At 59.7% G+C, this 115,343-nt stretch carries 83 protein-coding genes (1 of these 83 running past the window's edge); 51 read left to right on the top strand and 32 right to left on the bottom strand.

Going from position 1 to position 115,343, the window contains the following annotated elements; all coding sequences use genetic code 11:
• The 3 genes from J2D73_RS03400 to J2D73_RS03390 form a co-directional block, all read right to left on the bottom strand.
• Nucleotides 1–2,256, bottom strand: partial view of a TonB-dependent receptor gene (locus tag J2D73_RS03400; protein WP_243429628.1) — the 5' portion only. 63 nt of this gene lie to the left of the window's left edge; only the first 2,256 of its 2,319 coding nucleotides appear in the window; it begins with the start codon at nt 2,254–2,256; its stop codon lies off the left edge, out of view.
• A 162-nt stretch (nt 2,257–2,418) separates the two neighbouring features.
• Complete coding sequence (locus J2D73_RS03395; protein WP_207879383.1) at nt 2,419–3,939, bottom strand: M81 family metallopeptidase; 1,521 nt, start codon at nt 3,937–3,939, stop codon at nt 2,419–2,421.
• 99 nt (nt 3,940–4,038) lie between these two features.
• Complete coding sequence (locus tag J2D73_RS03390) at nt 4,039–5,580, bottom strand: serine hydrolase (protein WP_207879381.1); 1,542 nt, start codon at nt 5,578–5,580, stop codon at nt 4,039–4,041.
• Nucleotides 5,581–5,852: 272 nt separating this feature from the next.
• Here J2D73_RS03390 and J2D73_RS03385 point away from each other — a divergent pair, with 272 nt between their 5' ends.
• Both J2D73_RS03385 and J2D73_RS03380 read left to right on the top strand, forming a co-directional pair.
• The gene (locus J2D73_RS03385) at nt 5,853–6,434 is read left to right on the top strand and encodes a TetR/AcrR family transcriptional regulator (protein WP_026398093.1); all 582 of its coding nucleotides are present in this window, start codon (nt 5,853–5,855) and stop codon (nt 6,432–6,434) included.
• Between the two features lie 171 nt (nt 6,435–6,605).
• Complete coding sequence (locus J2D73_RS03380) at nt 6,606–7,175, top strand: NADPH-dependent FMN reductase (protein WP_207879379.1); 570 nt, start codon at nt 6,606–6,608, stop codon at nt 7,173–7,175.
• A 157-nt stretch (nt 7,176–7,332) separates the two neighbouring features.
• Here J2D73_RS03380 and J2D73_RS03375 read toward each other — a convergent pair whose 3' ends face one another.
• Nucleotides 7,333–8,790 carry an APC family permease gene (locus J2D73_RS03375; RefSeq protein WP_207879378.1) on the bottom strand — a complete coding sequence of 486 codons (1,458 nt, stop codon included), beginning with the start codon at nt 8,788–8,790 and terminating at the stop codon, nt 7,333–7,335.
• Nucleotides 8,791–8,996: 206 nt separating this feature from the next.
• Between J2D73_RS03375 and glyA the strand changes: the two genes are divergently transcribed.
• From glyA to J2D73_RS03340, 7 genes are all read left to right on the top strand, one after another.
• Nucleotides 8,997–10,283, top strand: coding sequence for a serine hydroxymethyltransferase (gene glyA / locus J2D73_RS03370; protein WP_207879377.1), 1,287 nt, complete (start codon nt 8,997–8,999; stop codon nt 10,281–10,283).
• 97 nt (nt 10,284–10,380) lie between these two features.
• Entirely contained in the window at nt 10,381–10,881 is a 501-nt protein-coding gene (locus J2D73_RS03365; RefSeq protein ID WP_207879376.1) for a peptide deformylase, read from the top strand.
• A 218-nt stretch (nt 10,882–11,099) separates the two neighbouring features.
• Nucleotides 11,100–12,011, top strand: coding sequence for a LysR family transcriptional regulator (locus tag J2D73_RS03360; RefSeq protein ID WP_207879375.1), 912 nt, complete (start codon nt 11,100–11,102; stop codon nt 12,009–12,011).
• Between the two features lie 126 nt (nt 12,012–12,137).
• Nucleotides 12,138–13,094, top strand: a complete 957-nt coding sequence (locus J2D73_RS03355) for a cupin domain-containing protein (protein WP_243429605.1) — start codon at nt 12,138–12,140, stop codon at nt 13,092–13,094.
• 171 nt (nt 13,095–13,265) lie between these two features.
• The gene (locus tag J2D73_RS03350) at nt 13,266–14,090 is read left to right on the top strand and encodes a formate/nitrite transporter family protein (protein ID WP_207879374.1); all 825 of its coding nucleotides are present in this window, start codon (nt 13,266–13,268) and stop codon (nt 14,088–14,090) included.
• Between the two features lie 33 nt (nt 14,091–14,123).
• Entirely contained in the window at nt 14,124–16,424 is a 2,301-nt protein-coding gene (locus J2D73_RS03345) for an FdhF/YdeP family oxidoreductase (protein WP_207879372.1), read from the top strand.
• 82 nt (nt 16,425–16,506) lie between these two features.
• The gene (locus tag J2D73_RS03340) at nt 16,507–16,959 is read left to right on the top strand and encodes a nitrate reductase associated protein (RefSeq protein ID WP_207879365.1); all 453 of its coding nucleotides are present in this window, start codon (nt 16,507–16,509) and stop codon (nt 16,957–16,959) included.
• Nucleotides 16,960–17,281: 322 nt separating this feature from the next.
• Here J2D73_RS03340 and J2D73_RS03335 read toward each other — a convergent pair whose 3' ends face one another.
• Together J2D73_RS03335 and argE are read right to left on the bottom strand one after the other, a co-directional pair.
• Nucleotides 17,282–18,292 (bottom strand): M14 family metallopeptidase, encoded by a 1,011-nt coding sequence (locus tag J2D73_RS03335; protein ID WP_207879364.1) that lies wholly within the window; start codon nt 18,290–18,292, stop codon nt 17,282–17,284.
• Entirely contained in the window at nt 18,289–19,575 is a 1,287-nt protein-coding gene (gene argE / locus J2D73_RS03330; RefSeq protein ID WP_207879363.1) for an acetylornithine deacetylase, read from the bottom strand. The genes J2D73_RS03335 and argE overlap by 4 nt, the downstream gene beginning before the upstream one ends.
• 224 nt (nt 19,576–19,799) lie before the next feature.
• Between argE and J2D73_RS03325 the strand changes: the two genes are divergently transcribed.
• The 3 genes from J2D73_RS03325 (at nt 19,800) to J2D73_RS03315 (ending at nt 23,280) form a co-directional block, all read left to right on the top strand.
• Nucleotides 19,800–21,032: a glycosyltransferase gene (locus tag J2D73_RS03325; protein WP_207879362.1), complete on the top strand. Its 1,233-nt coding sequence runs from the start codon at nt 19,800–19,802 to the stop codon at nt 21,030–21,032.
• Nucleotides 21,029–22,219, top strand: coding sequence for a glycosyltransferase family 4 protein (locus J2D73_RS03320; protein ID WP_207879360.1), 1,191 nt, complete (start codon nt 21,029–21,031; stop codon nt 22,217–22,219). Before J2D73_RS03325 ends, J2D73_RS03320 begins: the two co-directional genes overlap by 4 nt.
• Before the next feature lie 224 nt (nt 22,220–22,443).
• Nucleotides 22,444–23,280, top strand: a complete 837-nt coding sequence (locus J2D73_RS03315; RefSeq protein ID WP_207879358.1) for a dienelactone hydrolase family protein — start codon at nt 22,444–22,446, stop codon at nt 23,278–23,280.
• An 18-nt stretch (nt 23,281–23,298) separates the two neighbouring features.
• Here J2D73_RS03315 and J2D73_RS03310 read toward each other — a convergent pair whose 3' ends face one another.
• On the bottom strand, nt 23,299–26,289 hold the full coding sequence (locus J2D73_RS03310) for a rhamnan synthesis F family protein (RefSeq protein WP_207879356.1): 2,991 nt from the start codon (nt 26,287–26,289) through the stop codon (nt 23,299–23,301).
• 176 nt (nt 26,290–26,465) lie between these two features.
• Here J2D73_RS03310 and J2D73_RS03305 point away from each other — a divergent pair, with 176 nt between their 5' ends.
• From J2D73_RS03305 to J2D73_RS03295, 3 genes are all read left to right on the top strand, one after another.
• A complete protein-coding gene (locus J2D73_RS03305; RefSeq protein WP_207879667.1) occupies nt 26,466–27,563 on the top strand; it encodes a quinone-dependent dihydroorotate dehydrogenase in 1,098 nt (365 codons plus the stop codon).
• On the top strand, nt 27,560–28,447 hold the full coding sequence (locus J2D73_RS03300; protein WP_207879354.1) for a TIGR01459 family HAD-type hydrolase: 888 nt from the start codon (nt 27,560–27,562) through the stop codon (nt 28,445–28,447). Before J2D73_RS03305 ends, J2D73_RS03300 begins: the two co-directional genes overlap by 4 nt.
• Nucleotides 28,448–28,616: 169 nt before the next feature.
• Nucleotides 28,617–29,285, top strand: coding sequence for an SCO family protein (locus J2D73_RS03295; RefSeq protein ID WP_207879353.1), 669 nt, complete (start codon nt 28,617–28,619; stop codon nt 29,283–29,285).
• A 220-nt stretch (nt 29,286–29,505) separates the two neighbouring features.
• Here J2D73_RS03295 and J2D73_RS03290 read toward each other — a convergent pair whose 3' ends face one another.
• Nucleotides 29,506–30,138, bottom strand: coding sequence for a TetR/AcrR family transcriptional regulator (locus J2D73_RS03290; protein ID WP_207879352.1), 633 nt, complete (start codon nt 30,136–30,138; stop codon nt 29,506–29,508).
• A 101-nt stretch (nt 30,139–30,239) separates the two neighbouring features.
• Between J2D73_RS03290 and J2D73_RS03285 the strand changes: the two genes are divergently transcribed.
• Nucleotides 30,240–30,809, top strand: a complete 570-nt coding sequence (locus J2D73_RS03285) for a hydrolase (RefSeq protein WP_207879350.1) — start codon at nt 30,240–30,242, stop codon at nt 30,807–30,809.
• A 292-nt stretch (nt 30,810–31,101) separates the two neighbouring features.
• Here J2D73_RS03285 and J2D73_RS03280 read toward each other — a convergent pair whose 3' ends face one another.
• The 6 genes from J2D73_RS03280 to J2D73_RS03255 all read right to left on the bottom strand — a co-directional run bounded on the left by J2D73_RS03280 (nt 31,102) and on the right by J2D73_RS03255 (nt 41,210).
• Nucleotides 31,102–31,929 (bottom strand): aminoglycoside phosphotransferase family protein, encoded by an 828-nt coding sequence (locus tag J2D73_RS03280; RefSeq protein ID WP_207879348.1) that lies wholly within the window; start codon nt 31,927–31,929, stop codon nt 31,102–31,104.
• Nucleotides 31,930–32,007: 78 nt separating this feature from the next.
• On the bottom strand, nt 32,008–33,375 hold the full coding sequence (locus J2D73_RS03275) for a PepSY-associated TM helix domain-containing protein (RefSeq protein WP_207879347.1): 1,368 nt from the start codon (nt 33,373–33,375) through the stop codon (nt 32,008–32,010).
• A gap of 12 nt (nt 33,376–33,387) precedes the next feature.
• Nucleotides 33,388–35,763 carry a TonB-dependent receptor family protein gene (locus J2D73_RS03270; RefSeq protein WP_243429604.1) on the bottom strand — a complete coding sequence of 792 codons (2,376 nt, stop codon included), beginning with the start codon at nt 35,761–35,763 and terminating at the stop codon, nt 33,388–33,390.
• 80 nt (nt 35,764–35,843) lie between these two features.
• Nucleotides 35,844–36,212: a hypothetical protein gene (locus J2D73_RS03265; protein WP_243429603.1), complete on the bottom strand. Its 369-nt coding sequence runs from the start codon at nt 36,210–36,212 to the stop codon at nt 35,844–35,846.
• Nucleotides 36,213–36,687: 475 nt separating this feature from the next.
• Nucleotides 36,688–39,615 carry an ATP-dependent DNA helicase gene (locus J2D73_RS03260; RefSeq protein ID WP_207879344.1) on the bottom strand — a complete coding sequence of 976 codons (2,928 nt, stop codon included), beginning with the start codon at nt 39,613–39,615 and terminating at the stop codon, nt 36,688–36,690.
• Between the two features lie 188 nt (nt 39,616–39,803).
• Complete coding sequence (locus tag J2D73_RS03255) at nt 39,804–41,210, bottom strand: cryptochrome/photolyase family protein (protein WP_207879342.1); 1,407 nt, start codon at nt 41,208–41,210, stop codon at nt 39,804–39,806.
• A 749-nt stretch (nt 41,211–41,959) separates the two neighbouring features.
• Between J2D73_RS03255 and J2D73_RS03250 the strand changes: the two genes are divergently transcribed.
• On the top strand, nt 41,960–43,522 hold the full coding sequence (locus tag J2D73_RS03250; RefSeq protein ID WP_207879340.1) for a S53 family peptidase: 1,563 nt from the start codon (nt 41,960–41,962) through the stop codon (nt 43,520–43,522).
• Nucleotides 43,523–43,896: 374 nt separating this feature from the next.
• On the opposite strand, the gene bfr is transcribed toward J2D73_RS03250, so the two are convergent.
• The gene (gene bfr, locus J2D73_RS03245) at nt 43,897–44,385 is read right to left on the bottom strand and encodes a bacterioferritin (protein WP_086643240.1); all 489 of its coding nucleotides are present in this window, start codon (nt 44,383–44,385) and stop codon (nt 43,897–43,899) included.
• 352 nt (nt 44,386–44,737) lie between these two features.
• On the opposite strand from bfr, the gene J2D73_RS03240 reads away from it, so the two are divergent.
• A complete protein-coding gene (locus J2D73_RS03240; RefSeq protein ID WP_207879339.1) occupies nt 44,738–46,948 on the top strand; it encodes a PQQ-dependent dehydrogenase, methanol/ethanol family in 2,211 nt (736 codons plus the stop codon).
• A gap of 423 nt (nt 46,949–47,371) precedes the next feature.
• Here J2D73_RS03240 and J2D73_RS03235 read toward each other — a convergent pair whose 3' ends face one another.
• The 3 genes from J2D73_RS03235 to J2D73_RS03225 all read right to left on the bottom strand — a co-directional run bounded on the left by J2D73_RS03235 (nt 47,372) and on the right by J2D73_RS03225 (nt 52,267).
• Entirely contained in the window at nt 47,372–50,476 is a 3,105-nt protein-coding gene (locus J2D73_RS03235) for an efflux RND transporter permease subunit (RefSeq protein WP_207879337.1), read from the bottom strand.
• Entirely contained in the window at nt 50,473–51,573 is a 1,101-nt protein-coding gene (locus J2D73_RS03230) for an efflux RND transporter periplasmic adaptor subunit (RefSeq protein ID WP_207879335.1), read from the bottom strand. Before J2D73_RS03230 ends, J2D73_RS03235 begins: the two co-directional genes overlap by 4 nt.
• A gap of 85 nt (nt 51,574–51,658) precedes the next feature.
• Entirely contained in the window at nt 51,659–52,267 is a 609-nt protein-coding gene (locus tag J2D73_RS03225) for a TetR/AcrR family transcriptional regulator (protein ID WP_207879333.1), read from the bottom strand.
• A gap of 140 nt (nt 52,268–52,407) precedes the next feature.
• Between J2D73_RS03225 and J2D73_RS03220 the strand changes: the two genes are divergently transcribed.
• From J2D73_RS03220 to J2D73_RS03210, 3 genes are all read left to right on the top strand, one after another.
• Nucleotides 52,408–53,892 (top strand): efflux transporter outer membrane subunit, encoded by a 1,485-nt coding sequence (locus tag J2D73_RS03220; protein WP_243429602.1) that lies wholly within the window; start codon nt 52,408–52,410, stop codon nt 53,890–53,892.
• 524 nt (nt 53,893–54,416) lie between these two features.
• A complete protein-coding gene (locus J2D73_RS03215; protein WP_207879331.1) occupies nt 54,417–56,180 on the top strand; it encodes an acyl-CoA dehydrogenase C-terminal domain-containing protein in 1,764 nt (587 codons plus the stop codon).
• 233 nt (nt 56,181–56,413) lie between these two features.
• Nucleotides 56,414–57,601 (top strand): acetyl-CoA C-acyltransferase, encoded by a 1,188-nt coding sequence (locus tag J2D73_RS03210; RefSeq protein ID WP_207879329.1) that lies wholly within the window; start codon nt 56,414–56,416, stop codon nt 57,599–57,601.
• Between the two features lie 698 nt (nt 57,602–58,299).
• Here J2D73_RS03210 and J2D73_RS03205 read toward each other — a convergent pair.
• The 3 genes from J2D73_RS03205 to J2D73_RS03195 all read right to left on the bottom strand — a co-directional run bounded on the left by J2D73_RS03205 (nt 58,300) and on the right by J2D73_RS03195 (nt 61,749).
• Nucleotides 58,300–59,337: a hypothetical protein gene (locus J2D73_RS03205; protein WP_207879327.1), complete on the bottom strand. Its 1,038-nt coding sequence runs from the start codon at nt 59,335–59,337 to the stop codon at nt 58,300–58,302.
• Nucleotides 59,334–60,116, bottom strand: a complete 783-nt coding sequence (locus J2D73_RS03200; RefSeq protein ID WP_207879325.1) for a glyoxalase superfamily protein — start codon at nt 60,114–60,116, stop codon at nt 59,334–59,336. Before J2D73_RS03200 ends, J2D73_RS03205 begins: the two co-directional genes overlap by 4 nt.
• A gap of 298 nt (nt 60,117–60,414) precedes the next feature.
• Entirely contained in the window at nt 60,415–61,749 is a 1,335-nt protein-coding gene (locus tag J2D73_RS03195) for an ISNCY family transposase (protein ID WP_207879324.1), read from the bottom strand.
• Between the two features lie 267 nt (nt 61,750–62,016).
• On the opposite strand from J2D73_RS03195, the gene J2D73_RS03190 reads away from it, so the two are divergent.
• Nucleotides 62,017–62,442 (top strand): DoxX family protein, encoded by a 426-nt coding sequence (locus J2D73_RS03190; protein ID WP_207879323.1) that lies wholly within the window; start codon nt 62,017–62,019, stop codon nt 62,440–62,442.
• A 193-nt stretch (nt 62,443–62,635) separates the two neighbouring features.
• Here J2D73_RS03190 and J2D73_RS03185 read toward each other — a convergent pair whose 3' ends face one another.
• The 6 genes from J2D73_RS03185 to J2D73_RS03160 form a co-directional block, all read right to left on the bottom strand.
• Nucleotides 62,636–63,967 (bottom strand): LLM class flavin-dependent oxidoreductase, encoded by a 1,332-nt coding sequence (locus J2D73_RS03185; protein WP_207879321.1) that lies wholly within the window; start codon nt 63,965–63,967, stop codon nt 62,636–62,638.
• A gap of 18 nt (nt 63,968–63,985) precedes the next feature.
• Nucleotides 63,986–65,341 (bottom strand): LLM class flavin-dependent oxidoreductase, encoded by a 1,356-nt coding sequence (locus tag J2D73_RS03180; protein ID WP_207879319.1) that lies wholly within the window; start codon nt 65,339–65,341, stop codon nt 63,986–63,988.
• A gap of 422 nt (nt 65,342–65,763) precedes the next feature.
• Nucleotides 65,764–66,498 carry a pirin family protein gene (locus tag J2D73_RS03175; RefSeq protein ID WP_207879317.1) on the bottom strand — a complete coding sequence of 245 codons (735 nt, stop codon included), beginning with the start codon at nt 66,496–66,498 and terminating at the stop codon, nt 65,764–65,766.
• Between the two features lie 17 nt (nt 66,499–66,515).
• Nucleotides 66,516–68,090: an efflux transporter outer membrane subunit gene (locus tag J2D73_RS03170; protein WP_207879315.1), complete on the bottom strand. Its 1,575-nt coding sequence runs from the start codon at nt 68,088–68,090 to the stop codon at nt 66,516–66,518.
• 1 nt (nt 68,091) lies between these two features.
• Complete coding sequence (locus tag J2D73_RS03165) at nt 68,092–69,168, bottom strand: HlyD family secretion protein (RefSeq protein ID WP_026398132.1); 1,077 nt, start codon at nt 69,166–69,168, stop codon at nt 68,092–68,094.
• A gap of 20 nt (nt 69,169–69,188) precedes the next feature.
• Nucleotides 69,189–70,892 (bottom strand): MFS transporter, encoded by a 1,704-nt coding sequence (locus J2D73_RS03160; RefSeq protein ID WP_207879313.1) that lies wholly within the window; start codon nt 70,890–70,892, stop codon nt 69,189–69,191.
• 119 nt (nt 70,893–71,011) lie between these two features.
• Between J2D73_RS03160 and J2D73_RS03155 the strand changes: the two genes are divergently transcribed.
• Complete coding sequence (locus J2D73_RS03155; protein WP_207879311.1) at nt 71,012–71,932, top strand: LysR family transcriptional regulator; 921 nt, start codon at nt 71,012–71,014, stop codon at nt 71,930–71,932.
• 431 nt (nt 71,933–72,363) lie between these two features.
• Here the strand turns inward: J2D73_RS03155 and J2D73_RS03150 are convergent, their stop codons facing one another.
• Nucleotides 72,364–73,236, bottom strand: coding sequence for an arginine deiminase family protein (locus J2D73_RS03150; protein WP_207879309.1), 873 nt, complete (start codon nt 73,234–73,236; stop codon nt 72,364–72,366).
• Between the two features lie 241 nt (nt 73,237–73,477).
• On the opposite strand from J2D73_RS03150, the gene J2D73_RS03145 reads away from it, so the two are divergent.
• From J2D73_RS03145 to J2D73_RS03070, 16 genes are all read left to right on the top strand, one after another.
• Nucleotides 73,478–74,443, top strand: a complete 966-nt coding sequence (locus J2D73_RS03145; protein ID WP_207879307.1) for a LysR family transcriptional regulator — start codon at nt 73,478–73,480, stop codon at nt 74,441–74,443.
• Nucleotides 74,440–75,978, top strand: coding sequence for an ABC transporter substrate-binding protein/permease (locus J2D73_RS03140; protein WP_341535010.1), 1,539 nt, complete (start codon nt 74,440–74,442; stop codon nt 75,976–75,978). Before J2D73_RS03145 ends, J2D73_RS03140 begins: the two co-directional genes overlap by 4 nt.
• Complete coding sequence (locus J2D73_RS03135) at nt 75,968–76,726, top strand: amino acid ABC transporter ATP-binding protein (protein ID WP_207879305.1); 759 nt, start codon at nt 75,968–75,970, stop codon at nt 76,724–76,726. Before J2D73_RS03140 ends, J2D73_RS03135 begins: the two co-directional genes overlap by 11 nt.
• A gap of 451 nt (nt 76,727–77,177) precedes the next feature.
• On the top strand, nt 77,178–79,385 hold the full coding sequence (locus J2D73_RS03130; protein WP_207879659.1) for a TonB-dependent receptor: 2,208 nt from the start codon (nt 77,178–77,180) through the stop codon (nt 79,383–79,385).
• Nucleotides 79,386–79,611: 226 nt separating this feature from the next.
• Nucleotides 79,612–80,466, top strand: a complete 855-nt coding sequence (locus J2D73_RS03125; protein ID WP_207879303.1) for a sugar phosphate isomerase/epimerase family protein — start codon at nt 79,612–79,614, stop codon at nt 80,464–80,466.
• Nucleotides 80,463–82,328: an amidohydrolase gene (locus tag J2D73_RS03120; protein ID WP_243429601.1), complete on the top strand. Its 1,866-nt coding sequence runs from the start codon at nt 80,463–80,465 to the stop codon at nt 82,326–82,328. The genes J2D73_RS03125 and J2D73_RS03120 overlap by 4 nt, the downstream gene beginning before the upstream one ends.
• Nucleotides 82,329–82,479: 151 nt before the next feature.
• On the top strand, nt 82,480–83,502 hold the full coding sequence (locus J2D73_RS03115; RefSeq protein WP_207879301.1) for an isopenicillin N synthase family dioxygenase: 1,023 nt from the start codon (nt 82,480–82,482) through the stop codon (nt 83,500–83,502).
• A gap of 541 nt (nt 83,503–84,043) precedes the next feature.
• A complete protein-coding gene (gene arfB, locus J2D73_RS03110; protein WP_207879299.1) occupies nt 84,044–84,466 on the top strand; it encodes an alternative ribosome rescue aminoacyl-tRNA hydrolase ArfB in 423 nt (140 codons plus the stop codon).
• Nucleotides 84,467–84,937: 471 nt separating this feature from the next.
• Nucleotides 84,938–87,439: a TonB-dependent receptor plug domain-containing protein gene (locus tag J2D73_RS03105; RefSeq protein ID WP_243429600.1), complete on the top strand. Its 2,502-nt coding sequence runs from the start codon at nt 84,938–84,940 to the stop codon at nt 87,437–87,439.
• Nucleotides 87,440–87,459: 20 nt separating this feature from the next.
• On the top strand, nt 87,460–88,725 hold the full coding sequence (locus tag J2D73_RS03100) for an MFS transporter (protein WP_408736817.1): 1,266 nt from the start codon (nt 87,460–87,462) through the stop codon (nt 88,723–88,725).
• Nucleotides 88,722–89,363 carry a 5-oxoprolinase subunit PxpB gene (gene pxpB / locus J2D73_RS03095; RefSeq protein WP_207879297.1) on the top strand — a complete coding sequence of 214 codons (642 nt, stop codon included), beginning with the start codon at nt 88,722–88,724 and terminating at the stop codon, nt 89,361–89,363. Before J2D73_RS03100 ends, pxpB begins: the two co-directional genes overlap by 4 nt.
• Nucleotides 89,360–90,331: a 5-oxoprolinase subunit C family protein gene (locus tag J2D73_RS03090; protein ID WP_207879294.1), complete on the top strand. Its 972-nt coding sequence runs from the start codon at nt 89,360–89,362 to the stop codon at nt 90,329–90,331. The genes pxpB and J2D73_RS03090 overlap by 4 nt, the downstream gene beginning before the upstream one ends.
• A gap of 25 nt (nt 90,332–90,356) precedes the next feature.
• On the top strand, nt 90,357–91,121 hold the full coding sequence (locus J2D73_RS03085) for a LamB/YcsF family protein (protein ID WP_207879292.1): 765 nt from the start codon (nt 90,357–90,359) through the stop codon (nt 91,119–91,121).
• 18 nt (nt 91,122–91,139) lie between these two features.
• Entirely contained in the window at nt 91,140–91,586 is a 447-nt protein-coding gene (locus J2D73_RS03080; RefSeq protein ID WP_207879290.1) for an acetyl-CoA carboxylase biotin carboxyl carrier protein, read from the top strand.
• Complete coding sequence (gene accC / locus J2D73_RS03075) at nt 91,579–92,934, top strand: acetyl-CoA carboxylase biotin carboxylase subunit (protein WP_207879289.1); 1,356 nt, start codon at nt 91,579–91,581, stop codon at nt 92,932–92,934. The genes J2D73_RS03080 and accC overlap by 8 nt, the downstream gene beginning before the upstream one ends.
• Nucleotides 92,931–93,365, top strand: coding sequence for a hypothetical protein (locus J2D73_RS03070; protein ID WP_207879287.1), 435 nt, complete (start codon nt 92,931–92,933; stop codon nt 93,363–93,365). The genes accC and J2D73_RS03070 overlap by 4 nt, the downstream gene beginning before the upstream one ends.
• Before the next feature lie 17 nt (nt 93,366–93,382).
• Here the strand turns inward: J2D73_RS03070 and J2D73_RS03065 are convergent, their stop codons facing one another.
• The gene (locus tag J2D73_RS03065) at nt 93,383–93,922 is read right to left on the bottom strand and encodes a winged helix DNA-binding protein (RefSeq protein WP_207879285.1); all 540 of its coding nucleotides are present in this window, start codon (nt 93,920–93,922) and stop codon (nt 93,383–93,385) included.
• A gap of 120 nt (nt 93,923–94,042) precedes the next feature.
• Here J2D73_RS03065 and J2D73_RS03060 point away from each other — a divergent pair, with 120 nt between their 5' ends.
• The 4 genes from J2D73_RS03060 to J2D73_RS03045 all read left to right on the top strand — a co-directional run bounded on the left by J2D73_RS03060 (nt 94,043) and on the right by J2D73_RS03045 (nt 100,212).
• Nucleotides 94,043–96,136, top strand: coding sequence for a hydantoinase/oxoprolinase family protein (locus tag J2D73_RS03060; protein WP_207879283.1), 2,094 nt, complete (start codon nt 94,043–94,045; stop codon nt 96,134–96,136).
• Nucleotides 96,133–97,728 carry a hydantoinase B/oxoprolinase family protein gene (locus tag J2D73_RS03055; RefSeq protein ID WP_207879281.1) on the top strand — a complete coding sequence of 532 codons (1,596 nt, stop codon included), beginning with the start codon at nt 96,133–96,135 and terminating at the stop codon, nt 97,726–97,728. Before J2D73_RS03060 ends, J2D73_RS03055 begins: the two co-directional genes overlap by 4 nt.
• Before the next feature lie 41 nt (nt 97,729–97,769).
• Nucleotides 97,770–98,720, top strand: a complete 951-nt coding sequence (locus J2D73_RS03050; RefSeq protein ID WP_207879279.1) for an NAD(P)-dependent oxidoreductase — start codon at nt 97,770–97,772, stop codon at nt 98,718–98,720.
• Between the two features lie 109 nt (nt 98,721–98,829).
• Entirely contained in the window at nt 98,830–100,212 is a 1,383-nt protein-coding gene (locus J2D73_RS03045; protein WP_207879278.1) for an MFS transporter, read from the top strand.
• 403 nt (nt 100,213–100,615) lie between these two features.
• On the opposite strand, the gene J2D73_RS03040 is transcribed toward J2D73_RS03045, so the two are convergent.
• A complete protein-coding gene (locus J2D73_RS03040; RefSeq protein WP_086643286.1) occupies nt 100,616–101,110 on the bottom strand; it encodes a hypothetical protein in 495 nt (164 codons plus the stop codon).
• Between the two features lie 517 nt (nt 101,111–101,627).
• Here J2D73_RS03040 and J2D73_RS03035 point away from each other — a divergent pair.
• Complete coding sequence (locus J2D73_RS03035) at nt 101,628–102,164, top strand: DUF4142 domain-containing protein (protein WP_207879276.1); 537 nt, start codon at nt 101,628–101,630, stop codon at nt 102,162–102,164.
• Between the two features lie 487 nt (nt 102,165–102,651).
• Here the strand turns inward: J2D73_RS03035 and J2D73_RS03030 are convergent, their stop codons facing one another.
• Entirely contained in the window at nt 102,652–103,566 is a 915-nt protein-coding gene (locus tag J2D73_RS03030; RefSeq protein ID WP_279380881.1) for a LysR family transcriptional regulator, read from the bottom strand.
• 203 nt (nt 103,567–103,769) lie between these two features.
• Between J2D73_RS03030 and J2D73_RS03025 the strand changes: the two genes are divergently transcribed.
• The 7 genes from J2D73_RS03025 (at nt 103,770) to J2D73_RS02995 (ending at nt 114,298) form a co-directional block, all read left to right on the top strand.
• Nucleotides 103,770–105,056 carry an allantoate amidohydrolase gene (locus J2D73_RS03025; RefSeq protein WP_207879273.1) on the top strand — a complete coding sequence of 429 codons (1,287 nt, stop codon included), beginning with the start codon at nt 103,770–103,772 and terminating at the stop codon, nt 105,054–105,056.
• Nucleotides 105,053–105,862 carry a TatD family hydrolase gene (locus J2D73_RS03020; protein WP_207879271.1) on the top strand — a complete coding sequence of 270 codons (810 nt, stop codon included), beginning with the start codon at nt 105,053–105,055 and terminating at the stop codon, nt 105,860–105,862. Before J2D73_RS03025 ends, J2D73_RS03020 begins: the two co-directional genes overlap by 4 nt.
• Before the next feature lie 185 nt (nt 105,863–106,047).
• Entirely contained in the window at nt 106,048–108,324 is a 2,277-nt protein-coding gene (locus tag J2D73_RS03015) for a TonB-dependent receptor (RefSeq protein WP_207879269.1), read from the top strand.
• A complete protein-coding gene (locus J2D73_RS03010) occupies nt 108,314–109,450 on the top strand; it encodes a nucleoside hydrolase (protein WP_207879267.1) in 1,137 nt (378 codons plus the stop codon). The genes J2D73_RS03015 and J2D73_RS03010 overlap by 11 nt, the downstream gene beginning before the upstream one ends.
• 146 nt (nt 109,451–109,596) lie before the next feature.
• Nucleotides 109,597–110,913: an NCS2 family permease gene (locus tag J2D73_RS03005; RefSeq protein ID WP_207879265.1), complete on the top strand. Its 1,317-nt coding sequence runs from the start codon at nt 109,597–109,599 to the stop codon at nt 110,911–110,913.
• Nucleotides 110,914–110,936: 23 nt separating this feature from the next.
• Entirely contained in the window at nt 110,937–112,727 is a 1,791-nt protein-coding gene (locus J2D73_RS03000; RefSeq protein ID WP_207879263.1) for an adenine deaminase, read from the top strand.
• 428 nt (nt 112,728–113,155) lie between these two features.
• On the top strand, nt 113,156–114,298 hold the full coding sequence (locus J2D73_RS02995; protein WP_207879261.1) for a tyrosine-type recombinase/integrase: 1,143 nt from the start codon (nt 113,156–113,158) through the stop codon (nt 114,296–114,298).
• A 91-nt stretch (nt 114,299–114,389) separates the two neighbouring features.
• Here the strand turns inward: J2D73_RS02995 and J2D73_RS02990 are convergent.
• Nucleotides 114,390–115,343 (bottom strand): reverse transcriptase domain-containing protein (locus tag J2D73_RS02990; protein ID WP_243429598.1); only part of this gene is annotated, 954 nt, incomplete at its 5' end.

Here is a 115,343-nt window from a genome sequence, read left to right as displayed (position 1 = left end):
GATGCCCCCTCCACCTGAATACCCCATGGTCACGCCCCGGGAACTGGTCAGATTTTTCACGTATATCGAGAGAACGCTGTGACCGAGTGACGTAGGCAAGTCGCCGGACAGGCGCAAATCCAGTGTGTTGTAATTACCCATCTTCATTGCGCTACCAAACATCACCGGGGCGTATCCCTGATAGTGGTGCATGATCGAAAAAACTGGTCGCATAAAAAGTGTTTTCGCCTGATAGCTCAGAGTCTCACTGAATTGCCATTTCGGGCTGGCCGCCAGTTGTGTTCCCTTGTTCAAGACCACGCCGTTTCCAAGGTTCACAGCCTCGGTCATGTGAGCGTCCGTATATGTGGCGTTTGACTGCAACGTCAGCCCCGGAAGAGGCGTCACCCATGTGCCCGCAAATTCAAAACCGCGACTTGTAGCGCGACCCACGTTGGCCTCATACCCGACCCCGTCAGGGCGGGCGAGTTTCGCCTGAAGATTTCTCCAGTCTATATAATAAAGCGTTGGCTCCAGAATCAGGTGGCCTCGAAAGAAATTCAGCCTTGCGCCTACCTCATAATTCTTGAGGCTGTCGGACTTCGTTTCGCGAGGCGTGGGATATTGGGCGCTCACCGGGTTGGTATTGGGGGCGCCAAACCGGTATCCTTCCGAAAATTGAAAATACGCCATGATATGCCTGTCGGGCTCGTACTTGAACGCGAATTTTGGCAAGGCGCTGGTTTGTGAGGAGCGTCCAGACGAATAATTGAAGAGGCTGCCATAGGCCAGATATGACCCCAGCCCCCCGACTTCCGCAGATGATTTTTCGGACATGCCGAACACACGCGCACCTCCGGTCAACGTAAAGTCATGTAGGAATTTGTATGATATTTCTCCAAAAATTGACTTTTCTACTCCGTTATAATTCACATCGTAGGGCTGCCAGACATCGCCGCCAGGCGCCAACTGACTGGCCAACTCCGATCCATACATAGAAGCGAGGTAATCGCCGCTCCCCGCAGTCGAAAGCGGGCTATTCACACGCTTCCATGTCTCGTAATACGCGGCTCCGATCAACCAGGACAACGGCCCCTGCCCCTTGGAAGTCAGGCGCAATTCATAGTACATGGACTTCCCGTCGACGCTCTGCCTGTCAATCGTCGGAGCTTTGATCGTCGGGAACAGAGCGCCGTAATATCGGGTATAGTCCCACGACGCGGACTGCCCCTTCCTCAGGAAAGCGCCAATCGCCGTTAACGATGCAAAGCCCAAGTCCTGATCCAGTCGTAACTCGTGCATCTGCGTCTGCGTACGAACCGGCTCCAGCGTCGCCACTTTCTTCGTGTATGCGCCATAGACCTCCGACATTGAATATGGGTCATCGGATACGTCAGTGCTCTGCCCGAGATAGGTATAAGCAAGCTTCGTTCCGTCCGTCGGCGTAAATACTACGCTGACCCGGGCGTTACGCGTATATGTCGTGTTGGTGTTTTTCCCGATGCCAAGATTCGTGATGTATCCGGGATCTTGTCGATAATCGAGCACCCCCCTAACCGCCAACCTTCCTTTGATGATCGGGATGTTAACCATTCCCTTTTCACCATAACCCACTTCGTGCCCGGGCATCCCAACGATAGACGTTTCCCCGGCGGCATCCCATTTTGTTACGTTCGCCTGATTCGGAATGTAATCAATTGCGCCGCCCAACGTCGCCGATCCGAATAGCGTACTTTGCGGCCCTTTGAGAGCTTCGATGCGAGCCACATCAAACGTGTCTATATCAGGGACGGAAACTGCGAACCCCGGATCGGTCAAAGGTATGTCGTTCAGAAAATACCCCGTCGTTCCTTGACCCTGATCAATTCCAGCTGTCGTCGCCACACCGCGAAAAGTAATCGCCGAATATCCGGGGATGGAAGCGGATAATGTGGCCCCGGGTATCTGCGAAATATAATCCTGAAAAGCTTGCGCCCCTCTGGCTTCGAGGCTGGCGCCCGTAAGGACGGTGACTGAATTAGCGACGTCATGTGTCGATTGACGCCGTCGCGACGCGGATATGGTAATTGCTTCCGGGCTTCCTTCAGCAGAATACACGGCATCAGTTTTTTTGATGTTTTTTATCTGCTTTGAAGAACTTGCTGTTTGGCCTGTTTTTCGGCCTCCAGCAGCGTTCACTGCACCCTGTGCGCGAGCACCGGCAGGGTGAAGATACGCCAGACTGCAAAACGAGCTGACAAGAAGGAGGCTACGCTTCCTCCATTTTTTTGATTGCATAAGGTGATAAAACATTTTTATTTCCACATCCCGCCGCGAACGTCGCACTTTCTCGAACCTGCTATCGTTACAAAACTCTACCGCCGAGGAATTTGAGATAAAAATTTCTTATTCAAAAAAAATTTTTCTATTACAAGAATTTCAATTTCGTGATTACGTCGATCAATTCTCAATGACATGATCAAGGCCCAATGGATCGAGCACTCTTGGATAAAAATCTTCATCTCTCTCCCTGAATTGAAAATCACGAAAATTCATATCAAGGGCTCCCGGCGTCGCCACGTAAAATATTTTCTCTGAAAATTTTGAAAAATCCGCCTCAAAGTGTCGGCCTGATTTTAGGCCAATAAGCCTTTTCCCAGACACATCCAATCCAATATTAAGAAACAAACTCTCTGTATAAACCTGACTTCTTTCGGAAATAACGAGAACGTCAATGCCGTCAACATAGAGCCACGCTGCCGCTCCTGCGGATATAGACGTTCCATCGAGGCCTACCTGTCTAAGATCGGAAGATATTTCCCGCACTTCAACTTTATCAAGGTCAAGAGGAAGACCAGAAGATAAGCCGATCTTGCCGCCAATCCGCAAGGGAAGGATCGCACCGCGCCCAGCTTCAATACACGTTTTCACGACTACGGGATCATAGACAGCGCCAAATACACAATCCGTCGCGCCGAATTCCATAAACGATCGCAATAAATACATGGAATCACCAGGGGACCCGCCACCCGGGTTATCACCCTGATCCGCGATGATCCATGGCCCATGTGACGGCCGTTCAGAAGAATCTCGAAGAATACACTTCAGATCGTAGGGTTTCTTACAAAAAGCACGTCTGAGTTTGTAAAATCTTTCTCCAGATTTTCTGGCTATCTCTTCCGCGCAACTCAGGTCTCCATCCGAATACGCGAGTACCTGCGCACCGGTAAACGGCGTATCTCCCCACGGAAACCCGTGAACGAGGCTAATGGAAAGACATTTAATTTGCGCTTCGAGCAACCGCAATTCATCCGTAAATACACGCATATCCCTATCAGACGTCGGAAACAAACCGATCATCTGACAATTGTATCGTGCTCCAACCGGATGAATGTCACCACGCGCAATCTTTATGCAGGCGTCATATAACTCGGACAGGCGTGAAAGAGTGTCCGTATGCGGATACTCCCTAAGAAACATCATGATAGATGAATTCTCTATCATGACGTCCGTCAGATGCGCATGAGGATCAAGTAAGACGCCTATGCAAACGTTTCCGCCCACCGCATTTCTCAAGCGCGCAAGAAAATTTCCTTCGCAATCGAAGCAGGTGGTAGAAACCATCGCACCATGTAACCACAAAATGACGACGTCATATGGGCCGGTTTCCACTATAGACCGAATCAATTGTCCACTGAGAGTCTCCCAAACATGATCGAGAGTTGGTCCACCTGGGAGCGCCTGCGCCATCAGGCCGAAAGAAATACGATGACCGTCTTGTTGTGCTTTTTCACCAAGAAGTTCAAAAAATGGCTCTCCACGCGTGTCGCTCAAATCAACCTGAAGGTTATTCCGGGAAAAACCGCTCATTGTCTCAAACGCAGACCAACTCGTTGGAATTGGCGACGACGTGTTGGTTTCAGTGCCTATCCCACCACAGAAAATTCGTAACGCCGATTCGGTCCGAGCATGGTCATTCATAAAAAAAATCCTTAAAAATTCAAAACTTTGACCACACTGACATGATTAGAAACGACGTTCTTCGCTCCGATGACCTAAACGGAGCGGCCTTCTCACTTTCTATTGTCGTTTGAAATGCAGTCTGGCTGTACGCCCACTACTCATAAGAATTCCTGATTCACTTACTTCTAATGTTATAAGCATTGGAAAAAATGATTGTGTTGTGGCCATCCAGATATCAGACCCAATCTGCTCCAACGTATAATCCTGGCTACCGTTGACCCCGGAAACTCGCATTACATTACCGTTTATAAACGCAAAAAGTTCTGAAATTTCTGATTTATATTCCCCAAACAATTCTTTTTTCTCGCTGTGAGAAGCCGGAGGATGAACTCGCTCCAGGCGATCAGTCCGTTCGAATTCGATTGCATTTAACGTCTCGAAATCCGGCCCGTCCGGCATCACCCGGATATCAGTGGGCATGATCGAAACAGAATACGCCCCAGATCGGTCACGCTTAGCGGGGAGCGTCATTCCATTTATCATCATAAATGGATTTCCATTATTCTCAGAAATTTTTAAAACACGACCACTGTTCTTCGAATAATACGTTCCTGTAGCAACTGCTCCAACAGTATCCTGCTGTATGACCGGCAAATCCGCAACACAACTGTCGATAATAGCATCCACCAGGTTATAAAGATCAAGTGCGTTCCGTCCATTACTGATGACTATAACGTCAAGGTCGCAATCGACCACTTTCAGCATCTGGCACGATCCACCTATGACCCCGCCTGCGTGATGTACCGTGGACAGACCGCGATATGTGCCCATCATCAATCCCAGGCCGTAGCCGTGACTCGCGGCAGGCGTCCGCATCTCCGCCCAGCTTTCTGCAGAACCCACGCGCGGCGTGCTCATATGCGCAAGCCAGCGCAGCATATCATCCACTGTCGAGACAATGCCGCCCTCGCCCCCGACAGGCGCACCCATCACGCCACGGCGCCATCCACCCGACAAATCGGGCACGTGAAGCGTCGCGCTATTTGGAACAAGGTCCGTGTCCAAAGGGCGCAGCATTGTGTCGACCATACCGACAGGCAAAAAAATGCGCTCACGCAGAAACTCGCCAAGCGGAGCGCCGCTCAGTCGCTCGATGATCATGCTCAGCAGAACGTAACCACCGTTATTATAACTCCATCCATTCCCTGGAAGAAAATTGACGCTCTTTGTTTGGCAGAGCATTTTGAACTGCTCGTCTGCGGCGATCGGCGCGCTTGGCGGCGCGGATAGCATCAAGATATCAAGACTGTCGCGCATGCCGCTGGTGTGCGCCATCAATTGACGGATGGTCATATCGTCTGCCCAAGCCGGCAACTCTGGCAGCACCCGTCTCGGACTATCGTCCAACGACAGAAGGCCGTCCTCTTTCAGCAACATCAACGCCAGAACGCAAAAGTGTTTTGAGGTCGAGCCTATGCGCATTCTGATCGAGGGCGACAGGGCCGTCGATGTTTCGACTGAAGCAAGACCCACGCCGCGACGATAGACCGGCCTGCCCTTCAATCCGACGCCTACGGCAAAACCAGGGGCACTGGTGCTGTCAAATGGCGCAAGCAGTCCATCCAGTTTATCGACATCGACATGAACCTGATGTGCCACGAGAATTTAAACTCCTTTGACGCCTCTAAACCGCAATCTGGACACGCTCGCCAAACGCACATCTTCAACTGGAGAAGTTCGACAATCGAATTTTGCTCGTCGCCGTTACGTGAGCGCGGGACATATGTGGACGGCCGATATTGCAGGAACAGGCTCCCGCATATTTCGCTCCCGTCATAAAAAAAACGAATACTCGTTCTTTTATTGCAATGTCAACAGACTTGTGCGGATGCGCGAATCGACATACCGAATGCTCGTTTGCAGGAGTCCATATGCCGAAAAGAGACGACGCGCACATGCTGGCGCAACGCGAACGCATATTGCGCTCTGTGATCGAGTGCATCGCACAGAAGGGCGTGGATCGAACCTCCATCAGCGACATATGCCGGCGAGCAGGCATGAGCACCGGCGCTCTCTATGTCCATTTTGCGAACAAGGACGAGATTATCGCTGAGGCGCTGCGTTACGGGAGTCCTCTGGAGGATGCGTTTCCAGCACGATGGCTGGACATCGTCGCCCTACTGTCGTCCGTCGAAAACCAGATGGGCTTCGACATCCTGACGGTCGTGCGTAGCCGCCTGCACCTGCACGCGGAGAGCGTGCACCCCGGCACGCTTCACGACACGCTTCGCCCGATCCTTCAGAACACCATGGAGATTTTTACTGCACGATTGCAACAGCTTTCTGACCGGAATGAGATTCGGCTGCGCATGACTGCTGAACAAACTGCACGAAGCATCCTCGCTTTTCTGGACGGGATGTTCTGGATCACACTTGCGACTGATCAGCCACTGGACGCCCTGCGCCCGCAATTAAAGGAGGGTATCGACTGTTTTGTGGAGCCGCTTTCCTGAAATTCGCCGCGCCTTTTAAGCGCAATGCGCGCCCGGCATCTGCTCAAACTATCGTCTTCTGCTTCGACTATCTTATCGTGTGACTTACGCCACCTTCACTGAGCCCGTTCAGCGAAGACCGGCCGTCCAGCTACACGCCGACACGTTCGCATTTTTTCGGAGACATCCTTCATGACCACCACCTCCTCGCTCCATTTCGTCAGCCTCATCGGCAGTCTCCGCAAAGGCTCGATCAACGCCGCTATCGCGCGCGCCCTTCCGGCCCTCGCTCCGGAAGGCGTATCGATCAGCGCCCTGGGTTCCGTCGGAGAATTTCCGCTGTACGATCAGGACGTGCAGGAGCAGGGCTTCCCGGCTCCCGTTCTGGCTATGGCGGAACAGATCCGCGCCGCGGACGGCGTGATCATCGTCACGCCGGAGTATAACTACTCCGTGCCGGGCGCGCTGAAGAACGCCATTGACTGGCTTTCACGCGTTTCGCCGCAGCCGCTGGCGGGCAAGCCTGTGGCGCTTCAGACGGCGTCTCCCGGCGCTATCGGCGGAGCACGGGCGCAGTATCACCTCCGCCAAAGCCTCGTGTTTCTCGACGCGTTCGTGCTGAACAAGCCGGAAGCGATGATCGGGTTGGCGGGTTCCAAGGTGAACGCGGAGACGCTGGAACTGACAGACCCTACAACGCGCGAATTCCTGTCACGTCAGATTGAGGCTCTCGCGGCGCTGACGCGGCGCGTAAAAGACTGAGATCTCGGAAAACTCAGGATTCAGGACTCTTCCATTAGACACGGCAATTGTGGAAAAGCTCTAAGTTCTTATTTCATCGAACACCTTCACCCATTCAAACGGGTCCGTTTGAATGGGACTTGCTCTAGACTCACGCCCTGCACAGCCGGAACGCGCGTCAGCGCGGCGCGAGCACGCTGCGACTGCGGCTGTATCCGAAATAGATCGCGAACCCGATCAGCAACCACACGACAAGCCGGACCCACGTCAGGCTGTCCAGCGACGCCATGACCGTAAGGCAGCTCAAAACACCAAGCAGCGGCACTGTCGCGCCGCCCGGAATACGGAACCGACGTTCGCGGTGCGGTTGAGTCCGGCGCAGAACCAGCACGCCGATACAGACGATGGTGAAGGCCAGCAGCGTGCCGATGGACGTCATATGGCCGAGCTCCGAAATCGGCAGGAACGCGGCCAGCACACCCGTCACTATCATGAAGAACAGATTGGACAGCCACGGCGTGCGGAAGCGGGCGTGGGTGCGGGCGAAAAACGACGGCAGCAGACCGTCGCTCGCCATTGCGTAAAACACGCGGCTCTGGCCAAGCAGCAGAACCAGCATGACCGACGTGAAACCGCAGATGATGCCAAGCTTCACCGCCGTCTTGAGCCACCCGAACGGCGTATGGTCGATCGCGGTCGCGACTGGAGCGGCGTCGCCGAGCATGTCGTGGTAATTCACCATGCCGGTCAGGACGAGCGAGAACGCCATATAGACCGTCACGCAGACGAGCAGGCTGCCGATGATGCCAATCGGCATGTCCCGTGCGGGATTACGGGCCTCCTGCGCCGTCGTGGAAACAGCGTCAAAACCGATATAGGCGAAGAAGATCGTGCCTGCGGCCCTCATCACGCCGGAGAATCCGAAATGCCCGAACGTTCCGTCGTTGGGCGGGATGAACGGGTGATAGTTGGTCGTATGCACGTAAGGCAGACCAAAGCCGATGACCGCAGCGATAACGGTCAGCTTGATCGCGACGATGACGGCGTTGACCTTCGCGGAATCCGAAACGCCGCGGATCAGAAGCATCGTGATAGCGACGATGGCGAACACGGCAGGCAGATTGGCGATGCCCGCAGCCTCCGCGCCAGACGCCAGACGCACGGTTTCGAACGGGGAGGCTGTTAGCCTCTCCGGCAGCGCGACGCCCCAGTCGGCCAGCAGGGAAACGACGTACCGCGACCAGCTGACCGAGACGGTGGCGGCGCCGACGGCGTATTCGAGCACCAGATCCCAGCCGATGATCCAGGCGACGAACTCACCCAAGGAGACATAGGCGAAACTGTAAGCGCTGCCTGCGGCCGGGATCATGCTCGCCAGCTCGCTATAGCAGAGCCCGGCGAAACCGCAGGCGACGGCCGCGATCAGGTAGGACAGCACGACCGCCGGTCCCGCGTTCTCGGAGGCGGCGATGCCGGTCAGCGAGAACAGTCCCGCGCCGATGATGGCGCCGACGCCCAGAGCGACAAGGTTACCGGCCCCCAGAACCCGCTTGAGTCCCGTTTCCTCGACCGCCGTGTTGATGGGCTTGAGGCGAAACAGGGAAGTTGAGGCCGGTCGCCTCTCCGTCTGCGACATGAAGTTGTGTCTCCGGGTTCTGTCTTCTGAACGTGGATAGCCGTTGCGGCGCGGGCTGTCGCGGGGTACGTCTCCGCCCGAAGCATGTGGCCTTGGGCTCGCCAAGGCGGTATGAGCGGGGCTGTTACGGTCCCGTCGCCGGTTCAGCGGTCTGGTTGCGGGTTTAGCCGGTTGCGTGGCTGGCGGTCGAAAAAAGGATTTCAAAGGTGAGCGAGACGAATCTGCAACGATTTTTTCAGGCTCCTCTGAGCGCTGTCGATCCCGACGTCGCAGCTGCGATCAGCGGCGAGATGGTTCGCCAGCGCGAAGGCATCGAGCTGATCGCCAGCGAAAACATGGCGTCAGCCGCCGTACTTGAGGCGCAGGGAAGCGTTCTCACCAACAAATACGCCGAAGGCTATCCGGGCCGCCGCTATTACGGCGGCTGCTTCGAGGTGGACAAGGTCGAGGTTCTGGCCATCGAGCGCGTGAAGAAGCTGTTCGGCGCGGGCTTCGCGAACGTACAGCCGCATTCCGGCGCAAACGCCAATCAGGCCGCTTTCATGGCGACCATCGCGCCGGGCGACACCGTTCTGGGCATGAGCCTCGCCGCTGGCGGCCATCTGACGCACGGCGCAGCGCCGAACTACTCCGGCAAATGGTTCAACGCGATCCAGTATGGCGTCCGTCTCCAGGACGGCGAGCTTGACTACGACGACATGGAACGTCTGGCGCGCGAGCATAAGCCAAAGCTGATCGTCGCGGGCGGCTCCGCCTATCCGCGCATCATCGACTTCCCGCGCTTCCGCAAGATCGCGGACGAAGTCGGCGCGAAGCTGATGGTCGACATGGCGCATTTCGCGGGCCTCGTCGCTGCGGGACTCTATCCCAGCCCGCTGCCGCACGCCGATATCGTCACCAGCACCACGCACAAGACGCTGCGCGGCCCGCGCGGCGGCCTGATCCTGACCAACGACGAAGCGCTGGCCAAGAAAATCAACTCCGCCGTGTTCCCTGGCCTGCAGGGCGGCCCGCTGATGCATGTGATCGCAGGCAAGGCTGTCGCCTTCGGCGAGGCGCTGCAACCCGAGTTCATCGAGTATCAGAAGGCGGTCGCCACCAACGCCCGTGTGCTGGGCGAAACGCTGATCTCGCGCGGCTTCGACATCGTCACCGGCGGGACCGACAGCCACCTGCTGCTGGTCGATCTCCGCCCGAAGAAAGTCACAGGCAAGGCGGCCGAGCAGGCGCTGGAGCGCGCGGGCATCACCGCGAACAAGAACGCCGTACCGTTCGACCCGGAGAAGCCCGCGATCACCTCCGGCATCCGTCTCGGCAGCCCCGCGGCGACCGCGCGTGGCTTCCGCGAGGAAGAGTTCCGGATCGTCGGCGAGATGATCGACGAGGTGCTGACTGCGCTGGCCGCCTCCGGCGGCGAAGGCGACGCGGCGGTGGAGAACGCGGTGCATGAGCGCGTGAAGACTCTGTGCGCGAAGTTCCCGATCTACAAGTAAGGCGCTGTGGCCTGCGGCGCCGCCGACCGCAGGCCCTTTCGCCCTTGCGTACGTCCATGCGCACGTGGATTGCCCAAAACGGCGAAAACCGACGCCAATGACGGTTCAGCCCCTCGTCCGCTACCCGGATCAGCGCCTTCGTCTGATCGCTGCGCCAGTGACCGCATTTGACGCGTCCCTTCGCACTCTTGCGGTCGATCTGCTCGACACCGTGCGCGCGGCTCCGGGAATCGGCATAACGGCGCCCCATATCGGCGTCTCCATGCGCGTGGTAACGCTCGACCTGCCCGGTTCAGACGCGCCCCACACCTACGTCAATCCGGAGATTGTCTGGCGTTCTGAAGAAACGATCCTTCACGAGGAAGGCAGCATCTCCATGCCGGGCGTCAACGAACGCGTCGAACGCGCAGCCCGCGTGCGCGTGCGTTACCGCGACACTGACGGACATGAACGCGCCGAGGAGGCCGACGGCCTGCGGGCGGTCTGCCACCAGCATGAGATCGACCAGCTGAACGGTATTTTCTGGATACAGCGCCTGTCGGCCCTGCGACGCAACAGACTGGTCGCGCGTTACGAGAAAATGCAGCGCGGTCGCTGAACGCGTTTTGGAGGAAGGTGACCGCAGCGGAGCAGTTCGCTGGTCTTTGATTGCAGCGCCCCGCCGGGCGGCCCTCCCCATGGCGTCAGGCCACACGCGCAATTCAATTTGTGCGGCATGCCCCCGGTGTAACCTTCTGGCGAAGGGCCGACGCGCCTGCGCCTCAAAAAAACGCTGAAACCATTGCGGCGGCATTCTTGTAAAACGTCAGCGGAGCGATGATGGACTATCTGGCCGCCATGAAAGTGTTCGTCCGGTCCGCCGAACTGGGAACGTTCACCCGCGCCGCAGAGGAAGCGGGAATTAAGGTTTCCACCGTCTCCCGCTACATTACCTTTCTGGAAGAGGATTTGGGCGCGGCCCTCTTCAACCGATCGACGCGCCATCTGCATCTGACCGAAATGGGCCGCGTCTTTCATGAAAAGGCGCTTTCGTTACTGGATGATATCGAACAGATTCGTTCACTGGTTCCCACTCTCAACGCCATGCCGCAGGGGTTGCTTCGCATCCAGCTTCCCGGTGGGTTCGCGCGGAAGCATGTCGTCGGCGTTCTGGGAGAGTTTCTGGCACAACACCCGATGATACGAGTGGAAGCCATTCTGACCGACGCCGAACGCGACATCATCGAAGGCGGCGCGGACGTTGCGCTGAAGATCGGCGCGCTGGCGGATTCACAGCTTGTCGCAAGAAAAATAGCGCCAAACCATTATTGTTGTTGCGTCAGTCCATCTTTCAGGGACGCCAACGGTCGGCCTGAGACGCCGCAGGCGCTTGCTCATCGCCCCTGCCTGCCGCTCGGCCTGCAATCAGGCGGGACATGGGCTTTCAAGGGTGCAGAGGGGTGGGAAAAAATAAAGGTCTCGGGACCTTTGCGATCTGACGATCTGGAATGTCTCCGGGCCGCTGCTATCGGGGCGTCGGGTTACGCTGTCTTGCCCCGCTGGCTCGTCAATGACGACCTGCAATCGGGTTTGCTGGAAAATGTTCTGGCTGATTATGAGTTCTCTTCGGGAGGCGAATCCGATGAGGGAATCTGGATCGTCTACCCCCCCAAGAAAATTGTCCCCTCAAAAGTACGAGCCTTCATCTCCTTTTTCGAAAACCGCTACCGCGCCGCAAACGAGTGGTGAGGTTTCACACCGCTTGCATCCCCTTCCGACAAAACTCCTATGCGGCGCGGGTTATCGATCCCAACGCGGCCACGGCTCAATATCCTGCCGGAAGCGCTTAAAAAACTTCAAATAAGGAGAGCCGCCATGGACAAATATTCACCGCAGCAGAGCCCGGTTACGCTACGTGACGAACATGGCCCCGCCATTACACGTGACGCCGAATACTTTGAGTACAGCACCGCAGCGAACCCCATCCGCCCGAGCCTGACGCCCCGGATTCCATTCCATTTCTTTTCGCCCGACCTCTATGCGGAGGGGGCGTCGCGCGTTGTCCCGCTGGACATGAGCGAGGCTTTGAAATGCGAGGCTCCAGCAACCGGTCCTGGACTTTGCGCCAATTTCGTTCGCGTCGCCGCAGGCGACTCTCTCGCGCTACAGCCTGAAGCGACGTCGACAGTGTTCTACGTCATTCGGGGCGCAGGCACGGTCGAGGCCCACGGCACGACGTTCGAATGGAACGAAGGGGATTTCTTTACCGCCCCCGGCGTCAGCGCAATCGAGCTGAGCGCGACAGGCGACGCCGCACTCTACTACGTCAATGACGCCCCCTTGCTGCGCTACCTTGGCGTGAAGCCTGCCGTCGCCCGGTTCGAGCCGACACTTTACCGGGCGGAGAAGGCGAACGCCGAATTGCGGACGGTCGCGTCTCAGCCGAACGCCGGTGAAAAAAGTCGGGTCAGCATTCTGCTGGGCAACGCCAATTTCCCTCACACCCGCACGGTGACGCACGTGCTCTGGGCCATGTATGGAATGATTGGCGCGCATACGCAGCAGAAGCCGCATCGCCACCAGTCCATCGCACTCGACTTTATCGTCGACTGCGACAAGGGATGCTACTCTCTGCTGTCGAAAGAAATCGATCAGGACGGCAATATGGTCGATCCCACCCGCGTCGACTGGGAATCCGGCTGCGCCTTTGTAACGCCGCCCGGATACTGGCATGCCCATTTCAACGAGTCTGACAGGGACGCCCGCCTGATCCCCATTCAGGACGCGGGTCTGCAGACTTACCTGCGTACCCTCGACATCAGATTCACGTGATCCATCAGGACGCAAAACCGCTCTGAACTTCCTGAACTCGGCCCCGAGCCTGCCTTTCTGATTCTGCGGTCCGACCGGCATGATACTCAGGTATAATGTCGGTCATGGCGCGCAGAGGCTACCGTGTGTCAAACTTTGACGCACAACGAACAAAATAAAGGCGCGCACCAGGTGGCCGATTACGTCAAACCATCCGTCATTCTCGACAACATGATCGAGGCCGCCTGCCTGAAGGCCGCCCTTCCCGCCAAGGATGTGCTGATCCGCGCCATGCTGGCGGGGGCGTATCTTTCGTTCGCCACGACTCTGGCCTTTCTCGTGGCGGCGCAAACCGGCCAATTCATCGTAGGAGCCGTGCTCTTTCCCGCCGGGTTTGTGCTCATCGTCCTGTTGGGCATGGAATTGCTTACCGGTAATTTCGGCATGATGCCTCTGGCCGCATTCGCCGGACGCATCGGCGCCGGCGCCGTTTTTCGCAACTGGGCGCTGGTGTTTCTCGGCAATCTGCTCGGCAGTCTGATTTACGCTGCGCTATTCTGGATCGCGATCACCGATTGCGGGAACGTCTCCGGTGGTCCGCTCGGAGAAAAGCTGCGCGCGCTCGCCGTATCCAAGACAACGGCTTATGAAGCGTTCGGGGCGGCCGGGCTGGCGACCGTCTTCGCAAAAGCAATACTTTGCAACTGGATGGTAAGCTTGGGCTCGGTTGTCGGCCTCGCCTCGACCTCGACGATCGGCAAGATCATCGGCGCCTGGCTCCCGATCATGATATTCGTCGCGCAAGGCTACGAACACAGTGTCGTGAATATGTTCGCGATCCCGGCGGGCATGATGCTTGGAGCGCATGTCAGCTTTGCGGACTGGTGGCTGTGGAATGAGATTCCGGTAACGCTGGGCAACCTTGTCGGCGGCATCGTCTTTACAGGGGGCGCGCTTTACGCGACCTACAGGACCACGCCCATCTCCAATCAGGATCCGGCGTCCCGCCCCATCTAGGGCTGCGTTTGAAGGATAAAGAGGGCTTTTGTCATGAGCGAAACCGCCAAACCCCACTACGAGACCTACGACCACCCGGCTGGCGGCTGGGGGGCTGCGAAAGCGACCGCGAAGGCGCTGCTGGAGCAGAGCGTCCTCGGCAAGGGATCGCGCGCGCTTCTCTCCATGAACAAGCCTGGCGGCTTCAAATGCCCCAGTTGCGCCTTCCCTGACCCGGACCGCGAAAAGACGCTTGAGTTCTGTGAAAACGGCGCGAAGGCGCTGGCTGTGGAAGCCACGAAGAAGCGCGTGACGCGCGCCTTCTTCGAACAGCATACCGTCACGGAACTGATGGCGCAGAGTGATTACTGGCTTGAGGAACAGGGACGCCTGACCGAGCCCATGCGCTATGACGCGGCGACGGATCGCTATGTCCCCGTCACATGGGATGACGCCTACGCGATGATCGGCAAGCATCTGCGCGCCCTGAAAGACCCGAACGAGGCCGAATTCTACACGTCCGGTCGCACGTCGAACGAAGCGGCGTTCCTGTACTCGATCTTCGTGCGCGCTTACGGCACGAACAATTTCCCCGACTGCTCCAACATGTGCCACGAGCCGACGTCACGCGGGCTGCCGCACGCGATCGGCGTCGGCAAGGGCACGATCGTGATGTCGGACTTCGACAAGGCCGAGGCGATCTTCATCTTCGGTCAGAACACCGGCACGAACTCCCCGCGCATGATGAGCAACCTCGTTCACGCGCGCAAACACAACGTGCCGATCGTGGTCGTGAACCCGATGCCGGAACGCGCGCTGATCCGCTTCACGGAGCCTCAGGACCCGGTGAAGATGGCGACATTCGGCTCGACTGCCATCGCCAGCGAATTCGTGCATATCCGCATCGGCGGCGACCTCGCCCTTGTGAAAGGCATGATCAAGGCCCTGCTGGAACGGCACGCTGCTGGCGAAAAGGTGCTGGATCAGGAATTCATCGCCGAGCACACGCATGGTTTCGAAACGTGGCGCGACGAGGTCCTGTCTTGCAGCTGGCAGGACATCACCCGCGTATCCGGAATTTCCGAGGAGCAGATTCGTCGCGTCGCGGAGATCTACGCACGCTCCAAGGCGACGGTCCTGTGTTTCGGCATGGGCATCACGCAGCACCAGCAGGGCTCGCGGATGATCCAGCAGCTTGCGGCGCTGCTGATGTTGCGTGGAAATTTTGGAAAGCCCGGCGCCGGCATCGCGCCCATTCGCGGGCATTCGAACGTGCAGGGAGACCGCACGGTCGGCATCGACGAAAAGCCGACCCAGGCTTATCTCGACCGCGTACGCGACACGTTCAGCTTTGAGCCGCCGCGCGAACACGGGCATCACGTCGTGGAATCCGTGGAAGCGATGATCGACGGCCGCTCCAAAGTCTTCATCGGCATGGGCGGCAACTTTATCCACGCCATTCCCGATACAATCATCGCTTATGAGGCGATGAGCCGCCTCGACCTCACCGTTGGCATAGCGACCAAGCTAAACCGCGGGCATATCGTCCACGGCAGGGACGCGCTGATTCTTCCGGTGATCGCCAGATCCGAGATCGATCGCACGTCGGCGGGCGAACAGTTCGTCACGATCGAAGACGCGATGTCGAACGTGACGTCTTCTCGCGGCGTGCTTGAGCCTGCGAGCCCGGATTTGCGGGCGGAAGTCGAAATCGTCTGTCGCATCGCCCGCGCAACGTTGCCCGACAGCCATATCCCATGGGAAAGCTATATCGAGGACTACGATCTGATCCGGGAAAAAATCGCACAGGTTTACCCGGAAATATACACAGATTTTCCGAACAAGATCAAAAACCCCAAGGGATTTCACCTCGACATTCCACCGCGTCGCCGGGTGTGGAAGACCTCTACCGGTAAGGCGAATTTCCTCGTAATCCCCGGCCTCGCCGTGGACAGTGACGTGCCGGATCCCGACATGTTGCGCCTTTCCACCATTCGCTCGCACGACCAGTACAACACAACAATCTACAGCAACAGCGACCGTTATCGCGGCGTCTATAACGACCGTATGGTGCTGTTCCTTAGTGCTGCGGAGCGTGAGGAACGCGGGCTGGAAAAACACGCGCGCGTGGCGCTCGAAACCATCTCCAGCGACGGCGTGACGCGGCGTGTTGAGGGTCTGACAGTGCTGGATTATCCGATGCCGCGCGGCGCCGTCGCGGGATATTACCCGGAGTTGAACCCCCTTCTGCCGCTTAGTCATTTCGACGACATCAGCGGAACGCCCGCCGCGAAGTCCATCCCTGTGCGCATTGTCGCCATGGCCGGGGCCTCGCGGGAAGCGGCGGCGGCCTGATTTTCGTCAAGACGCGCCGTCCGGTGTCCCGACATCGAAATTTTCGATTCGGGACGTTGGGCGAAAGAACTGAGTCATAGATATGATTTTCAATTTCGAGAGCGACTTCGCCGGATCCCTCCGGTGCATTCCAATGGTCGCCCGACAGAAGCTCGATCTCTGCGGCGTGAAGCTGTCATTACGACAATGGAGCCGCTTTTCTCGCGAAGACCGCGAGAGCCTGACGACGCTCTCTGCCGAATCCGCAGAGGAGCGGGGAAGCTATCGCGATCTGGTGCTCTCCCTCATCGCAGCCAAAACGGACGAGCCGGCAAAATTTCTTCCCTCCGAATCATTCGAAGGATGGACTGCTCCAGACCGGATGCCCGAGGCAGTCATACGGCAAGCAGGGACTGACGGCGTCTCTCCACCAACGTCGGCGCAATGGGCGGCGCTGGCGCCGCTTCAGCGTTTCGCTCTGATAAAGCTGGCCAATTCCAAACATGAAAACGAGAACTTCGTTCCAGCGATGCGGGAATTTGGCGTTTTGCCATGAACGAGACGCCGTAACTGCCACGCTCCGCATTTCTCTTGGGGAATTTGAGGTTCAGCGCGAGAACGCTCTCCCGATAAAACCTCAAAATATAAAAAAAACTTTCTAAAATCCCTTCAGTAGCGCCGCCCCAATTCCGTGACGCTGACCCTTCGACGAACAACCATCGTAAAAAAGAATTTCTTGAGTCTTATCCGCGAGCAGCGCCCGATCAGACAGGTCGTTGATCAGCAACACGGCAAAGCAACAGGGGACCAGCGACCCCGCGGAGACGTTCCGAAACTGCCGCCGATTGCATCTCCTCAATCGACGGCAATCGGGCAAACTATGCGACTACCCGCGCCAGTCGTACCGCGGTATGGCCGCGCGCAGCACGGTGATTCGGCATGATCAACATGCAATCGTCATAAGGCGTCCGGATTTCTTCCGGGCCGTCCAGGGCGATTACCGTACCCTGACGGGGAATGATCTCGCCGCCACGGAAATTACGCAGAAACGTCAACGACGTCGTTCTGGCGGTGACGCATTCCGTAACCTCCGCCACACGAGGATGCGTCCCGGTCGCCTCAACGGAACCGAGGACGTCGCAGGCTCCAAGAAAACGTGAGACCGCCTTGCGCGTCAGGGCGAGAGTCGCTTCGGCCCAGTGCTGCCCAGCCTCAAGCAGACAGGCCCGCGCGCCCGTGGCGGGGGTGACGAAACGTTCGTAGTCAATCAAGCGAGGCCCACCCGCGTGCCCGCTGTCGCTGACAATCAGGGGCGGTGTCCCGATCTCGCGTGCAAGCGCGCATCCCGCTTCGCTCGGCCCGGACAGCACAAGGGGATCCGACGGCCACAACATTGAGTGCAGATCGAGCAACATATCGACCGTATCAAAAAATCCGATCAGGCTGCGAACACGGTCACGTTCGCTGGACGACGCTGGCTGATCAAGGGTGTCACGGCGCCAGAGGCGATTCATGTCCTCGTCGACGAAGCGCGAGGCGATTGGACGTTCAGAATCGAAACGAGCGAACGCAGCCAGATTAAGGAAGACGAGCGACAGTTTACCCCGCCGAGGCGTCACCCCCTCCCGCAACAGCTCCGCCAGCACGATGGCGCCAGCGTATTCGTTGCCGTGCATCAGCGCGCTGACCGCGACATGCGGCCCCGGCCGTCCGGAATTGAACTGATGCAGGCCGGGAACGCCCGTATTGCCAGCCACCCAGGGCGACAGGTCCGGGGGGGGAATTTCCAGAGTGAATGTAGGCAGGCGCGGCGGCGTCGGGGGAAGAGTCTCCGACAGGCGCGGCGCGGGCGCGCGAACGGGTTGCGGTTCGCGGCCCGCGGACGTCATGCCGCCCCGGTCGACCGCGTGCAGACGCGCTGCGCCATATCGCGGATGAAAGCGTCGCAACGTTCAAGCTGCGTCCGCGCGATCCACTCGTCTGGACGATGCGCCTGCTCGATGCTGCCCGGACCGCAAACGATGCTGGTCATTCCCGCCTGCTGGTAGATGCCGCCTTCAGTGCCGTAGGAGACGAACTCCTCAGCGTTTGCGCCTGTGGCGAGCTTGACCGCTGTAGTCAGCGGATTGTCCGCAGCGAGCGCCAGCGGCGGCAGTTCGTTCAACACCTCGAACGTCAGGCCGCACTCCGGATCGGCTTCGCGCATCCATCGCCCCGTCGTCGCCTCAAGCTCCTGCTCCATCCGCGCCATCATGGCGTGCGAGTCGTCGCCCGGAACGTTTCGCCACTCCAGAAGCGCTTCGGCGCGTTCGGGGATGATGTTGATCGCCGTTCCGCCCTGCGCAAAACCGATCTGGATGGTGCTGTTGGGCGGTTCGAAGCCTTCGACCTTTCGCCCCTCCAACGCGAGGCGCCGTGCCTCGGCCGCGACCCACGCCATCGCCTCTCCCAACGCGTGAAGCGCATTGACGCCTTCCGCCGGACGGGAGGAGTGGCCTGGCTTGCCGCGTGCGACGAGACGAGCCGCGAGACGCCCCTTGTGCGCGATGACCGGCGTCATCAGGGTCGGCTCACCGACGACGCATACTGACGGGAGAAGGTTGTTTTCGAGCGCGTCCTGCATTGCGACGCGCGCGCCGTCGCAACTGATTTCCTCATCGAATGTGAAGAGCAGATGCACCGGACGTTCAAGCTTTATGCGCACAAGATCGGGCACAGCTGCGAGCATGCACGCGACGTAGCCTTTCATGTCGGCTGCGCCACGACCAATAAGTTTACCGCCCTGTTCGCGCAGCACGAACGGATCGCCCGTCCATTCCTGACCCGTGACCGGAACGGTGTCCACATGCCCGGCGAACGCCAGTCCTCCGGCCTCTCTCGGTCCTATAATGGCGTGCAGGTTGGCTTTCTCGCCCGACGGATCGTGACTCAGCGACCAGCTGACGCCATGGGCGTCCATCCAGCCGGAAATCCAGTCGATCAGCGGCAGATCCGACCGGTCGCTGGTCGTGTCGTAAGACACAATATGGGCCAGCATCGCCACACTGTCCGTCGAGCCCGGCGCGGGGGCCGCGGCTGCAGTATGTCCGTGCGATTGCGCTACGCCGGATTGGACGGAAAGGCTCGTCGCGTCGCCATGCGACGGGCTGTCGGGATGCGCAATATCTGTCATGCCGCCGAGTATTGACCTTCCGGCGCGGTCCTCGCAATCCCGCGAAAGCAATCTGAGCGAAACTTTGCACGTTATTGCGGCGTCCCCATTCCCCCCGGCTAATCCGCCACTCCGACATTTCGGACCACCTTTCGACCGCACACGCTCTTTCGCGCACACTCGGGTCGGGGTTAGGATCGGACCGTGCCCTTTTTTTATGACAAATCTTTATTCCGGGACTGAAGGTGAGCAAGGCGTTTCATCCGTTGCACAGCGTCTGGCGTCGTCTCCCGGTCGAACAGAGACGCCGCGGCTTCGCCGCGCTGACCGCCGCGCTGGCCCCCAAGGTCACGTTACCGCCGCCAATATCGGACGGCTCCGTGATCGTCGGCGGCGAACTCAACCGGGACTCCGGGCTGGGCGAGGGTGCGCGCATCATGCTGCGGGCTCTGGAAACGTTCAACGTGCCGGCCACGCCGTTGCGCGCCGGGCTCATGGAAGGAACGGATCGCGCCCAGTCCAAGGGCGGTCATTCAGGTCAGTCTCCACGACCAGCCCTGGTCCTGCATGTGAACTCCCCGCATCTGCCTGCCGTTCTGCTCCGCCTCGGGCGGCGCTTCCTGCGCGGGCGGCGCATAGTCGGTTACTGGGCCTGGGAGTTGCCGACGCTACCTCCACTTTGGAGCGCCGGGGCAGGATGCGTGCATGAAGTGTGGGCGCCTTCGGCGTTCAGCGCCAGAGCCATCGAACCACTGGCGCCGGGACGTGTGCGTATCGTGCCTCATGCACTGGCTGCGGCGCCCATCCTTCCGGCGTACCTCGACCGCGCCGCGTTCGGCCTGCCGGAAGACGCCGTCGTCGTGCTCGTATCGTTCAGCCTGGCCTCCAGTTTTGAACGAAAAAATCCGCTGGCGGCGATCCGGGCGTTTCGCGCAGCTTTCGGAGACCGCCGCGACAGGATTCTGGTGCTCAAGATCTCGCACGCCGATCACTACGCCACCGATATGCGTGTGCTGCGCGAGGCTACTGGCGGCGCGCAAAACATTCGCTTCGAAGAACGACTGCTTCCGATCGCGGACTCCTACGCCCTGACGCGTTGCGTCGATATCGTGCTCTCCCTGCACCGCAGCGAGGGTTTCGGCCTCGTCCCCGCAGAGGCCATGCTGCTCGGGCGCACCGTCATCGCCACGGATTGGTCCGCCACCGCTGAATTCATCGACACGGATTGCGGCCTGCCGGTCGCCTTCAGACTGATCCCCGCGCGCGATCCGCGCGGTGTGTTCGAGGCGCCAGAGGCGCAATGGGCCGAAGCTGACCTCCATTCGGCCGTCAGCGCGTTGCGGCGCGCTGCTGACGACGCGGCGCTACGAACGCGGCTGGGAGTGAACGCCGAGATCGCAGCGCGTGAACGCTTCTCTGGCGCGGCGCTCCTCGACGTGGCGCGTCGCCTTGCCGCGCCGCCGGGCCATGCGCCATGAGCCGCGTGCTCATCTGGCAATGGGGCCGAAGAGGCGGCGGGCCTCGTTTCGCACTCGACCTTGCCCGGTCGCTTCATAGCCTGCCGAAGCAGGAGGTTCTTTTTTCTCCCTCACGTCGCGCGGAGATTCTATCTGTGCCGGCCGCACAGACGTTGCCCCTCTGTCCCGTCGACACATATGACAGCGTCTGGGGGTTAGCCGGACGGCTCCTGACCGCTCCAGTCATGCTTTTGGGACTGCGGCGGAGGTTGTCCTCATGGCGGCCGGATTTCGCGATCTGTGCAATGGTCGGGCCACTGGATCTGCTGATGGCTCTCATCCTGCAGCGCCTGCGCGTGCCGTTCGCCGTGATCGTGCATGACGCGGTGACGCATCCGGGAGACGGATTTCCACTGCAAATGACATTGCAACGCGCGCTCCTGCGTCGGGCGGACGTCATCGTCGCACTGACCAGGCATGTCGCCGCGCAATTGCGAGAGCAGCCGACGACCAGAATGAAAGATATCATCGTCGCGTCGCACCCCCCGTTCAACTATGACGTGCCTCCGCCAGACTCGGCCCGCCTCCGCGAACCTGGACCTTTGCGGCTACTGATGTTTGGGCGCCTGCTCCCATACAAGGGATTCGGGATGCTAGCCGAGGCGCTGGCCGATTTTCCGCCCGAACTTTCATTTGAATGTCGCATCGTTGGCAAAGGGCCGGACTCTGAACCGTTGCGGACGCTGTCGTCGGTACCGCAGGTTACGGTTGAAAACCGTTGGGTTCCGGAAGAAGAAATCGGATCACTGGTCGAATGGGCCGACGTGATTGTCTTGCCTTACACCGAGGCCAGCCAAAGTGGCGTAGGCGCAATCGGCCTCGCCGCCGGACGATGGATCGTCGCGACGAATGTAGGCGGGTTGACAGAGCAGTTTCGTAACCAGCCGCAGGCCGCGCTCTGCGACCCGAACGCGTCGTCGCTCCGCGCGGCGCTGATCCGCATGATCAAGGCTCAGCCGAGGCCTCCGGTTCCACTCTCCACAGAGAATGATACGGCCTGGCGCGCTATGGCGGAACAGCTTCTGGTCGATCTGGCGGCACACGGCCTGCCCGTATCCGGATCAATAGTTTCCGGCGCCGCCGCTTCAGAGGCGTCTCATCGTGAGATTACAACGCAAAACCAAGGGAAGATTGGCGTCAACATATAGAACGGAGAAGACATTCCTTGTTTCGCTCCCCTCTCACGTGTTCAGTGCGATTTTTTATATGCTCACCTTGGCGAGCGCCCTCCATTTCTCGTTATCGCCATCTCCACTCCGCGACGTAGCGCGTTGACGTCCCGCCATCTGAAGGCGACCATAGGCTCGACAAACGCAACACTGGCGATACGGCATGGTCTGACCAACAGCGTTGCATTGGATGGAGGGCGTAGATGCTCGATTCTTTGCGTTCCTGCCCGACAGCGTGCGTTCTTCTAAAGAGTCTTGCGGCGCTCTGCGTGTTGACCGTACCATGGTGGAGCGGCGCCGCTGATGCTCGTATGGTCGCAAAACCCGTCACATGGACTTTTGAAAACGCCCGCTTCAGAAGCGTGCTGGTCTATGACGACGCGATCACAGCAAAAAGGCCGGGCGTGCTCATGGTCCCGGCGTGGTTCGGCGTCAACGACGCAGCGATCCGTAAGGCGGAAGATATCGCAGGCAAGCGTTACGTCATTCTTCTGACCGATATGTACGGGGAGACCATTCGTCCCCGCAACTCTGACGAGGCGCGCGCGGCGACGAAGCCGCTCCTGTCGAACCGTGGCGTGATGCGGCGGCGCGTCAACTTCGCGCTGGAGCAACTACGCAGTTACGCCGACAGCGCGCCGATAGATCTGACCCGGATGGCCGCGATCGGCTTCTGCTTCGGCGGCGCCGCCGTTCTGGACCTCGCGCGCAGTGGCGCCGATATATCGTCCGTCGTGTCTTTCCATGGCAACCTGACGACAGACGACCCGGATTTGGCGAAACAAATCCGCGCGCGCGTGCTCGTGATGAACGGAGCGGACGACGCGACAACGTCACCAGATTTCGGCGCCTTTACGCAAGAGATGCGTCGGAGCCCGGCGCCGTGGGAATTCACGGTTATCGGCCACGCCGTCCACTGCTTTACCGAAACGGAAGCGACCGCCTCCGCTGGTCTTTGCCGTTACGACGCGCACGCCGCAGCCCAGTCCTATTCGCTTATGAGCCAATGGCTGGAAGACGGTTTCTCCAGCGCAAAATAAAAGCGCTGCAGCCCGCAATCAGGCGTCCGTCATATGCTTGAAAATATGTATTTCCCCGCGCCCACAGAACTGGTCGTCAACTGCGAGGGCCTCCGTCAGTTTCGGCGCGATTACGAGACGCCCCGAAGCCAACGCGCCAAGCATAGTCGTCGCTGCGCGCTCTCCCTGCGCCAACACCCCGAATACTTCCGCCCCGTAAGCTTCGGCAACGGTCCGACAGTAATCGAGAGCGCCTGAAAAAATTTCCTCCAAAACAGAAAAGTTTTTCTGAGACACGCCGCCAGCGCCAAAAACCGGTCGCGGCGGGATGGAATCGTCATAGCCCATTGTCTGGCCGTGCGGCGCCGTCAAAAACGCCTCGATCATCAATCCGCACACGCGCTGGAACCTGTCCCCGGCCGCCCCTTCAGCGAGCAGGCCGAATGCGAGGCCTCCCGTTTCCTCGACGCTGGCGGCCAATTGCCCGGTCGCCATGTACAACCCCGCGAAACGCGCGCCGGTCGTCTCTTGCACGCGTCGTTGAATGGTGGCGCTGTATCCGACGTCGACCATTCCGTACAGCGCAGAACCATCCGTACGAATGCCTAAAGACTCGCAATATACATGTAATCGAGCAGCGTTTTTCCGTGTCTGCGCGAGAATGTCGCTGCGCAGCAAAGTGATGATCGAGCGCGCCTTGTCGAATTCGTCTGGCGTCACGATCCGCATGGCGCGCAGAGGGCTATCGGGACTAACCGTATATCCCAGACGAGCGTCGAGCATCCCGGCCATCGTGCCGCGAAATCCCTCACCGATCTTCACAAGACCGAGCGGATCGCCGTTGCGGCTCAGGGACGCGCTGTTGGCGACCCGTCGCGAACAACAAAAATAAACGCCCTCTGGCAGGCCGGGAAGCCAGCGCGCACGCACTTCCTGATAGAGTTTCAGAAGGAAATATCCTTCGCGCGCGAGAAAGAATATTTTCTCGACCCGCGCGGTCGCCGGGTGCTGCGCCAGCTTGCTCATGAAACACAACAACAACGGACCGAATAGCACCTTTCCCATTTCAGAAGCCGACGATAGCGTCAAAGTGCGTGCGACCCCGCCACGCTGCGGGGATGGGAAAGGAGAACCGAAAGTCTCCGCCACGAAGGGGCCAAGCAGAATCTCCGCCGCCAACGCTTCGTCCGACCGATCGATCCTTACGCCCTCATCGCTCACATATTCCTTGCGCGCTGCAGCGAAAATATCCGCTTCCACAGGGTTTACGCGCAGCAAGGAAAGCGCCGACGGGACATGAATGGTCTTCACGCCGCGTTGCGCTGGATTGAACAGATCGGACCGTTCGTTATCTCCGACATGCAGCAATCCGTCGGCGCCTTCAGCGGAAACGACAAGGTCCCACATATCGCCCCTGTCCTTACGTGCGAAACGCTCGGAAGACAGATAGATTTCATCGACCAGAGCAAGAACGCCCGTCCGGGCGAGGATCGGGTCCAGTTCCGTCCGGCGCAGATAGGTGTCGCTGACCAGAATCACGCGACTCCCCCGCTGGCGGGCGTGACGCAAAACTTCGAGCATGCCGGGGCGAGGTTGCAACTGGCGGGCGTCGAGCTCCTCTTCCCTGCTACGGGCGAAAGCCAGGCTCTCAGCGCTCCAGCCGGTCGCCTCCTCCAATCTGGAGTAGATCTCGTCAAGCCCGACGTCGTCGGTCCAGTCCAGCGCAGCGCGCGCCGTATCCTCGGCGCTTTTTCGGCGGTCGACAAAATTCTGAATTTCCGGATACGCCCGCTCAACCAGCCAGCCAGCATATCGTTGCACCGCGTCAGGCGTCAGCGCGATCCGCTGAAGCAACGTGTCGAAGATATCGAACGAGACGACGCGCGCCTCCTCGACCGCGATTTTCAATCGAGCCGATGAAAACGCTTCATAGCGATCAAAATTACGCCGCCCCCATCCGACGCGGATCAGCCCAGCCTGCGCGTCATATTCGTCGCAACGGAATCCTTCGCCGCGCACAATCACGCCGATAGCGCGCTCAAAAAGCGCCGCCGCGTCAGCAACGCCGCCTCTGGCCGCAACACGAAAATCAGCGTCAGTCCACGCCATGTCGAGAAACGGCGCCAAAGCACGCGTTCGGGCCCAGAACATGCCGCCCGCCGGATAGTCGAAATAGCCTTCGGGACATTGCGCGTCAGGTTTGAGTCGCCGGAGCGCTGCGCGCGCCTGCGCCTCCTGCCCAACCCAGCCAAACGCCCAGTACGGCGTTGCGGACGCAGGCGTCGGTTGCAGCAAACCGAGCGCGGCGTCATCGACAAGGCGGGAGAAAAGGCCCCCGAACGCGTCCGGGTGAGGCAGGAGGTTCTGACGCAATTCGCCAAAGACCGGACGACCATCCGCCCCGACTTCCGTATGAAGGAACAGCGCGAATTCATGATGACGCAACGCATTGCGAAACACACTGAATACCGAGGCGATATTGTATCCCCGCACGGGAGCCGGGCGAACGATCGCAGGCTCCCTGATCCCTGCGCTCTCGGCAATGGCTTCGCAAACGCTGCGCAGTTCCACACTGTCCGTCAGGATCAGCAGCGTATAGTGACACGGCAACGTCGCCAGACGCTGGCAGATCACCTGAAACACCTCTGGTCGGCTGACATGAATTGCGATGGCGAGACTGCGTGGTTGCGACGGCGGCCCCGTCAGCAACGTCGGCTCTACCGGGCCGTCCCCTCCGCGCAGCGCCGTATCGCAAACACCCTCTCCGACCACGCCCGCAGCTCGACCGGCGAGAAGATAATGCAAAAGCGCGTTGTCCACCCCCGCTTCAAGATGCCAGGAGCGGGCGAAGTAACGCGACGGGTCGAACAACGGTCCCGGCGGCAGGCCCTCACGAACCCCGACGGTCATGAAATGATCAAGCGGATCCGCTATGTCACGGCCAGCGTTCGGCAAGCGCGCCTGATACCACGCCGCGTCGAACAGTCCCGAGTCCACAACATGTTCGCGACCATCCTGCGTCATCGTCATTGCGCCTTCTCCATCGGCGTCGTTCTCCGCCGTCTTTTCAGCGGCGCGCCCCCGTTCGCGCAGGAATCATGCCTGCTGCGCCGGTAGCATACAGCGCCGGGACTGTCGCGCCCTGCTCCCGAAGCGCGGCAATCCTGACTTTTCAATCCGCCGCCCTTCGGGCAGCATCCGCCGCCATGAAAGACCTGTCCGACCGCCTTCTCGCCCCCGCCCTTCCCCTGCTCCGGCGCCTCGATCCCGAACGCGCCCACGGCCTGGCGATCGACGCCCTGCTGCTGGGCGCCGGCGTTCCTCCGTCACGTCCGAAGGACGACCCGGCGTTGGCCACACGGGCGTTCGGCATGCGGTTCTCCAACCCCATCGGCATCGCTGCGGGATTCGACAAGGACGCGCGCGTCGTCCGGCCGCTGGCGCAGCTGGGCTTCGGGTTTGTCGAGGCAGGCACGGTTACGCCACGTCCGCAGCAGGGCAACCCCCGTCCGAGGCTGTTCCGGCTGACGCAGGATCGCGCTGTCATCAACCGGATGGGCTTCAACAATCAGGGCATAGACCGCTTCACGGTGCGACTGGCGCGTCTGTATCGTGATCGGGGCACCCGCCCCGGAGCGCCGGTCGGCGCCAATCTGGGCATCAACAAGATCGGCGCAGCGCCCGAACTGGACTACCCGGAGCTGATCGCGCGCGTGAAGCCGTACGTGGACTACATCGTCCTCAACCTCTCGTCGCCCAACACGCCCGGCCTGCGCGCCCTGCAGGATTCCGAACGCCTTGCCGAACTGCTGGCCGCGATCAATGCACGTCATGCGACCCGCCCTCCCCTGCTGATCAAGCTCGCCCCCGATCTGGCGAACGACCAGTTGGCGCCCGTTATCGAAGCTGCGGCGCAGGGTGGGGCGAACGGACTGATCATCAGCAACACCACGCTGGCGCGACCCGCGACGCTGCGTAGCCCGCACGCGGGTGAGACAGGCGGCCTGTCGGGCCGACCGCTCAAGGCGCGGGCGACCGAAATGCTGCGCGAAGCCGCGCGGCTGTCGAACGGGCGGCTCGGTCTGGTCGGTTGCGGCGGCATCGAGACTGGCGCGGATATCGTCGAACGGGTGCGCGCGGGCGCCGACCTCGTGCAGGTCTATTCCGCGTTCGCTTACGAAGGCCCTGCGCTTCTGGCGCGCCTGAAGCGCGAGACGCTGGCGATCCTGCGCGAACTGAGCGTGGAATCGCTGTCGGATTTGAAAGGCGCGGACCTGAAGAACAACGGTGGAGAGAGCCGATGACCGCCCGCCGTATAGAGCGCCTCTCCGGCGTTTCCGGTCTGGCCAACCGTTATGACGGCTACATCGTAGATTTGTGGGGGTGTGTGCATGACGGCGTGCGCCCCTATCCCGGCGCCATTGCGTGTCTGCAGGCGCTGAAATCGGCGGGCAAGCGCATCGTGCTGCTCTCCAATGCGCCGCGCCCGGCGCCTGTCGTGCAGGCCCAGCTTCGCGACATGGGCGTCGAAGACGCGCTTTACGACGGCCTGATGACCAGCGGCGAGTTCACCCGTCGCCTTCTTCTCTCGCGCGATCAGGACGCGACCCTCGCAATCGCGCCGTGGCTCGCGTCACTGGGAACGAAAACGCTGCATATCGGCGGCGATCACGATCTGGCACTGTTCGAGGAGCTTGGTCTGGAACTGGTCGAAACGCCAGAGGAAGCCGACTTTGTCATGAACACCGGACCAGACGAACGGCGTGGAAAGACCGAGTTCGAACCTTATGTCGCAGCACTTGACGCCGCCGCCGCGCGCGGGCTGCCAATGATTTGCGCCAACCCTGACATGGAGGTGATTCGTGACGGAAAGCGCCTTATCTGCGCGGGGCTTCTGGCGAAAATCTACGAACAGAAGAACGGTCTGGTTCACTGGATCGGCAAACCTTTCGCTGCGGTGTACGAACCGGTGCTGGCCATGCTCGATACGCCGCGCGACCGCGTGATCGGGGTGGGTGACGCGCTGGCGACGGACGTGCGCGGCGCGGCAGCGGCAGGCGTGGACGCACTTTGGGTTCTTGGTGGGATCCATAAGGAAAAACTTGGCGACGATCCGGCGTTGGCGCAGGCCGAGGCTGACGCGCAGGGCCTGTCTCCCGTCGCCAGCGTGCCGGGCCTCGTGTGGTAAGACAGGAAGCCTTGCTTCGATGCCCTCTCTGCTTCGGGTAGGCCTGATGCGGAGGGCAGCACTGCGAGCGCAGCTTACTGGCGGCTCAGCCGTCAGACCGGGTATGGCGTGTTCTCATCGGCTTTTATAAACTGACCTTTGCGTCGGACCGGACAGGCAGGAGGAACGCATGACGCGCTCAGCATCGGGACGACCGGGACAGCGTTCGGCGGACAAGTCGTCGCCCTTGACCTTAACGCGTCGGTGGCCGTTCGTAGCGGTCGTCGCTTTTATTGCCGCGCTCTTTCTTGGCGCGGCGGGGCTGCGTCTCATGCTCACGTACAGGACGCCCAATACCGTTGGCGGTCCTTACGCGCTTGTCGACATGAACGGACGACCTGTCACGCAAGACACCTTCCACGGTCGTCAAACCCTGATCTACTTCGGCTACACCCACTGCATCGACGTCTGCCCGCTTACGTTGGCGACAGTGACCCAGGCTCTGGACTCGCTCGGCCCTGTCGGCGCCGCGATCACGCCGCTGTTCGTTACTGTAGACCCTGAACGGGACACTCCCGCCGTAGTGAAAAGCTACGTCTCCACGTTTTCACCCGATATCGTCGGCCTTACCGGACGTGGCGCCGATATCGACCGAATGCTCCGCGAATTTCACGTCATGGCGAACAGACGCACTCCCCGGAGTGGAGAAAAGCCCGACGCCTATCTGATGGACCATAGTTCCGTGCTCTACCTTATGGACGGAAGCAACCAGCTTATGGGCGTGTTGCCTGTGGACGCGAGCGCCGAGCGACTGGCGGCGCAACTGACTCAGTTGACCGCTTCCAGAAAGCCGGGCTGACCTTCCAATGCCACGCACGGCTTTCTGTGAACGCGATGCCAGATCTACCTGCTCGCAGGGTGACGTCGCAAAACAACACTGATTTTTATAGGAAATATCATGAATTTCCTCTATCAGAATGAAAAACATCAGTTCTCGCAAAGGTCCGTCTGCGGCCATATCGGCGCAGAAATTTTCTGTATGCGCAGCATACGCCCATACAAGCCAACGGCGCTCTGTATTAAAAGGCTCCGTGCGTCTTCAACCTGCTGGACAGGTACAGACGGTTCATCAACCGCAACTCGTCCGGCGCGCCGGGCGTCGAGATAACCGCGCCTCGCGTCATCCCCAGCAGAATTTTCATATTGTTAACGAGAACCGCTGAAATATCATCAGCATTTTTTTTATCCAGACGCGGCGCGCACACGCGCAACGCTCCCGAGACGCCCGCCAGAGCATGAGCATGCAACCGGCGCCGAAAATCCGCCACGTCTTCGCGCATATCCATCAGGGCAGGAAGGGATTTCACCTGCGGATAGATCGACACCAGAAACTCTATCAGCATGTCGGCCAGTTCATCCGGCGACCTCCCTGCAGCACGCTGCTCCAGCGCCGCATACGCCTCCGTCAGGATCGCAAGGTGTTGGTCTAGCAACGCCCCCGCCACCGCGTCCTTGTTTGGAAAGAAGCGATAAAGCGAACCTATTTTCGCCCCGGCTCGCGCGGCGATTTCCGCCATTGTCGTCGCTTCGTAGCCGCGCTCCTCAATGATGTCCGACGCTGCGCCCAGCAATTCAGCCACCCGCTGGCGCCCGATCGCCCGTTGCGGCGTCAGAGGCGCTCGATTTTTTCCGCTTGACGAATTTGAGTCCATACTCAAATAATGCTCCTACTTGAACACACCCTCAAATTCTACCCGACCGCTCCTGATCGAACAACGCGCAGGAGCGCGAGCGCCATGCCGGAGCAGAATGGATGATTTCTCTACTCGCCTCCACGACCGCCCTCGTCCTGATCGATCTCCAGAAGGGCATCATGAGCTATCAGCTTGAGCCGCATGCCAGCGACGCCATTCTCTCTCGTTCCAAACTGCTGGCGCAACGTTTCCGCGCCGCCGGGGCGCCAGTCGTACTTGTGAACGTCGCGTTCGCCGCCGACTTTGCGGACGCAGTAAAAACCCCAGTGGATCGTTCCTTGGCTCCGCCAGCGGGCGACCGCCCCGAGAATTGGTCCGAGCTCTGTGACGGCATGGCCGAGCCCTCCGACCTGCGAATCACAAAAAGGCAATGGGGCGCATTCTATGGAACGGAGCTTGATTTGCAGCTCCGCCGGCGTGGCGTCACGACGATCGTTCTGGGAGGCGTCGCAACCAACATGGGCGTCGAATCCACGGCGCGGGCCGCACACGAGCATGGATACGGCGTCGTGATCGCGGAAGATTTAACATCAAGTCTTTCAGAAGACATGCATGATTTCGCCTGCGATAGGATCTTTCCGATGCTGGCGCGCGTCACGGCGAGCGACTCTATCGAACTGACGAATTGAGGAAAAACCGTTCCGCCAGAGCGACAACAGGCGCGGCCGTTGCCGGCGCACTCTGGAGGAACGGTTTCCAGGCGAACGCACCGACGCAGCCCTGCAAGATATTTTTTCTTATGATAAAAATCGATTGTTAAAAATATTTCTAGAAAATATAAGAGAATTACGACAGAGACGAACACAGCTTCATAATCAAACGAAAAAATCCTGCGTACGCGGCAGTGCTGGCGCCGAAAGATGTAAAGTATCCTCGCCGAAGCATATTTTCGTGGCGACGCTTTCACCGCGTCCCGGACACCTATTGCGCCAAAGATCGAGCAGCCAGCTCCCCGATCCTGCGTTGGACGACAGGATCGCCGCCGCCCTCAAGAAACCAGAGCGCCGAAAGGCCGCTCCATGCCTGTATCCATCGCAGCAATCTTCGGGAGTCGATGCCTGCAAGGCTGGAGACCTTGCGCACGCGACGTTCAAACAACTCGCTATCCACCGCAAATGGTCGATCCGGGTCAGCAAGGTCTGGATTCAGGAACATGGCGGCATAATCAGCAGTTCGCTCACCCCAAAGCGCCTTCGGATCTATCGCCAGCCAGCCGCGCGATCCAAAATCCAAAATATTGCCGTGATGCAGATCGCCATGCAAAGGCACACCGGCGCTCTGCTCGCTCAGCAACAATCGCGCCAGTGTCGAGCATTCCACGATCCACGCTTCATCCGTCTGCGATAGATTGAGCAAAGAGGCGAACCAGTCTTCGAGCCGCTTCAGGGATGGAATATCCCGCCCCTGGCGCAGATGCAGGCGCGCGGCCGTCGCACAGAGAAGCGACGTCGCTTCGTCATCGCTTCCTTCGTAAACAAGCGCCGCAAGCGAGCGATCTCTGGAGGCGCGCTCAAGCAGAATGACGCCCAGGTCATGCTTCAGGACGGGCGCGGCGCCCGCACCGCCCCACCACGCCATCAACGCGGCGCCTCGCTGCTCGTCGGGATCGGCGGTGACCTTCAACATTGCGGCGACGCCATCGCAAGTTACTGGCAGGAGATACGAAGACGCCGTTTTCAAAGGCGCTCCGTCTTCGATCAGATTCCACCGGGAAATACAAACGCTCGCTTCATGCTCATGGACGGACATTCGCTTCATCGCCCGATGCTATCGCGCGAGGACGGGTCGCGCCACAGCCGAATACGAGCGCCATGAGCTGACCAAATATCATGTCTTTTTCAGTATGACGCTCGCCACGACAATCAATAGCAACGACGCCCCAAGTTCAGGCAGAAGAACGCCCAGCGCCGTCATAACGACAAGAGATCCCACGCCAACCCGCTGGCTGGCGAGCGGCGACGGAGCGCCCAGATGACCAGGCGTTTTACGCCGCAGCCACAGGATCGTCGCAGCGACGCTCATAGTCAGCAAACCCGTTGCGACGAACAGATTGAGCACCTGATTGGCCCAACCGAACAGTTGTCCTTCATGCGCGGCGACGCCGTAAGCGACAACGCGATCAGCCACGCCTTTCGAAGAAAATCGTTCCATGGAGAGGACCGCTCCCTTCGCATCGAGAAGGGCGCTGACGCGGCGTGGTCTATCCTGCGTGTCCGAGCGCACACGCCATGGCGCGCCGATGCGGGCAGGCGGCGTGACCAGAACGGGAGCAGGAAACCCCAGACGTCGGCTTGCGATGACCACTGCGTCCAGCCCTGCAAGCGGATCTGCCGATGGCGATATCGCGGTGGTCGACCGGGCCATATCCATGCCCGACATATCCATGTCGCCCATGTCCATGCCCGGCATTCGCTGAATCGCACCAGAATTTTCCGCGGGGTGTCCGACGATGACGTCTCGCGCTGAAACCGCTCCTATTTCCCAATCCTGAACCGAGGCCAGTCTACCCACGGTAGTCTCAACCCGAGCCAGCGCATGCCCCCATACGAAAGACCACGGCAACCCGGAGACCAGAAACAGCGCCAGAAACAGGGAAATCCAAAGGCCTGTGACGGCATGCAAATCGCGCCACCGCGCACGCGCCCGGCCGACGCGGGGGTAGAGCACTCCTCCACCTCGCGCGCCGCCTCGCGGCCACCACAGATATATCCCGGTGACGATCATCACGATCGTCCACGAGGCCACCATCTCCATGATCACTGAACCGACATTTCCCAAAAACAGTTGCCCATGCAGCTTGAAGACAATGCGTTCGAAGCGTGATTCTTCCGGAATTTTCTTGAGTATCGAGAGGGAAGACGGATCGACGTAAACCCGGATCGCTTCGCCAGCATGGTCGACGACGACGCGCGCCGCGCTGCCGACGCCTCGCGGAAGCTCATAGGCGAGCAAGCGCCCGCCAGGAACGGCGGCAAGCGCCGCGCGCACCTCCTGCGTCGGCGACGCCACAGGCCCTGTGACGGAGAGATGATCGAAGCGCCAGTCAATCCAGTCGTCGATCTGCGGTTTGAACAGATAGACTGAGCCGGTCAGGCTGAGAAACGCCACAAACGGAAGACAGAAAAGTCCCGCAAAGAAGTGCCACCGCCAGATGGTGCGGTGATCTGGCCATAGGGAAAATTGTTTTGGCTTCATTTTAATTTTCCCTCAGAATCTTACGCGCACGCCGCCCATGAAGGCGCGTGGCGATCCTGCGTAAATTGATCCGGTTTTTCCAGCCAGCGTCGCGGCCCCGGCCTGTCGCCCACTGCTCAGCAAGCTGTCGGCAATCACCGTGGCGCCCGCAGCGTAAATCTGGTTTGTGACGTTCTGCACCTCGAAATAGCTATGCAATCGATGCGCCCACCCGAATCGTGCAGGAGGGTCATAATGAACCTCGAGATTCAACAAGGCATAACCGGGAACCTTGAGAATATTGGCGTTGTCGATCCACATATCGCTGCGCCATGCGACTTCCGCGAACGCGCCGAACCCTTCAAAAACGCCGTCGGGCTGATCATACATTACACGTGCGTTCAAAAAATGCGGCGCCACGCCGGGGATATAACGCCCCTTTCGCGAGAAACTGCGCGACACGGCCCCGCTGGTCAGCGTCTCCGTGTAGTTCGTGTAGATCTGATCGTCATAGGTGTAGGAAAGCTTGAGCTGCAAGCCGGGCAGGCGCGTGCGTAGCGGGCGCCAGGTTGCGCCCAGTTCGACGCCTCGGTGTTCAGACGCTGGCGCGTTGAAGGTGTAGCTTCCGGCGGCCGTGTTGACGCCTGCGGACTGGCTGACAAACTCGTTGTGATAAAATTCGTAGAACCCCGTCGCCTGCACGTCGATATCGGCCGAGGGGCGCCACTCCGCGCCCAGATCGAAACCCAGACTCGTTTCACTCTTCAGGGATGTGTTGTTTCCATAATTTCCCTGAGGGGTTACAAAAAAACTCGAATATGACGGCGTGGCGTAAGCCGTGCCGACGCGTGTATGCAGGGTCCATGCCTTCGATGGGGCGTAGACCACAGACGCCTCCGGGGCGAGATTGAAGAAATATCTGTTCGCCGTAACATATTGCAGTGAACGCGACGACGCCCCGTAGGCGTAGAGCGTCTCGACCGCTCCGATATCCGAGTATGTGCCGCCCAACCCCACCACGGCCCGCCATTTGGGCGCGAATTTCCAGTCTTCCTGAAACCGCAGACCAATGTTGAACTGGTGTCCATAGGACGTCGAGTTCAGTGCGCCGCGCGTCGCGCCGCCCTGCGGCGTCAGGTTGTACACCTGATACCCGTAATCCATGTAATCGAAATTCGCGCCGACGAAGCTTGTTAGCGGCGTCGCGCCGATGTGGCCACGATTCGTAAGATCGGTCTGCACATTATAGGAATTGAACGGGCCGACGAAAGCTGTAGTCGAGGTCGGTTGATCGACATGGCGCTGATCATAGGTGAACTGCGTTCTCCACTGGGTCTGCGCGTTGAAATCGTGTTCCCAGCGCAAACCAACAATCGTCCGGCGGTCAAAGCGACCAAGACCCGCCCGCTGCGGACTCGTCGCCTGAGTCGCCCCATAACGCCCGTTGCTCAACAGGTTGACCGAGGCGCAGCCGTTCGCGGCGCTGGCTGCGTTCGCGCATCCCCGCTGATAAGGATTGGCCAGATACTGCGAGAGAGACAGACGCAGCGGCAGAAACGTATCTGTGACGTTATTGATCACCTTCAACACAAGGCGGTCGGACGGCGTCAGGACAACACGCAATCTCATGTTTTCGGTAGAAGTCGCATAGGCGCTGTTCGGTATAAATCCATTTCCCCGAACATCGCTGCCGAAGAGCATGAAATCATATCGGCGGTTCCCCGCGCCCAGCGTGACGTAGTTGTTGATCATCCCGAAGCTGCCGAAATCAGACCCCAGTTCGACCCCGTGAATGTCGGCGCCGTTGCGCGTCCGGAAATTGATCGCCCCATTGATCGCGTAATTTCCATAAAGGGAAGACGCCGGTCCCTGAAAGACGTCGACGCCTGCATAGGCATGCGGGTCTATCAGATCCGCACGAGCCGTGCCGTCAGGCTGGGTGACGGGAAAACCATCCTCCGTCACGGAAAGGTTCTTCAGCCCGTAAGACTGTCTCGCGCCTGAGCCACGGACGGAAATCACGGTGTCGCGCGGCCCGTTGCCCTGCATCACGGTCACGCCGGGAATGGTCGCCATCATGTCGGCGGCAGTCTGCGCCGAACGATTGGCGAAATCACTGCGTTCCGCGCTGTAGGTCGTCTGTCCCGTTGGCCGCGCCGCGACCGACAGCCGGTCCACGCCGTTCACGGTGATCTCTTCCGGGCGCGGCTCCGGGCGGTCCGATTGAAGGCGGGGTTTGGATTTTTGCGGCGCGCGGCCCTCTGAAGAGGCTGGAGCGGCATGTGTGGACCGCGACGGCGGGCGAGGGCGAGCGGCGGACGCTCTGGCGGAGTCCGGCTGAAGCATAGCCAGCGCGAGTGCGCCGACGACCGCGCTGACGCGACGCGCGTCTTCTGTGGTGCGAATCATGATTGTCTGACCTGAACGAAACAGAAATACCCCGCGCCTCCGTTCGAGCGGACACGCGGGTTACGAAAACTCGTTTCAGATCAGACTGGCGGTCCCTGCGGGTAGAGGCTGGCGACGCGTCGCAGTGGCGGCCCACGCACCGGCGGAAAACACCAGACGCGGACGCACGGAACACAGAACGTCAGAAAAAGCAGAGCGAACGCTGCGAACGCCGGAGCTGGATTGTCGAGCGCGTCGCCCAGCAGGAATATCCCATCGCCCATGTCGGAAGGGATGTGATCGTGCGGAGTTCCATCACCAACGTGCTGACTGTCGCACAGGAGGGACAACGCCGCGACACGCGCCACGGGATCGTCGGGAGCGGCTTGCGGTGAAACGAGACCGCCGAAACTCAACCGCGCCATCAAGGCGAGCAGAACCAATGGCCAGCAGGCCAATATCCGGTTCATGAACTGCGTCCCGCCTCGCATACCCGCACTCTTAGAGAGTTTGAGGCGAGTTGCCCAGAGTGGCGACGCCCGCACGGGCGCGGAAGAAGTCGCCTTTTATGAAAAATGATCGAAGAAGGACCAGCCGACAACTTTCGTCAGGCAGGTGGAAAAGACGCCAATCTTCGCCTTGCTCCGCATTACGATTTAGACCGCAACAAGCGCCGCCAAGATGACAACCCAAACAGCAGACTAGACTCTTTACGGCCTGACAGAGCGACTTTCGTCTTTCGACACGACGCTCACCCCCGCTTACGACGCCGACAACAATATGCCTCCATTCCCAGATCCCCACCAGTCCATTGATATGGCTTCAGCGCATTGCTCGGACCGGTGGTCGAACGTCTCTAAACAGACTCAGGATGGTCCGTTAACGACGCTTCGACGCACGACCGCGCGATATCTCTCTCGCGCAATCTACGTGCAGAATCTACCTTCACGCTTCGCCCGGCGGCGTCTCTGCGAAGAACGTCCTGATCTCTGCCGCCGCTGCGACCAGCCCCATCCGCTGCGTCCGCACGCCGCTGGGGAATGCGCTGAGCAGGCGCGACGGCGTGCGACGCTCCAGCAGCACAAAAACGCCGCGATCTTCGCGGGCGCGGATCAGACGGCCGAACGCCTGCCGCAGGCGTAAACGCGCGATCCGTTCGTCGTACAGTCCCGGCGCTCCCTGAGAGAGATGCAGCCTGCGTTCGCGATGCAGAATATCCGGGCGCGGCCACGGCACCCGCTCGAACACGACCAGCCGTAGAGCGTGCCCCGGCACGTCGACCCCGTCGCGCATGGCATCCGTCCCCAACAGGCAGGAATCGGTTTCTGTGCGGAACACGTCGACCAGCGTGGTGTTGTCCATCGCATCGACATGCTGCGCGTACAGCGAAATCCCCCCAGCTTCCAGCGGTTCGGCGATGCGACGATGCACCCCGCGCAATCGCTCGATTGCGGTGAACAACCCCAGTCCCCCGCCGCCCGAGGCGAGGAACAACGTGCGATAGGCGGCGGCTAGCGCCTCCACATTGTGATGAGCGACGTCGCTGACGATGAAGACGCGGGTCTGCGCGGCGTAATCGAAGGGGCTTGCCAAAGCTGCCCGCACGGCTGGCGCGGGCAGATGATTGACGCCCACACGCGACTCCGCAGCCTCCCACGCGCGCTCGACCTCATCTCCACTTTTTGCACCGGTCTCGTCACGCAACGTGGCCGAAGTGATCAGCAATCCGTGCGCGGGTGCGGCAAGGACGGCCGCGAACGGAATGGTCGGATCGAGCCAGTGCTGATGCAGGCCGACGTCCAGTTCGCCGCGCCGCTGTCCTCCACGCGCCGTCAGACGGATGAAGCGAATAAACTGCGGCGTGATCCCCTCTTCGGGCGGCGCCGCAAACGCGCTCAGCATTGCGACCCAGCCGTCGAGACGCGACAGCGCGCGGCGGCGCAGCGTGCGCGTCATCGCCTCGATCCGCCCGCGAGAGGTCGCGTCCAGCGTGTCGGCTTCTTCGCTGAGACGATCCTGCAGGCGGTCGACCAGCGTGCGCAGAGGTTCGGCGACGCGACCAAAGGCGCGAGAAAGCGCCGACGCCGCTTCAGCGAGTCCAGGAGTAAGGGGATACAGATCACACTCGCGTCCGTTCAGCGTCGTCCGGCTAGCGCCGGCGGTACGTGCGAGCACCTGCCCCCGCAGCAGGGCAAGAAACGCCTCCGTCGGATTGATCAACTCCGCCTCCGAAGCCTGTGGCGACGAAAGAGCGAGCACGCCCCACCGGTCGTTTTCGGCAGCCTCCTGCGGCTCCCCGACGTCTTCGTCAGCCAGGGAGAGCCGCGCCGACCACCCCGGCGCCGGCAAGGCTTTCGCCGCCAGAAGCGCGGCGTCGAGCGGCGTCTCCAGCCGCGGGGACCCGACCACCAGATCATCAAGACGTCGCTTCAGCCCCCGCGCGCGGGAGCGACTCCCTTCTGCCCCCAGAAGCCAGCGCCGCAGTTCGGCGGCTTCCAGTCCTGACAACTCCAATGAAAAGGCGCTGTCCGCCGCATCGGCGACGTGATGCCCCTCGTCAAGGACGTAGCGCGTCGGTACGCCGTCCTCGTCATTGGCCGCGTCGTCCGGATTGGCCGCACCCTGCTGCGCCCATGCAGCCTGCGACATGACAAGCGCGTGGTTCGCCACCACGAGATCGGCCTCCCGCGCGCGACGGATCGAATGCTCGACGAAACACCGCTGATAATGCGGGCAGGCGCCGTGGATGCATTCGCCGCGCCGGTCAGCGACGGCCGTGACGATGGCGTGACCGAAAACCTCTCCGAACCAGCCCGGCAGGTCGCCTCCGAACAGGTCGCCTTCAGACGTCGCCAGCCCCCAGCGCGCCAGCAGGGAAAGCGCGATCGTGACGCCGGCTCCGCGCGTGGGCGCGGCGTTGACGACCTCCTCCATGTTCAGCAGGCACAGGTAGTTCTCCCGCCCCTTGCGCAGGACGATCCTGCGGCGGCGCGCGGCGGCGTCAGGGTGCAGCCGCGCCGTTTCGCTTTCGATCTGCCGCTGGAGATGGCGTGTATACGTGCTGATCCAGACCGCCCCGCCATTACGTTCCGCCCACAGGCTGGCTGGCGCGATATAACCCAGCGTCTTCCCCGTACCGGTGCCTGCCTCGGCGAGAACCACCTGCGGCGCTCCCCGGCTTTCGCGCGGCGCGAAGGCGTTGGACGCGACGCCCGCGAAATCCGCCTGCCCCACGCGGGTCTCCGCCCCCGGCCCGAGGATCGTCGCAAGCCGGGCGCGCGCTTCGGCCGGCGTCACAGGCCGAGAGCCCGGCGCGGGACGTGGCGGCGTCTCCTCCCATTTCGGCAGCGCCCGCCATATCCGCATCGCGTCGCCGGGCTGCATGGCCGATCGCGGCGTAGGTCCCTCGAGATCGAGCGCCTCCATGACCGCATCGCCCCACATCCACCCCACCGCACGCAGTCTCACGGCGAGCGCGTTCGTCATCTCCCGCGTCTCTCCCGGGGGCATGCCGCGCAGATCAGCCAGCAGCCGCGTCGCCAGACTGGGCAGGCGATCAACGTCAACCGGACCGTCCGCCATGCCTAGCGCGAGCGACAACCCGAGTGGCGTAGGGGCGGCCGGATGCGCCGGATGCACGAAGGCGAACAGCTCCAGCAGATCGAACCACGGCGACGGTTGCCCCGGTGGCGGCAAACCGAGCTTGCGCGCCGCTTCCGGGGCATGAACAACCAGAGGCGGCCCCGCTTTCGCGGCGAGAGCAAGCGCGCCGTCCCGATCCAGCGACAGCAGTTCTCCATCAGGCGTCAGGCAGGAAAACGAGCCGTGGCGGGCGATGATGGCTGGCGCGTCATAGGGGGAATAGGCGGACATTGCCGGCAGTCTAGCGAAAGACGGCCGGACGGTAAGTAGGCTCCTGTCTGAACGGGCGGGCGGACGTGACAAAGAGCCGCGGTCCTCCCGTCGCAGAGCATTCCCCAAAGGCGTCGGCCTTCACGGACGCAAGGAGCCTGCGGCTGTGGCGCCCACCGACGCAGATGTGGCCGCCGCCAAAGCCGCTGCTACGATTGCCGATCGCCGCCCCGCACCCTTTCCCACGTGGCGAGCGCGCGCCGACGAGCAGCTGAGTGATCGACAATGGGAAGCGGATAATTAGCGGGCCGTGTGCCGGGACTCTCCCACGGCGCATGAATGTCCTTGTCCGAAACCGATTTCAGCTCTGGAACCCATCTGCGGATATAGGCGCCCGACGGGTCGAATTTCCGCGATTGCAGCACCGGGTTCATGATGCGGAAGAACGGGGCGCTGTCCGCTCCCGTCCCGGCGCACCACTGCCAGTTCAACGCGTTGCTGGCAGGATCGTAATCGGCCAGCGTTTCGGCGAACCATTGCTCTCCAAGACGCCAGTCGATCAGCAGATGCTTGACCAGAAACGATGCTGCGACCATCCGCACCCGGTTATGCATCACGCCCGAACGCCAAAGTTCGCGCATGCCCGCATCGACGAGCGGATAGCCCGTCCGTCCCCGTTTCCACGCCTCCAGCCCCGACGGGTCGTTCCGCCACGGCAAGCCTTCGAATTCCTCGCGCAGAGCATGGCCATCAAGGCTCGGATGCTCCCACAAGACTGACCACGCGAAATCCCGCCACCCAAGCTCCGCCAGAAATTTGGCGCGCGCAGCCGCATGGGCCAAACCGCCGGGTGCGTCGCTTACGGCGTTCCACACCTGTCGGGGCGTGATCTGTCCCACACGCAGATAAGGCGACAGGCCAGAGGTTGCGTCGCGGTCGGGAAAGTCTCTCTCATCCTCGTAATGGCCGAGGTCTTCAGCGACGAACCGGGCGAGGCGATCCTGCGCAGTTGCTTCGCCGAATTCATGATGCGCATCCAGCGAGGACGTCCACGCGGGCCATGAAAGCTGCTCCTCCTGCGCCCCGGTGACTGACCCGGCAAAAAACTTGAATTCTCGCGGCGCAGGCAGAGGCGGCCTTGGCGAACCCGCTTCGCAGGCGGCGCGCCAATAGGCGGAGAAGATTTTGAACGGCTGCCCCGCGCGATTCTTTACGGTCCATGGTTCATGAAACAGCGCGCCCGCGAAGCTGTGCGCCTCGGTTCCACACGCAGCGAATTCCCGCTTCAAACCGGCATCTATCTCCCGTCCGATCGGATCGTAGCGCCGGTTCCAAAACACTGCGGCAGCGCCAACGCGCACCACGATTTCCGGCAACAGGCGCGCCGGATCGCCCGTGAATACGTGAACGCCGCCGCCAAGTTGTCGCAGGTCCGCATCAAAACGCGCCAGAGTTTTTTCGCGAAACCAGTCCGCAGCAGTCATGCCGGACGAGCGCTCGGTTCGGATATAGACCAGCAGGAGCGGCGCCGCAGTCTGCGCCGCCGCCGTCAGGGCCGCGTTATCGGCGAGGCGAAAATCTTCGCGGAGCCAGACGATGGCAGGTTTGTCATTCATTATTCAGCTTTTAGGGCAAACCGGAACAAAGAGTAATCGGTCGGCTCCATGAAAACGCCCATGAATCGACAAACGGGAACACGCAGGACGCCCTTTCCCGAAGAGCGCCCCGATGAACGTCTTGAAGACGGATCTCATGTTTGAGAGTCTGCGATTTATATCACCTCGCCCCGACGTCAGCAGGATGGAGGCTATGCCGTTACCGCCGTTCGACGCGCGGAATACTGACACTCCTCAATCGATTCTGAAATTTTGCGCAATTTTCTGATTTTCACAGCGATACCATTCAGGAGGATCCGCAACAGGCTCTGGAATTTTCCAGGAAGCGCATCGCACCGCTGGCAAAAATTCCCGAACCGCCATGCTCGCATTGCGTTGTCATTTCAACGCAAGCGCTACACACATGACATTACATTATGAAATTACGTGGGTATAAATAAAAATTATAATAAACAATCAATTACCCGTTCTACAGAAGCCAAAAACGCCGACACTCACCATTTGACGTCTTAATTTATCCACAAACGCATAGAAAAATTCAAGTGTGGCGCTCCTGAGAAAAGCGCGGCCGGCTCTCTTGATCAAGGGTCTCCGAAGCGAACGACTGGACGAACGCAGCGTTTGCACGCTGACGGCTGTCATGCGCGACAGAGACGCTCATGATGCCGCGGCGGGTTTCGCCTCTAGTCTTCAGGGATTGGCGGCGGCTGCAACTCGCTTCCCGATGTTCGACAACAAAGGACTGAGCCATGACAGCCAGTAAACCGCTCCCCTTCGCAAGAAGTTTCGCCCGCCCCGTCAGCGCGACGCATCCAGATTGCGCACGCGTGGGGGACGTGCCGCAGGACCGCACGATTCACCTGACCATCGTGCTCAAGCCCTCGACGCCTATAGACCCCACCACCGCGCCGTTGAGTCGTGAGGAGTTCGCGGCCCGGCACGGAGCCAGCTCCGACGCCATCTCGCGCGTCGAAGCGTATGCCCGCGCGCACGGCATGACGGTCGATCTGGCGGACGCGGCCCAGCATGTTGTGCGGGTATCTGGCACGGTGAAGCAGGCCTGCGCCGCTTTTCGTCCCGAGAAACTGGGACTGTACCGCTTCGCCGGACGCGCCGAACCCGCGATGGCGCGAGAAGGGTCTTTGACCCTTCCTCCGGAGCTAAGCGACGACGTGGTCGCCGTCATGGGCTTCGATGAGCGCCCGGTCGCACGCGCGCATTTTCGGCGTCTGCTTGCATCGGGGGACAACGCTACAACTCAGGGGACCTCGGTGGTCAGCGCAGCGGCGCGATCCACATCGTCCTGGTCTCCCGTGGACGTTGCCAGGCATTATGGATTTCCGACAGACGTCACCGGCAAGGGGCAGACGATTGGCCTCATCGAACTGGGCGGCGGATATCAGGCCTCGCAGATGGCGGCCTATTTCAAAACTCTGGGCGTCAGTCGCACCGGAACGTTGACAGCAGTCAGCGTAGACCGCGCCTCCAACGCACCCGACAATGATCCCAGCGGCGCGGACGGAGAAGTTCAGCTCGACATAGAGGTCGCGGGATCCGTCGCGCCCGGCGCCAACATCGCCGTCTATTTTGGCCCCAATCAGGGCAGCGGTTTCTTCGACGCACTGAACACCGCCGTGCATGACAAGACCAACGCGCCAGGCGTCATTTCCATCAGTTGGGGCGGCCCGGAGAGCGGCTGGGAAGCTCAGGATATGGACGCGATGGACCAGACCATGCAGGCGGCAGGCGCCATGGGCGTGACTGTAACAGTCGCATCGGGCGACAACGGCGCCTCGGACGGCACGGACCAGACCTATATGGTCGACTTTCCGGCGTCCAGTCCGCACGCTCTGGGCTGTGGCGGCACTCGCCTGCCACGTTCGGGCAGCGAGGTCGTCTGGAACGACGGCGCGTCAGGCGGCGCGACCGGCGGCGGTTACTCGACGCATTTCACAAAACCCGACTGGCAGAGCGGCAATGACGAATCCTATCGCGGCGTGCCGGATGTCGCGGGAAACGCCGACCCGGAGACGGGTTATCAGGTAACGGTGGACGGAACCTCGACAGTCATCGGCGGCACCAGCGCTGTAGCGCCCCTCTGGGCCGCGCTGATCGCCCTGGCCAACGAGAAAAATGGCCACCCCGCCGGTTTTGTGAACGCCCGACTTTACGCAACGCCCACAGCGTTCAATGATATCGTCTCCGGCGACAACAACGGCTATTCTGCGGCAAAAGGGTGGGACCCGGTCACTGGTCTTGGCAGCCCCAAGGGAGCGGCGATCATCGCAGCCGTGGCGTCAGCGACAACATAACGGTCCGCGCAGGTGGCGTTCACACGTGTCATCAGCAGTGGAGAGCGTTCGACGGCCATTCTCCACCGTCTTCGGCAATCCTAGCGCATACATCCGAACGAAGCGCCCGTCTTGCTCTGCCACCATGAAAAAAAAGCCCGCAGTTTTGCGGGCCATGATCACCCCTCAAGGCGCCTAACAGGTCGCGTCCAACACACACAGACGCTCCGATGCGCCAAGGGCGCCAGATACCGCGTAAGCAGCATCTGGCGCCCTTGGCGTTTTTCAGAAGCAAAGCCCCTCGCTACGTCTGGTAAGGACGGCGAACGACATTTGCGCCTTGGCCAGACGCACCCGCTCCTCACCGGGAGCCGGGCTGCCTGCCGACGCTAGCCTTACTCCTGATCGGGGGCCGGTGCGGAGTTGAGCTGAATGTAACGCTCGATCCCGATCTGCTTGATCAGGTCGAACTGACGATCCAGATAGTCCTCGTGCTCTTCTTCGTTATCGAGAATCTTCAGCAACAGGTCACGAGAAACGTAATCACGGACGCTCTCGCAATATGCGATTCCATCGCGAAGATCGGCGAGCGCCTTCTCTTCGAGCTTCAGATCGCATTCGAGGATTTCCTTGACGTCCTGACCGATCAGGATCGTGTTCAGGCGCTGTACGTTCGGGAGGCCGCCGAGGTAGAGGATGCGCTCGATCAGCCAATCGGCGTGACGCATTTCTTCGATGGATTCCTCGTATTCCTTCTTGCCAAGAAGCGTGACGCCCCAGTGACGCAGGGTCCGGGCATGGAGGAAGTACTGGTTGATCGCTGTCAGTTCGTTGGTGAGCTGCAGGTTGAGGTATTCGACAACCTTCGGGTCTTTGATGGCCATAACGCGCTTCTTCCTGGTACGTTCGAGTAAATCCGCGGGTCTATGTATCGCATGACATGATGAGGCGCAATGAAAAAATCATGTTATATCAATGTGATAATGGATATAATAATCAGTTGCAAGCCAATTCGGACGCAATCGCAACATTGTCAGATCAGAATTGGCCGCCATGAACGCCTCGCCGCCGATCACGGCGCCTGCATAGGTTTTTCCTTTCTTGCTTGAAGATTATTCAACGAGATGAAGGGAGGCCGCATCCCTTGTGGTGACGGCGCGCCGTGCATATCGTTCGCGCTTCAGAACAATGAGGGCGGCTTATCGCCGCCATTGCGGTTATAGAGTGAGACGCCACATGCCCCATCGCCCCCGCGCCCCGAGGCCCTTGACCCGCCGCGCCGGAGCCCTGCTCGGCCAGACGGCGCTCATCCTGTGCCTGCTCATCTCCACCTCGCTGGCTGCTTACGCCGAAACGAGCGCTAGCGCCTCCACCGGAGACGCCATCACACACGCGGACGATCACCCAGGCGAATGGCTGGGACACGGGCGCACATGGTCCGAACAACGGTACAGCCCGCTCAATGCGATCAACGCCAGCAATGTCGGTGGATTGCATCTGGCGTGGCATCTGGATCTCGACACCAATCGAGGGCAGGAAGGATCCCCGATCGTCGAGAGCGGCGTGATGTACGAGACAACGGCCTGGAGCATGGTCAAGGCTGTCGATGCGGCGACCGGCAAACTGCTGTGGTCCTACGATCCCAAGGTCGTACGCTCGTTCGCCGACAAGGGATGCTGCGACGTGGTGAACCGCGGCCCCGCGCTCTGGAACGACAAGATTTATGTGGCGACATACGACAACCGTCTTATCGCGCTGGACAAGCATGACGGCCACGTCGTGTGGAGCGTCGACACGATCCCGCATGACGCAGATCTCGGCTCGCAGCGCTCCTACACCATCACCGGCGCGCCGCTTGCCGCCAAGGGGCAGATCGTCATTGGCAATGGCGGAGCGGAACTGGGCGCGCGCGGATTTATCTCCGCCTTCAACGCCGAGACCGGCAAGCTGTCATGGCGTTTCTACACCGTGCCGAACGCACATAACGCACCGGACCACGCGGCCTCTGACGATGTATTGCGCAAGGTGGCGTATCCTACCTGGAGCAAGGGCGGCGCGTGGCTCACGCAGGGCGGCGGCGGCACCGCGTGGGACTCAATCGTCTATGACCCTGTCACGAATTTAATCTATATCGGCACCGGAAACGGTTCCCCATGGAGCTACCTCCTCCGGTCTGAAGGCAAGGGCGACAACCTGTTTCTCTCCAGCATCATCGCCGTCAAACCCGATACGGGCGAATATGTGTGGCATTTTCAGGAAACGCCCAAAGATCAGTGGGACTATACCTCCGTCCAGCATATCATGACGCTGGACTTGCCGATCAACGGCGCCATCCGGCATGTGATCGCGCACGCGCCCAAAAACGGATTTTTCTATATTCTTGACGCCAAGACCGGCGAATTTCTGTCCGGAAAGAACTTTGTCTACGTCAACTGGGCAAAGGGGCTGGATCCCAAGACCGGGCGGCCTCTTTTTACCCCCGGCGCGCTTTATTCCACGAAGGGAAACCTCTGGTACGGCTTCCCCGGCACAATGGGCGCACACGGCGTGCCGGAGATGGCGTACAGCCCGAGGACCGGATACGTCTATATCCCGGTTCAGCAGGCTCCAGATTTCTATCAGACAGCCCACACAATGGAAGTTCATCCGGACGCGTGGAATCTGGGCGAGGAAACCGACGCAAGCGACGCACGGGATTCTTATCAGTCGCTAGCGAAAATCACCAAAGATTTGCGCGGCTGGCTGGTGGCTTGGGATCCCGTGCATCAGCGCGCGGCCTGGCGCACGCCAGAGGGAACCGACCCGATCAACGGCGGCCTTCTCGCGACAGCCGGCGATGTTGTATTTCAGGGTTTGGCTAACGGACAGTTTCACGCTTACGATGCCCGAAACGGCAAGGACCTTTTTTCCTTTGACGCACAAAGCGGAATTCTTGCGCCCCCCGTCAGCTACCTTGCAAATGGCAAGCAGTATGTCGCCGTAGAAGTCGGCTGGGGCGGAGGTTACGGGCTTTACCCGAGCGGTCTGGAGCGCAGGAAACCTGGCTCCACCAATCACTCTCGCATCCTCGCATTTACTCTGGACGGCGCCGATAGCCTGCCACCTGCACAGGCGATGTCGCTGCCGCCCCTTTCGCCGCCGCATGACTATGACAAAAAGAGCGCGCTCGCGGGAAGTCGTCAGTTCGCATTATACTGCCAGTGGTGTCACGGCAATCTCGCCAAATCGAACGGCGTTCTGCCTGACCTGCGATACTCGTCGGCGATCGCAGATAAAGGCGCATTTGAGTCTATCGTCGGCAAGGGTGCGCTCGAGGCCTTCGGCATGGATCGCTTCGACAAATCGCTTTCCCCTGAAGAAATCGAGACGATCCGCCAGTATCTGATCTGGCGCGCACACCAGACGCTGGAAGAACAGGCCACCAAGGGTGGGAAGCGTGCTCATTAAAGCATGCCGTGCGGACTCCAGCATAAATCGACGCAGATAGTGGGAGAGGCCGGAATCGGAATTTTGGGCCTTTTCAGGCGCTCCACTCAATACACGGCGCACGCGCCTCGCAAATCGTGGCTAACCTGCAAACCCACGCCGCGTTCACCAGCGGCGATATTCTCGGAAATCCGCCGTGAGTATTGCTGCAACCGTCGCGCAACCACAAAACCTCGCCATGCCAAAGAAGAGCCGTGCGATCAAGCACGCAACGCAATGTTCAACCTCGCCGTCAGCGCGCCTAAAACGTATTGCGCGCTGCGCCTCAGAATTCATTTTGCGAAAAAATCGCGACGTAATTTGCAGCTGGGCGCCTTCGGCCGCCGCCCAACCCTGACAGGCATATCTCCAGTCGGGAGAATGCCCGAAGACAGGCCATCAGCCTCACGACGACGCTACTGGCTCAAACGGAGTTTCCGGTTTGCCCGAAACAGGCTCCCCTGACGGCTCAATACGGTACCAGATTGCGTAAAGTGCAGGAAGGAACATCAGAATCAATCCAGTGCCCGCTGCGGTACCGCCGATCAAAGTATAGGCCAACGATCCCCAGAACACAGATTCCGTCAGCGGTATGAAGGCGAGCACGGCAGCCAGCGCCGTGAGGATGACAGGCCGTGCGCGCTGCACAGTCGCTTCGACCACCGAGTGAAACGGGTCGAGCCCCGCCGCCTGATTCACCTTGATCTGCCCTATCAGAATCAACGTATTGCGCATCAGGATTCCCGACAGGCCAATCAACCCGAGGATCGCATTAAAACCGAACGGCTGATGAAAGATCAGCAAGGTCGGCACTGTCCCGATCAACCCCAGCGGCGCCGTGAGAAACACCATGAACATGCCGGAAATCGAACGGGTCTCGAACACCAGAACGATCAGGGTCAGCAGAATCATAACGGGGAAAATTGGCGCGAGCGCCGCGTTCGCCTTTCCGGATTCCTCTGCATTGCCACCGACCTCAATCCGATAACCGGGCGGCAACGTCGCCCGCACCGGGGCCAACGCCTGATTAATCGCCGCAGCGACCTGTGGTGGTTGCATGGCTTCGTCGATGTCGCTTTGCACCGTGATCGTCGGAACCCGATCCCGTCGCCGCAGGACTGGATCTTCCGCGTCGATTTCGACATGCCCGATCTGGCTGAGCGGAATCAGCTGGCCTGTCCGGTTACTGATGCTCATATCGCCCAGTCGCGCAGGATCAAGACGATCGCGCCCCGCGCTGCGAACCACAAGATCCACCGCCCGGATATCCTCACGCACCTGCGTCACAGGAGCGCCCAGCAACAGAAACTGGATTTGCTCCGACGCCTCCTGCGGCGACAGACCGATCAGTTGCAGGCGCGCCTGATCCAGCACGAAATGCACGGTTTGCGCACGTTCGCCCCAGTCGGTGTTCACCTGTCGCGTGTCAGGGTTGTGTCGCATGACGTCGCTCACCTGCGCAGCGATGCTACGCACATGATCGGCGTCAGGCCCCATAACCCGGAACATGATCGGAAAATGCGTGTACGGACCAAAGACAAACTGCGTCACACGAATTCGCGCGTCGGGAGCGATGCCCTGCGCCACCACCTGCCGCATACGACCGCGCAGGTGATCGCGGGCCTCAGCGTTCGGCGTTAGGACCACAATTTTCGTGAATGCCGGGTCTGGCAACTCCGGGTTATATGCCAGGAAAAAACGGGGAGCGCCCGCTCCGACATAGCTGGTGACGATCTTCGCCTCCGGCTGTTTTTTCAGCCATCCCTCCACACGGGCGGTAACCCGTGTGGTCGCCTCGATGCTTGTTCCCTCCGGCATCTGCACCTCAGCCAGCAATTCCGGGCGGTCCGAACTGGGAAAGAATTGCTGACGAACAGCGCCCATACCCAGGACAGACAGCACGAACAACGACAGAACGGTTCCCGCCACCAGAAACTTGCGACGGACGACCCACACCACAAGACGACGGAAGCGCTGATAATTCGGCGTGGCGTAGATATGTTCGTAAGCACCGTCGATTTTTTTGATATCCGGCAACAGCTTCACGCCAAGATAGGGCGTGAACACCACGGCCACGAACCAGGAAGTCAGCAGCGCGTAACCGACGATCCAGAAAATATTCCCTGCATATTCTCCCGCGGTCGACTGGGCGAAGCCAACGGGCGTGAAACCGATGATCGTCACCAGAGTGCCCGCCAGCATCGGCGCCGCCGTATGGCTCCATGCATAGGCGGCAGCTTTCGTGCGTTCGTAACCCTCCTCCAGCTTCACCACCATCATTTCAATTGCGATGATCGCATCGTCAACAAGAAGCCCGAGTGAGATGATCAGCGCCCCCAGCGTAATTCGGTCCAGGGCCCGGCCCGTCACCAGCATGATCACCATGACGATCGACAGCGTCAGCGGCACGGCCGCCGCGACGACGATGCCGACGCGCCAGCCGAGACTGAGCAGGCTCACGACCATTACGACGGCCAGCGCGACGAAAAATTTCAGCATGAATTCACCGACCGCGGCGTGAATAATTCCCGCCTGATCGACGATTTTCGTCAGGGTGACGCCAGATGGCAGATCCGCGCCAAGCGTCTTTTCCGCGGCCGCCAGAGATGCGCCCAGTTTCAGTCCGTTCCAGTGATCCTGCATGACGACGTTCAGAATCAGCGCCTGCGTCCCGCTGTGCCGAACAAGATAGGTCGGAGGATCCTCATACCCACGCTCAACCGTCGCGATATCGGAAATCTTGAATGTCCTGCCTGCGGCGGTGACAGGGATGTCCCGGATTTTCTGCAGATCGTCCAGCGCCCCATCCAGACGCACGAAGACCTGCGGACCACGCGTGTCGATCGAACCTGCCGCCGTCACCGCATTTTGACGACGCAGCGCGGCGAACACATCCTGCGCGCTGATCCCCAGCGTCGTCAGTCTGGCGTTGGAGAAATTGACGAATATTCTCTCGGGACGTTCGCCGACGATATCGACCTTGCGTACGCCGGGGACATGCAGAAGACGCTGCCGCACGGTCTCCGCCTGTCGAACCAGGAGATGCTCGGGAAGTCCATGACCGTCCAGCGCATAGACCGCAAAGTCGACGTCTGAATATTCATCATTGACGAATGGACCCTGCACGCCCTGGGGCAGAAGCGGCATGGCGTCATAGAGTTTTTTCCGGACCTGATAGAATTGTTCCGGCACGGCGGCGGGCGGAATCGTGTCCTTGAGCGTGACCATCATCAACGCCAGTCCGGGTCGCGCCAACGTTTCCACGCGATCGTACCATTGCAGTTCCTGGACGCGCTTTTCAAGAGGATCCGCCACCAGATCCTGCATCTCCTTCGCAGTGGCGCCGGGCCAGACAGCCGCCACGGTCAGAGTCTTGACTGTAAAAGCCGGGTCTTCGGCTCGACCGAGACTGAAAAAGGCGAAAGCTCCCGATAACGCCAACGCTATAATCAGGAACAGCGTGATTCCGCGCTCGCGCACCGCGAGGGCGGAGAGATTAAATCCGCTCATTGCATCGCGACTTTCGTTGATATGGTCTTAATATGTTCTCCGACATGCAGGTAGTGGCCGCCCGCCGCCGCAATCAACATGCCCGCACGAAGATCCGATTCCCGAACGATCGTCGCCGTCTCCTCCCCGATGCTCGCGAGTTTCACCGGATGAAAACTGACCGTCGACGCACCTTCGTCCACGCTCCAGACTCCGGGACCTTTCCCTTCATCGTCAATCGCGCCCAGCGGCACGACGAAGGCGGACGAAGCATCGTTCGCGTCAGGCAGGCGAACGCGCACGGTCGCGCCGAGCGGCGCATCTGCGCCCGCGCCCTCCATAACGTAACGGGCCTCAAACGTGCGGGTGCGCGGATCCGCTGCGTCGGAGAGTTGCCGCAGGCGTGCGGTTACGCTGAGCCTGTTCCCGTACAGTTCGGCCTCCGCCGTCGAATGCAGGGCGGGGCGCACACCTTCTGGCAGTTCGACCGAAGCTTCACGCGGACCCGCGTGCGCCAGCACGATAACCGTCTGACCTGCTGCGACGACATGGCCCGGCTCCGCCAGCGTCTGAACGACGACACCATCCGCATCCGCACGAAGGAAAGCGTAATCATCCTGATTCCGCGCTATTTTTTCCTGAGCAATCGCCGCATCCAGCTGAGCGCGGGCGCTGTCGGCCGCCGCCTTGATCTGATCATAGACCGAAGCCGAGACGGCGCCGGTCGCCACCAGACCGCGATAGCGACGTTCGTCTGCCGCAGTCTGGTTCCAGCGCGCCTGAAGCGACGCCACGCTGCCAACCTGCGTCGTCACAGCATGGACATAATCCGTTGGATCAAGACGCATCAGCGCCTGTCCCTTGGAAACAGTCTGTCCAGCGTCGACCAGTCTCTCGACGATCTTGCCGGCAACCCGGAACCCGAGATCGCTTTGCACGTGCGCCGCTACGACCCCTGTGTAGACACGCCCGCCGGACGCCGCAGGGTCGATCCGCACGACCTCGACGATGCGCTCGGCCGTGCGGGGATCTGGCTCATTTTTTTGTTTACAGGCCGACAGCCCCAAAGCGACGCAAAGGCTGGCTGCAGCGAGAAGGGAAAGGCGTGTTCCAGCCATGATCTGGCTCCCACTGGGTTAGGGAGCCCAAATTGTACACGAGTGACCATATTGTCAATTGGTCACGATTCTATTTTCTACCGGCTCAGGGGGCGAGACTTCGCAGAACGAGATTCGCCAGAACCGCCGCATCGCCCTCCAGCGTGTCCATGTGCTGCTCAAGCAAAAGAGGATGATAGATGGATTGCAGAACAAGCATTATGGCGCTGGAGGTCTCGTCGACCGGCGTTTTGCGCTCGAACTCGCCGCCATCGCGCCCTTCGTGAATCAGACGTTCCACCATGGCGCGCAACGCTTCATGAAAGAACTTCGAAGATGGCCATTCTTCCTCTACGGCCGAATATACGATGTCGTGCAGCCTCCGTTCGTGTGAGAACAGAAGGAGGGTACTGCGTGCAAGCGCCAGAAAGACCCGGCGCATCCGGTCCGAAGCCGCCTTCCCGTCGTCAACGATCATCTGCACGTCTTCGCGCATCCTGTCGTGCTGAAGCGCGCAGATCGCCTCTCCGATCGCGCGTTTCGAATCGAAGAATTTATAAATATACGCCTTCGAAAGACCGATCGCGTCGGCCAGATCCGCGATTGTGGTCTTCTTGTACCCGTAATGCCCGAAATGTTCGATGGCCGCCGCTATGATCTGATCCCGACGCTCGTGGTCCACCGGACCGCGCTGTCCGTTTTGGGGCTTACGCATCCTGACTCCTGTGGCTGACGGTTCGCGCTTTGTAAGTAGGCTACGCGGGGCGAATTGACAACGAGTGACGATAATGTCTATTAGTCACTCGACTACAGCCGGACAGTCCATGTCCGACTCCCCTCGAAAGTCGAGCATCCATGATGATCACCCATCGCCCGGCAGAACAGGACGTCATCTCTTCGCCTGTTCGCAAGACTGTCGGCTGGTTAAGGCCCGGCGTCGCATTGTCTCTGGCGTTCGTGTCATCCGCCTGCGCTGTCGGGCCGGATTACAAAGCGCCGAACCCCCATCTCGATACGTTTCATAGCGCCGCAGCCGTGAACGCACGCCGTGCCGCGCCGTCGCCGTCTCTGGACGCGTGGTGGAACGGGTTTCACGACCCGGAACTTGTTCGCATCGAGCAGCGCGTATTGAGTCAAAATCTTGACCTCGCGGCCGCACTCGCCCGCGTCCGGCAGGCAAGCGGCGCAGCCGAGGCGGCGACGGCGCGCCTGCTGCCGACACTGGATTTCGCTCCCGAAGCGTCCGTAAACAGGATGTCGCGCGAAAGCCTGATCGGACATGTGGTTGGAACAGTTCCAGGATCACATCGCGACTATCGCACTTATGACGTCAGCGGCGCAGCAAGCTGGGAGATCGACCTGTTCGGCGGTCTGCGACGCGGACAGGAAGCCGCGCGGGATGAAGAGCAGGCTGCGCAGGCGGAGCGCGTGGGCGAACGCGTCACGGTAGCGGCCGACGCAGCCGACGCCTACTTCCAGATCAGGGGCGATCAGGCGCGGCTCGCCGTCGTTGAAAAACAGATCGCAGTAGACAGCCACCTTCTGGAGCTGGTTCGCCAAAGACGCGCGAGCGGCGTTTCAAATGAGCGCGAAGTCGCGCAGGCCGAGGCTCTGCTGCAATCCGCGCGTCAGAACGCGCCGCTGATCCGTATCGCACTGGAAGCGCAACTCAATCGCCTGGATGTGCTGATGGGCGCGCAACCCGGCGGCTACGCAGCAGAACTGGACGCACGCGCCGATATCCCCGCCATCCCCGCCATTGACGGCGACACGCCTGCGGAGATGCTTCGCCGCAGGCCGGACATTCTCGCCGCGGAACGCCGTCTGGCGGCGTCGAACGCGCGCATCGGCCAGGCGCTCGGCGACTATTATCCCAAGCTGTCGCTGTCTGGCGCGCTCGGCTTTCAAAGCCTCAATCCGCAAAGACTCTTCACTGCGCCAGGCTTTCAGGCGGCCGGGTCTGGCGCCATTCGCTGGCGGATATTCGATTTCGGCAAGATCGACGCCGAAGTCCAACAGGCGCGCGGCGCCAACGCCGAAGCTCTGGCGCGTTACCGGCTGACGGTGCTTCATGCCGCAGAGGACGTCGAAAACGCCTTCACGACTCTCGTACAAAGTGAGCAGCGAACAGAAGAATTGCGAATCGAGGTTGCGTCCCTGACCCGCGCCCGCGATCTTTCGCAGCAATCTTTTCAGGCGGGCGTCATTCCTTTGACCGATGTGCTCGACGCAGACCGGCAGCTTCTTGATTCGCAGGATCAACTCGCCCTCAACCGAGCCAACGCAGCGCGCGCGGCGGTCAGCTCCTTCAGAGCGCTCGGCGGCGGGTGGCCTACGTAGGGATTCTCTGATTGCGGGATGGGTTTCGTTAATTTCGGCGCTTATCGAAACCCGCGAGACCACAGCCTGAGCAGACTAGGCGCCCGCAGTCAGCCCTCATAAACACGCGGCGTCGACGTGGCGTGTCGCGGTTGACCTTTCGAGACCTCTCCAAGACCACCAACATTGGACCGGTTCAACCATCTGTGACAGCCGCGGCCAACGACGGGCATCGACAACGACGATGCGCCATGCTTACTCTACAAAACAAACAATCGTTTGATTTTGTCTCTCGAGCGTCGGATACGAACATGGAACAGCAGGACAGGGACTCGATCGCGCACAACATCGCCTTGGCCGAATCCGCGTCGGCGCGCGGCCTGAAGTCGCGCGCCGCATGACCAGACGCGTCGACGCCACGCAATGATGCCGCCAGATCGCCACCGCTTCCTGATCGACAGTGCAGCACCTCTCCCGAACTAACGCGACCTTTACTTCCAGCCTTCCGAAACTGTTGCCCCTTACACGCCAAGGACCAGCGGACCATGCCCAGTTACACCGCCCCAGTCGCCGACATGATGTTTCTGCTGCGCGACGTGCTCGATGCGCCCGGCGCGCTCGCCCAACTACCGGCGCATGCTGAGACGGATCTCGTCATGATCGAGAGCATTCTCGACGAAGCGGGCAAGTTCTGTGCGGAAAAGCTCCATCCACTCAACCGGAGCGGCGATGAGGAAGGGAGCCGTCTGGTCGACGGCGTCGTCCATACGCCAAAGGGCTTCGCCGAGGCTTACGCGGCGTTTCGTGACGGCGGCTGGACCGGGCTTTCGGCGTCGTCGGAATTCGGCGGTCAGGGGCTGCCGCGCGCCGTACAGATTTTGGTCGATGAAATGCTGTCCGGAGCCAACCTCTCCTTCGGCCTGTTTCCCGGCCTGACGCGCGGCGCCTGTGAGGCCATCGAGGCCCATGCGGACGAGCATCTCAAATCCACCTATCTCCCGCGCATGATTTCCGGTGAGTGGACGGGCGCCATGGCCCTCACCGAAGGCAACGCCGGATCCGATCTCGGCCTTCTGAAGGCCACGGCCGCGCCACGCGAAGACGGCTCTTATTCCGTGACCGGGTCGAAGATCTTCATTTCCTCGGGCGAGCACGACATGGCGGAGAACATCATCCACCTTGTCCTCGCGCGGCTGCCCGACGCCCCTCCCGGCACCAAAGGCATCAGTCTTTTTCTCTGCCCCAAATTTCTGGTGAACGAAGACGGCTCTCTTGGCGCACGCAACACGCTCTCGGTCGGCGCGCTTGAGCACAAGATGGGCATACATGCGCAGCCGACCTGCGTGATGAACTATGACGGTTGCCAGGGCTGGCTCGTAGGCCAGCCACATCGAGGGCTCGCCGCCATGTTCACCATGATGAACGCTGAACGTCTGTTCGTCGGCGTGCAAGGACTCGGCGTGGCGGACGCCTCGTACCAGACAGCAGCAGCCTATGCGAAGGAGCGTCTTCAGGGCCGCGCCTCCGGCGCGTCAGGGACCGCGCCGATCATCGCCCACCCGGACGTCCGCCGGATGCTTCTGACCATGCTTTCGACCATCGAGGCCGGGCGGGCGCTGGTGCTCTTCACTGCGCTGGAGATGGACAAGGAAACCTCTCACCCCGATGCGGCCACACGGGCGGAAGCGGCAGGGCTTGTCGCCCTGCTCACCCCGGTCATCAAGGCGGCGCTGACTGATTTCGGCTTCGAAGCGGCGGTTCTTGGGCAACAGGTGCTGGGCGGACACGGCTATATCCGCGAATGGGGGCAGGAGCAGCATGTGCGCGACGCCCGCATCACCCAGATCTACGAAGGCACGAACGGCATACAGGCGCAGGATCTGGTGGTCCGCAAACTCGACCACGACGGCGGCGCGCCGCTGCGGCGCTTTCTTGGCCTGATCCGCGACACTCTGGCGGCCACGTCGGATCGTGGCGAACTGGCGACAGAACGCGATGCACTTTCTGAGGCTCTGGGACACCTCGATGGCGTCACTGCGCGTCTTGGCGGCGCGCTTTCGGAAGCCGACGAACGAAACGCGGCGGCCGTCGACTATCTGCGTCTTTTCTCACTGGTGGCGTACGGCTGGCTCTGGCTGCGGATCGCCGATGCAGCGCTTCGGGTTGGCGACATTACGACGACCGGTCGTCGGAAACTCGCCACCGCCCGTTTCTTCGCCACGCGGATGCTGCCGCAGAGCCAGTCGCTCGCCCGGCAGATCGCAGCGGGCGCCGCCCCGCTCATGGCGCCGGAAGCCAGCTGGTTCTGACCCTCGTGCATCATACACAAAATCTCCAATAACGCTCTATACTTTCGAAAACATGACGCACACACCCTCCCACGCGCGCGAACAACGCACACGGCAGGATCATCACGCGGAGAGCCGAGGAGCGTTTCACGCGCAGGGAAAGAATGCCGCTCTTCCAGGTCACGATCGCCAAGTCTTAGCCACCGCCTGACCAACAGAAAACGTTCAGTCACAGCCATTCAGGAAACCCCGTCATGAGCACTGAAGATCCTATCGTCATCGTCAGCGCCGCCCGCACGCCCATCGGCTGGTTTCAGGGTCAGTTCAACGGCGTGAAGGCGACCGAACTGGGCGCGGCCGCAATCAAGGCGGCGCTGGAACGTGCGGGGTTGCAACCCTCACAGATCGGGGCAGTCATCATGGGCAACGTCCTGCCCGCCGGCCTCGGACAAAATCCGGCTCGACAGGCCGCCCACGTCGCTGGCGCCCCGTTCAGCACGGGCGCAGTCACGATCAACAAGCTTTGCGGCTCCGGGATGATGGCGATCGGCTTCGGGCATGACTCGCTCGTCGCCGGAACAAACGAACTGGTCGTGGCGGGCGGTCTCGAGTCCATGACCAACGCCCCCTATATCCTCCCCAAGGCGCGCGGCGGCTATCGTCTCGGCCATGGCGAGATTTTCGACCATATGTTCCTCGACGGGCTGGAAGACGCCTATGAGCCCGGCCAGCTCATGGGGCATTTCGCGGAAAAGACTGCGGAAGAAAACGGCTTCACCCGAGCGGCGCAGGACGATTACGCGATTGAAACCCTGCGGCGCGCCCGCCATGCGGTCGAAAGCGGCGCGTTCGCAGCCGAGATCGCACCCGTTACGGTCGCCTCCCGCAAAGGCGAGGTCGTTATCGACGCCGATGAGAACCCCCTGAAGGCGCAACCGGAGAAAATTCCCGGACTGCGGCCAGCATTCGGGAAGAACGGCTCCATCACCGCCGCCAGTTCGTCGGGCATCGCAGATGGCGGGGCCGCCGTCGTGCTCGCGCGACGCAGTTCAGCCGAACGCCTTGGCCTGCCTGTTCAGGCGCTGATCCGCGGCTTCGCCATTCATTCCATGGCGCCCCGTGACTTCACCGTAGCGCCCGTTCCGGCGATGCGCACTCTGCTGGAGCGCGTCGGCTGGAGCGTGGGCGACGTCGATCTTTGGGAGGTCAATGAAGCCTTCGCCGTCACCGCCATGCTGGCTCGGCAGGAACTGGAGATTCCCGCAGAGCGTCTCAACGTGCACGGCGGGGCCTGCGCTCTGGGGCATCCGATCGGCGCCACGGGCGCACGCATCGTCACTACGTTGCTCTATGCACTCAAAGCGCGCGGCGAACGACGCGGCGTCGCATCGGCCTGTATCGGCGGCGGAGAAGCAATCGCCATCGCGGTCGAACTGCCCTGAACGGCCATCCGGTTCGCTTTGTGTCATCCCGAGCCATTCAGGTCATGCTTCCGTCTGTCGGCTTCATGCAGGGAAAGCGCAACCGTCTTTCAGATTACGCCAAGGTTATGGACAGCGAAAGATGCGGTGTTTCAGCCGGAGAATGCATCAATCGCCCCGTAAGATATCTCCCAAAACTACAATTTAGTTAGATAAATTTTCACTTTTCTTCCGAAAGCCATTCAATAAACTCCTAACCTTACGTCCTGAAAAAGAACATTCAGGCAGTTAGACGCCAACGATTATTCTGATGATGCGAAGCCATAACGTCTTCTGCTGCTCGGCGGATCACTGAGTCTCCGGCGCCGGTGATTGAGAGCAACGCGCAGCGCGGCGATCTGTTGGCATAAAGCAACGCCTCAACATGCCCTGTGTTGCAACCGGATAGAAATGACCGCCTGAGCGCCGAATAGAAATGTCCGGTCTCGCATGTTCTTCGTGTTGTGAGCCCTGTGCAGCCGTAGGCGGAACAGGGCTCACAACACGGGACGGGCAGCTATTTTTGAGGGGGCTCACGGAAAGGAGACGGGCGGCAGTCGCCCCTTCTGTTGCGGCGTAACGGCGGGTGACGCAAAATCTGTCAGACGCGTGCTTTGAAGGCTCTGCTATCGTAAGCCCGGCATGGTGTAGAAGACATCCGCACTCCGGTTGGAACGTGTTCAGTGCGGAGCGACCACACGTTGATCTTCCTCGTTCCAACGCCAGAGATTGTCGTTCTTGATTTCGGTATTACCCCACCAATAGTGAATCAGGTTATGGGCGGACATGTCGGCTTGTCGTTCCGCCAGCAATTGTCCAAGCGCCGTCAGCCGAAGACGAGCGTTCCGATAAGCCTTGTATGCTTCATCTGGAAACGGCTCTCCTTTAAGGGGCGGTCGTCGGATTGGGTCGGGAAGGAGACCGTCGATCACCGGACTCAGCCCGCAGCCTAGCCTGACAAGGCTGTCATCAAAATAGTGAAGATCGAAGCGACATTCGCCCAGTTCCCTCATGGCATCTCCGGTCACCGTTATCGGTGTTGCCGATGAATGTTTCGTCGCTTTTACAAATGCGGTTTCTGTCGCGGTCAGTGCGGTGTCATGAGCTGGCAATTCAGTGAGCATCGCCCTGCCAACATCATAAAGAAGCGGTAAAGCCTCAATTTCACTCGGTTTCAGGTTTGCGAACGCACACGGATTGGGTTGCCCGTAAGCATCCCAGAAACGTAAAGCGGCCTGTAGATGCTCGTTGCAGAGAGGGATTTTTTCGGGCGTCAGCTGAAGAAACGTTTCGGCATCTGTTTCTCCGGTACGTGTCGTGGAATGAATAAGCAGGACATTGGTCGGAATATACGCGTGCCTTGCGACGTAGACGAGAAAGTGAACCAGCGCGACCTGCCCAGATGTCGTCGGATCGAACCAGCACTCTACACTGTCGAATGTTTTCATATACTGAAAAAGGTCCGCTCCAGGCGCGAAGTGCTCACGGGATGGATTTTCTACTCCTCCCAGAGTAACTGTTTCCTGACGTCGCAACCACTGCCAGGTTTGAAAATACGCCGTGGTTTCTCTATATTCGGGGAGAGGCCCAAAGATAGAGAGCGGAAACTTCTCGGGAAAGTCTGTTCCCTTGAAGGTGTTGATGACACGATCAGCATATCGTGCGTGCTTGATGTGACCTTGCCCGGAAACGCTGCTGCACAGGACGAGACGCTTCATAGAGACACGCTCCTCTCTTCGAATGTGGCGTCTTTGTCTGAATGTTCTCGATGCGGGGCTACCGACATAGTCAGATTGACAGGCGCATCTGGCAGTATTTCGAGGTCCTCGTGTAGCCGAGGAGGGCCAAAGTGAAAATCACTGGCGTAATAGGCGCCACAGCCACCGCCGAACATGACGCCGAAGTTCAACGTCTCCGCGTCGTCTGTGACATCAAGGGTGACATGGCGTCGCGTCCAGTTCGTTGTACCACGCACTGGCCCTGCTGGACTATCCGCCATGCCTAGATTGCCGCCGGAGATTGGCCGCCCTTGCACGTTCCTTGTCCGGAACCACACACGTCCGTATCCTGTGACATCCTGTGTCCGAATGGCGGCCGAAAATGTAAGGCGTTGCATGTGATAGGGCCTGGCGTTGATGCTTTGCATGACAGTCAGGAATTCGCCTACCTGCGGCACACGCTCATCATCAGGGCGAGCGCGGCTGGTGATGGAGATCGCCGGGCCGCCGGTTCGACCGCCGTTTGGCAGCAGGCTATGAGCGAAGAGGTCTGTGCGCCCTCGTAGGGTCCATCCTTGCGGTATTCCTGCGAGCGGCTTGGAGCGCAAAGACGTCAGCGGACGGCTTTTCAACGCAGCGGTCAAAGAATTCCAATTTGTGCTTCCCAATTGGCGGGCAACAATTTCAAGAGCGTCAGAGTGGCTTAGAGCCACATTACGAGTGGCCATTGCAACACGCAGCGCACGGGCCATCGCTTTGGGGTCGGGGTAATCGGACACGCAGCCTCCACCAGTTTCTGTGCGACGATGGAGAAAATTCGGTGCCTGCATTGCCGACTGTCGCACATCCAATGATGGCAAAGCCGTTGCTCTAACTACTCGTCTCCGCGTTCACCGTTCTCGGACAGACCGAGTGCAGGCGGCAGGCCGCGCGTGCCCTTAACAAGCAAAACATTAGTCGAGGCGCCGACGAGGCTCAAGAAGTATTACAAAAACAGCGTCAATACGTGTGCGTCATCAAATACCTTCCCAAAGCCAGACCTTCCGCGTTTTTAGAAGCACCATTCACAACTGAATTTTATGCGGGCCGCTTGCGCCGAGGCGAGTCCGATCTTCTGCCGCGTTTCGCGCCCGTCGGCACATAGCCGCCTTTCTCGCTGTTCGTTTTTACGCGCGGCGAGGGACGCGGCTGGGCCTGCATTTCCGCCGCGAGCGCCAGCGCTTCGGACAGCCGCTTGTTCTCGACCACGGCGCCCTGATCCACACGCTGGTCCTTGTCGAAGCTGCGATAGGGCAGGGATGCGCCCTGATGGCGTATTTCCAGAGGCCCGCCGTCAAAATCGTAGATCTCCACGTATTTGCCGACCAGCCCTTCGGTGAGCGCGTTGCGCTCGAGGATCAGCAGGCGGCGTTTCCACGACACGCTGAGCTGGCGCCCGACATAGCGCATCTCGCGGCGGCACAGGATGTCGCGCAGAATCGACGACGCCACGCCCAGCGGCCGATGCGCGTCCTCGGGGCGGGCCGGCGGAACAGAGAACTTCGCGTTGTACCGCTCGACAAACCCAGGCAGGAACGCGTTGGCCTGGTCCATCGTCGTCAGGCCCTCGAGCGCCAGCTCCTTGACCAGACGGTCCTGCAGCGTCCGGTTGGCCCGTTCCACACGCCCCTTGGCCTGCGAGCTGTTGGCGCACATCATCTCGACATTCAGTTCCGCCAGGGCCCGGCCAAACTGCGTGACGCCCTGACCGCCGGTCGCATCCGCTCTGGCCACCCGAAAGATGGAATGCCGGTCCGAATAGAACGCCGTCGGCCGTCCATAGGCGTTCAGATACATCTCCAGCGCCTCGAAATAGCTGTCCGTGCTCTCGCTGGGAACAAACCGCAGGGTCATCAGCCGGCTGGTGGCGTCGTCGACGAACACCAGCAACGTGCAGGACGGGCGATCGGGGCCAAACCAGCGATGTTCCGACCCGTCGATCTGCACCAGTTCGCCCAGCCGTTCACGGCGGATCCGGCTCTGGTGAAAGCTTTTGCGCTGCGAACGCGTCAGCCAAAGCCCGTCAGCGTGCATCCAGCCGCGCAGCGTCTCACGCGGAACGACAAGCCCGTGGCGCTCCTGCAGAGTCTCGGACGCAAGCGTCGGCCCGTAGGAGGGATAATGCACGCGCAGCAGCGCCAGCACCTGGGCGCGAAGACTCTCCGGCCTGCGGTGGTTCGACGGACGTCCGCGTCCGCCATGCGCGAGGCCGCCGGCGCCGCGATCGCGCAGGCGTTCCAGAAGGCGACGCGTCTGGCGCGTCGTTATCCCCAGAAGATCCGCCGCCGACGCGGTCGTGCGGGATCCGCACAGCACCTCGGCCAGCACGCCAACCCGGCGCAGGTCTCGATCGTCCATCAGCACCAGTCCCATGTCCGGCCTCCCAAACCGCACAACCGTGGCGATGACACGCTAACGCCAGAACCGGCAGGGAGGACATTTCTATTCGGCTCAAAGCGGACATTTTAATCCGGCGCTAACACCCTGCATGCCGGATCGGGAGAGGGTGATAAATAAATGGAACCGATCAGTTTCTATTGTTTCCATTTATTTTGGCAAAACATGATCGTATCGTGAGTGCAACAGCGGGGAAGAAAACAACTGCTCCCGCCGAACCTGACCTCGAAAAGAGACGCCCTCATGAACGCCATCATCTCCCGCGACGCCCTTCTTCTCGCCGCCCGCCTCGCACTCTCTCTCCTGTTCATCATCATGGGCTGGGGCAAACTGTCGGATTATTCCGGCGCAGTCGCCTACATGGCGCAGACCGGCGCGCCTGTTCCAGCGGTCGCAGCGATCGTCGCGATACTGGCCGAGCTTGGGATCGGGCTGGCGCTCGTTCTGGGCGTACTGGTCAGCCCTCTCGCCATTGCGCTTGCCCTCTACACGGTAGTGACCGGCTTCATCGGCCATCATTTCTGGACCATGGACGGAGCGATTCGCTACGACATGATGATCCACTTCTACAAGAACATCAGCATCGCGGGCGGCCTTGTCGCTCTGGCCGTCGCGGGTCCGGGACGCTTCGCCCTCCGCCTGCCCATGCCCGCCCTGGCGACGCGCTGAGCGATCGACATCCACCGAGGCGAGCCTGACTACGTGACGTCAGCTCGCCGTGGCTCACTCTATCGTGGTTTGTGAGTAAACTGATCCGAGCCTGATCGGAACAGACCGAAGCGCGCCACCGGCGCGCTTGAGGCACGTTTTTGGAAATAGTTCTGGAGGCGCCGCCATTTGACCGCACGACGCCCCGCGCATTTCAGCCAGCGCGCTTATTCTCTGCGACGTAGCGGTTGGACGGGAAAGGCAGCCCAAGATTCTCGCGAAACGTGTCATGCTCATATTCGACGCGCAGCAGACCGCGTTGCTGAAGCACCGGGACCACGAGATCGACGAATCGCTCGAGCTGACCGGGCAACGCCTCGAAGATAACGAACCCGTCCGCCCCCTCGTTCTCGAACCAGCGCTGAAGCGCATCCGCAACTTTTTCCGGTGACCCGACGAAGTCGCCGCGTGGCGTACTGAGTTCTCGCGCGATCTGACGGACCGTCAGATTTCCCGCCCGCACCCGCTCCAGAATACGCTGCGACGCACTCTGGTTGCTGTCCTGGCCAATACGCGCGACATCTGGAAAGGGGCCATCGAGATCGTATTGACGGAAATCATGATCGTTAAATGCGCGGGAGAGAAAGCCAAGTCCCGTATCGATCGAGGTCAGCTCGGATAATTCCTGATAATACGCCTCAGCCTCCTCATCGGTACGTCCGACGATCGGAGCAGCGCCCGGGAGGATGAACGGAGCGCCGTCGGGGCGGCCCAGGCGCTCGGCACGCGCTTTCAGATCACGATAATAAGTCTGGGCCTCTTCAAGGTTCTGCGGTCCACAGAAGACAACCTCTGCGTGGCGCGCCGCGAAATCTTTTCCATCCTCGGAAGCGCCTGCCTGAAAGATCACCGGCTGACCTTGCGGCGAACGTCCGATGTTCAGCGGCCCCCTCACCTGAAAGTAGGGACCGACGTGATCCAGACGATGCAGCTTTGCCGCATCGACAAAGACGCCGCCCTGCTTGTCGCCAACCAGCGCGTCGTCCTCCCAGCTATCCCACAGGCCCTGCACGACGGAAAGATGCTCGGCGGCGATACGATACCGTTCATGATGCGCCGGATGAGCCGCCTTGCCGAAGTTCGCCGCCGTATCGCTCAACCATGACGTCACGACGTTCCACCCTGCGCGACCGCCGCTGATATGATCCAGCGACGCGAACTGGCGCGCGACATTGAATGGCTCTGTGTAGCTGACGCTCAACGTGCCGACGAGGCCAATATGCTCTGTCACTGCGGCGAGCGCCGAAAGGATGGTCAGCGGCTCGAAACGATACAGATAGTGGGGACTGGATTTCTCATTAATCGATAGAGAATCAGCGACGAACAGAAAGTCAAATCTCCCTCTTTCCGCTTGTTGCGCCTGCGCCCGATAGAATGAGAGGCTGGTGCTCGCGCGGACATCCCTGTCGGGATGTCGCCAATCATCCCATGTGCGCCCAACGCCATGAAGGATGAGACCCAGCTTAATCTTGCGTTCTTGCGGCATCTTGGTGGCTCCGTCCTGTCAAGCTGCGTCGAGGGCGCTGGAGGGAGCCTTGCGCTGCGTTGTCCACCGGTTCTCCGGGATCGGTAGACCCAGATGGCCGCGCAGCGTGTCCGCATCGTATTCGGTTCGAAAGAGACCGCGCTGCTGCAGGATGGGAACTACCCGCGTGCGAAAAAGATGAAAATCACGCGGCGAAGTCACACGTATGTTGAAACCGTCCGCCGCTTCATTGAGGAACCAGTTCTCGATCTGTCGGGCGACGGTTTCCGGAGAGCCCACGAACCCGAAGCGGGAGGCGCCATAACGCTCTGCGGCTTCGCGCAAGGACAGGCCGCCAGCCTTCACCCCACGAAGGATCCGTTCCGCTCGTCCTTTATAGCTGTTCAGCGTCAGGTTGCTGACGTCCGGGAATGGTCCGTCGAGCGGATATTGGCTGAAATCATGATAATTGAAGGCCCGGCCCAACTCGACGAGTTTCTTTTCGATGCTCTGGTGTTCGTTGCGGCTCTCCCCGAGGGCGAGCGCTTCCTCATCCGTCTCGGCGAGGATCGGCGCTATACCGGGCATTACGGTGATCGACGCAGGGTCCCTGCCCAATGCGACCGCCCGGGACTTCAGATCACGGTAATAGGCCTGAGCGGACTCCAGATCGTCCACCCCGGCGAACGTGGCGTCGGCTATCTCCGCCCCAAGCCGTCTCCCGGCGTCGCTGTCCCCTGCCTGAAAAATTACCGGCTGGCCCTGAGGCGAGCGGGCGAGCGCCAGAGGCCCATCGACGGAGAAGAATTCGCCCCTGTGATTCAGTGCATGTTGCTTCGATTTATCGAGAAATACGCCTGTGCTCTTGTCACGGGGAAAAGCGTCGTCCTCGTAGCTGTCCCACAACCCCTGCACGACGTCGACGAATTCGCGCGCGCGCCGATAACGAACCGCATGATCCAGATGGGCCTGCTGGTTGTAATTGCGCGCGGCGCCTTCCAGACCGGTCGTCACCACGTTCCAGCCTGCGCGCCCATGACTGATCTGATCGAGAGAACCGAACAGACGCGCTACGTTATACGGCTCCCAGTACGTCGTGGTCAGCGTGCCGACCAGCCCGATCCGGGACGTCGAAACCGCCAGCGCCGACAGCAGCGTCAACGGTTCAAGACGGTTCAGGAAATGCGGCGCGGTGTTCGGAGTAATGAACGGGCTGTCGACTATGAAAACCAGGTCGAATTTCGCCGCCTCGGCCAGCCGGGCGTTTTCGATATACCAACCGATGTCTACGCTTGCATCGCCCGGAAGATCCGGGTCACGCCATTGGGTAAAATCCGTTCCCGCCCCTGCAAGGATAGCTCCAAGCTTGAGCTGTCGCCGGGTTGTCGCGGCCATCGTCGTCTCCCGTTTCTGGACAGAACCGGAGGGTGACAAGTTCGACGCTTTGGGAAAAACGAGAAATATTCAACACAGCGATATGGCGACGCAAACCAGCTTCTCCTGCCGCCACCGACGCTCTCAGTCGCGCAAGCCTCCCGTCGCGACCACACGCCGTGCGTCCAGAGTTCCCTGAAAATGCGCCAAGGCAATCGCACCGTGCCCGAAGCGCGTGCGGTAAACGCCGTCGCGGAGACGAGCGATCAGGGGGCTATCCGATAAAAGGAACCCCGCCGCTCAGCTAAAAATACATGCAAGGCGACATTGCGAAGTTTCACCCGTAAGCCGACGCGTGTGACTGGAGCTTCAGGAGACACGGGCGTGACTGCACACTGAGAGACCGTATTCGTGCAATAGCAGAAGGATTTTGGATGGAAGTTTTACCCGTTAGCGGTATCCGCAAGCAGAATTACAGCATCCTGCGTCGCAAGGACAACCGTTTCCTCCTGCCCGTCGATCCTTGCGGCGTCTCCAGCGGCAAGAAACTCCCGTCCCAGCGAAGCCGCGCCTTTCGCGACGATCATGTACAGGGTGCGGCCAGGGGTTGTCCGATAGAGAGCGCCCTCCCCGGCACGCAACGTCGCGCGCAGGAGACGGGATCTGGACCGCAACGTCACAGGGGAGCCGTCGATGACAGCCTCCGCTCCTTCGGGATCATCTTCTGGAAAACCGGATGCGATAATACGAAAACTTCCCTCTTCGGCCTCAGGAAAATCCGGACGCGTCTCCTGCGACGGCTCTCCGCCTTCGTTATCGGCAAGAAACCAGAATTGAAGGCACGACGCTCCGACCGGCCCGGCGCGCCAGCCGAACGACTGACACCCGCTTGCGGTGCTGATCGCGTGGAGCCCCCCGGTCGTGATCGTCTCGGATGGAAACAGTCCAGACGTCGCGCTCAGCGCGCCGTCGGCCACCCATGTCACGATATCTACATTCTGCTCCGCTCCGAGGCGGAACTGCGCTCCCGATGCGATACGCATGGCGTTGACGACGCGCAGGCGGCCATCATGGACATATGCGGCATCCTGAAAGGAGCCGAACGCAAAATGACAACGGAGATCGACTCCTGCCTCCTGGATTGTCCCAAGCATATCGACGCGGCGGATCGTGATCATGTTTGTCGAATCTCCGCTCAGCCGTTAGACGTCGCGGGGCGCGACGCGACGGGATAGGTCGCCTCCCAACCTCCGCCGAGCGCGCGGTAAAGCCGCGTCACGGAGCGAGACACCTCCGTGGTGGCGTCGACCAACTGTCCCTGAGAAGCAAGAAGCGCGTTTTGCATGGTCAGCACGTTGAGAAAGTCGGACGAACCCGATTTGTACTGAGCCTGCGCAGTCTCCACCGCGATCTGATTTTCGTGAACGGCCTCCTGCAACCGATCGCGCTCGGACTGCGAGGCCGACAGATCGGCCATTGCGTCGTCGACTTCCTGCCAGGCCTTGAGCACAGTCCGCTGCAGGAAGATCGCCGCCTCCTTCTGCTGCGCCTTGCGCAGATGCAATTGCCCGGTCAGACGCCCCCCCTCGAACAACGGCAAGGTCGCGGTGGGGCCGAAACCATACTGGCGGGAGGCCCATGACCCGAGGCCGCTGAACTGCAGCGCCTGAATGTCGAGGCTGCCTGACAGGGTGATGCGCGGGAAGAAATCCGCCACCGCGACGCCAACGGAAGCGGTCGTTGCGTGCAGACGATCCTCTGCCGCGCGGATATCTGGCCGCCGTTCGGCAAGCTGAGACGGCAGGCCGACCGGCACACTCGCAGGCACAGGCGGAATCGCCGACGGCTTGCCCAGACGGGCGTTCAGAGCGCCCGGCGCCTGCGCGACGAGGAAGCTCAGCGCGTTCAGAAGATGCACCTCCTCCCTCTCCAAAGGACCGCGTTGGGCTTCGAAGGTGTGAAGCTGCCCGGTCGAATCCGCAACGTCGAGACGCGTGGCCGCGCCCTGCTCGAAACGAAGCGTCGTCAGACGCACGCTGTCACGCGCAATCTGAATGTTGTGGTCGAGAATGCCGATGCGCGCCTGCACGCCCCGTAGGTCGATATAATCCTGCGCGGTCTCGGCCATCAGCGACACGAGCAGATCGCGGCGCATGTCTTCCGTCGCATGCACCGCCGCCGTAGCCGCTTCGACCTGTCGACGGACATGCCCCCAGAGATCGACTTCCCACGATGCGCTCATCCCGTACTGCGGCAGGTTGAACGACGGGTTGCCGACGCTGCCCGGCAGCGCGGTCGGACCGAACCCCTGCTGGCCGCTGGCGATCGACCCCGCCTGCTCCCGCTCCATGGTCCCGAGCAGACCAAGGATGCCGTTTGTGCTGGCCCGCTCACGAGCGTAAGAGGCGTTTGCCTCCATATGAGGCATCTGCGCAGCGCTGGCGATCTTGCGTTCAGCGTTACTCTCCATCAGGCGCAGGGACGCGGCCTGAAGATCGAGATTCGCGGCCGTGACGTCGTTCTCCAGCGCCGTCAGCGTCGGATCGTTGAACAGGCGCCACCATTGCGGGTCGGCCATTGTCTCGACAGGGCGACTTTCCGAAGGCGGCAGACTCTGGCGCCAGTTCGCTGCGCTCCTGATCTCGGGCTTGTGGTAATCCGGCCCCACCGTGCATGCGGTCAGCGCTCCAAGGCAGAGCGTCGCCGCCAGCGTCGGGCGGAGTTGGCGTTTGCGACCTTCGGCAGCGTCCGGCCTGTTTGCACTGAGCATGTCAGCGCCAGACATAGCGGGCGTCGTCAGCATGAGGACCGGATAGGCGGGAACCTGTGTCGATGCTGACTTCCACCGACATGCCCACTCTAACCCTGGAAGCAAGAGGCTGCCCCGGATCGAAGGTCAGCTTCACCGGGACGCGCTGCACCACCTTGGTGAAGTTGCCGGTTGCGTTGTCCGGCTGGATCGGCGCAAACGCGACGCCGGTCGCAGGCGCTACAGAGTCCACATGCGCTTTCAGCGATCGCCCCGGGAATGTGTCCACACGGACAGTGGCGGCCTGCCCGGTCTGCACTTTGGTCAGTTGCGTTTCCTGAAAATTGGCGAGCACGTAGGCGGCCTGCGTCGGCACGATAGCGAGAATCGCCGTGCCGGGATGCACATAAGCGCCCACACGAACGCCACGTTCGCCAACGACGCCGGAGACTGGCGCCGGGATCGTGCAGTAGGACAGGTTCAGTTCGGCCTGCTTTTCGTCGGCCTGCGCCTGCATGACCTGTCCCTGCGCCTCAACCAGTCGCGCTTTAAGGACATCGACCTGACGGATAGCGGCGTCCGTCGCGGCCTGATCCCGCGCAATGGCGGCCTCCGCTTCCTTGTCTTTCGCCTCGCTGGACTGCTTCTGCTCGATGGTGCCTGCGCCGCCAGAAGACAGGGTGCGATACCGCTGCATGTTTTGTTGAGCGAACAGTTGGTCGGCCCGATCCGCCTCCACGGCCGCACGAGTTCCGGCGATGACAGAATCCTGCCGCGTCAGCTCCGCCTCAAGATTTCGCGCAGCGCCCTGTGCGGCAAGAAGACGGCCCTTTGCGGCGTCGAGAGCGGCTCGGTAATCGTCGTCTTCGATATGGGCGAGTTCTTCGCCCGCGCGTACGGCTTCGTTATCTTCGGCCAGAACGCGGTCGATACGCCCCGACACCTTGGGCGCGACTGCCGTGAAATCGGCAGTGACATACGCGTCGTTGGTGTATTGATTCACGCCGTCGCCCAAAACGAGCCGACTGCCGCCCCAAGCCGCGATCGCGAGCACGGCTGCGGCGCAGCCAGCGTAAAGCAGTGGTTTTCTGTAAATCATTATATTCAGATCCGCGAAATTCAGTGAGCGGGAGCCGTCGCCGCCGGAGCGCGAGGCGGATAGACACGACGAGGCAGGAGGACGTTCAGGACCGCATAGCCGAGACAGACCCAGATCAGGCCGAAATAGATATCGGCAAGCCCGAGAACGACAGATTGCTCGTGGACGTATGTGTGGAAGACTTCGAGGGCGTTGTGCGCGACATGGCCCGCATCGGGCGACGTGCCGGCCAACTGTTGCTGGATCGGGTCGCCCAACCCCTGAAGCGTCGTTCCGTTGGCGCCGTGGTGGTCGAGCAACATCACGGAATGATACTGCTCGCGACGGCGGGTCACGGCGGCGAAGATGGCGAAAGCTACAGCATTCGCCAGTCCTTTAAGCATGTTGACCATGCCGGAGATGAAGGGACCGTCCGCAGGACCTAGCGCAAGCGTCGCCAGCATCAGCGTCGGGATGACCGTCATCGGCTGTCCGAACACCTGCAGGATCTGGATGACGTAGAAATTGTCGCGAACCCAGTCAGACGTCAGCCATGTGCCGAACCACGCCGCCGCCGCCAGACACGCCATTCCCCCCGCCAACACATAACGGCAATCAACACGGCGGCTGTTGCAGATGGCGGCGATCAACGGAAGCATGATGAGTTGCGGCAACGCCACCACGAGAGCGACCGGGGCCGTCTGGATCGGACGATAACCGCGGATCTCTTCCAGGTATGTCGCCGGAAGTTCAGACAGCAACCCGCAGATCGCGAGAATACCGACCAGAGAAATCAGCGACGCCTGAATGTTGCGTGAGCGCCAGTATTGAATCTTGAAATACGGGCTCGGGTGGAACGCCTCGTTGATAAGGAAGACGACGAACGCCGCTCCTCCCCAGAACGCAAGATGCGTAATGGTCGCCGAACGGAACCAGTCCAGGCGGTCCCCCTGATAAAGGACAATCACCAGCGAACAGATAGCGGGCAAACCGACCATCAGACCGAACCAGTTGAATTTCTCGAACCGCTCCATATGCAATGGATCGCGCGGAAGGCCGTAAGCAATCATCGCAACCGCCAACGCAGCAAGTGGAATAATCTCCCAGTACAACCAATGCCACCCGACATGTTCGAACCAGAACGCTTCCAGCGGCAGGCCGAGATTCGGGCCAAAGGTCGCGCTCATCGCGTACCCGCCAATGCCGAAAACGCGAATTTCTGGCGGTAGATATTTGAGCATGACGGTCATCAGCACAGGCGGCAGACACCCTGCGGCCATGCCCTGAAACGCGCGCAGCACGCACAGCGACGTCACATCCGGCATGAACGGCGCCGGAATGGCGAGCAGCGCCATCAACGCCGTCATGAAAATCGAGAACCGGTAGATCGAGAACGTCATGTAGAACCACGGCGTGAACGCCATGGCCGCGATATTGAACGCCTCGTAGATCGTGATCAGCCAAGTGCCGTCGTCGTGGCCGATATGCATCGCCCCGAGAATGTCGGCGAGACCATTCTCCGTCACATGTTCGTTGAAGCCCGCGACATGCACAGCCAGCAGCATCCCGACGCATCCAATGATCGTCCGGACCCCGAAAGGCGGAATGTACGATGGCACGGGCGGCGACGCATGAATGACCGGCGCCGCCGACGGGACGACGGGCGGCGGGGATGCCGACGCCCCATCGGGCGAGGCTGGGTGGCTGGCTTCGCCGCCATGTATGTCGCGAGCTTCCGAAATCATGGCCCGCATCATCAACGCAATCGAATGCGGAAAAACCTCCATTCCGATTAAGTCTGGATTTCACTTTTCGGAATGGTTTTCGGTGGCCTGTGACTCATCTGGAAGAGTAGTATGGGCGGATGCGAGGATATGACCTTGATCTGCTGCGTTTTCTGCAAATTCTGATCGAAGAGGAAAGCGTCTCCGGCGCAGCCCGAAGAATGCATGTGAGCGAGCCGGCGATGAGCCGCCACCTGTCCAAGCTTCGCGGAGTGTTCGGCGACCCGATCCTTGTTCCGTCCGGGCGCCAGTTGACCGCATCCGCCTTCGCCCTGGGCATTCTCGACCGTGTTCAGGAGGTGGTGCGAGCGGCGGACGGTCTGATCGAGACGCGCGCCCTGTCCAACCTGCGCAACATGACGCCGAAATTCACCATCCGCGCCAATGACGTCGTCACTGCGGCGGTGGCGCTGCCCTTGCTGCGCAAGCTTCGGGAAGAATGTCCGAATTGCGAACTGGTCTTCGCGCCGGAAATTGACGAGCCGCCCAGCGAGGCGCTGCGCAACGAAGGCATTGACCTCTACCTCGGCGCCACGGACATGCTGAGTCCGGAAATCAGGCGGCAGACCATCTTTTACGACCGGATGCGCGCACTGGTCCGACAGAACCACCCTATTTTCGACGAGGGCATAACGCCACAGAGCCTGACTCGTTACGACCACATCAGTGTATCGCGGCGAGGCCGGGCTCACGGGCCTCTCGACTGGGCGCTACGTGATCATTTCGGCCTGACCCGACGCGTCGTTTTGGTTGTCCCAAACTACAAGGCGATGATCGACAGCATGTGCGACACGGATTTCATCCTGCTGCTTCCGGGCATGGCGCTGGATCGCGTTCCGCTTACTGCGCTGGGCCTTCGAGTCTTCGACTTTCCCTTCGTTCTGTCGAAGGTGGAGGCGTTTCAGGCTTGGCATCCCCGGCGCGACAATGATCCGGTGCATCAGTGGCTTAGGGAGAGCCTGTTCGGCGTATGCCGCAAGCTGGTTATCGGACGGACTTGAACAAGGAGTAGCAGTTCTTGTCTGTGCTCTTTTCAAAATCTTTGCGACGAGAACGTCTAGTCTCAGATGGGTGAGCCAAGCAGGGTGGGGTATCGCGCGTGCACATTGCTGCGCAACCATTTGAATGCAGTTCCAGACGCAATGTGCGTCCAATACATCTCATGCCGACCCCGGACATAGTCCCTCGCGCCACATTTGATCGCGCTTGGAACATTTCTATCTCGAATTCTCTGTCAAAGCCTGCATCGCGTCTGACCGAGCTCAGCCGACGACGCCTTCCCTACTGTCCCGAGTTCGTGACCACAGCATACCTGCCGGCAAGGATCGACCTCCGTCTTGAGGTCTCCTTGCAACGAAAGAGAGCGTCGCCATCGACTTTCATAGTTACTCGCGCTCGGACCGAAGGTCCGATTCAGATGGCTCCGATCTACTCAGGACGCCGCCAGAGAGCGGCGGCGAAGTGGCATGGTCATGCAATGCACGCTGCCTCCGCCTTGCGAGAACTGGTTCAACTCCGGATCGACCACCGTCAACCCTTCCGCACGCAGCATCTCATTCACGCGTTTGGAATGACGCGGACTTACGACGCGTTCGCGCCCCAAGGCCAGCACATTGCAGCCCATGTCACGCATGACTTCCTTGTACGTGACTGGCAGAAGCCGTATCCCCTGCGCACGGAACCAGTCCAGATCCTCGTCAGCCAGAACATCGACTGCGCACAGGGCCAGATTTTCCGCCACCATGGCGAAAATCACGTCGAGATGCAGGAAGTGCTTTGGAAAACGTATGACGCGGGTCGTCCACCCGGCTTCCTCGAACCACCCGAGAAATTCGGCCGCTCCTGCTTCGTCGGTACGGCATCCGGTGACGCCAACGACAACAAGACCCGGCCGGATGATATGGATGTCACCACCTTCAATGTGCCCTTTGGCGCATGAGCGCCAGACCGCGTCGTCACCATAGAAGCTGCGGATCTCCGCCTCCTCGCCGACACGCTCATCACGCATCAGCTTCGTGACGACGGTGCCGAATGGCGTGGTCTGCGAACTGTCGCGCGTATAGACCTGATAAGGCATGCCCTGCCGCGGCGTAAGAAAATGGCAGGTGACGTCATTCGCGCCCAACGCATGCACCAGTTCGTCGAACTGCCCTTGCAACGCCTGCCGATCAAGGCGACCGTTCCGCTCCAGCGTCTCGATCGCAATGTCGTTGCTCGGAATCCAGGAGTAATAATCCGGCCGACAGAGCAGCACGTCCGACAGATCGCCTGTCTCGCTGTCGATGAACCATTTGTTCGCCGTCACCCGGTTCGTCCTCCCGTAAGATCTGTGGAATCACTTGTGTCTCGTTGGTCGACGCTATCACGGATCGCCGGGACGTCTCGCCTTCTTTCTGCTTAATTTCACTTTTGCAAATACAAAACCATTCGGCAAAATATCCAATTTCAAACACAATTTTGGAAATAAAATACTTTTCTCTTGACGGAACGTCTTGCAATTTGATTGGATTGTGAAACGATCAACCAACGCAACAACGGACAGGTTATTGCCCCGCAGTCAGGCCGTCAGATCCCGTCGACCGACGCCCCGCCACCCCTCAAGCGGTTTTGCTGGCCGGGTCGCCGAAGTGGATCTACGGCTCCTGCGCGTATTCGCGAGCGTCGCCGCGCATGGAGGCTTCGCCGCAGCCGAAGTGGCGCTGGGTAAAAGTAAATCGGCAGTCAGCATCGACATCTCCTCTTTGGAAAAGCGGTTGAATCTGGTGCTGTGCCAGCGTGGTCGCAGCGGTTTCGCACTCACCCCCGCCGGCGCCATCGTGCTGGACGCAACGCAGAAGCTATTCGCCGATCTGGACGCCTTTCAGAAACGCGTGAACGACGCCAGCGGCACGCTCACCGGTCGTTTCAGTCTTTATCTACCGGACACCATCCAGATTCACAGCGACACGGCGTTGCTCCCCGCCATCGAACGTTTCGCGACGCGCTACGCCGCCGTCCATCTGGACGTGCATTCCGCCTCGCCCCGCGAGGTCGAATTCGCCGTACGCAGCGGCGCCGCGACGGCGGGTATCACACTCTACCCACAACAGCGTCCCGAAATGCAGACGACCGCGCTCTTCCAGGAGGCCTCGTTCCTTTACTGCGGACGAGGTCATCCGTTCTTTTCCGCTACCGACGGCGCAATTACCCGGGCAATGCTGGCTTCCGCACGCATGATCGCGGTGTCTGAAGCGGCCTCGTCCCCTCGCTGGGACGATCTGCGCAATGAAATGAATTACTCCGCCACGGCGGAAAATATCGATTCCCGCGCGCTTCTGATTCTCTCGGGCGTCTATATCGGCTTCCTCCCCGAACTTTTCGCCGCCCCTATGGAAGCTGAAGGACGCCTGCGGCGGATTCCGTTCGACGGACTCTTGGTGACCCACGGGTTTTATCTTCTGACCCGGCCGTCTCCGGAGACACAGGTCATGATCGACGCATTCCGCGCGATTCTCGACGAGGTACGCCCTTGAGACGCACAGGCCTGCTGGGCGTCCTCATCGCCGGGCTCGTGACAATGCTCGCCACGATCTCCGCCCGGGCCGAGGCGCCTCCTTCGTTCGCCGCCAATGGAACGCTGACGGCCTGCACCAACCCGACCCTGCCGCCGATGACCTTCGTGAACGGCGCGGAGGCCAGTGCGCTGGCTGGCTTCGACATCGACCTGGTCCGTGAGATCGCTGGCGTCTGGAATCTGCGGCCGGACATCGTGCAGATGGATTTTGAAGGGATGTTTCCCAGCCTCTCCGCCGGACGCTGCGGCATGGTCATAAGCGGCGTCATGCGACAGGCGACGCGGGAGCGGAATTTCGACGCGATCCCTTATTACGAGTCCGCGATGGTCGTCATCGCCCGCACGGGAACGCCGAAGATATCGTCCTTTTCCGAGCTTTCCGGACAGACAGTCGCCATTGAAACCGGGACAAGCTATGGTCGGCTGATCGAAATCGAGAACGCCGCTCTAGCGGCGCGCGGAAAGCCGCCCATCCGGGTGCAGCTTTATCCGAGCGAGGATCAGGTCATCCAGCAGGTTCTGCTCGGCCGTGCGCACGCCGCGATGAGCCAGGACGTGGAGGTGCTTTACCGCAGGCGGCAACTCGGCGGCAAAGTAACCACGATTTTCAAGCCGGATATTCCTGACTTCCATGATTTCGCGATCTATATTCGCAAGGATTCCGTGGACAAGGCGCGTCTGGAGCAAGCCGTAGACGAGCTGCGTCGGCGCGGGACGCTGACTGCGCTCGCGCACAAATGGAATATCGACGACACGTTGGAGGAGGCCGCTCCGACGCGCGGAGCTCCGTCCCGCTTCGACGTTCAGACGTTCCTTTCGGCCCTGGTCTCCCGCGCTTTTTTCAAGGGCGCATCGATGACGCTGATCATGGCGCTGCTGTCGCACGTGACGGCGATCGCGATCTCTATCCCCATCGCTCTGGCGCTCAACGGGCGCCGCTCGCTGATCCAACCGGTACTGAGCGCCTATGTCGCAGTCTTCCGGGGGGCTCCGACGCTGCTCCAGCTCCTCTTCATCTGGAACGCATTGCCGCAGTTCCTTCCGATCTTCAGGGAGAGCTGGTTCACGCCGTTCCTCGCCGCGTGGATTTCGCTTTCTATCAACGAATCCGCCTATCAGGTCGAGATCAACCGCGCCGCTCTGCGCGCCGTCGATCGTGGGCAGTCACTCGCCGCCGAAGCGCTGGGCATGAAGAAATCCCATGTCTACTGGCATATCGTCTTTCCACAGGCGCTTCGGATCGCACTGCCGCCGACCATCAATGATTTCATCAGCCTGCTGAAGACGACCTCCCTCGCCTCTGTCATATCTCTGCAGGAACTTCTTGCGGTGACGCAGATTCAGGTGGCCCGCACGTTTCAGTTCACGGAGTATTACTCCGCAGCTCTCGTGTGGTACCTCGGGATCGTTTTTTTCTTCCTTTATGTGCAAAAGCGAATTGAACGCCGCTTCACATGGGCCGATCGGGACAAGGCTGCGGCCCATGACGCTTAATCGCCTTCCTGACCCGGGAAAACGGCTCTCCATCCGCGATCTCAGCAAGCTCTACAATGAATTTGTGGCGCTGGACCACATAAACCTCGACATCGAGCAAGGTGAGAAGATCGTGGTTTTGGGTCCGTCGGGCTCCGGAAAATCGACTTTCATCCGTTGCCTCAACAGGATCGAGCCGCATAACAGCGGCGTTCTGATGATCGACGGAAAAATCATCGACCAGAAAACAGACCTTACCGAACTCCGTGGACGGGTCGGTATGGTTTTCCAGAATTACAACCTTTTCCCTCACCTTACCGTGCTCGAGAACTGCGCCGTCGCCCCGCGTCTGGTCCGCAGCATTCCGCGCGGGCAGGCCGAAGATACGGCCCGCCGCATTCTGGCGCAGGTCGGAATCGCCGAACAGGCGTCGAAATACCCAATTCAGTTGTCCGGTGGACAGCAGCAACGCGTGGCGATCGCACGCGCGCTGTGCATGGACCCCGAGATCATTCTGTTCGACGAACCTACGGCGGCGCTCGACCCGGAAGCGATCTCCGGCGTGGTGTTGATCATCAACGATCTTGCCGCGCAGGGAATCACGACCGTCTGCGTTACGCACGAGATGGGGTTCGCACGTCGGATCGCTGACCGGATCGTCTTCATGGACAAGGGACGCGTGCAGGAGATCACCCCGCCAGAAGAATTCTTCACCGCGCCCCGCAGCGCCCGCGCCCGCGCCTTTCTGAACGAGATGATCCGCTTCTGAAGCCCTGCGAGCGTCGCCTCTCCGAGCCGTCCTGATCATGCGGACGGAAGGCGATGGCGTCTTTTGATCGTCCGTCACAAACCATCATAGCGGGCGACAATGATCTTCGAACAGACACATCAAACTGCGAGCCCTGAACGCAGGATCATGCGAAAATGTCGCCGCCGCGGGCTGCGTGACGCGCTGATGGCCCGCGGCGTCCTGACGTGACCGTCTTCCGCCGGAGGGCGCAGGAAATATGGGATCCTCCGCTCGTGACAGCCAACCAGAACGAAGAAAGTTATACGCTATCAAAAGTGATCTTTCGAATATTTATAACGAATGCGAAAGATACTTGTTTTGTATTTGCAACATAAGATGAGCCCGAAAAATCGGGAGCCATAACAAGGAGCGCGCAGTGGCGGTTCACTCTGTTTCTCGCGGAAACACGCGTCCGGTCTCGCTTCGCCGGATGGCTCTGGCGGCGCTCTTTCTGTCGGGCGTCAGCCCGGCTGCCGTCGCCGCCACGGTTCCCAAGAAATCCGTTGCCGACGCTACGAAAACCCACGCCTCGCCTCACAGCGACCCGGAAGCGATCACCGTAACCAGCTCGCTGGCGCGTCGCTTTCGCACCGCGGCCAACACCGTCAACGTGCTGAGCGGGCGGCAGATCGAACAGCTCCACATCGTCAGTCCCAAGGAAATAGCCGCGTTCGTTCCGGGCGTCACCGCCGTCAACGCCACGTCCGGCACGACGCCGATCTTTTCAATCCGAGGCATCGGACTTGACGATTATATCGGCACGAACATGGGAGGAATCGGCATCTATCAGGACGGCGTGTTCGCGCCCTATCCTGTTTTTTACAATGGCCAGATGTTCGACGTGCAGAACGTGAGCGTCGAGAAAGGCCCGCAGGGATTCGAATACGGACGCAGCACGACCGGCGGATCCATCAATGTGGAATCCATCAAGCCATCCGATCATTTCGGTGGATATCTTGAATGGGGCTACAGCAGCTACAACACGAACACGGCGCGCGGCGCCATCAACACGCCGATCACCGACCACATCTTCAACCGGTTCTCGTTCAGCTACATCAAGGGCGACGGATGGCAGCATGACATCAAGACCGGTTCCCTGTACGGCGCACAGGATATTCTCGGCCTGCGCAATCTGACGCGGTTCGATATCGATGACCGCTCGTCGCTCATGCTGAACATCCACTATACGCGCGACAAGGGCACGCCGGCCTCGCCGCAGAACGTGACTGGCGATGCAGTCAACGGCCTGCCCAACGGAACGATCGGCCTTGGACCCAACCCCGCCGCCAACGCCGTCAACGTGGGCGACACTCCTGTGCGGCGTAATGAAAATGGCGGTGGCGTCGGCCTTAACTATACGCGGCAGTTCGACTTCGGCACATTCACTTCCGCAACCGGAATCGATTTCTACCGCCGCGACGATTACGACAACTATGACGGCGAGGCAGTCCATATCGGCGACTACCGCTGGAACGACACCTACATCGCACAGTCGCACGATATGCACATGCGTATGAATCTGGCCCACAGGCTCGACCTGACTGTCGGCGTGTATGAATCCTTCGACAAGATCAATGGAGCCTACACCAGCTTCCGTTCCTTCCTGCTCGACACCCCGAACGGCAATCTTACCGATCACTTTGTGCAGCAGAATCTGTCCACCGGGCTTTACGTCAACACCGTCACCCATATCGTCAAGGGGCTGGATTTTATCGCAGCGGGCCGTCTGTCTTATGATGAACGCGGCTTCCACGGCGGCACAGTGGACGATGGCGGCGCATTGACAGGGACGCCCGGCGCGAGCCTGACCCACCGTAACTCCACGTATGACTACGAGCGTCTGACCGGAAAGGTTGGCCTGCGCTATACGATCATGCCGGGAACGATCGTCTATGGCTCGATTTCCAACGGTTACAAGCCCGGCGCATATTTCGCGGCGCCTGTCAGCGCCGCCAGCGCGCTGGACTATGTGCGTCCCGAAAATCTGATCGCCTACGAGATCGGCGCCAAGACCAGCCTGCTTCACGACAGGATTCAGCTGGAAGGGGCGTTGTTCGATTACGAGTATCACAACCGGCAGACCCTGTTCGTGGCCGAGATGCCGGGAGGGATCACATCACTGAGTCTTGGACCTATCTCACGCTCCCGCACCCGTGGCGGCGAATTGTCCGGCACGCTGCACAATCTCGTACCCAATCTCGATCTGCACGGCTCTTTCGCCTACCTTGATGGTCAGGTTACCTCTCCAGTCACCAACATCTCTGGCCTGCCTCTGCTAACCAACGTCTCCGCGCACTCTTCCCTGCCGTTTGCTCCACGTTTCTCATGGAGCGCCTATGCTCGTTACGGCATCGACGTGTCGGCGAAATACCGCGTGACGCTGCAGGTCAGCTACACCTGGAAAGACAAGATGCTGGTGGCGCTCGGTGATCCTAACGGCGTCACCGACAAGATCAGCTCCATGGGAATGCGCATGGAAGTCGGTCCGAAAACCGGCAGATGGACCGCCGCGGTCTATGTCGACAACATGCTCAACAAGCATGGCGTCAACTACGATTTTACCGGCAGCGACAACAGTCGGGCTCAGTATATCCAGACGCCCCGCTGGGTCGGTTTCGATCTGCGTTACAATTTCTAAAACCGTATCTCCGTGCTTCGTTGATCGATACGGACTCAACCCCTGTCCTTCGCGAACGTCATTCTACAATTGGACGCGGCAGTCCGATCAGACGAAGCGTCAAGGTGTCTTCATCCCGCGCCAATCGACGGGAAACGTGAGACGCCGTTTTCTTGCAAGTTTTCATTTTCCAGACATTGTTGTTTCGTTGTTTCGTTGTTTTGAACTCTGATCCCGTAAGGAAATCATGCGGCTTGACCTGTTCCGGACGCTCTGGGGAGACTGGCGTGGATGGCGAGACATCCTTCCCGAAACTCACGCTGCCGGTTTCACGGGCGTAGAGGCGCGAGCTCCGGAAACATCTACCGAAGCAAGCGAGAAAGCACAGATTCTTTCAGACAGCGGAATGCAGTATATTGCCATCGCCTTGACCGGCGGCGGCGTGATTCCCAGCCAGTCCGCGACATTCGACGATCATCTTGACGATCTGCTCGCCGCGCTGGACCGCGTCGCGCCAATGCGCCCGCTGTTCGTTAACGTGCTGGGCGGCAATGATCGGTGGAATGCCGGGCTTCAGGCGGATTTTATCAACAAGGCCCACGAAATCGGCCTCGAGCGGGGCGTTCGGTGCGTTTTCGAGACGCATCGCTCGCGCATTCTTGCCTCGCCGTGGATCACGCTGGACGTCCTGCCGCGTTGTCCCGACGCGTTATTTACCGCTGACATCAGTCATTGGGTCGTCGTCTGCGAACGGCTTCTTGACGACCCCACAGACGATCTTTCCCTGTTCGTGGAACGCGTGCACCATATTCAGGCCCGGATCGGTTACGCGCAGGGGCCTCAGGTCCCGCACCCCGCCGCTCCGGAATATGGGAAAGAACGGACATTTCATCAGAGCTTCTGGGAATCCGTATGGCTCTCCCAGAGTCGGCGAGGTTACGAGACCACGACGATGACGCCTGAGTTTGGACCGGACGGCTATCTGCACACCCTTCCCTTCACGGACGCGCCAGTCGCAAACCTGTGGGAACTCAATCGCTGGATGGCGGACGAGGAGCGTCGCCATTTCAACCACTGGAATATGGAAAGGCGCTGGCCATGAAGAAGACAAACGTCCGGACTGCGATCCGGAGCGTCACCATGCCGCCCCTTCTCGCAGCCCTTGTCGCGAGCGCCCACGCCGCAGCGGCGCCCTCTCCCGAAACAGCGTTTGTCAACGGCTATGTCTACACAGTGGACGCAACAGGTAGCGTCGCCGAAGGCGTCTCGGTTCGGGACGGAAAGATCATTACTGTCGGAAACAACGCGACGGTTCGCGCCAGCGTAGGTCCGCATGCCAAAGTCATAGACCTGCATGGCCGGATGCTTATGCCGGGGCTGGTGGACGGGCACATGCACCCGCTCGACGGCGGACTTCTGCTGCTCTTCTGCTCCCTGCAATATCGTGCGCTGACGGAGGCTGAACTGGTCACGCGCGTCACGGCCTGTCGCAACGATCCATCGATACCGCGGCCCGGCGGATGGCTCATCGTTAACGCGTGGTTTCAGGAAGCCATGCTACCCAAGGGAACGGTCCTGACCCGCGCCACGCTCGACAGGATCGACCCGGTGCATCCGATCGTCCTCCATTCTTCCTTCGGTCATTCCGCGCTCTTGAACACCGCCGCGCTGAAAGCGGCCGGGATCGACGCCACGACCAAGACTCCGGAAGGCGGGGAGATCCATCATGACGCCTCCGGCCAACCGACCGGCCTGCTCGAAGACAGCGCCATGGACTATGTGGTCAAGGCCGAACCACCGCCGGACGAAGCCGCCTACCTTCAAGCCGCTCAGGCGGCGCTTGCCGCCCTGCGAGCGCAGGGCGTCACAAGCTTTCTAGACGCAATGGCTCGGGAACAGGATTTCCACGCATTTACGGCCGCTCAGAAGAAGGGCGTCCTCACTGCACGCGCGCATCTCGCACCCCTGATCACTCCCACTATGGGGCCAGACGCAAAAGGGGCGACCGATTACGCGATCCGCATGCGGCGATTGTACGATCAGGGACCGATCGTACAATCGCCGAGCGTCACCATCCGAAACGTCAAGTTGTTCATGGACGGAGTGATTTCCGCGCCGGCGCTGACCGGAATCGTCTCGGAGCCCTACCGCGTCAACAAGGGCACGGCGGCGCGACCGGACTGGGAGCCCGGAACGTCGTTCGGTCCAACCCCTTATTTTCCGCCCGCAGTGCTGACGCCACTGCTTGAGGAACTGGTCAAGGCTGGCTTCGATCCGCATATGCACGCGGATGGCGACGGAGCAGTCCATATCGCGCTCAACGCCGTCGAGCAGGTCCGATCTGCGTTGCCGGGCTCTGATTTCCGGCCGGCTCTGGCGCATGACGAAATGGTCATCGCATCGGACCTCCCCCGTTTCGCGCAGCTTGAGGCGATTCCGGTCCTGTCCTTCCAGTGGGAGAAACGCGCTCCCGATACGACCGGCGCCACAGAAGACGCGCTTGGCCCGATCCGCGTCGCCGCGATGGAGCCTGCGTACGCGCTGGAGAAAGCAGGCGCCCGCATCGCGTATGGCTCCGATTGGCCGGTCGACCCGCTCAATGAGTGGTTCGCTCTGAAAGTTGGCGTCACTCGCGAAAACGATCCGGAAGCCGGGGCGCAATATCGTGGCCCGCTTGGCTCGCAGCCTCCTCTCTCGCGCGCGTCCGCGCTGCGTGCGATCACTATGAACTCTTCATACGAATTGCGGCAGGAGAATATGACCGGCTCGATCGAACCTGGAAAACTCGCCGACCTGATCGTCCTTGATCGTAACGTCATGACGATTCCAGCTCAGGAGATTTCCCACACGAAGGTGCTGCTGACGATGGTCGGCGGCGATATCGTCTGGAGCACCGGGGAGGTCGCGCCGGTCACGCACGGTCCCGAGCTGCGCACGGGTGGAAGAGGTTCCGGAGCGTTATAAATTCTCCCGCGGCGGTCGGTGTCAAACCTGTTTTTTGATCCAACGACCTCCGCCCATCGCCGCCCCTGTGTTCGAAGCGTCGACAGTTCACGTTAAACTCCCGCGAAAAATCAATCCGACTTTTCCACAAAAAATCAGAAAGATGCAGACCATGGCGGATACGAAATCTTTTACCTCAATTCCTGAGGTTGATATTTCTGGCCTCTATTCGCCCGATCTTGAAAAGCGCGAGGCCGTCGCCTGCGAACTGGGCGACGCTGCGCGCAATATCGGCTTCCTTTATATCTCCGGGCACCGGGTAGACCCGACGCTCATCGACGGCGTGAGGAGTGCCGCACGGGATCTCTTCGCCCTGCCGATGGAACGCAAGATGGCGTATTACATCGGGCGCTCAGCCACCCACAAAGGCTATGTCCCCGAAGGCGAAGAAGTATACGGAACAGGCCGCCCGGACCATAAGGAAGCCTTCGATATCGGCTACGAGGTTCCTGCTGACAACCCGCTGGTGCTGGCCGGGACCCCTCTACTTGGCCCCAACGACTGGCCGGACGTTCCCGGCTTCAGGGAGCGCGCCGAAGCCTATTACCGAGCGGTGTTCGAGCTTGGGCGGACTTTGTTTCAGGGATTCGCTCTGGCCCTGGGGCTCCCTGAAAACACGTTTGACGACATGGCCAAATATCCACCGTCCAAACTGCGCATGATCCATTACCCATTCGACGCGGAAGCCCAGGACGCGCCAGGCATCGGCGCCCATACGGATTACGAATGCTTCACCATCCTCCTTGCGGACGCACCGGGACTGGAGGTCATGAACGAACGTGGCGAATGGATCGACGCGCCGCCGCGCCCCGGAACATTCGTCGTCAATATCGGTGATATGCTGGAAGTGATGACTGCGGGCGCGTTCGTCGCCACGGCGCATCGCGTCCGCAAGGTCGGAGAGGAACGCTATTCCTTTCCGCTTTTCTACGCGTGCGATTACCACACTGCAATCAAACCGCTTCCCGCGTTCGCAGAGGAAGACAGTGGTTATGAAGTCTTGAAGATCGGCGATCACATGTGGTCGCAGGCGCTGCAGACCTACCAGTATCTTGTAAGGAAAGTTGAACGTGGCGAACTGGCTCTTCCTTCGGGCTCAAGGGGAACCGCGACATTCGGCCGACTAAAAAAGTGATATACTTGTAGAAATATCCAATACTTGTCTTGATCGTGGAAATTGACCTAAATTTTGGCCGATGGAAATATGAGACCTGTAGCCAGAGAACGCGATGACAGGGGCTGTTATGGGTGTGATTCCGTCCCCCCGCCGCTCCGCCTTCGTGAACTTCAGCGTCCAGCGCGCATGCCAAGCCTGACGTAACGGTTTTTCCGCCTTCTCAGAGGGATGCGGTCTGCGCAGAGACCCGCTTTTCACCGTTGGTATTACGGCTCCTTGGAACCGCGATCGATGTGGCATCCGGGTCTTGGGCCGATCTCGAGAGACTGCCCGCTTTCCGCAGGCTCGCATCGAAACGATCAATTAAACGCCCGATCGTACCGGCCTATGCCGCGCGCCCGAAGCCGCCGGATCGTTTCCTCATCTGGAGCAAAGTCCGCAAGTCGGCGGCGTTCTGGATTCAGAAACGTCTCTGATGGTCAGTTTCGTATAGAGGCCAACGGGCCACTGTTCGCTGGCCGGACACACTCCCGAAGCAAAACGTGCTATCCGAACCCGCATGGCGATCATGATCCTTCCCGGACTGTCCCTGGCCGAGTCCGAGCTGGAGGTCAGCTACATCCTTGCATCAGGCCCCGGCGGGCAGAACGTCAACAAGGTGGCGACGGCGGCTCAATTGCGCTTTGACGCCGCCCTCTCTTCGTCCCTGCCGGAACGAGTGCGCGTCCGCCTGCTGGAAATTGCAGGAAGTCGCGTCACGCGTAACGGCGTTATCGTCATCACTGCGCGGCGCTTTCGCACACAGCAACGCAACCGCGAGGACGCGATCGAACGATTGGCCGAGATGATCCGTGAGGCCGCGCACAGGCCCGCGTTCCGCGTGGCCACCAGACCGGGTCGCGCCGCCCGGCAGCGCAGACTGGACGGCAAGGCTCATCGGGCCGGCATCAAACGCAACCGGAGCGTGCGTAGCGACGATTAGCCGTCAGGACGTGAGGCACTCTTTGCGTGCATCACGATACGTTCGACTTCATCCCGGCGTCTGTTTTTATGGTTTATGCGACTGCGCTGCGTCGGCAGACGATTAAGTCATCATGGTCACGTCCGCGATCGTAACGTTGAACCAGCCGCCACCCTCAAGCAGAGGCCCCTCCATTCGCACTTCCGATGGTCGGACCGTTCTCAAACATGCATGCAGATCACATATTCAGGGGCTTATGGCCCCCGATCTATCAGGTGATTATTTTTCTCTGATTCTTCAAACGGATATAGCTCACAAACGCACCCAACCAAGCGTAACGAAGCAATCATACATAAAATTCTCTGCCATTTTATGGTTCGATGTCGAGACATTTTATGTTGCGAATCCGCATCGTGTATGATTTACATATATTATGAACACGTAATCACATGAGATGCCGCGCTGCAGGCCTCCAGAGCACAAGGTCGATAGATGACTCGTCTCATCGGTTTAAAATCAGTCCTCCTTTGCGGTATCGCCCTAGTCACCCCTACATTCACCTATGCTGCGTCAAGCGCCACGGCGACGAAGCATATCGCACACAAACACATCTCGCCCGTTCCGCCCGCGTCGACCTCCATTCCTGCAGCTGGCGGTCGCCCGCACATCGTCGCCCGCTCGCAGCGAAGCGCCGTCCGCGCCAACGCGTCTCCTGAACAAATAGACGTGGCAGGGCGTACTATCGGCACTTCGGTCCTGTCCCCGTCTACGCCAGTACACAGCACCACGCAGGTGACGGTGGTCTCTGGCGCACAATTGCTCAGCACCGGTCAGACCAACGTGATGAGTGCTCTGGCGCAGGCCTCGGCTGCGATCACGGCTCCGCCACAACCTGGCGTCGGCAACAACGCATTCGTGCAGACCATGCAGCTTCGCGGCCAATCCGCTGACGACACGCTGATTCTGGTCAACGGCCACCGCCGTCATCTCGGCGCCAATTTCAACGCGAACGCCGGGCCCAACTGGGGCACCGAGCCCGCCGACATATCGCTGATTCCCATTTCCGCAATCGATCATATCGAAGTCATAACCGAGGGCGCATCCGCCCTGTACGGCGCAGACGCGATCGCTGGCGCAGTCAATATCGTCCTGAAAAACCGAGATCATGGTGGATCGGTCAACTTCCAGAACAGCGGCTTCTACGCTGGCGACGGGCAGGCCGTGAACGGATACGCCGACTACGGCATGAAGCTGGGAAGACAGGGCGGCTATCTCGATCTTGCCGCCCAGGTGACGCATCAACAACCCAGCAACCGAAGCGGGGATTTCGTCGGGCAACTTTACCCCACAGGCGATTCACGCAACGAGACGGCAAGTCGTGACGTCAATCGCATGCTCGGCGTTCCAAAGTCTACGATGGAAACGCTTAGCGAAAACATGGAAATCCCTCTCGCGCACAACGTGAATCTCTACAGTACCAGTACGTTCGGTCACCGTCGCGTCAATGTCGCGGAGACCTACCGCAGCGCCGCCAACAGCCTGACCAACAGCACGCTCTGGCCAAATGGCGCCATCCCCTACATCGCGATGGACCAGTACGACTTTGAGACCGACAATGGGATCAAGGCTCATGCGCTGGGCTTTTCATGGGACGCCTACGTCAATTATGGACGTGACGATCAGGCATATTCCACGATTCACAGCAATAACGTCTCCCTCGGCGACAGCAGCCCGCGAAATTTTTACGACGGAAAAGCCATTACGTCCGAATTATCAGCCGGTGTGCGCGGCTCTCGCGAATTCCGGACGTCATGGTTGCCGAAGCCGATCGGCTTGCGGTTCGGCGGCGAATACCGCCGCGATACATTCCAGATGACCGAGGGCGAGCGGGACTCCTGGTACGGCCTCGGCGCGACCGATCATGGCGGAAACATACCTGCAGCTGCGACAAACCGCAGTCGTGACATTTACGAAGGCAACGTCAATCTCGATTTTTTTGTCACGAAGAATTGGGAATGGACAATTGGCGGCCGAGCCACCAGTTACTCCCACTTGGCGACAGTCGAAACCGGCAGTATCGGCACACGCTACAATTTCAATCGCAACTGGGCGATCCGCGCCAGCGTCAACACTGGATATCGTCCGCCAACTCTCGGCCAGACCTATTATTTCTACAACGCGCCCTTCGCCACCTACTCCGTAGATCAGCTACCGAACAGCAGCGCAGCAGCGCAAGCTCTTGGCGCAGGCAAGATCAAAGGCGAGTACTCCCGCAGCTACAGCGTTGGTCTGGATGCAACGCCGTTGGAGAACTGGCATTTCACGGGGAACCTTTACTACATCGCGATCAATGATCGCCTCGCCAGCACGACCACGCTCGGCGGAACTGAAGTTGCGGATATCCTCGCATCTTCCGGACTGCAGAACGTCACATACGCCTCATACTACACAAACCCACTAAACACGCAGACTTACGGCGGGGACATCAGCACCGATTATACCTTGCACACGCAGCGGGCGGGCACGTTCAAATTCGCCTTCACTTTCAATTATTCTGACAACGAAGTTCGAAGCTACAACAAAACCCCGGCTGTGCTCGCGCAGTACGGTCTCAGCAGTTACAATAAATACGCCGAACAAATGCTGCTACATTCGGCTCCGAAAAACCGGGAAAGCCTGTCGCTGAACTGGAATCGCGGGCGATGGGGCGTCTTCGTGCAGGAGCAGCGTTATGGTTCGACGCTGTTTTTGGCGAGCCCGACAGCAGCCGGCGTCACGCAGCGCCCGGCTTTTTTGACCAACCTCGAGGTATCCTACAAGATTCTGCCGCAGTGGAGCCTGGCGATCGGCGCCAACAATCTGGGGAACAAATATCCGACCCGCATTCCGAAATCCATCTCGGGACCGTTGTTCGGCGCTTACAAGTACTCTTATTACTCGCCTTATGGTTTCAATGGCGGCATGTATTACGTCAGGACGAATTTCTCGTTCTGACCGTCCTCACATATCGCGAGGTGCCAGCATTGCCGTCTTCATACACGTCCGGAGCGGACGCATCACGTCGGCTCCGTTTCACGATCTACGCATTGACGATCATCATGTGCGTCATATGCTATGGGGATCGCGCGGCCCTTTCGGTCGCCATGCCTCGCGTCGCGAAGGAATTCGGCCTTTCCCCCAGCGAAACCGGCTGGGTGTTATCCAGTTTTCTATGGTCGTATTTCTTTCTGAACTTACCCAGCGCCATCACGCTTGATCGGATCGGCACGCGTCTTGTAGGCGCCGCCGCCGTGACATTGTGGTCTCTCGCCATGATTTTCGGCAGCGTGGCGACAACGGTTCCCGCCTTTATCGCGACACGCATTTTGCTTGGGGTCGGGGAATCTCCGACTTTCGCCCTCGGCAATAAGGTCATGCGGTATTGGGCGCGCCCCGGCGAACGGGGGCTGATGATGACGGCCTTTATCTGCGGCATTCCTATTGGCCTCGCGACCGGAGCAATCGCCAGCGCGTGGTTGGTGGAAACATTCGGTTGGCGGTCAACATTTTCAATCCTTGGCGCACTCGGCCTTATGTGGTCATTGGCATGGCTCTGGATATATCCCTCCAAATCCGCATTGCAGGTGAGCGATACGCGAGATGCGTTCGCGTTAATTTCAATCCCGACCCTGTTTCGATCTCGCGATTTCTGGGGTATAGTAATTCCGCAATGTTGCGGAAATTATGCCAATTTTCTTCTAATGTCATGGCTACCGACAATTCTGCGCGACACGTTCCATCTGTCTCTCATGCAGTCGGGATTATACACGGCCTACAGTTACCTTGGCGCCACCATGCTGTCTCTGGCGCTTGGCAAGCTCGGCGAACGTTCGGTCCGGAATGCCGAAACGACAGCCGGAACTCGGCGCCATGCCGTAAGTTTTTTTCTAGCCATGGCCTCCATGCTGGGCGCATTCCCGCTCTGTCACTCTCCCTTTGCGGCCATCGCTTTGCTGATTGTCGCCATCGCCTGTGTGACAGCGGGCACCGGGGCCAACATGGCGCTTCTGGCCGATCTCCTCGTGGAGCGCGGCAGTCTTGGTTCGGTGACCGGTCTGACCTTGACATTCAGCAATGGACTTGGGATCGCAGCGCCAGTCCTCACGGGTTATCTTCTTCAGGCCACAGGTAACTTTCATGCTGTTTTCTATATTGCGGCTTTCATCATTCTTGTCGGCTCAGTTGCGGTGTTTCTGATGCCGCGTCGCCATATTCACGCGCACCGGACCATTACGTCATGATTCGCATCAGCTGTGCAGGAGCAGGCGCCCTGTTACTCGACGCCGCGCACGGCGCATTCAACGACAGCGTGCAGGAACGCATCTGGGCGGTCGCACGACGCATGGCCGCTCAGCCGGAAATTCTTCAGGCCGTGCCGGGCGTGAATAACCTCCTGATCGTTTTCGACGCTGTTCAATATGATCCGGCTACACTCGAACATAGCCTGCGAGCGGTTTGGGAAGACACGTTGGTCGACGCCTCACCGGCTCGCGAAATCGTGCTGCCCGTGACCTACGGTGGAACTTTCGGGGAGGATATACCGGTCGTAGCGCGTTTTGCGGGCTTGACTGAGGAAGAAGTCATTGCGGCTCACGTCTCGGGCGAATACCGCGTAGCCGCAATCGGAGCGATGCCGGGCTTTGCATACCTGACGGGTCTCGACCCACGCCTCGCGATACCCAGACGAGCGTCGCCGCGCGTCAGTGTCGAGCAAGGCGCGGTTTCCATCGGCGGCGGACAGGCCGGCGTCATGCCCTGCACATCACCAACAGGGTGGCATATTCTCGGCAAAACCGAGGAAATTCTCTTCGACGCGCATCGTGCCGAACCCTGCCTGTTTCGACTGGGTGATCGCGTAAAGTTCAGGAGAGTCGGATGATCGAAGTCCTGACGGGCTCTCCGCTCAACACCATCCAGGATCTCGGGCGCCCCCGAACGATGACGCTCGGCGTATCCCGGGGAGGAGCCATGGACTCCGCGGCCTTGAAGCTGGGCAATCTGCTGCTGGGGAACGATATCGACGCCGCTGGGATCGAAGTCGTCTTCTTTCCATTCAAGGTTCGTTTTCATGCTGATCAAGCCTTCGCGGTAACAGGCGCCCGCGGGGTCGCTCGTCTCGATGACGAGCCTTTGCCTCCCGATTGGGCCGCAAAGGCTCGGGCGGGGCAGATCCTGACTCTGCACGCTCCGGCCAACGGCGCGCGAAGTTATGTGACATTTGCCGGGGGGCTTGATGTTCCGGTTGTTCTGGGATCCCGATCGACGGACATGAAGGGGGGGTTTGGAGGATATCAGGGGCGAGCGTTGGAAGCCGGGACACGGCTGGCCGCGTTTCCCTCTGACGCAAAGGACATGCCATCCAGTGGGTATGGGCTGGCGCATCCGTGCGACCTCCCTGAGAACGTGGCTGAGGTTCGCTGCCTGCCTGCCGCCGAATTCGATGCGTTCACTGATGATTCACAGGCGCTGTTCTTTGAGCAACTATGGACGGTCACAAGGACAGCAAACCGCCTTGGCTATCGGCTGGAGAGCGAGACGCCATTGAGCCTGCGCTCCCCGTTGGAGCTGTTGTCGCACGGAATCGTCCCCGGAACGATTCAGGTCCCGTCCGCCGGAATGCCCATTGTCCAGATGGCTGACGCCAACACCTGCGGCGGTTACCCCAAGATCGCGAATGTGATCGAACCGGACCTGCGCCTTCTGGCCCAGACCCAGACAGGTCGGCAGATACGTTTTATCCGCGTCGAACTGGATGAAGCCGTTGCAGCCGTTCGGGCGGACGCCATCCGAATGCATGAACTTGGTCTCGCCTTGCAATCTGCACGCGCGACGCTCCTCGCCCGATAACGCGTTTCACGAAGGACTTTGCGGGATGCCCGATCTGACTGTCGACCTGAACGCCGATCTTGGTGAAAGCTTCGGCCACTACACAATCGGAAGTGATTCCGACATGCTGGACATCGTGACGTCGGCCAACGTCGCCTGCGGGTTCCATGGCGGCGATCCCGAGGTGATGGCCGCTACGTTCGCCATGGCGCGCGAAAAGGGCGTCGCCGTCGGCGCCCACCCCGGTTTTCCAGATCTGTGGGGCTTCGGACGACGCGTCATGCCGTTCAACCCAAGCGAAATTGAACGCATCATCGCCTATCAACTTGGCGCCGCTCAGGCTCTTGCTGCTTATGCCGGGCACAAAATTACCTACCTGAAAACGCATGGGGCCCTCGGCAATTTGACCGAACGGGACGAATCCGTCGCAACGGCGGTCGCCAACGCGGTTCGTAGCGTAGATCCGACGTTGCCGATCATGGCCATCGCGCTGAGCCATCTGGAGCGGATCGGGCGAGAACGCGGTATGACCGTATTCTCGGAAATTTTTGCGGACCGCGCGTACACGGAAGATGGCCACCTGGTGTCGCGCAAGGAAGCCGACGCCGTTCTTCACGATGCTGATTTCGCTGCGGAGCGCGCGGTCCGCATGATTTCCAGCGGCGCCATCGAAACCCGCTCCGGCACGATGCTGCCAGCGCAAATCGACACGATTTGCGTGCATGGCGATAACGCTCATTCTGTCGACGTGGCCCGAAAAGTGCGCGCCCAACTTGAAGCGGCGGGAATATCCGTAAAAGCAAGAACATAAGTGGAAGATGCGACGTCGATGACGATCGATTTAAATCGCGCCGAAGCCCTGATGGAGCGCATGCAAAAGCTTGGCGTGGCGGAACTGGAAGTCAGACACGCCGCAGAGCGTTACCGCATCGTTCGTCAGGCGGTCGCATCAGGCGTTGCTTCCGTCGCCCCCCAGACTGGACACATATCTTCGCCTGTTTCTACAAAAACGTCAGCGGGCGGACCCTCGACCCGTATCGTGTCATCGTCCATGCATGGCGTCTTCTACCGGGCCGCAGGACCAGGGCAACCCCCTTTCGTTGACGTTGGCGCAGCAGTGCAAGAAGGGCAGACGCTCTACATTCTCGAAGTCATGAAAACCCTTTCTCGGGTCGGGGCCGAGTTCCCGTGCAAGATCGTCGAAATCATAGCCGAAGACGGACAGGCCGTAGAACCGGGCGATCCACTGTTTGCAGTGGAGACGGTTGATGCCTGATATCAGGACGGTCCTCATCGCCAACCGGGGCGAGATCGCGTTGCGTATCGTGCGCGCGTGCAAGCTTCTTGGACTGCGCACAGTGGGCGTCTATTCCGAGGCCGACGCCGGATTGGCGCATTTGAGACTGGTTGATCACGCCATCTGCATCGGCCCAGCGGCAGCTACGCATAGTTATCTCGACGGCGAGCGCATACTTCGCGCAGCGACCTTGACGGGAGCGGACGCAATTCATCCAGGTTATGGCTTCCTTTCGGAAAATCCGGATTTTGCCAAAGCCGTCGAACGGGCAGGACTGATCCTGATTGGTCCTGCTTCATCCGTCATGCGCCTTATGGGCGACAAAATCAGCGCCCGGCGCGCCATGAAGGCCAACGGCGTGCCTTGTCTGCCCGGCTCAGATGCCGCGTTACCTCTCGATCCCGACGAAATCCGAACGATATGCGATGCGATCGGATATCCGCTCATCGTGAAGGCGGCTGGCGGCGGTGGCGGAAGGGGCATGCGCGTCGTCATGAAAGCTGAAGAATTACTCGACGCCGTTGAGAGCGCTCGTAAAGAATCCGGTCTCGCATTTGGAAATGCTGATGTTTATGTAGAGCGATTTTTGCGTGAACCGCGCCATGTGGAAATCCAGATTCTCGCGGACGCTCACGGAAATGCTGTATGGCTGGGCGCCCGTGACTGCTCGGTGCAGAGGCGTCATCAGAAGTTGATTGAAGAAGCGCCTCCGCCCGGCATTCCTGAGTATCGGATTTCAGATCTTGGCTTGGCGTGCGCGGACGCTGCCGCCCGCATCGGATACACAGGCGCGGGCACGTTCGAATTTCTTTATGAAGACGGAAATTTCAACTTTATCGAGATGAATACGCGTCTGCAGGTCGAACATCCTGTGACGGAGATGACGTCCGGCGTAGACATCGTGCGTGAGCAAATCATGATCGCGACCGGCGCGCCCCTGTCGTTCACACAGGCCGACGTCAGAACAAACGGCCACGCGCTAGAGTGTCGTATCAACGCGGAAGATCCGGAAAATTTCGCGCCCGCGCCGGGGACCATAAAAAAATGGCGTGCACCTGGCGGTCCCGGCGTCCGGGTGGATACCCACATCTACGACGGATACGCCATCCCGCCGCATTATGATTCTCTGATCGCCAAACTCATAGTCCATGGTTCCGACCGGAACGACGCGATCCGCCGAATGTCGACAGCGCTTGAAGAGTTGCAAATCGACGGCGTCCCGACGACTGCATCGCGGCAAGTGCGTCTTCTGAATGATCCGGATTTTCGAGCTGGCATTTTCACCGTTCATACTCTCGACCGACGCCGCACGGGAGAGCAGTCATGAGGCAACAGAAAGACGAGACCGAAGATCCGATCGCGGGTGATTTTCTTGAAAGCCTCGTCGCAGCCATGCGTCGTCATGGCGCAGGCGTGTTCGAATTTGAAAACGAAGACACGTTCCTGTCTGTCGTGCTGGAGGCCGAAAGCCCTGATATTCCGCTGGATACATCGCCTGACACGGGCAATGCTCATCCAGAGGCCGAATTCGATGTTTTTGTAAAAAGTCCAGAGCTTGGACTCTTCGCAAGCGCAGGAAAAAGTATCGGGGATTCCGTCATGCGAAATGATGTGGTCGGCTTCGTGTGTGTCGGACCATTGCGGCTTGCGATCCGGGCGCCGACGGATGGACTCATCACCGAGGAGCTTGTGCGCGACGGTACGCCGATAGGGTATCAGGAAGCAGTTTTCCGCATCCGACCTGTGATCACATCATGACAGGTCGGATATCACGATTAGAGAGACGACACGGATCTCGACGCCTGCTCATAAAATCCATTGAGAATGCGCAACGCTTTTGCGACTTCTGCGATGACCGTACCGCCGACCCGACGATCATCCGGGATCAGTTCCAGCAGGCAGGCGTTTCTAAGACGGGCGTAATCCGCACAGTACCCGGCGCCCGCAACCGACGTCCGAACAAAAACCTCCTTGCCCTGCTTGCGTCGTTCGATCAGTCCGCGCGCGTCGAGCTTCTTCATGGCGTAATTCAGATAATGTCGTTCGGAGATATTCAGCGCGAACATCAGGTCTGGAATACTCTTTTCCTTCGCACGATGGTTGACGTGATGCAGGATCAGCGTCTCGATCGCCGACAGTTCCGGCAAGCCCGCCGCCGCCATGCAGCGGACGATCCAATGCTGAAAAGCATTATTGGCGACCGTCAGAGAAAATTCGAATTCGCTCAGGTCCTCGCTCCCAGGCGTCGCAAGATGCGAGGACGAGACAATGAACGGCCGCCTCTCCTGCTCTCGGGCGTTCGCGCCTCCGTCCATTTCGCCAACTTCCCCTTTTCCGCGCCCTCGTAGAGCCATTGCTTACCCCCTCCGGCTTCCTGTGCGCCGTAGCGCATGCCGCGAGCAAGCTTAACATCTTTCAGGACATCGACGAACATCATGACTGACAGAACCGCCATTCGCCTCGCCGTCGATATCGGCGGCACATTCACCGACGTGGTGCTCGACACTCCAGACGGGCGCTATACGCGCAAAGTGCTGACGACGCCGTCCGCTCCGGAGGAAGGCGTGATGAACGGCGCCGCGTTGGCGTTGCAGGACGCCCGAACCAATCTGTCGGACGTCGACGAATTCGTTCACGGCACGACCCTTGCGACAAACGCGATCATCGAAAGACGGGGCGCCAAAACAGCTCTCATCGGCACGGAGGGATTTCGTGACGTAATCGAAATCGGCACGGAGAGTCGCTTTAACCAATATGATCTGATGCTTCGAAAGCCTGCGCCGCTCGTGCCCCGCGCCCTGCGCTTCACGGCGCCAGAGCGCATGGACGCCCGCGGACAGATCAGAAAACCTCTTGATGAGAGGGAATTGCTAAAGATCGCTGACGAGCTTCGAAAAATCGGGATCGAAAGCATCGCCATCGCTTTCCTCCACTCATACGCCAACCACTCGCACGAAACGCGTGCGCGCGATATTCTTTCAGCAGCTCTTCCTCATGCCACCATATCGATTTCCAGCGAAGTTTGCCCGGAAGTTCGCGAGTACGAGCGCACCTCCACGACGGTCGCCAATGCTTATGTACAACCTTTGATGGCGGGCTATCTGGGTCGTCTGCGCAACGGCTTGTCCCGAGACGGTTTTAAAGGCGCGCTCTATCTCGTCACGTCGAGCGGGGCGCTGACCTCCCTTGAGACCGCCAGTCAGTTTCCCGTGCGCCTGGTGGAGTCCGGCCCGGCGGGTGGCGCGATCTTTGCCGCGCAATGCGCGCAGAAGATGAACGACTCTCATGTGTTGTCCTTCGATATGGGCGGCACGACGGCCAAGGTCTGCCTTGTCGAACATTTTCGCCCCACCTCGTCGCGCACCTTTGAGGTTGATCGCACGACACGCTTTATGAAGGGGTCTGGCCTGCCGTTGCGTATTCCCGTCATTGAAATGGTCGAAATCGGGGCGGGCGGCGGCTCCATCGCGCATCTCGACGCGATGAAGCGGGTGACGGTCGGACCGGAAAGCGCATCTTCAGTTCCCGGACCCGCCTGCTACGGCCTCGGCGGCGCGCGGCCCGCCGTTACGGACGCCGATATCGCGCTTGGTCTGCTGCGCCCGGAAGGCTTCGCGGGAGGCAGCATGACGTTGCGCCCCGAACTCGCGAAGCAGGCGCTGCTCTCGGATATTGGCGAACCGCTTGGCCTGACAGCGGAAATGGCGGCCCACGCGGTTTACGAGATGGTGTGCGAAAACATGGCCAGCGCCGCGCGCGTTCACGCCGTGGAGCGAGGCGTCGCCATCGCGGAACACACGATGATCGCCTTCGGCGGCGCAGCCCCCCTCCACGCCGCTCGGGTGGCGGAAAAGCTGGGCGTGCGTCGCCTCGTGATCCCGTCCAACGCAGGCGTTGGTTCAGCTGTCGGCTTTCTCGCCGCGCCTCTGGCCTTTGAGATCGTCCGCTCTTACCCGATGCGCATTGACGATAGTTTCGATGTGGCGGCCATTTCCGCATTGCTTGGCGACATGGCGGACTCCATCATGGCTGTGTTGGCGCAGGACTCTCGCCGGGACGCTCTTCGCGTCGAACGTAACGCGTTCATGCGTTACGTCGGGCAGGGTCATGAGATCACTGTGCGCCTGCCGGACGGTGACGATGAATTCTCCGATGTCGCCGCCCTCCGTGCGGCCTTCGAACAGGATTATGCGCGCCAGTTCTCACGCGCCATTCCGGGGGCTGCTGTCGAGGTGATGAACTGGTCCGTCACTATTTCGGCGCCTGTTGAGACGCCGGAGCCTTATGCGCCCACGCCGCCACTACAACAGACCCAACCCGACGAACGCTGTGATTTCTTCTCCGGCGACATCGGCACGGTCGTCGATCTGCCGGTCCATTATCGCAAGACCATGCACCCCGGCGACGCCCTGAGCGGTCCTGCACTGATCCGCGAGGACGAAACAACAACCTACGTGTCCGCCCGATATGACGCGCATATCGACGGCAGCGGCAACATTGTCCTGACCATGAAAGAATCTGCGGCATGACGACGAACGCCTCCCACACCGGCGCACCAACGGACGCGCAACAGGAGATCCGGTTCCAGATCATGTGGAATCGCCTGATTTCCGTCGTAGGGGAACAGGCGCGCATCCTGATCCGCACCGCCTTCAGCCCGATCGTGCGCGAGTGCGAGGACATTTCTGCCGGCGTCTTCGATACGCAGGGCCGCATGGTGGCGCAGGCCGTCACCGGCACGCCGGGCCATGTGAATTCCATGGCGGAATCGGTCAGCCATTTTTTGCGTCACTTTCCTGTTGAGACGATGAAGGAAGGCGACGCTTACATCACCAACGATCCGTGGATGGGCACTGGACATCTGAACGATTTCGTCATCACCACGCCCACCTTTTATCGCGGAAAGCTGGTGGCGCTGTTTTCCTGCACAGGTCATTTGATGGACATCGGCGGTCTGGGCAATGGCCCCGACGCCACCGACGTGTTCATGGAAGGTCTGTCGATCCCCATGCTCAAGCTGGTCGATCAGGGCACGGTGAACGAGACGTTGATGGCCATGATCCGCGCCAACACACGCCTGCCAGTGGACACGGAAGGCGACACCTATTCTCTGGTCGCTTGCAACGAGGCCGGCTCCGTCGCCCTGCGCGACATGATGGATGAGTTCGGCATCGACACGATTGAACCTCTGGCGAACTACATCATCGATCGCTCCCGTCAGGCCGTCCTCGAAAAAATCGCCTCACTTCCGAAAGGGTGCTGGTCATATGCCATGACGGTGGATGGGTACGACGCCCCGCTCGAACTGAAGGCGACGCTGACCGTCGCCAACGACGGAGTAACCGTCTCCTACGACGGCTCTCCCCCGGCCGTCACACGCGGGATCAACGTGCCGCTGGCCTACACGAAGGCGTACACTGTGTTTGGCCTCGCCTGCACCATCTCGCCGGACGTACCGAACAACGCCGGTTCGCTCGCGCCCTATCACGTGGACGCGCCTGCGGGATCGGTTCTGAACGCGCTCCGTCCCGCCCCGGTCTCATCCCGGCACATCATCGGGCAGATGTTGCCCGACATGGTGTTTGGCTGCCTGCGCACGCCCTTGCCGGATCGCGTCCCCGCCGAAGGCACGTCCTGTCTGTGGAACATCGCTGTGCGAGGAGTCTGGTCTCCTGATGGCTATGCGAAACCCAGAGCCTTCGCTCTGGCGATCACCACCAATGGCGGCACCGGCGCACGACCCGGTCTGGATGGCTTATCAGCTACGGCGTTTCCGTCCGGCGTCCACGGCACTCCGGTGGAGATCGCCGAAAACCAGTGCCCTCTCATTTTCTGGAAGAAGGAGCTGCGTGAAGGGAGCGGCGGCGCGGGCCAAACCCGTGGCGGCGACGGACAGATTATGGAGATCGGCACAACAAATGACGCACCGTTCGAACTGCTGGCGGCGTTCGATCGCGTAAAGCACCCGCCGCGCGGCGCGCTGGGCGGGAGCGACGGCGCCGCCGGTATCGTAAAAACATCAAAGGGGCGATCACTGGCGTCGAAAGGGCTACATGTCATCGCGTCGGATGAGCGGCTGCATTTGCTGACGCCCGGCGGCGGCGGCCTCGGCGCGCCCTGAACGCAATATCCGCTTTTCTGTAGATCTGGACACCAATTTATATGCCGACGTGTTTCATTACCCAACCCATCGCTGAAAAAGCGGTCGACTTTCTGCGCAATCAGGGAGTCGAGATTCGCTTCGCATCCAGCATGGCGATGGGCGCCGTCATAGCGGAAGTCGGTTCATCCGAAGCCGTCATCACACGCGATCTGGGATTCAGCGCGGAAGCTCTGGCCGCAGCTCCGGCCTTGCGCATCGTCGCCTGTCATGGCTCCGGCACAAACCGGATCGCCGTGGACTCCGCCAAGGCCCGCAGCGTAACGGTCACACGCGCACCCGGCACAAACAGCCGGTCGGTCGCAGAACTGACAATCGGGCTCATGCTCGCCGTGGCCCGCCGTATCGGCGAGGCCGACCGAGCCGTGCGCGCAAATGACTGGGCGTTTCGCTATCGCGCTGGCGGCAAGGAGCTGTATGGGAAGACTCTGGGTCTGGTCGGGTTCGGCGCCATCGCCCGCGAAGTCGCCCGGATCGCCGCCAACGGCTTCGGCATGAAAGTGCTGGCATGGTCGCCCAGTGTGCCTACGGAGGTCTTCGCGGAGCATGGCGTGACGCCCGTGTCGGACATTCCCACCCTGCTGGGCGCGTCAGACGTCGTCTCCCTGCATCGTCCCGCCGAACGGCCGGGCGATGCCTCCCCGGTCATTACGGAAGAGACGATCCGCTCCCTGCGTCCCGGATCGATCCTGCTGAACAGCAGCCGTGGCGCAGCGGTGGACCATCAGGCTTTGCTGTCAGCGATCACATCGGGGCGGTTGGCCGGAGCCGGGCTTGACGTCTTGCAGCAGGAGCCGCCAAGGTCTGACGATCCTCTTCTTCAGTGCGAGCGGATCGTGTTCTCCCCGCATATCGGCGCGGCGACGGAGGAAGCCCTTCTGCGGACCGCCATGATGTGCGCCCATCAGATTATCGACGTGTTCTCCGGGCGCATCCCGCCGCACGCGTTGTGATGGCGCTTTTTGGACTTAACCTTCCCGTCATGTCAGTCCCGCTCCTTCTGCAGATCTCTCTTTCCTCACACAGGAGCATGAGCCCCGCAGGTCCTCGGAAACTGTCGTCATGACGAGCCCCACTGTTCCCGGGCCGGGCCTTTACGGTCTCGCGCGGGCCTCGGCCATGACCGCCGTCGCGCTCGGCCTGCTTCTCGCAGTTCTCGATTACTCGGTGGCGAACGTGGCGTTGCCCACGATCGGTCACGATCTGCATGTCGCGCCATCCGACTCAATCTGGGTGGTCAATGCTTACCAGTTCGCATCCCTCGTCGCGCTGCTGCCATTCGCCGCCCTCGGGTCACGTGTCGGATTCGCACGCATGTGCCGCATCGGCACCGCCATCTTTATTGTCGCGTCGGTTCTGTGCGCGCTGTCGCACACGCTTGTTGAAATTTCCCTGGCGCGCGTTCTGCAGGGACTGGGCAGCGCCTGCATTCTAAGCGTCAATCTGGCGCTTGTCCGGTTCATTTACCCGCCGGCGGAGTTGGGCAAGGGCATCGGCCTCAACGGTCTGGTGATCGGAGTGGGCGTGGCGCTCGGTCCAAGCATCGGCGCCGCAGTTCTGAGCGTAACGAGCTGGCCCTGGATATTCTGGCTGAACGTGCCCCTTGGAGGCGCCGCATTGGCTCTGGCGTCCTTCACTCTTCCCCAAACGCCGCGTTCCTCTGCACCCTATGATGCGCCGCACGCTCTGTTGTCTGTTCTCGCCCTTGGGGGCATCGCGCTAGGGCTGGACGAATTCGCCCATGGCCATCTGGGCCTTACGGGATTCGGACCGCTCCTGCTCGGGGCGCTTGCGATCGGCATATTGTGGAGCCGACAGCATGACCGCCCGGACCCAATCTTTCCGGCTGATCTTTTAAAGCATGGCCCATTTCGCACGGCCTTTCTGGTCGGCGTGATGGGGTTTCTGACCTCCAACCTGTTCATGATTTCGATCCCGTTCACTCTGGAAACCGTTTTTGCAAAGAGTGCGTCTCTGACGGGCCTGCTGATCACTGCATGGCCGATCGGCGTCACGATCGCTTCGCCCGTCTCGGGCAGGTTGGCGGACAGATTGCCTGTGGGACTTGTCTCTTCTCTCGGCCTATTGCTGACGGGCGTCGGGTTCTTCGCTCTGTGCTGCCTGCCACCAACGGCGCCGAATTTAGTGATCGCCGCCACGATTCTGATCGCAGGAACCGGCTTTGGGATATTCCAGCCGCCGAACAATCGCGCGATGATGGCCTCCGCAAGGGCGGGCCGCGAAGGCGGGGCCAGCGGGATGGTCTCTCTTTCACGTCTGAGCGGGCAAACACTGGGAGCTACATCCGTCGCCTGCCTGTTCATGTATCTACCGTCACGGGCGTCGATGCTCTGCCTGGCGTTGGCTTCATCGTGCGCTCTGATCACCGCGACGGTCAGTGGTAGCCGTCTGTTGAAGCGTGACCCGAAGAAGTCGCTTCCCTGAGCATTGCCCCGTTGGGGCGCTTGCACAACGAACCGGGCGGACAGTTTGGATGATGAAGCCAAAGCCGTTTTCGGTAGGGATCTGCTAAAAACAGTCTTCCATATTTAAGCTTGCCTACGTAAATGTTGCGTCACATCAGAGTGGCGTGACAGCGCTAGCGTCAGTTACGGCATATCGCACCACAGACGCTTAACCGGCCACATAGTTACGAAATTGGAACTATCCATATTCATCGACGAGAAATGGCGGTAATCTGCGTGCCGGAAATTTTCTCGTCCGAAGGACGCCCCCGATGCCCGAACAGGGAATGGGGGCTGGAAAGTTTCTTCTGGAGGTAATTCGGAGCCCCCAAAGCCCACCAAACCTGGTGAGCTTTGCAATGGCCCTGTAAATCAGACCGACATCATTGCGTGCGCGGGATTATAACAGAATCCGATGACTTCTTGTCCGTATTGAGAATCGTCCCCCCGGACTGCGTCGAATATGTGCCTGCCGCCGACTGGTTTGGTGTCTTTGGTGGGTGGAACGCAGAAACCGGCCCGAATATCCCACCAGCAGAACTCTTCATAGTCCCTTCAGGCTGGCGTGCGCATCCGCGCGTTATAATCGAACAGACACCGTCCGTGCCGATCACTTCATCGTCGTCTCCAGTATAGTGCACGTCCGACACCCGATCATGGTCCAGGCGAATGACTGCGGAACACGTGGTGCCGCCGCCGCCGCCCAGTTGCGCGATGGTCGTAGCAATATCGCCAATGGGAATCAGGGTCGAACCGCCGTAACTCGCTTGTGCGTGCGTTCCTGTATAAACATAAATTTGAGTCGTATCGTTGAGTTGCTTCGTGGAGGCCGGGATTCCCGCACAAGCCTGAAGATCGTAGGATGTCATCCCGATCATTGTGATCTGCGCCTTGTGCGCGGCCCGTGAATCGAAGTACCCACATCCCCCCAGACTAAGGGACAAAGAAGACATCGCAAGAAGGTTGAGAAGGCTTTGACGATTCATTGGTTCGGTCAGTCTCCGCATGACGATTCAGCACGCACGCGTCAAAGCGCACTTTCGTGCCAACCGTAGTTCGCTCTTTCACGTTTGCGCAAGCCGCAAAAGGCTATTGCTTTTGCTGTACCGGAAAAAGAAGCGCCTCAAATTCAAGTCGAAAAGTTTCGTAAAGATTTTTATAATATCATATTGTATCTTCTGACTACACTCCCGCTCTGGCAAGACAAGAGACACTCTACTTCGCCATTGCCATTCCAATGAGCAGTCTGCATTATAAAAATATGCGCACTGTGCGCGTAGACCTTGAATTCAGATATGCAAAGATCAGAGTTCTGTACACAAACGCCCCTCTTTTCTTCGTCTCCAAACTCACTCGGCTGGATGGCGATGCGGGCTCAGGGAGAACCCATTACTCATGCCTCAGCAGTTAAACCGTCTGGCGCTGTTCAGTTCCGCCATAATCATCTTCGCGCTCGGAGGCTGTGGAGGGCCAGGACAACCGCCCGCGCCGCCTCTGCCCGCGTTGGAAAAAGTGACGGCGCTGGCGAGCGCCGACGCCGATTTTGTGCAGAAGTTGAACGATATGGATCTCACAGAGATCGCGTTGGCCAAAATTGCAGCGACTCATGCCGCCCGTAACGACATCGCGGCGTTGAGCGTCACTCTTCTGAAAGATTACACCGCGAATCAGGCGGCGCTGGCGAAAATAGCCACCCAACACGGCCTTACGCTGGCCACGGCCCCTTCGAACGAGGGACAGCGAATCATCCTCCAGATGAGTGGTGTGCATGGCGCGGCGTTCGATCGCGACTACGTCAATTACATCAAGAAAAGCTACAGAACACTCAAGCCTGCGCTTCAGGAGAGAGTCAAAAACTCACAAGATGCAGACGTCGTCGGCCTCGCCAAAGGTACCGAGAGTATGTTCTACGAACATGAGTCTTCGCTCTGATATAATTTTTCCTGTAAATGACGCGGAAAACATTTGAATTTAACATATGCTTTCCGCAGCGTATTGTTCGTTATTAAAAAGATGGCTTTAGAGGTTTCCCTTAGTTCCGCAGCGGAAAGGCGTGATAGGCGCCTCGCCCCAGACCGCCGTGTGTCTACCTTGATCCGTATTTGAAAGAAATACGGATCAAGGTAGACGATTATTACCTCAGCAAGTTTTCTTGGCGGTCCGTTCAATCTAGGAAATGTAAAGAAAGGCTCGTTCCAAGCGTCGCAAATATTGGTGTCCAAAACCGAATAACTGATTTTCGATCCGTGACATCACGCAGCTCCGGCATTGCACAAAATATGATTCACAAGCGTTCGCACGACATCTGAAGACGGCCTACGTCCCTCAAATTGGCGCTGAGAAAGCCAAACGGAGCCCTGATTACGGCGAATTTCGTCAAATATCCGCAAAGTCGTCAGAATCGTGTATTACCAGCTTCTCATGCAGGTAAATCATTCCGCTCTATTGCTTCCAACGCAGCCTTGATTTCCTGGATAACGGGCTCCAATCCGGGCCGTAATATATTGGTGCTCGATACTATTAACGATAGATTTTGCGGCGCCGTTTTTACGCCGGGCAACGGAAGAAAATTACAATCCGTCAGATGACCCACTGCGTCGAAATCGCGCATGATCGCGATCCCCAAGCCACGTTTGACCATATCGCACAACAGCGCGACGTTATTTGACGTAAATACGACATTGAACGCCAGAGACGCTTCCGCGAAGAGATTTTCCACCGTCGACCACAAAGCCGTAGATGAGTCCGGGGCTATAATTTGGTAGTCTAGACAATCAGCCAGACGAATACGGGATTTTTTCGTTAACGGGTGTCCGAGGCGTACGAGCGTTCCGATCCGCGACACCACCTGCGCCTCCACACGCAGGCCCGTGAACGACGGCGGCTCGAACGTCAAGGCAATGTCGCACTCGTTGGCGCGAATGAGGTTTGCTGAGGTCGCTGCATTGGCGACGGTGATCTTGAAGCGAAGTTTCGGCGAGACTTCATGAAGACGCGTGACAAGCGCAGGAATGAAGCTCACCGCCAATCCATCGGCGACAGCTATTCGCACCTCCCCGCCCTTGCCGCTACGCAACTCCTCTATGTGCTGAAGCAGCGTGATTTCGTCATTCGACCAACGCGCGATCTGTTGCGCAACAGCACTCCCTGCCGGCGTCAGCCGTAAGCCGGACGGAAGCCGATCGAATAATTTCACCCCCAGAGTCTGCTCCGCATTCAGCACCTGCCTGTCCACGGCGGACGCCGCCACGTTAAGCACGTCCGCTGCCTTTCTCATTGATCCTTGCGAAACGATCTCTTCGAAATACCTGGAGAATTTCGAATGGAAGACCATCGCTCGCCCTTTATCTGAAAACTGTGTTCCCCGGCGCGACCGAGATCATCGCACAGTTCTTAAATCACGCGTTCTAAAAAAGGCAACATTCCGTGCGAAATTCCAACCTTTCTCGCGGGCGGCTGCACTCCCTATAGTGCCGCCGCCCGCGCTGAAGCGACGTCAAGGCCGGCGCCCCGTTCACTCATTTTCGGCGAACCTAAATGGATCGATTCACCGCGCATCACTCACGATCATCCGCCCAGCGAGCGATGAACCGATGCCGGGAATTGAGTGAGACGCCCTACAGCGACATCCCTGACGGTCTCTTTCGTCCTTTTCTGGGACCAGCGCACACCATCACATCAGAACGCGTAACATCATGGATGCAGGATGCGGGCCTGTCGGTCCGACGCGACGCGATAGGCACCCTTATCGGCCGATATGAAGGAACGCAGCCCGACGCCCCGGCCTTGCTGATCGGTTCGCATATAGACAGCGTTCGAAACGGCGGCGCTTTTGACGGCATGCTTGGGGTCTTGTTGGCGATTGAATGCGTGTCCGCGCTGCATTCGAACAACCAGCACCTGCCTTACGCCATCGAGATCGCTGCATTCGGTGACGAGGAGGGCTCTCGCTTCCCTCAATCCATGCTCGGCTCACGCATGCTCAGTGGCAAATCCGTCGGCTCAGTCGCCGAGATACAGGATCAGGACGGCGTCACCTTACAAGAGGCACTGAAAGGCGTCGGCCTCGACATTGCCTACCTTGAGAGCGCGCGTCGCTCGCCACATGAGTTTTTAGGATACTTGGAGCTCCACATTGAGCAAGGGCCGATTCTGGATAAGGAGGGGCTGTCGGTTGCGGCAGTTGAGGCCATTGTCGGCATCAGGCGCTTTCACGTCATCCTGAAGGGCGAAGCTGGCCATGCGGGCACCGTCCCGATGGAAATGCGTCGCGACGCCCTCGCCGCCGCGAGTGAAATCGTTCTGGGGATAGAGGCCTACGCCAATCAGAGCGAAGGACAGCTGCGCGCGACCGTAGGGAAGTCCGAAGCCTTTCCCGGGGCCATAAATATCATACCTGGCCGGGTCGCCTTTACCGTCGAATTGCGATCCGCCGATCATTCTGGTCTGGATTGCAGCGTTCTGAATGTGACATCGCTTATCGAGGCCATCTGCGCGAAGCGGAACATTTCAGCGACGATTTTCGATAGACAGGATTTCGAGCCAGCCTTGTGCGACACACGCCTCACCACACTGCTTGAAGACTGTATCGAGACAGCCGGGCACCCACGCAAACGCCTTGTAAGCGGGGCCGGACATGACGCGATGATGATGTGCGACTGGATTCCCACAACCATGCTCTTTATCCGTAGTCCGGGGGGAATCAGCCACCACCCCGCAGAAACCGTCGAATTGAAAGATGTCGCCGCTGCGTTCGACGTCATGATGACATTTGTCTCATCGCTCGACGCGCGGCGCGTGCGTCCCGAAGGAGAAATGCAATGAGCGCCAACAACGGGCTTGTGCTGGTCGACAGTCATTGCCACCTCGATTTCGACGAGCTGGAGTCCGATTTCGAGGACGTTCTGAGTCGAGCAAGAGCTGCGGGCGTGTGCCGTTTCGTAAACATCGGCATTCAGGTCAGCCGCCATCAATACGCACTACAGCGCACACAGAACCACGACGATATTTTTCATTCCGTAGGCACGCACCCGCATTGGGCCGCCGAAGAAAATGACGTGACTGCGGAGCAACTCGTTGCGCTGACGGCTCACCCCAAAGTCATCGGTATTGGCGAAGTCGGTCTGGACCGCATCCTCACCGATGCGCCGTGGGACGCGCAGATGCGTAATCTTCTGGTCCATATCGATGCGGCAAGACGCACACAGCTGCCCCTGATCATTCATTCCGTGGGCGAAGACCGGGAAATGGAGGCCACGCTGCGTCGCGCGGACGCCGAAGGACGTTTCCCCGTTGTCATGCACTGTTTTTCTGGTGGCTGGGATCTGGCGCGCGCCAATCTTGAACTTGGGCATTATATATCGTTTTCCGGCCTCCTGACCCATGATGGCCGCGAAGCCCTGCACGAAATAGCCGCCCAACTGCCGGCGGATCGTATCCTTCTCGAGACCGACGCCCCGTCGCTTGCGCCAAAACCCTTCGAGAATCAGCGGAACGAACCCGCCCACATTGTCCACACGCTCGACTTTCTTGCCCAACTGCGAGGAGTTTCACGAAACGCACTGGCGGCGCAGACCACGGAAAATTTCTTTCGAGTCTTCAAAAAGGCGCCTCGCCCGCACGCACCTTGACAGCCGAGTTGGCGTTCTGTTTTTTAGAACGGGTGGCCACAAAAATTGCACTTGCGCGCACAAGATACGATAACGCAACATTGTGCGGTAATGGCTGTGCTTCGGCACAAAAGAAAACTCAACCCTCAGCGCCGCGGTGGTAAATGACGCCTGTTAAGTTCTGCTCTGCTCGTTCCGTGCTTCTCATGACCGGATCGATAGGCGCATTTGTCATCGCGGGCAGCTCGACAGCAGTTTCGGCGACTACCCACCACCCCCAAAAACGCGCTGTAGCAGCGCACAGCGTCAGCCCGGCGGCGCCTGTCGCCGTTGCCTCCAGACCGGTGGCGAAAGTGCGCCCTGCAGCGCGGCGACTGCCCCGCGGCGAAGAAGCCGTAACCGTCACGGCGCGGCGCCGCAATGAACGCGCCACCGACGTGCCTGAAGCCGTGTACACGATAAAGCCGTCGCAGATTTCCACGCTGACCGTCGCCGGTGACGATATCCGTTCTCTGGCCGGTCGTACGCCAAGCCTCAATATCGAGTCATCTTTCGGCCGTACCTTCCCGCGCATCTATATTCGCGGCCTAGGCAACGCGAACTTCGACACCAATTCGGCACAGCCTGTCGCGATGTACTATGACGACGTGGTGCTGGATAACCCGGTCCTGCGCTCCTTTCCGCTGTTCGATCTCGCAGACACCGAAGTGCTCGCCGGACCGCAAGGGACGTTGTTCGGTCGCAATACGCCTGCTGGCGTCATCAACATCCACTCAAAGGGGCCGGAAGACAAGACGGCCGGCTATATCAGCCAGAGTTATGGCACGTTCAATTCCGCAGTTACGCAAGGCGCTGTGAATATCGCCGTCGTGCCGCACAAGTTCTCGATGCGGCTTTCGATCATCAACCAGCGCCGCGATAACTGGGTTCATAACGTCTATGACGGACCACGCTGGAAGAAGAGCCTGGAGGGTTACGAAGATATCGCAGGGCGCCTGCAAGGCCTGTACACCATTGATGATTCGGCCAATATCCTTTTCGAGGTCAACGCCCGTCATGTCGAGGGCACAGCCACCCTGTTCCGCGCCAATTTGTACCAGCATGGTTATCAGGGCATTCGTCCCGGCTACGATATCTACAACGTCTCGCAGAACGGCGATAACGCCCAAAATCTGACGACTGCGGGCGGACATATCAAAGCCACGAAAAACTTCGCTCATTTCGGCGTTCAGCTAATCAGTTCATGGACCGAGGGCTCCCTGGGCTCGATCGGCTCGATCGACGGCGGAAATCCTTCAACAGTTCCATTCAGTGTTCAAACCGGAACGTCGGCGCCGAAAATCAGCCAGACGACGCAGGAACTCCGCGTCTATACCGTCAAAACCGGAAAGTTTTTTGATCAGGCTGGCGTCTACTACTTCAACGAATTTCTCGACGACTACGATTACAACTATAACTCGACGACCATGAAGACGACGGAACTCGCCAACCAGCGTCAGAACGAGAATTCAGTCGGCGTATTCGATTCCATGACTTATGATATTTTGCATAATCTGAGCATCACCGGTGGGATTCGTTACACATACGACTTCAAAAATTTCAGCGCGACACGCATTTTTGGCGGCGATGGCCCGCTGGCTCTGTCCCAAGCTTCGCACTCGAACAACATCAGCTGGGACGCAAGCGTAAACTACAAGATTACGCCGAACATGAGCGTCTATTTCCGCGCCGCGACGGGCTTTCTCGCCCCCAGCTTCCAGGGTCGTCTTACAAGCAACAGCTACATTTCCAAGGCGTCCGCAGAACGCAACACGTCGTTTGAGCTGGGCTACAAGGCGAACCTCGCCCAGGGGCGCGTTCAGCTGACCGGCGCAGCCTATATGTGGAACACCAAGAACATGCAGCTGACGGCGTCGGGCGGAACGTCAAACCAGATCCAGCTGTTGAACGCTGATCATGTCGTCGGTCGCGGGTTCGAATTCAGCGCACAGACTTATCCGATCGAGAATCTCTCGATCAGCGCCAACATGAGCTACAATTTCACCCAGATTCATTCCCCCGGTCTGGAGTCGGGCGCATGCGGCGTAGGCTGCACGATGCTCAACCCGATCGACGCGACGACCGGACTCGCGAAAATCAACGGCAACGGTCTGCCTTATGCGCCCCGCTGGATCGCGAACCTGAATGCATCTTACAGGATTCCGCTCACCAACACGAAACGGCTCGTTCTTTCCACGGACTGGTCATGGCGTAGTCAGGAATTCTTCACGCTCTACCGGTCCGTAGAGTTTGAAGGCAAAGCCCTGCTCCTTGGCGGCGCAAGCCTCGCTTACGAAGACACGAAGCATCACTACTCCGCCAGCGTCTACGTTCGAAACATCACAAACAAGGTCGTCGGCATCGGCGCGCTCGATTTCGACAATTATACCGGTTACATCAACGACCCACGTATCATCGGAGGTTCGTTACGATATGATTTCTGATCGGATGACAGGCGCTTTCCTTCGCCGCGTCTCACTCGCCGCAGCCCTGGCGCTGTCGACCGTCGCGACGACCAAAGCAGCCTCGCCGACTGAGGTCGATCAGAATCTCGTTTTTATCGATAACGATTTTTCAGGACCGGGAGAGACCAATATCGAGTCTCTCTATCCTGCGCTGTCCGATCCGCACACCAAGCTTCTGGGCGTCGGAGCCGTAACGGGCGACGCGTGGCGTGACGAGGGCGCCGCCCATCTCCTCGCGTTCCTCAAACAGGTTGGATGCCCTTCACTCCCGCTCTATATGGGCGCGGAAATGCCCCTGGTCCGTACTGCAAACGAGATGTACGCCTGGGAGGCCCAATACGGCCGCATCATCTGGAAAGGCGCCTGGCAGCCCGCGAGCCCCCGTCACCCGACAGGACACCCAGATCAACCGTCCCTGATCCCGACGATGCCTGAAGGGTTTACGCCGACGCTTCCTCATGGGGAGAGCGCCGCTCACGCCATGATCGACGCGGTCCATCGTTACCCGCATCAGGTGACGATCGTGGCGGGCGGCCCCCTCACCGACGTCGCGCTTGCAATCAAGCTGGACAGTGAATTCGCCAGGCTCGCCAAACAGCTGGTCTTCATGGGCGGCCTGCTGGACACGGATCATCCCCAGATCGCTGTCGAAAAAACACACGAGATCGATTTCTACACCGATTTCAACATGATCTTTGACCCGGAAGCGGCGCATATCGTGCTTACCGCTCCGTGGCACAGCATCACCAATATGGGAAATGTTACGCTCGGCGTCCTGCTGGAGACGGAACTACGTGAACAGGCCAAAGGAAAGAAAGCGCCGCTCGCCGCATATTTCGCACGTTACGCGCAACCTGGCATCCCGATGTGGGATGAACTGACCACGGCGGTCGCGCTGCATCCGGAACTGGTGACGTCGTCCGTAGACGCCACGATGGACGTCGAGATTGCGCAAGGGATGTTCTATGGGCGCGCCCACGCCCGCCCGCTGTCGCTGTCCTTGAAGGGCGCGCCGGTGGTGCACATCGTTACGGCGGTTGATGCTGCAAAGTTTTATCAGATCTTCGCCGCCGGGTTTGATGGCCCTGCCCGTTGTTCGCAGTAAACAACGGGTCGGCCGCCTCTTGAAACGCGGCCTCAATTCCTGAACCGAAACGTTGATGCTACAGACGCCGTTCATCGCCCTGACGAAGGAGACAGGCCCTGTCCACCCCCGACCTGCCCGCGGCGCCCCCTTCTGGTGGCGGCATTTTGCGTTTTTTGTCGCCGGACCGGGCCAATCCGCCTGAAACAAGTCTCACACGCGAGTTGCTGGCCGCGCTGACGACATTCGGCGCCATGGGATATGTCGTGGTCGTGAACCCGCAGATCCTGTCGGTCACGGGCGCAGATCGGCACGCGTTGATCGTCATCACGGCGCTCGCGGCGATCGTCGGGTCACTTTTCATGGGGCTGATCGGGCGTCTGCCGATCGCTCTGGCCCCCGCCATGGGCACCAACACCGTGTTCGCCATGGCCGTGGCCGGGAGTGGCGTGTCCTACGGGACAGCGCTGGTGATGGTCCTGGTCGGGGGCATCGTCTTCACGCTGTTCTCGGCGAGTCGCCTGCGTGAACAGGTGGTGATGGCCTTCCCCGAAGCGATACGCACGGGGCTGCAATGTGGCCTTGGACTATTCATCGCGAAGCTTGGCCTTATGGGCGGCGGACTGCTGACCCGCGACGGGCATTTCGGCGATCTGCGGGAGCCGTCCGTGATGCTCGCCGGGGCCGCTCTATTGGCGACTCCCGTTCTGTTGGCTCTGCGCGTGCCGGCGGCGTTGCTGCTTTCGATCGTCGCTGTGACGTTGATCGGTCTGTTCGTACCGGGAGCGCATGGTGGCGCGCTTACGCACCTTCCAGCCGCTCCGGTGCAGATGCCGCCATGGCCCAGCGACTATACGTTCGCGTTCGATTTCGGATCGTTCATGAACCATCTGGCGTTGGCTTTGCCGCTCGCCGGGTATTTCTTCCTGGGCGACTTCTTCTCGGCGACGGCGACCCTTATCGGCGTCACCCGCCGGGCGGGGTTGATGAATGCTGACGGAAAGCTGCCGAACGCACGCGCCGCCTATCTTGCGGACGGGCTGGCCTCAATGGTCGGTTCCTGCATCGGCAGCCCTACAATCGCAGCGTATGTCGAGTCCGCGACCGGAGTCGAAACAGGCGGCAGAACCGGTTTGACCGCTATCCTCGTGGCGATCCTGTTCACCTTCGCGATGTTCTTCTGGCCGCTGATCGCCGCCGTTCCCGCTCAGGCCACCACGCCTGCGCTGGTCATGGTCGGCGTGATGATGATGGAGGGCATCCGCCATCTCGACTGTTCGAAGCTGGAAAATACAGTCAGCGCCGTTCTGATCATGCTTCTGACCGTCACAACGGGCAATCTTGTAATCGGGCTTGCTGCCGGCTCCTTTGCCTACACGTTGATGGCCCTCGTCCTGCGTATCCGGGTGGCGCCCGTGCTGCTGCTCACCGACGTATTGCTGGCGGTTTATGTCGCGCTTAGCGCCTTGACGCTGCATCACTGAAATTCCCGAAAGGATCATCAAAAATGACAGAGACAAAGGCGAAGCCGGGAGCCGACCTCGATGATCCTGCGCTGCGCGACCGTGCAGTAAAGGCGGCGGCTGGCGAACATCCTTTCGATATTCTTCTGACTGGCGGCGTCGTTGCCGATATGGTGACTGGCGAACTGCGGGAAGCAGATGTCGGTCTGGTTGGGCCGCTGATCGCAAGCGTGCATCCGAGAGGCGAACGAGCGGACGCCGCGCGCACCATCGCACTGGACGGCGCGGTAGTGGCGCCCGGCCTGATCGACACGCATCTTCATATCGAAAGCTCGATGATCACGCCGCGCAGCTACGCGGAAGTCGTTGTTCCGCAAGGCACCACGACAATCTGCTGGGACCCGCATGAAGTCGGCAATGTCGGCGGCCTCGACGCCGTGCGCTGGGCGGTCGCAGCCGCACGCGACCTGCCACTACGCATTCTCGTGGAGGCGCCGTCCTGCGTGCCATCCGCTCCGGGCCTGGAACGCGCCGGCGCCGTGTTCGACGCTTCCGCCATGGCGGAAATGCTTTCCTGGCCGGAGATCATCGGCGTCGCCGAAGTCATGGACATGCGCGGCGTCATCGAACGTTCGCCTCATATGAGCAGCATTGTTCAGGCCGGTCTCGACAGCGGCAAACGCGTCTTCGGGCACGCGCGCGGCCTGTCCGGCGCTCCTTTACAGGCGTTCTGCGCTGCGGGCGTTGAATCCGACCACGAACTGACCGGCGAGCAGGACGTGCTCTCCAAACTCCGCGCAGGGCTCACGCTCGAACTTCGCGGGTCCCACCCCGACATGGCGATCGAAGCGGTAAAGGCGTTCGAGACGCTGGGCCATGTACCGCAGACGGTGACGCTCTGTACGGACGATATCTTTCCGGACGACCTCGTCGCCAAAGGCGGCGTGATCGCTCTCGTGCGCCTGCTGGTCGCGGCAGGCATGAAGCCGCTGGATGTCCTGCGTTGCGGAACGCTGAACGCAGCGCGTTGGTTGGGGCGTAACGATCTCGGCCTGATTGCGCCGGGTCGCCGGGCTGACATGGTCATCTATGGCGACCTGTCCTCCCTTCCAATCCAGCGGGTCTTCGTGTCGGGACAGGAAGCAGCCATAGACGGCGCGCTGACGACCGCACCCCGACCGGACACGCTGGTCGCGCCGAAAGGCACGATGAAGCTCGCCCCGGTGGCGGAAGCTGCGTTCCGCATTCTCGCGCCGGGTGTGGCCGACGGCGAAAAAGTCCGCATTCACACCGTCCATACGCCACGCTTCACCCGCTGGGCGGAACGCGATGTCGACGTCAGAGATGGCGCCGTTGTCCTGCCGGAGGACTGCATCATCATGGCGGTGTTCAACCGTTACGGTATGTCCGACAAGCCGGGCATCGGTGTGATGGAAGGTTGGGGCGAGTGGCGTGGCGCCTTCGCGACGACGATTCTGCACGATAGCCACAACCTCGCGGTGTTCGGTCGCAATCCTGCCGATCTGGCTGCGGCGGCGAACGCCCTGATTGAGTGCGGAGGCGGCATGGCCGCCGTGATCAACGGCAAGCCGACCTGCGTGCTCGACCTGCCAGTCTGCGGACTACTCTCTGAAGATCCGCCGCTGGTTGTAGCCGAGAGGTTCGCAGCTGTGCGCGCAGCGTCTTTAGATGTCGCCACAAACGTTCCAGCGCCGTTGGTCAAGCTGGTCATTGGCGCGAGCCTCGCCTGCAATCCGGGCCCACATGTCACGGATCTCGGGATCACTGATGGTATGACCGGTCGGATTGTTACGGAGGCAGTAGTGGCGCTTTAAACAGGCCATCTACTTTTTGTTATGAGTGGCTCAGTAGTTACAACGGACTACTGAGCGCAAAGGTTATCTGTTGGCCTTTTGACTAGGGTTTTAGACTGACGTCGGTTGCGATCTTATGGCGATCCTGCAGTTCGCGGCGCACGAGAAAAACGCCACGGTCCATCGGGACAGTGGCGTTCGTGATGCGTTCGTATCGCAAGTATCGTTGGTTGCGGGGACAGGATTTGAACCTGTGACCTTCAGGTTATGAGTTCCAGTCTAATACTTACACTTTTGTCGCACACGACCAGTTTTTCTACGATAAATGGCGGTTTTTATTACGTTTTTACTCAGAACATGGTACACTCCCCTACGACTGGAATCGCCCCATTTCTCCCCCAGATGATTCCTATTTGATTCCAGTGATTCCAGCCGAGGGAGGCAGGAGCATGGTCAAGATCACGAAACGTTCCGTCGAGGCCGCCGCTAGGACGGGCAAGGAGTATTTCCTCTGGGACGACGAGCTTCGGGGCTTCGGCCTCAGGGTCCATCCCTCGGGCCGGAAAATCTACCTCGCCCAGTTCCGCGCGGGCGGGCGCATCCGCCGGGTCAATATCGGCCCGCATGGTCCCATAACCCCGGACCAGGCCCGCACCGAGGCGATGAAACATCTGTCCGATGTCCGGCTCGGCAGCGATCCCGGCGCGCAGCGCGACCGACTCCGTGCCGCCGCGACCATGAAGGAGTTTGGCAAGCGGTTCCTTGACGAACACGTCGCCTCGCACTGCAAGCCCTCGACACAGTACGAGTATCGTCGCTGCGTGGACCTGTTCATCACGCCGAAGCTGGGAACACTCAAGGTCATCGACGTGACCCGCGCCGATGTCGTCGAATTGCACCAAGGGCTGAAAGAGACGCCCTATCAGGCCAACCGGGTGTTGGGCGTGCTGTCGATCATGTTCACTCTGGCCGACACCTGGGGCATACGGTCAGATGGGATCAATCCGTGCTGGAAGGTCAAACGCTACAAAGAGGTGAAGCGCGAGCGTTACCTGACACCGGATGAACTGGCCCGGCTAGGCAAGGTGCTCCGTGAAGCAGACGGCGAACCGGAAGCCGCGACCTGCATTCGCCTGTTGCTGTTAACCGGGTGCCGCTTGGGGGAAATCCAGACGCTGAAATGGGAGTATGTGGATTTTCGGGCCGGTGTGCTGCGCCTGCCGGATTCCAAGACCGGAGCTAAAATCGTGCCCATCGGCAAGGCGGCGCTGGACGTTCTGGCGGACATTCCCCGGATCGACGGCAATCCCTATGTGATCACCGGGAAGGTGGAGGGCCAGTATCTGACCGACATCCAGAAACCGTGGCGGCGGCTGCGCGCGCGGGCCGGGCTGGACACGCTACGCATCCACGACCTGCGCCATTCTTTCGCATCGGACGCGCTCCAGCTTGGCGCGGACCTGACCATGATCGGGCGGTTATTGGGCCACACGCAGGTGCAGACCACCGCACGGTATGCCCACCTCAAGACCGATCCCATCAGAGAAACGGCAAATAAGATATCAAATTGCATAGCAGAATCTTTAGGTTAAAAGACCTAAAAGAAAAATACGCCGCAAACTATTTGATTGATTTATCACTTAATAAATAATATATATATTGCGTTAATTAAAATAATATACCTTACGGAAGCATCAGGAATTTCCTTTGATCATTACTAAGGTTATCAACTGCTGCGCGACCGAAGATTGAAGCATATACTTTATAAGAACACCCTTGAATCCATTGCGTCAGACGACGCTCAAATTTATCTCTATTAGCGGCGTAAGCGTAAGCAGATAAATACCCGCTGCGCATTAACTCTAGCCGTTTGAAGAGCTTGGGCGCATCAATTCCGCGAGATCTAAGGAACGACAAATCATGATATTTTCTAATATTACTTCGAATTTCCAATACTTGTTCCTCAGATATAATTAATTCATATTTTCTATATCCATTAAGCGCCAACTGCATGCCGAGAAATTCAACTGGTTCATCTGGACATCTTATATAACTTTTTTCCGCACTTAGCTTTAATCCCAATTTTTCCAGCTCGCTTTCAACCCGAACTTTGGCCTCGGCACACGAGGCTTCCGTCTTAGTAAAAATAATAAGGTCATCAGCGTACCTTACCATTGGGTATTTAGAACCTATAATCTTGTCAAAATCTCCAAGTACAAAATTACTTAGAATAGGCGAAAGAGGCATTCCCTGACGCAAGCCGACTCCCGTCTTTATATTATTTTGGGATATTGCAATCCTTGTCCGGTCTCCTCGCTCCAATACCTCACAGTTGATTGCTGCCAAAAATAGAGGAGCTAGCGACTTTTGACGAAAGGCCCGACAAAAACGGTCAGACAAATCCTTTCGGTCGATCGTATCAAAAAACTTTGAAATATCTGCTTTAAATGCCCATGGATTTTCGCCGCGGAGTTTGGATGCCGCTTTGTGAGCGCCGTATACTCCTCGCTCAGCCCCGCCCGCATCTCGCACGAAGCCATAACTTACTTCATTGAGAATACCCAATCTTCTCGATTGTTTCTCTAAGAGCCTGTTTGGAAAATCACGGGTGAGCATTTCTGCGCATGAGATTGGCGC

Source organism: Acetobacter sacchari (assembly GCF_017377715.1).
In the GTDB taxonomy this organism is placed as follows: Bacteria; Pseudomonadota; Alphaproteobacteria; order Acetobacterales; family Acetobacteraceae; genus Acetobacter; species Acetobacter sacchari.
The sequence above is the reverse complement of the archived record's forward strand: the minus strand, read 5'-3'. Positions and strand labels throughout refer to the sequence as shown.

Coding starts and splice junctions, on each gene's coding strand:
- J2D73_RS03395 (WP_207879383.1), bottom strand. CDS start 3,939: ATGAATGACCATGCTCGGACCGAATCGGCGTTACGAATTTTCTGTGGT.
- J2D73_RS03385 (WP_026398093.1), top strand. CDS start 5,853: ATGCCGAAAAGAGACGACGCGCACATGCTGGCGCAACGCGAACGCATA.
- J2D73_RS03380 (WP_207879379.1), top strand. CDS start 6,606: ATGACCACCACCTCCTCGCTCCATTTCGTCAGCCTCATCGGCAGTCTC.
- J2D73_RS03375 (WP_207879378.1), bottom strand. CDS start 8,790: ATGTCGCAGACGGAGAGGCGACCGGCCTCAACTTCCCTGTTTCGCCTC.
- J2D73_RS03365 (WP_207879376.1), top strand. CDS start 10,381: ATGACGGTTCAGCCCCTCGTCCGCTACCCGGATCAGCGCCTTCGTCTG.
- J2D73_RS03360 (WP_207879375.1), top strand. CDS start 11,100: ATGATGGACTATCTGGCCGCCATGAAAGTGTTCGTCCGGTCCGCCGAA.
- J2D73_RS03355 (WP_243429605.1), top strand. CDS start 12,138: ATGGACAAATATTCACCGCAGCAGAGCCCGGTTACGCTACGTGACGAA.
- J2D73_RS03345 (WP_207879372.1), top strand. CDS start 14,124: ATGAGCGAAACCGCCAAACCCCACTACGAGACCTACGACCACCCGGCT.
- J2D73_RS03340 (WP_207879365.1), top strand. CDS start 16,507: ATGATTTTCAATTTCGAGAGCGACTTCGCCGGATCCCTCCGGTGCATT.
- J2D73_RS03335 (WP_207879364.1), bottom strand. CDS start 18,292: ATGACGTCCGCGGGCCGCGAACCGCAACCCGTTCGCGCGCCCGCGCCG.
- argE (WP_207879363.1), bottom strand. CDS start 19,575: ATGACAGATATTGCGCATCCCGACAGCCCGTCGCATGGCGACGCGACG.
- J2D73_RS03320 (WP_207879360.1), top strand. CDS start 21,029: ATGAGCCGCGTGCTCATCTGGCAATGGGGCCGAAGAGGCGGCGGGCCT.
- J2D73_RS03315 (WP_207879358.1), top strand. CDS start 22,444: ATGCTCGATTCTTTGCGTTCCTGCCCGACAGCGTGCGTTCTTCTAAAG.
- J2D73_RS03310 (WP_207879356.1), bottom strand. CDS start 26,289: ATGACGATGACGCAGGATGGTCGCGAACATGTTGTGGACTCGGGACTG.
- J2D73_RS03305 (WP_207879667.1), top strand. CDS start 26,466: ATGAAAGACCTGTCCGACCGCCTTCTCGCCCCCGCCCTTCCCCTGCTC.
- J2D73_RS03300 (WP_207879354.1), top strand. CDS start 27,560: ATGACCGCCCGCCGTATAGAGCGCCTCTCCGGCGTTTCCGGTCTGGCC.
- J2D73_RS03295 (WP_207879353.1), top strand. CDS start 28,617: ATGACGCGCTCAGCATCGGGACGACCGGGACAGCGTTCGGCGGACAAG.
- J2D73_RS03290 (WP_207879352.1), bottom strand. CDS start 30,138: ATGGACTCAAATTCGTCAAGCGGAAAAAATCGAGCGCCTCTGACGCCG.
- J2D73_RS03285 (WP_207879350.1), top strand. CDS start 30,240: ATGATTTCTCTACTCGCCTCCACGACCGCCCTCGTCCTGATCGATCTC.
- J2D73_RS03280 (WP_207879348.1), bottom strand. CDS start 31,929: ATGTCCGTCCATGAGCATGAAGCGAGCGTTTGTATTTCCCGGTGGAAT.
- J2D73_RS03275 (WP_207879347.1), bottom strand. CDS start 33,375: ATGAAGCCAAAACAATTTTCCCTATGGCCAGATCACCGCACCATCTGG.
- J2D73_RS03270 (WP_243429604.1), bottom strand. CDS start 35,763: ATGATTCGCACCACAGAAGACGCGCGTCGCGTCAGCGCGGTCGTCGGC.
- J2D73_RS03265 (WP_243429603.1), bottom strand. CDS start 36,212: ATGAACCGGATATTGGCCTGCTGGCCATTGGTTCTGCTCGCCTTGATG.
- J2D73_RS03260 (WP_207879344.1), bottom strand. CDS start 39,615: ATGTCCGCCTATTCCCCCTATGACGCGCCAGCCATCATCGCCCGCCAC.
- J2D73_RS03255 (WP_207879342.1), bottom strand. CDS start 41,210: ATGAATGACAAACCTGCCATCGTCTGGCTCCGCGAAGATTTTCGCCTC.
- J2D73_RS03250 (WP_207879340.1), top strand. CDS start 41,960: ATGACAGCCAGTAAACCGCTCCCCTTCGCAAGAAGTTTCGCCCGCCCC.
- bfr (WP_086643240.1), bottom strand. CDS start 44,385: ATGGCCATCAAAGACCCGAAGGTTGTCGAATACCTCAACCTGCAGCTC.
- J2D73_RS03240 (WP_207879339.1), top strand. CDS start 44,738: ATGCCCCATCGCCCCCGCGCCCCGAGGCCCTTGACCCGCCGCGCCGGA.
- J2D73_RS03235 (WP_207879337.1), bottom strand. CDS start 50,476: ATGAGCGGATTTAATCTCTCCGCCCTCGCGGTGCGCGAGCGCGGAATC.
- J2D73_RS03230 (WP_207879335.1), bottom strand. CDS start 51,573: ATGGCTGGAACACGCCTTTCCCTTCTCGCTGCAGCCAGCCTTTGCGTC.
- J2D73_RS03225 (WP_207879333.1), bottom strand. CDS start 52,267: ATGCGTAAGCCCCAAAACGGACAGCGCGGTCCGGTGGACCACGAGCGT.
- J2D73_RS03220 (WP_243429602.1), top strand. CDS start 52,408: ATGATGATCACCCATCGCCCGGCAGAACAGGACGTCATCTCTTCGCCT.
- J2D73_RS03215 (WP_207879331.1), top strand. CDS start 54,417: ATGCCCAGTTACACCGCCCCAGTCGCCGACATGATGTTTCTGCTGCGC.
- J2D73_RS03210 (WP_207879329.1), top strand. CDS start 56,414: ATGAGCACTGAAGATCCTATCGTCATCGTCAGCGCCGCCCGCACGCCC.
- J2D73_RS03205 (WP_207879327.1), bottom strand. CDS start 59,337: ATGAAGCGTCTCGTCCTGTGCAGCAGCGTTTCCGGGCAAGGTCACATC.
- J2D73_RS03195 (WP_207879324.1), bottom strand. CDS start 61,749: ATGGGACTGGTGCTGATGGACGATCGAGACCTGCGCCGGGTTGGCGTG.
- J2D73_RS03190 (WP_207879323.1), top strand. CDS start 62,017: ATGAACGCCATCATCTCCCGCGACGCCCTTCTTCTCGCCGCCCGCCTC.
- J2D73_RS03185 (WP_207879321.1), bottom strand. CDS start 63,967: ATGCCGCAAGAACGCAAGATTAAGCTGGGTCTCATCCTTCATGGCGTT.
- J2D73_RS03180 (WP_207879319.1), bottom strand. CDS start 65,341: ATGGCCGCGACAACCCGGCGACAGCTCAAGCTTGGAGCTATCCTTGCA.
- J2D73_RS03175 (WP_207879317.1), bottom strand. CDS start 66,498: ATGATCACGATCCGCCGCGTCGATATGCTTGGGACAATCCAGGAGGCA.
- J2D73_RS03170 (WP_207879315.1), bottom strand. CDS start 68,090: ATGCTCAGTGCAAACAGGCCGGACGCTGCCGAAGGTCGCAAACGCCAA.
- J2D73_RS03165 (WP_026398132.1), bottom strand. CDS start 69,168: ATGATTTACAGAAAACCACTGCTTTACGCTGGCTGCGCCGCAGCCGTG.
- J2D73_RS03160 (WP_207879313.1), bottom strand. CDS start 70,892: ATGATTTCGGAAGCTCGCGACATACATGGCGGCGAAGCCAGCCACCCA.
- J2D73_RS03155 (WP_207879311.1), top strand. CDS start 71,012: ATGCGAGGATATGACCTTGATCTGCTGCGTTTTCTGCAAATTCTGATC.
- J2D73_RS03135 (WP_207879305.1), top strand. CDS start 75,968: ATGACGCTTAATCGCCTTCCTGACCCGGGAAAACGGCTCTCCATCCGC.
- J2D73_RS03130 (WP_207879659.1), top strand. CDS start 77,178: ATGGCTCTGGCGGCGCTCTTTCTGTCGGGCGTCAGCCCGGCTGCCGTC.
- J2D73_RS03125 (WP_207879303.1), top strand. CDS start 79,612: ATGCGGCTTGACCTGTTCCGGACGCTCTGGGGAGACTGGCGTGGATGG.
- J2D73_RS03120 (WP_243429601.1), top strand. CDS start 80,463: ATGAAGAAGACAAACGTCCGGACTGCGATCCGGAGCGTCACCATGCCG.
- J2D73_RS03115 (WP_207879301.1), top strand. CDS start 82,480: ATGGCGGATACGAAATCTTTTACCTCAATTCCTGAGGTTGATATTTCT.
- arfB (WP_207879299.1), top strand. CDS start 84,044: ATGGCGATCATGATCCTTCCCGGACTGTCCCTGGCCGAGTCCGAGCTG.
- J2D73_RS03105 (WP_243429600.1), top strand. CDS start 84,938: ATGACTCGTCTCATCGGTTTAAAATCAGTCCTCCTTTGCGGTATCGCC.
- pxpB (WP_207879297.1), top strand. CDS start 88,722: ATGATTCGCATCAGCTGTGCAGGAGCAGGCGCCCTGTTACTCGACGCC.
- J2D73_RS03090 (WP_207879294.1), top strand. CDS start 89,360: ATGATCGAAGTCCTGACGGGCTCTCCGCTCAACACCATCCAGGATCTC.
- J2D73_RS03085 (WP_207879292.1), top strand. CDS start 90,357: ATGCCCGATCTGACTGTCGACCTGAACGCCGATCTTGGTGAAAGCTTC.
- J2D73_RS03080 (WP_207879290.1), top strand. CDS start 91,140: ATGACGATCGATTTAAATCGCGCCGAAGCCCTGATGGAGCGCATGCAA.
- accC (WP_207879289.1), top strand. CDS start 91,579: ATGCCTGATATCAGGACGGTCCTCATCGCCAACCGGGGCGAGATCGCG.
- J2D73_RS03070 (WP_207879287.1), top strand. CDS start 92,931: ATGAGGCAACAGAAAGACGAGACCGAAGATCCGATCGCGGGTGATTTT.
- J2D73_RS03065 (WP_207879285.1), bottom strand. CDS start 93,922: ATGGACGGAGGCGCGAACGCCCGAGAGCAGGAGAGGCGGCCGTTCATT.
- J2D73_RS03060 (WP_207879283.1), top strand. CDS start 94,043: ATGACTGACAGAACCGCCATTCGCCTCGCCGTCGATATCGGCGGCACA.
- J2D73_RS03055 (WP_207879281.1), top strand. CDS start 96,133: ATGACGACGAACGCCTCCCACACCGGCGCACCAACGGACGCGCAACAG.
- J2D73_RS03050 (WP_207879279.1), top strand. CDS start 97,770: ATGCCGACGTGTTTCATTACCCAACCCATCGCTGAAAAAGCGGTCGAC.
- J2D73_RS03045 (WP_207879278.1), top strand. CDS start 98,830: ATGACGAGCCCCACTGTTCCCGGGCCGGGCCTTTACGGTCTCGCGCGG.
- J2D73_RS03040 (WP_086643286.1), bottom strand. CDS start 101,110: ATGATCGGGATGACATCCTACGATCTTCAGGCTTGTGCGGGAATCCCG.
- J2D73_RS03035 (WP_207879276.1), top strand. CDS start 101,628: ATGCCTCAGCAGTTAAACCGTCTGGCGCTGTTCAGTTCCGCCATAATC.
- J2D73_RS03030 (WP_279380881.1), bottom strand. CDS start 103,566: ATGGTCTTCCATTCGAAATTCTCCAGGTATTTCGAAGAGATCGTTTCG.
- J2D73_RS03025 (WP_207879273.1), top strand. CDS start 103,770: ATGGATCGATTCACCGCGCATCACTCACGATCATCCGCCCAGCGAGCG.
- J2D73_RS03020 (WP_207879271.1), top strand. CDS start 105,053: ATGAGCGCCAACAACGGGCTTGTGCTGGTCGACAGTCATTGCCACCTC.
- J2D73_RS03015 (WP_207879269.1), top strand. CDS start 106,048: ATGACCGGATCGATAGGCGCATTTGTCATCGCGGGCAGCTCGACAGCA.
- J2D73_RS03010 (WP_207879267.1), top strand. CDS start 108,314: ATGATTTCTGATCGGATGACAGGCGCTTTCCTTCGCCGCGTCTCACTC.
- J2D73_RS03000 (WP_207879263.1), top strand. CDS start 110,937: ATGACAGAGACAAAGGCGAAGCCGGGAGCCGACCTCGATGATCCTGCG.
- J2D73_RS02995 (WP_207879261.1), top strand. CDS start 113,156: ATGGTCAAGATCACGAAACGTTCCGTCGAGGCCGCCGCTAGGACGGGC.